Source organism: Priestia megaterium, assembly GCF_041941685.1.
Taxonomy (GTDB): Bacteria; Bacillota; Bacilli; order Bacillales; family Bacillaceae_H; genus Priestia; species Priestia megaterium_C.
The window spans coordinates 4,027,569-4,142,911 of sequence record NZ_CP130958.1 but is presented as its reverse complement, the minus strand read 5'-3'; the positions used below and the strand labels follow the sequence as shown (position 1 = coordinate 4,142,911).

The 115,343-nt window shown below is 39.8% G+C and carries 106 protein-coding genes, 6 pseudogenes and 1 other annotated feature (2 of these 113 cut by a window edge); of the genes and pseudogenes, 110 read left to right on the top strand and 2 right to left on the bottom strand.

All coding sequences use genetic code 11. From position 1 onward, the window contains the following. The 37 genes and pseudogenes from rsmH to Q5794_RS21715 form a co-directional block, all read left to right on the top strand. A protein-coding gene (gene rsmH, locus Q5794_RS21895; protein ID WP_013058966.1) for a 16S rRNA (cytosine(1402)-N(4))-methyltransferase RsmH crosses the window boundary here: on the top strand, positions 1-666 show its 3' portion. Its footprint begins 270 nt before the window's first position; the window shows 666 of its 936 coding nt (coding positions 271-936); the start codon falls outside the window, past its left edge; it ends in the stop codon at positions 664-666. Positions 667-699: 33 nt separating this feature from the next. Beyond that, complete coding sequence (gene ftsL, locus Q5794_RS21890) at positions 700-1,059, top strand: cell division protein FtsL (protein WP_013058965.1); 360 nt, start codon at positions 700-702, stop codon at positions 1,057-1,059. A gap of 5 nt (positions 1,060-1,064) precedes the next feature. Next, positions 1,065-3,323 carry a penicillin-binding protein gene (locus tag Q5794_RS21885; protein WP_214984387.1) on the top strand — a complete coding sequence of 753 codons (2,259 nt, stop codon included), beginning with the start codon at positions 1,065-1,067 and terminating at the stop codon, positions 3,321-3,323. Positions 3,324-3,392: 69 nt separating this feature from the next. Continuing rightward, positions 3,393-5,310 (top strand): annotated as a pseudogene (locus Q5794_RS21880) (stage V sporulation protein D). A 211-nt stretch (positions 5,311-5,521) separates the two neighbouring features. Then, positions 5,522-6,985: a UDP-N-acetylmuramoyl-L-alanyl-D-glutamate--2,6-diaminopimelate ligase gene (locus Q5794_RS21875; RefSeq protein WP_192996201.1), complete on the top strand. Its 1,464-nt coding sequence runs from the start codon at positions 5,522-5,524 to the stop codon at positions 6,983-6,985. 61 nt (positions 6,986-7,046) lie between these two features. Further along, on the top strand, positions 7,047-8,021 hold the full coding sequence (mraY, locus tag Q5794_RS21870) for a phospho-N-acetylmuramoyl-pentapeptide-transferase (RefSeq protein ID WP_013058961.1): 975 nt from the start codon (positions 7,047-7,049) through the stop codon (positions 8,019-8,021). Beyond that, positions 8,022-9,371: a UDP-N-acetylmuramoyl-L-alanine--D-glutamate ligase gene (gene murD, locus Q5794_RS21865; protein ID WP_192996203.1), complete on the top strand. Its 1,350-nt coding sequence runs from the start codon at positions 8,022-8,024 to the stop codon at positions 9,369-9,371. A gap of 61 nt (positions 9,372-9,432) precedes the next feature. Further along, positions 9,433-10,533 carry a stage V sporulation protein E gene (gene spoVE, locus Q5794_RS21860; RefSeq protein ID WP_013058959.1) on the top strand — a complete coding sequence of 367 codons (1,101 nt, stop codon included), beginning with the start codon at positions 9,433-9,435 and terminating at the stop codon, positions 10,531-10,533. Positions 10,534-11,072: 539 nt separating this feature from the next. Further along, positions 11,073-11,978: a UDP-N-acetylmuramate dehydrogenase gene (murB, locus tag Q5794_RS21855; RefSeq protein WP_013058958.1), complete on the top strand. Its 906-nt coding sequence runs from the start codon at positions 11,073-11,075 to the stop codon at positions 11,976-11,978. Positions 11,979-12,131: 153 nt separating this feature from the next. After that, the gene (locus Q5794_RS21850) at positions 12,132-12,890 is read left to right on the top strand and encodes a cell division protein FtsQ/DivIB (protein WP_192996206.1); all 759 of its coding nucleotides are present in this window, start codon (positions 12,132-12,134) and stop codon (positions 12,888-12,890) included. Positions 12,891-13,315: 425 nt separating this feature from the next. Continuing rightward, positions 13,316-14,611 (top strand): cell division protein FtsA, encoded by a 1,296-nt coding sequence (gene ftsA, locus Q5794_RS21845; RefSeq protein WP_013058956.1) that lies wholly within the window; start codon positions 13,316-13,318, stop codon positions 14,609-14,611. A 41-nt stretch (positions 14,612-14,652) separates the two neighbouring features. Next, on the top strand, positions 14,653-15,810 hold the full coding sequence (gene ftsZ, locus Q5794_RS21840) for a cell division protein FtsZ (protein ID WP_013058955.1): 1,158 nt from the start codon (positions 14,653-14,655) through the stop codon (positions 15,808-15,810). 276 nt (positions 15,811-16,086) lie between these two features. After that, the gene (gene spoIIGA, locus Q5794_RS21835; protein ID WP_098249241.1) at positions 16,087-17,010 is read left to right on the top strand and encodes a sigma-E processing peptidase SpoIIGA; all 924 of its coding nucleotides are present in this window, start codon (positions 16,087-16,089) and stop codon (positions 17,008-17,010) included. A 30-nt stretch (positions 17,011-17,040) separates the two neighbouring features. Then, complete coding sequence (gene sigE / locus Q5794_RS21830; protein ID WP_013058953.1) at positions 17,041-17,760, top strand: RNA polymerase sporulation sigma factor SigE; 720 nt, start codon at positions 17,041-17,043, stop codon at positions 17,758-17,760. Positions 17,761-17,908: 148 nt separating this feature from the next. Then, complete coding sequence (gene sigG / locus Q5794_RS21825; protein ID WP_013058952.1) at positions 17,909-18,688, top strand: RNA polymerase sporulation sigma factor SigG; 780 nt, start codon at positions 17,909-17,911, stop codon at positions 18,686-18,688. Between the two features lie 337 nt (positions 18,689-19,025). Next, a complete protein-coding gene (locus Q5794_RS21820) occupies positions 19,026-19,280 on the top strand; it encodes a YlmC/YmxH family sporulation protein (RefSeq protein WP_013058951.1) in 255 nt (84 codons plus the stop codon). A gap of 74 nt (positions 19,281-19,354) precedes the next feature. Then, positions 19,355-20,176, top strand: a complete 822-nt coding sequence (gene pgeF / locus Q5794_RS21815; protein ID WP_374988425.1) for a peptidoglycan editing factor PgeF — start codon at positions 19,355-19,357, stop codon at positions 20,174-20,176. A gap of 7 nt (positions 20,177-20,183) precedes the next feature. Further along, complete coding sequence (locus Q5794_RS21810; protein WP_374988424.1) at positions 20,184-20,867, top strand: YggS family pyridoxal phosphate-dependent enzyme; 684 nt, start codon at positions 20,184-20,186, stop codon at positions 20,865-20,867. A gap of 16 nt (positions 20,868-20,883) precedes the next feature. Beyond that, entirely contained in the window at positions 20,884-21,348 is a 465-nt protein-coding gene (locus tag Q5794_RS21805) for a cell division protein SepF (RefSeq protein ID WP_045290211.1), read from the top strand. A 3-nt stretch (positions 21,349-21,351) separates the two neighbouring features. Next, positions 21,352-21,621, top strand: coding sequence for a YggT family protein (locus tag Q5794_RS21800; protein ID WP_013058947.1), 270 nt, complete (start codon positions 21,352-21,354; stop codon positions 21,619-21,621). A gap of 51 nt (positions 21,622-21,672) precedes the next feature. Further along, on the top strand, positions 21,673-22,446 hold the full coding sequence (locus Q5794_RS21795) for an RNA-binding protein (protein WP_214984393.1): 774 nt from the start codon (positions 21,673-21,675) through the stop codon (positions 22,444-22,446). Positions 22,447-22,530: 84 nt separating this feature from the next. After that, the gene (locus tag Q5794_RS21790) at positions 22,531-23,025 is read left to right on the top strand and encodes a DivIVA domain-containing protein (RefSeq protein ID WP_013058945.1); all 495 of its coding nucleotides are present in this window, start codon (positions 22,531-22,533) and stop codon (positions 23,023-23,025) included. Between the two features lie 69 nt (positions 23,026-23,094). Further along, positions 23,095-23,315 (top strand) — a binding site (T-box leader). Between the two features lie 70 nt (positions 23,316-23,385). Further along, on the top strand, positions 23,386-26,151 hold the full coding sequence (gene ileS / locus Q5794_RS21785; RefSeq protein ID WP_374988423.1) for an isoleucine--tRNA ligase: 2,766 nt from the start codon (positions 23,386-23,388) through the stop codon (positions 26,149-26,151). Between the two features lie 169 nt (positions 26,152-26,320). Next, positions 26,321-26,608, top strand: a complete 288-nt coding sequence (locus Q5794_RS21780) for a conjugal transfer protein TraR (protein ID WP_214984394.1) — start codon at positions 26,321-26,323, stop codon at positions 26,606-26,608. A gap of 80 nt (positions 26,609-26,688) precedes the next feature. Next, on the top strand, positions 26,689-27,156 hold the full coding sequence (lspA, locus tag Q5794_RS21775; RefSeq protein WP_013084844.1) for a signal peptidase II: 468 nt from the start codon (positions 26,689-26,691) through the stop codon (positions 27,154-27,156). Continuing rightward, positions 27,153-28,067, top strand: coding sequence for an RluA family pseudouridine synthase (locus Q5794_RS21770; RefSeq protein ID WP_214984395.1), 915 nt, complete (start codon positions 27,153-27,155; stop codon positions 28,065-28,067). The genes lspA and Q5794_RS21770 overlap by 4 nt, the downstream gene beginning before the upstream one ends. A 192-nt stretch (positions 28,068-28,259) precedes the next feature. Further along, positions 28,260-28,803 (top strand): annotated as a pseudogene (pyrR, locus tag Q5794_RS21765) (bifunctional pyr operon transcriptional regulator/uracil phosphoribosyltransferase PyrR). A gap of 156 nt (positions 28,804-28,959) precedes the next feature. Continuing rightward, complete coding sequence (locus Q5794_RS21760) at positions 28,960-30,267, top strand: uracil-xanthine permease family protein (RefSeq protein WP_025750364.1); 1,308 nt, start codon at positions 28,960-28,962, stop codon at positions 30,265-30,267. Between the two features lie 149 nt (positions 30,268-30,416). Next, entirely contained in the window at positions 30,417-31,355 is a 939-nt protein-coding gene (locus Q5794_RS21755; RefSeq protein ID WP_214984396.1) for an aspartate carbamoyltransferase catalytic subunit, read from the top strand. Further along, positions 31,318-32,607 carry a dihydroorotase gene (locus Q5794_RS21750; protein ID WP_374988422.1) on the top strand — a complete coding sequence of 430 codons (1,290 nt, stop codon included), beginning with the start codon at positions 31,318-31,320 and terminating at the stop codon, positions 32,605-32,607. Before Q5794_RS21755 ends, Q5794_RS21750 begins: the two co-directional genes overlap by 38 nt. Then, positions 32,592-33,677, top strand: a complete 1,086-nt coding sequence (locus tag Q5794_RS21745; protein ID WP_192996213.1) for a carbamoyl phosphate synthase small subunit — start codon at positions 32,592-32,594, stop codon at positions 33,675-33,677. Before Q5794_RS21750 ends, Q5794_RS21745 begins: the two co-directional genes overlap by 16 nt. Next, positions 33,677-36,889, top strand: coding sequence for a carbamoyl-phosphate synthase large subunit (gene carB, locus Q5794_RS21740; protein WP_214984398.1), 3,213 nt, complete (start codon positions 33,677-33,679; stop codon positions 36,887-36,889). Before Q5794_RS21745 ends, carB begins: the two co-directional genes overlap by 1 nt. Then, a complete protein-coding gene (locus Q5794_RS21735) occupies positions 36,886-37,659 on the top strand; it encodes a dihydroorotate dehydrogenase electron transfer subunit (RefSeq protein WP_048019830.1) in 774 nt (257 codons plus the stop codon). Before carB ends, Q5794_RS21735 begins: the two co-directional genes overlap by 4 nt. Next, positions 37,656-38,597 (top strand): dihydroorotate dehydrogenase, encoded by a 942-nt coding sequence (locus tag Q5794_RS21730; protein WP_016765435.1) that lies wholly within the window; start codon positions 37,656-37,658, stop codon positions 38,595-38,597. Before Q5794_RS21735 ends, Q5794_RS21730 begins: the two co-directional genes overlap by 4 nt. Continuing rightward, on the top strand, positions 38,569-39,291 hold the full coding sequence (pyrF, locus tag Q5794_RS21725) for an orotidine-5'-phosphate decarboxylase (RefSeq protein ID WP_214984399.1): 723 nt from the start codon (positions 38,569-38,571) through the stop codon (positions 39,289-39,291). The genes Q5794_RS21730 and pyrF overlap by 29 nt, the downstream gene beginning before the upstream one ends. Then, entirely contained in the window at positions 39,288-39,926 is a 639-nt protein-coding gene (gene pyrE, locus Q5794_RS21720; RefSeq protein ID WP_013058931.1) for an orotate phosphoribosyltransferase, read from the top strand. Before pyrF ends, pyrE begins: the two co-directional genes overlap by 4 nt. Before the next feature lie 130 nt (positions 39,927-40,056). Next, positions 40,057-41,213, top strand: a protein-coding gene (locus Q5794_RS21715; protein WP_374988421.1) for an IS3 family transposase whose coding sequence is annotated in 2 segments (ribosomal slippage) — positions 40,057-40,327 and positions 40,327-41,213 — 1,158 coding nt in all. Because the reading frame shifts where the segments join, the coding sequence is not laid out codon by codon here. Between the two features lie 59 nt (positions 41,214-41,272). Here the strand turns inward: Q5794_RS21715 and Q5794_RS21710 are convergent. Then, positions 41,273-42,985 carry an NFACT family protein gene (locus tag Q5794_RS21710; RefSeq protein WP_214984400.1) on the bottom strand — a complete coding sequence of 571 codons (1,713 nt, stop codon included), beginning with the start codon at positions 42,983-42,985 and terminating at the stop codon, positions 41,273-41,275. A gap of 141 nt (positions 42,986-43,126) precedes the next feature. Between Q5794_RS21710 and Q5794_RS21705 the strand changes: the two genes are divergently transcribed. The 17 genes and pseudogenes from Q5794_RS21705 to spoVM all read left to right on the top strand — a co-directional run bounded on the left by Q5794_RS21705 (position 43,127) and on the right by spoVM (position 60,998). Further along, positions 43,127-45,805, top strand: coding sequence for a calcium-translocating P-type ATPase, SERCA-type (locus Q5794_RS21705; protein ID WP_214984401.1), 2,679 nt, complete (start codon positions 43,127-43,129; stop codon positions 45,803-45,805). Positions 45,806-45,958: 153 nt separating this feature from the next. Further along, a complete protein-coding gene (locus tag Q5794_RS21700) occupies positions 45,959-46,834 on the top strand; it encodes a YicC/YloC family endoribonuclease (protein WP_214984402.1) in 876 nt (291 codons plus the stop codon). Positions 46,835-46,880: 46 nt separating this feature from the next. Then, positions 46,881-47,141, top strand: coding sequence for a DUF370 domain-containing protein (locus Q5794_RS21695; protein ID WP_013084831.1), 261 nt, complete (start codon positions 46,881-46,883; stop codon positions 47,139-47,141). 13 nt (positions 47,142-47,154) lie between these two features. Further along, on the top strand, positions 47,155-47,769 hold the full coding sequence (gene gmk, locus Q5794_RS21690) for a guanylate kinase (RefSeq protein ID WP_013058927.1): 615 nt from the start codon (positions 47,155-47,157) through the stop codon (positions 47,767-47,769). A gap of 2 nt (positions 47,770-47,771) precedes the next feature. Beyond that, a complete protein-coding gene (gene rpoZ, locus Q5794_RS21685) occupies positions 47,772-47,993 on the top strand; it encodes a DNA-directed RNA polymerase subunit omega (protein WP_013058926.1) in 222 nt (73 codons plus the stop codon). Positions 47,994-48,173: 180 nt separating this feature from the next. Continuing rightward, on the top strand, positions 48,174-49,391 hold the full coding sequence (gene coaBC / locus Q5794_RS21680; protein WP_013058925.1) for a bifunctional phosphopantothenoylcysteine decarboxylase/phosphopantothenate--cysteine ligase CoaBC: 1,218 nt from the start codon (positions 48,174-48,176) through the stop codon (positions 49,389-49,391). Next, positions 49,388-51,802, top strand: coding sequence for a primosomal protein N' (gene priA / locus Q5794_RS21675; RefSeq protein ID WP_374988420.1), 2,415 nt, complete (start codon positions 49,388-49,390; stop codon positions 51,800-51,802). Before coaBC ends, priA begins: the two co-directional genes overlap by 4 nt. 70 nt (positions 51,803-51,872) lie before the next feature. After that, complete coding sequence (def, locus tag Q5794_RS21670) at positions 51,873-52,346, top strand: peptide deformylase (RefSeq protein WP_013084828.1); 474 nt, start codon at positions 51,873-51,875, stop codon at positions 52,344-52,346. A gap of 10 nt (positions 52,347-52,356) precedes the next feature. Beyond that, positions 52,357-53,295 carry a methionyl-tRNA formyltransferase gene (fmt, locus tag Q5794_RS21665; protein ID WP_013058922.1) on the top strand — a complete coding sequence of 313 codons (939 nt, stop codon included), beginning with the start codon at positions 52,357-52,359 and terminating at the stop codon, positions 53,293-53,295. Beyond that, positions 53,288-54,628 carry a 16S rRNA (cytosine(967)-C(5))-methyltransferase RsmB gene (gene rsmB, locus Q5794_RS21660; protein WP_214984404.1) on the top strand — a complete coding sequence of 447 codons (1,341 nt, stop codon included), beginning with the start codon at positions 53,288-53,290 and terminating at the stop codon, positions 54,626-54,628. Before fmt ends, rsmB begins: the two co-directional genes overlap by 8 nt. Positions 54,629-54,630: 2 nt before the next feature. Next, the gene (gene rlmN, locus Q5794_RS21655) at positions 54,631-55,722 is read left to right on the top strand and encodes a 23S rRNA (adenine(2503)-C(2))-methyltransferase RlmN (protein ID WP_192996221.1); all 1,092 of its coding nucleotides are present in this window, start codon (positions 54,631-54,633) and stop codon (positions 55,720-55,722) included. Positions 55,723-55,726: 4 nt separating this feature from the next. Continuing rightward, positions 55,727-56,470 carry a Stp1/IreP family PP2C-type Ser/Thr phosphatase gene (locus Q5794_RS21650; RefSeq protein ID WP_013058919.1) on the top strand — a complete coding sequence of 248 codons (744 nt, stop codon included), beginning with the start codon at positions 55,727-55,729 and terminating at the stop codon, positions 56,468-56,470. A 5-nt stretch (positions 56,471-56,475) separates the two neighbouring features. Then, positions 56,476-58,520: pseudogene (gene pknB / locus Q5794_RS21645) on the top strand (Stk1 family PASTA domain-containing Ser/Thr kinase). Between the two features lie 13 nt (positions 58,521-58,533). Next, the gene (gene rsgA, locus Q5794_RS21640; RefSeq protein ID WP_374988419.1) at positions 58,534-59,415 is read left to right on the top strand and encodes a ribosome small subunit-dependent GTPase A; all 882 of its coding nucleotides are present in this window, start codon (positions 58,534-58,536) and stop codon (positions 59,413-59,415) included. Between the two features lie 2 nt (positions 59,416-59,417). Beyond that, positions 59,418-60,074: a ribulose-phosphate 3-epimerase gene (rpe, locus tag Q5794_RS21635; RefSeq protein ID WP_192996223.1), complete on the top strand. Its 657-nt coding sequence runs from the start codon at positions 59,418-59,420 to the stop codon at positions 60,072-60,074. A 116-nt stretch (positions 60,075-60,190) separates the two neighbouring features. Next, positions 60,191-60,838, top strand: coding sequence for a thiamine diphosphokinase (locus Q5794_RS21630; RefSeq protein ID WP_192996224.1), 648 nt, complete (start codon positions 60,191-60,193; stop codon positions 60,836-60,838). Between the two features lie 79 nt (positions 60,839-60,917). Then, positions 60,918-60,998, top strand: coding sequence for a stage V sporulation protein SpoVM (gene spoVM, locus Q5794_RS21625; protein WP_016765421.1), 81 nt, complete (start codon positions 60,918-60,920; stop codon positions 60,996-60,998). A 57-nt stretch (positions 60,999-61,055) separates the two neighbouring features. Here the strand turns inward: spoVM and rpmB are convergent, their stop codons facing one another. Beyond that, complete coding sequence (gene rpmB / locus Q5794_RS21620) at positions 61,056-61,244, bottom strand: 50S ribosomal protein L28 (RefSeq protein ID WP_013058914.1); 189 nt, start codon at positions 61,242-61,244, stop codon at positions 61,056-61,058. A 314-nt stretch (positions 61,245-61,558) separates the two neighbouring features. On the opposite strand from rpmB, the gene Q5794_RS21615 reads away from it, so the two are divergent. From Q5794_RS21615 to Q5794_RS21340, 56 genes and pseudogenes are all read left to right on the top strand, one after another. Continuing rightward, on the top strand, positions 61,559-61,921 hold the full coding sequence (locus Q5794_RS21615; protein WP_013058913.1) for an Asp23/Gls24 family envelope stress response protein: 363 nt from the start codon (positions 61,559-61,561) through the stop codon (positions 61,919-61,921). 16 nt (positions 61,922-61,937) lie between these two features. Continuing rightward, complete coding sequence (locus tag Q5794_RS21610; RefSeq protein WP_192996225.1) at positions 61,938-63,605, top strand: DAK2 domain-containing protein; 1,668 nt, start codon at positions 61,938-61,940, stop codon at positions 63,603-63,605. Positions 63,606-63,800: 195 nt separating this feature from the next. After that, positions 63,801-64,829, top strand: a complete 1,029-nt coding sequence (locus tag Q5794_RS21605; RefSeq protein WP_016765419.1) for a PTS sugar transporter subunit IIC — start codon at positions 63,801-63,803, stop codon at positions 64,827-64,829. Between the two features lie 214 nt (positions 64,830-65,043). Beyond that, positions 65,044-65,706 (top strand): L-serine ammonia-lyase, iron-sulfur-dependent subunit beta, encoded by a 663-nt coding sequence (gene sdaAB, locus Q5794_RS21600; RefSeq protein WP_013058911.1) that lies wholly within the window; start codon positions 65,044-65,046, stop codon positions 65,704-65,706. A 98-nt stretch (positions 65,707-65,804) separates the two neighbouring features. After that, entirely contained in the window at positions 65,805-66,692 is an 888-nt protein-coding gene (sdaAA, locus tag Q5794_RS21595) for an L-serine ammonia-lyase, iron-sulfur-dependent, subunit alpha (protein ID WP_014458410.1), read from the top strand. Next, on the top strand, positions 66,685-68,733 hold the full coding sequence (gene recG / locus Q5794_RS21590; protein ID WP_214984409.1) for an ATP-dependent DNA helicase RecG: 2,049 nt from the start codon (positions 66,685-66,687) through the stop codon (positions 68,731-68,733). The genes sdaAA and recG overlap by 8 nt, the downstream gene beginning before the upstream one ends. 501 nt (positions 68,734-69,234) lie before the next feature. Continuing rightward, positions 69,235-69,798: a transcription factor FapR gene (gene fapR, locus Q5794_RS21585; protein ID WP_013084815.1), complete on the top strand. Its 564-nt coding sequence runs from the start codon at positions 69,235-69,237 to the stop codon at positions 69,796-69,798. Positions 69,799-69,818: 20 nt separating this feature from the next. Beyond that, complete coding sequence (gene plsX / locus Q5794_RS21580) at positions 69,819-70,823, top strand: phosphate acyltransferase PlsX (RefSeq protein ID WP_214984410.1); 1,005 nt, start codon at positions 69,819-69,821, stop codon at positions 70,821-70,823. Positions 70,824-70,826: 3 nt separating this feature from the next. Next, positions 70,827-71,771 (top strand): ACP S-malonyltransferase, encoded by a 945-nt coding sequence (fabD, locus tag Q5794_RS21575; RefSeq protein ID WP_214984411.1) that lies wholly within the window; start codon positions 70,827-70,829, stop codon positions 71,769-71,771. 1 nt (position 71,772) lies between these two features. After that, positions 71,773-72,513, top strand: coding sequence for a 3-oxoacyl-[acyl-carrier-protein] reductase (fabG, locus tag Q5794_RS21570; RefSeq protein ID WP_374988418.1), 741 nt, complete (start codon positions 71,773-71,775; stop codon positions 72,511-72,513). A gap of 138 nt (positions 72,514-72,651) precedes the next feature. After that, a complete protein-coding gene (gene acpP / locus Q5794_RS21565; RefSeq protein WP_013058905.1) occupies positions 72,652-72,885 on the top strand; it encodes an acyl carrier protein in 234 nt (77 codons plus the stop codon). 181 nt (positions 72,886-73,066) lie between these two features. Continuing rightward, on the top strand, positions 73,067-73,813 hold the full coding sequence (gene rnc, locus Q5794_RS21560) for a ribonuclease III (RefSeq protein ID WP_013058904.1): 747 nt from the start codon (positions 73,067-73,069) through the stop codon (positions 73,811-73,813). Between the two features lie 77 nt (positions 73,814-73,890). Next, complete coding sequence (smc, locus tag Q5794_RS21555; RefSeq protein ID WP_192996228.1) at positions 73,891-77,451, top strand: chromosome segregation protein SMC; 3,561 nt, start codon at positions 73,891-73,893, stop codon at positions 77,449-77,451. Between the two features lie 25 nt (positions 77,452-77,476). Then, complete coding sequence (ftsY, locus tag Q5794_RS21550) at positions 77,477-78,475, top strand: signal recognition particle-docking protein FtsY (RefSeq protein ID WP_013058902.1); 999 nt, start codon at positions 77,477-77,479, stop codon at positions 78,473-78,475. A gap of 291 nt (positions 78,476-78,766) precedes the next feature. Further along, positions 78,767-79,099: a putative DNA-binding protein gene (locus Q5794_RS21545; RefSeq protein WP_013058901.1), complete on the top strand. Its 333-nt coding sequence runs from the start codon at positions 78,767-78,769 to the stop codon at positions 79,097-79,099. A gap of 12 nt (positions 79,100-79,111) precedes the next feature. Beyond that, positions 79,112-80,455 (top strand): signal recognition particle protein, encoded by a 1,344-nt coding sequence (gene ffh, locus Q5794_RS21540; protein ID WP_374988417.1) that lies wholly within the window; start codon positions 79,112-79,114, stop codon positions 80,453-80,455. A gap of 136 nt (positions 80,456-80,591) precedes the next feature. After that, a complete protein-coding gene (gene rpsP, locus Q5794_RS21535; protein ID WP_013058899.1) occupies positions 80,592-80,864 on the top strand; it encodes a 30S ribosomal protein S16 in 273 nt (90 codons plus the stop codon). 11 nt (positions 80,865-80,875) lie between these two features. Continuing rightward, positions 80,876-81,106: a KH domain-containing protein gene (locus Q5794_RS21530; RefSeq protein ID WP_192996230.1), complete on the top strand. Its 231-nt coding sequence runs from the start codon at positions 80,876-80,878 to the stop codon at positions 81,104-81,106. Positions 81,107-81,257: 151 nt separating this feature from the next. Beyond that, on the top strand, positions 81,258-81,641 hold the full coding sequence (locus Q5794_RS21525) for a YlqD family protein (RefSeq protein WP_013058897.1): 384 nt from the start codon (positions 81,258-81,260) through the stop codon (positions 81,639-81,641). Between the two features lie 12 nt (positions 81,642-81,653). Beyond that, positions 81,654-82,166, top strand: coding sequence for a ribosome maturation factor RimM (gene rimM / locus Q5794_RS21520; RefSeq protein ID WP_214984412.1), 513 nt, complete (start codon positions 81,654-81,656; stop codon positions 82,164-82,166). After that, entirely contained in the window at positions 82,166-82,906 is a 741-nt protein-coding gene (trmD, locus tag Q5794_RS21515; protein WP_192996232.1) for a tRNA (guanosine(37)-N1)-methyltransferase TrmD, read from the top strand. Before rimM ends, trmD begins: the two co-directional genes overlap by 1 nt. Positions 82,907-83,067: 161 nt before the next feature. Next, positions 83,068-83,412 carry a 50S ribosomal protein L19 gene (rplS, locus tag Q5794_RS21510; protein WP_013084808.1) on the top strand — a complete coding sequence of 115 codons (345 nt, stop codon included), beginning with the start codon at positions 83,068-83,070 and terminating at the stop codon, positions 83,410-83,412. A 180-nt stretch (positions 83,413-83,592) separates the two neighbouring features. After that, positions 83,593-84,144, top strand: coding sequence for a signal peptidase I (lepB, locus tag Q5794_RS21505; RefSeq protein WP_013058893.1), 552 nt, complete (start codon positions 83,593-83,595; stop codon positions 84,142-84,144). Between the two features lie 21 nt (positions 84,145-84,165). Then, positions 84,166-85,032, top strand: a complete 867-nt coding sequence (gene ylqF, locus Q5794_RS21500) for a ribosome biogenesis GTPase YlqF (RefSeq protein WP_192996233.1) — start codon at positions 84,166-84,168, stop codon at positions 85,030-85,032. A gap of 107 nt (positions 85,033-85,139) precedes the next feature. After that, positions 85,140-85,907: a ribonuclease HII gene (locus tag Q5794_RS21495; RefSeq protein ID WP_214984413.1), complete on the top strand. Its 768-nt coding sequence runs from the start codon at positions 85,140-85,142 to the stop codon at positions 85,905-85,907. Positions 85,908-86,276: 369 nt separating this feature from the next. Further along, positions 86,277-87,437: an ADP-forming succinate--CoA ligase subunit beta gene (gene sucC, locus Q5794_RS21490; RefSeq protein ID WP_013058890.1), complete on the top strand. Its 1,161-nt coding sequence runs from the start codon at positions 86,277-86,279 to the stop codon at positions 87,435-87,437. Between the two features lie 18 nt (positions 87,438-87,455). Then, on the top strand, positions 87,456-88,358 hold the full coding sequence (gene sucD / locus Q5794_RS21485; RefSeq protein WP_013058889.1) for a succinate--CoA ligase subunit alpha: 903 nt from the start codon (positions 87,456-87,458) through the stop codon (positions 88,356-88,358). Between the two features lie 63 nt (positions 88,359-88,421). Next, positions 88,422-89,303 (top strand): DNA-processing protein DprA, encoded by an 882-nt coding sequence (gene dprA / locus Q5794_RS21480; RefSeq protein ID WP_374988416.1) that lies wholly within the window; start codon positions 88,422-88,424, stop codon positions 89,301-89,303. A gap of 154 nt (positions 89,304-89,457) precedes the next feature. Continuing rightward, positions 89,458-91,533 carry a type I DNA topoisomerase gene (topA, locus tag Q5794_RS21475; protein ID WP_013058887.1) on the top strand — a complete coding sequence of 692 codons (2,076 nt, stop codon included), beginning with the start codon at positions 89,458-89,460 and terminating at the stop codon, positions 91,531-91,533. 206 nt (positions 91,534-91,739) lie between these two features. Continuing rightward, positions 91,740-93,045: pseudogene (gene trmFO / locus Q5794_RS21470) on the top strand (FADH(2)-oxidizing methylenetetrahydrofolate--tRNA-(uracil(54)-C(5))-methyltransferase TrmFO). A gap of 65 nt (positions 93,046-93,110) precedes the next feature. Beyond that, positions 93,111-94,013, top strand: coding sequence for a tyrosine recombinase XerC (gene xerC, locus Q5794_RS21465; protein ID WP_214984415.1), 903 nt, complete (start codon positions 93,111-93,113; stop codon positions 94,011-94,013). Positions 94,014-94,027: 14 nt separating this feature from the next. Then, positions 94,028-94,570: an ATP-dependent protease subunit HslV gene (gene hslV, locus Q5794_RS21460; protein WP_013058884.1), complete on the top strand. Its 543-nt coding sequence runs from the start codon at positions 94,028-94,030 to the stop codon at positions 94,568-94,570. A 16-nt stretch (positions 94,571-94,586) separates the two neighbouring features. Further along, the gene (gene hslU, locus Q5794_RS21455) at positions 94,587-95,987 is read left to right on the top strand and encodes an HslU--HslV peptidase ATPase subunit (protein ID WP_057243086.1); all 1,401 of its coding nucleotides are present in this window, start codon (positions 94,587-94,589) and stop codon (positions 95,985-95,987) included. 28 nt (positions 95,988-96,015) lie between these two features. Continuing rightward, a complete protein-coding gene (gene codY / locus Q5794_RS21450; protein WP_013058882.1) occupies positions 96,016-96,795 on the top strand; it encodes a GTP-sensing pleiotropic transcriptional regulator CodY in 780 nt (259 codons plus the stop codon). A 443-nt stretch (positions 96,796-97,238) separates the two neighbouring features. Beyond that, entirely contained in the window at positions 97,239-97,628 is a 390-nt protein-coding gene (gene flgB / locus Q5794_RS21445) for a flagellar basal body rod protein FlgB (RefSeq protein WP_214984416.1), read from the top strand. A 2-nt stretch (positions 97,629-97,630) separates the two neighbouring features. Then, the gene (gene flgC, locus Q5794_RS21440; protein WP_214984417.1) at positions 97,631-98,080 is read left to right on the top strand and encodes a flagellar basal body rod protein FlgC; all 450 of its coding nucleotides are present in this window, start codon (positions 97,631-97,633) and stop codon (positions 98,078-98,080) included. 12 nt (positions 98,081-98,092) lie between these two features. Beyond that, complete coding sequence (gene fliE, locus Q5794_RS21435; protein WP_214984418.1) at positions 98,093-98,383, top strand: flagellar hook-basal body complex protein FliE; 291 nt, start codon at positions 98,093-98,095, stop codon at positions 98,381-98,383. Between the two features lie 49 nt (positions 98,384-98,432). Further along, positions 98,433-100,025, top strand: coding sequence for a flagellar basal-body MS-ring/collar protein FliF (fliF, locus tag Q5794_RS21430; RefSeq protein ID WP_214984419.1), 1,593 nt, complete (start codon positions 98,433-98,435; stop codon positions 100,023-100,025). Between the two features lie 11 nt (positions 100,026-100,036). Continuing rightward, positions 100,037-101,056 (top strand): flagellar motor switch protein FliG, encoded by a 1,020-nt coding sequence (gene fliG, locus Q5794_RS21425; protein WP_374988415.1) that lies wholly within the window; start codon positions 100,037-100,039, stop codon positions 101,054-101,056. Further along, positions 101,049-101,837: a flagellar assembly protein FliH gene (fliH, locus tag Q5794_RS21420; RefSeq protein WP_214984421.1), complete on the top strand. Its 789-nt coding sequence runs from the start codon at positions 101,049-101,051 to the stop codon at positions 101,835-101,837. The genes fliG and fliH overlap by 8 nt, the downstream gene beginning before the upstream one ends. After that, positions 101,812-103,123, top strand: a pseudogene (fliI, locus tag Q5794_RS21415) (flagellar protein export ATPase FliI). The gene fliH and the pseudogene fliI overlap by 26 nt, the downstream one beginning before the upstream one ends. 2 nt (positions 103,124-103,125) lie before the next feature. Continuing rightward, entirely contained in the window at positions 103,126-103,434 is a 309-nt protein-coding gene (locus Q5794_RS21410; protein ID WP_251033880.1) for a flagellar FliJ family protein, read from the top strand. Continuing rightward, positions 103,427-104,920 (top strand): annotated as a pseudogene (locus tag Q5794_RS21405) (chemotaxis protein CheA); the annotation flags it as partial. The gene Q5794_RS21410 and the pseudogene Q5794_RS21405, both read left to right, overlap by 8 nt. A 30-nt stretch (positions 104,921-104,950) precedes the next feature. Continuing rightward, positions 104,951-105,379 carry a chemotaxis protein CheW gene (locus Q5794_RS21400; RefSeq protein WP_013058854.1) on the top strand — a complete coding sequence of 143 codons (429 nt, stop codon included), beginning with the start codon at positions 104,951-104,953 and terminating at the stop codon, positions 105,377-105,379. Between the two features lie 50 nt (positions 105,380-105,429). Then, positions 105,430-105,924, top strand: coding sequence for a chemotaxis protein CheD (locus tag Q5794_RS21395; protein WP_311591382.1), 495 nt, complete (start codon positions 105,430-105,432; stop codon positions 105,922-105,924). A gap of 49 nt (positions 105,925-105,973) precedes the next feature. Next, the gene (locus Q5794_RS21390; protein WP_214984423.1) at positions 105,974-106,735 is read left to right on the top strand and encodes a FliA/WhiG family RNA polymerase sigma factor; all 762 of its coding nucleotides are present in this window, start codon (positions 105,974-105,976) and stop codon (positions 106,733-106,735) included. Between the two features lie 15 nt (positions 106,736-106,750). Next, the gene (locus tag Q5794_RS21385) at positions 106,751-107,278 is read left to right on the top strand and encodes a hypothetical protein (protein WP_214984424.1); all 528 of its coding nucleotides are present in this window, start codon (positions 106,751-106,753) and stop codon (positions 107,276-107,278) included. Between the two features lie 158 nt (positions 107,279-107,436). Continuing rightward, positions 107,437-108,156: a 30S ribosomal protein S2 gene (rpsB, locus tag Q5794_RS21380; RefSeq protein WP_013058850.1), complete on the top strand. Its 720-nt coding sequence runs from the start codon at positions 107,437-107,439 to the stop codon at positions 108,154-108,156. Positions 108,157-108,263: 107 nt separating this feature from the next. Beyond that, positions 108,264-109,145 carry a translation elongation factor Ts gene (tsf, locus tag Q5794_RS21375; protein WP_013058849.1) on the top strand — a complete coding sequence of 294 codons (882 nt, stop codon included), beginning with the start codon at positions 108,264-108,266 and terminating at the stop codon, positions 109,143-109,145. A 76-nt stretch (positions 109,146-109,221) separates the two neighbouring features. Further along, positions 109,222-109,944: a UMP kinase gene (gene pyrH / locus Q5794_RS21370; RefSeq protein ID WP_013058848.1), complete on the top strand. Its 723-nt coding sequence runs from the start codon at positions 109,222-109,224 to the stop codon at positions 109,942-109,944. A 2-nt stretch (positions 109,945-109,946) separates the two neighbouring features. Next, positions 109,947-110,504, top strand: a complete 558-nt coding sequence (frr, locus tag Q5794_RS21365) for a ribosome recycling factor (protein WP_013058847.1) — start codon at positions 109,947-109,949, stop codon at positions 110,502-110,504. Positions 110,505-110,638: 134 nt separating this feature from the next. Beyond that, positions 110,639-111,421 (top strand): isoprenyl transferase, encoded by a 783-nt coding sequence (locus tag Q5794_RS21360; RefSeq protein WP_214984425.1) that lies wholly within the window; start codon positions 110,639-110,641, stop codon positions 111,419-111,421. Positions 111,422-111,439: 18 nt separating this feature from the next. Then, the gene (locus Q5794_RS21355; protein WP_214984426.1) at positions 111,440-112,231 is read left to right on the top strand and encodes a phosphatidate cytidylyltransferase; all 792 of its coding nucleotides are present in this window, start codon (positions 111,440-111,442) and stop codon (positions 112,229-112,231) included. A gap of 35 nt (positions 112,232-112,266) precedes the next feature. Beyond that, entirely contained in the window at positions 112,267-113,415 is a 1,149-nt protein-coding gene (dxr, locus tag Q5794_RS21350) for a 1-deoxy-D-xylulose-5-phosphate reductoisomerase (RefSeq protein WP_268574925.1), read from the top strand. Positions 113,416-113,493: 78 nt separating this feature from the next. Next, positions 113,494-114,753 carry an RIP metalloprotease RseP gene (gene rseP / locus Q5794_RS21345; RefSeq protein ID WP_025750292.1) on the top strand — a complete coding sequence of 420 codons (1,260 nt, stop codon included), beginning with the start codon at positions 113,494-113,496 and terminating at the stop codon, positions 114,751-114,753. Between the two features lie 105 nt (positions 114,754-114,858). Next, positions 114,859-115,343, top strand: the start of a protein-coding gene (locus tag Q5794_RS21340; RefSeq protein ID WP_214984428.1) for a proline--tRNA ligase. 1,213 nt of this gene lie beyond the right edge of the window; the window shows 485 of its 1,698 coding nt (coding positions 1-485); its start codon is at positions 114,859-114,861; the stop codon falls past the right edge of the window.

Below are 115,343 nucleotides of genomic sequence, written 5' to 3'. Positions count from 1 at the left end.
ATTGAAGAAGTAGACGGAGTATTGTTTGACCTCGGAGTCTCGTCTCCTCAGTTGGATACACCAGAGCGAGGGTTCAGCTTTCATCATGATGCCCCGCTTGATATGCGCATGGATCAAAACTCAATGTTTTCTGCGTACAACGTAGTAAATGAATGGCCTTATGAAAAACTTGTGAAAATCTTTTTCCAATACGGAGAAGAAAAGTTTTCGAAACAAATTGCCCGCAAAATTGAAGCATATCGAGAGTCTAAGCCAATTGAAACAACACTAGAGCTGGTTGACCTTATTAAAGATGGTATTCCAGCGCCAGCTAGACGAACGGGTGGACATCCGGCAAAACGAATTTTCCAGGCTATTCGAATTGCTGTAAATGATGAGCTTCAAGTATTTGAAGATGCAATTGAACAGGCTATGGATGTGATCAAAAAAGGTGGACGTGTAAGTGTTATTACCTTCCACTCACTTGAAGACCGAATTTGTAAAGTTGCGTTTAAAAATGCAAGTACGGTTCCGCAGCTTCCGCATGGACTGCCGATTATTCCAGAAGAATTTAAACCTAAAATGAAAGTTATTACAAGAAAACCTATTTTACCTTCAGAAGAAGAGATAGAAGAAAATAAGCGCGCGCGTTCGGCAAAGCTTCGAATTGTTGAGAAATTAGTGTAATTAAAGGGTTTAATCAAAGAGGAGGGGACGAGAATGAACAATGTAGCATACAAAGTAAGAGAGCAAGATCAGCAGCAGAAGCAGCAAAAGACGGTACGTCAAGTTGTTCGGAAGACAAAAAGAAAAATCACGGTTGGTGAAAAAATTGTGTATTCTGGATTTGTCGCACTCATGCTGTTTGGGTCTGTGCAAATCATTTCAAATCAATCTTCGCTTTATAGCATCAGTGAAGAAGTGCAATCACTCGATGGAAAGATTGACAAGCAAGAAGCAAAAAACAATGAGTTAAAACTACAGGTAACAGAGTTAAGTGCATACGATCGTATTTGGACAAAAGCAAAAGAACTTGGACTAAAATTGAATGAAAATAACGTAAAAGTCGTTAACGATTAATTGCGATGACTACGCCAAGAAAAAATAGCAATATTAGTACTGGAGCAGCAATATTAATTTTAATATTTGCATTGCTCTTTTTTGTATTAGCCATAAGGTTCTTTTACATCCAAGCGACGGGTAAAGCAAATGGAGAAGTTTTAGCCGAAATTGCACAAAAACAGCATACGCGAACGTCCAAGATTGAAGGACAGCGCGGTACGATTTACGATCGAAATGGAGAAGCAATCGCCCAAGATACGGGCGCTTATACGGTTGTGGCGATTTTGAAGGAGTCGCAGTCAGAAGATAAAAAACATCCACAGCACGTGGTAGACCCTGAAAAGACAGCTGAAAAGCTAGCGCCGCTATTGAAGATGGACGAATCAAAAATTGAAAGCATGTTAACGAGAGGAATTAAAAGGAAAGCATTCCAAGTCGAACTTGGTCCCGGAGGCCGTGACATTGACAATGTGCTAAAGCAAAAAATTGAAAAACTGAACCTCCCAGGCATCACATTTTTACGTGACTCAAAGCGTTTCTATCCAAACGGTGTATTTGCCTCAAGTATTTTAGGATACGCACAAAAAGATGATACGGGTAAAATCGTAGGGAAAATGGGAATTGAAAAAGTATTTGATAAGCAGCTTTCTGAAGAAGATGGATATGTAAAATATGAAGCTGCTAAAAACGGAATTAAGCTTCCGGATCCAAAAGAATCAATCGTAGCCCCTAAAAATGGAGACAGCGTCACGCTTACGATTGATGAAAAAATTCAAACGTTTTTAGAGGATGCGATGACAACAGCAGCTAAAGAGTATAAACCAGAAGAGCTGATGGCAACGGTAGTGAATCCAAAAACTGGTGAAATTTTGGCGATGTCAAACCGCCCTTCCTTTGATCCAAATATTCGTGATATTACTTCTTATCGTAATCCGTTTGTTGAAAACAGCTATGAGCTTGGTTCAACGATGAAAATCTTTACGCTAGCAGCGGCTATCGATGCAGGAGTTTATAACGGGGAAGACCGCTATCAGTCCGGGTCTTATAAAGTAACGAAAAACGGCGTTCCAATTAACGATCACAACGGTGGGGTCGGCTGGGGGGCTATTACATTTAATGAAGGAATTCAAAGATCTTCAAATGTAGCAGTTGCCATTTTAGCCAATGAAAAATTGGGCACCGACCGTTTGTATAAATATTTGGACAAGTTTGGTTTTATGGATAAAACGGGAATTGACTTGCCAAACGAGGCTTCTAGCAAACTAGTCACAAAGTACCCGAGAGACCGAGTCACGACTGCGTTTGGACAGGCGTCTGCTTTTACGCCTATCCAAGAAATTCAAGCCGCTACTGCCATTGCAAATGACGGCAAGATGATGAAGCCTTACGTGATTAAACAAGTAGTCGATGAAACAAATAAAAAAACGATTAAAAAAACAAAACCTACCGTGGTAGGACAACCAATTTCTAAAAAAGCAGCGAACGAGACGCTAAATATTTTAGAAACCGTTGTTTCTTCAGAAAATGGAACAGGAAAACCATACGCGATTGAAGGGTATGATGTTGCTGGAAAAACCGGTACAGCTCAAATTCCCGCTCCAAACGGAGGTTACCTGCATGGACACGGAAAAAACTTTATTTCTTTTATGGGCTTTGCACCTGCAAAAGATCCAAAGCTGCTTGTCTATGTAGCTGTTAAAAACCCGACTCTCAAGCCTCAAGAGGGAGGAAGTGAACCCCTTGTTGCCGTATTTAATCCGGTTATGAAGAATAGTTTACAGTATTTGGGGGTAGAGCCTACTAAGAAGGATGAAGACGGGAAAGAAACGGAAGAAAAGAAAGTGGATTCAGAAATTACGCTTAAATCTTACGTTAATGAATCAGTTGATAGTACCGTAAAAGATTTAAAACAAAAAGGACTTGTTCCTGTTGTAATAGGTAAAGGAGATACGGTAGAAAGCCAATCACCGACTTCCGATACAATTATTACTGGTCAGCGCGTGTACATTAAGACAAACGGACAAGCGACAATGCCTGATTTAACAGGTTTTTCACATCGTGACGTTATTCGCTTTAGTGAATTTGTCAACGTTCGACCTAGCGCACTTGAAAATGGTTATGTTGTAAGTCAAAGTATTAAAGCAGGAGATCCGCTAAAAGCAGGAACGTACCTGAAAGTGGAGCTTGAAACGCCTAAAGAGTTTTCAAGCACGTTAAATAAGTTAAAAGAAACGGAAAAAAGTGAGTCTAATAGCAAAAAAGACGATAAGCAACTTGACTAGAAAATAAGTTCTAGTGAATCCTGTACAAGCATATATTGGAACGAGCCGATTCAGAGGAGGTTCTAATATATGCGGGTATCAGGAGTCACAGTTCGTAAAAGGCTAGCCATTGTTTTGTTTGTCGGTTTTATTGTGTTTTTGATTATTGATACAAGGCTTGGGTATGTACAGTTGCTGACTGGGGATACGCTAACTGAAAAAGCCAAAGACTTATGGAGTCGAAATATTCCTTTTGAACCAGAAAGAGGAAAGATACTAGATCGCAATGATGTGGCACTTGCTACAAATAAAAGTGCACCGACCGTTTTAGTTATGCCAAGACAAGTTGAAAATCCAGCTGTTACGGCTGAAAAGTTAGCAAAAGTGCTAGGAGCATCAAAAGAAAAAGTATATGAACAAATAACAAAAGCTTCTTCTAGCGTATATTTGCGTCCTGAGGGAAGAAAAAATTTCACATACGAAAGCAAATGAAGTGCGGAATTTAAATTTAAAAGGCGTATATATAGCTGAAGATTCTAAGCGGTACTATCCGTTTGGAAGTTATTTGTCGCATGTATTAGGCTTTGCGGGAGTAGATAATCAAGGGTTAACAGGCCTTGAATTATATTATGATAAAGAGCTAAAAGGACAAAAAGGTTCAGTTAAATTGTATTCTGATGCTAAAGGTAAAAAGATGCCCAATATAGCTGATGACTACACAGCACCTGTGGACGGGTTGGATTTGAGATTGACCATTGATTCACGCGTGCAAACGATCATGGAGCGTGAGTTGGATAATGCTCAGACAGCTTATAACCCAGATGGTATGATTGCCATTGCGATGAATCCTAAAAACGGTGAAATTTTAGGTATGTCAAGTCGTCCGGGATTTGATCCTACGGATTTTAAAAATGTGAAGCCTGAAGTGTATAATCGCAACCTTCCAATCTGGAGCGTATATGAGCCCGGATCAACGTTTAAGATTATTACACTGGCAGCTGCTCTTGAAGAAAAGAAAGTGGATTTACTAAAAGATCAATTTTACGATGATGGAGCCGCGGAAGTTGGAGGAGCGAGACTTCGCTGCTGGAAAAAAGGGGGACATGGACAGCAGTCTTTTTTAGAAGTTGTACAGAACTCATGTAACCCTGGTTTTGTGGAGCTTGGGGAACGTTTGGGAAAAGATAAATTGTTCAAATACATTAAAGAATTTGGCTTTGGTCAAAAAACAGGTATTGATTTACAAGGGGAAGCAAAAGGAATTTTGTTCCCGCTTGATCGCGTAGGGCCGGTTGAACAAGCTACAACAGCTTTTGGGCAAGGGGTTGCTGTTACGCCTATTCAACAAGTAGCTGCTGTTTCAGCAGCCGTAAACGGTGGAACGCTTTATGAACCTTATATTGCAAAAGAGTGGGTAGATCCAACTACCGGAAAAGTTGTAAGCAGTCATAAGCCGGTTGCTAAGCGAAAAGTTATTTCCGAGGAAACGTCTAAGCAAGTGCGTTTTGCTCTTGAAAGTGTAGTAGCACAAGGAAGCGGAAAAGGAGCTTTTGTGGAAGGGTACCGCGTTGGAGGAAAGACGGGTACTGCGCAGAAAGCTCAAAATGGAAAGTATTTAAAAAATAATCACATCGTTTCTTTTATCGGTGTTGCACCAGCAGATAACCCTGAAATTGTCGTGTATGTTGCGGTTGATAATCCAAAAGGCACCATTCAGTTTGGTGGAGTTGTAGCAGCTCCGATTGTAGGTAAAATGATTGAAGACAGTTTGCGTGTGATGGACGTTAAACCGCGTAAAGGACAAATTGAAAAAGAGTTAACGTGGCTGGACACACCAATGATAAAAGTACCAAATGTCGTAGGAATGTCAAAAAAAGAGTTACAAGAACAGCTACTTAATTTAAAATTAGATGTGAGTGGCGAAGGAGATAAAGTGGTCAAGCAGTCTCCTGAAGCCGGAACGAAAGTTAAAGAAGGCGAAACGGTTAGAATTTATATGGGAAAATAAAAATCTCTATAAACCACTATTCTTCCTTGCATGATAATCAGCAGGTTACTCTGCGTGTGAACATGAAATCAACAAATAAGCCTTGGGGGTGTTCCCTCCGGGCTTCTTTTTCTGTAAAATGTAATAGGTTAGGTGCTAGAAAAAGAAGAATGGTTGCCATAGCGTCTTATAACAAACGTTTCACTTTACAAATAGAGAGGACATGGTAGGAATGGATTTACGAGAACTACTAACACATTTACATGATTTTGTTCAGCTTCCTGAACAGAATATTGATATTACGTCAATTGAAATGGATTCAAGAGAAGTTAAGCCCGGAGCATTGTTCATTTGTATAGACGGCTATACAGTTGATGGACATAGCTTTGCACAGATGGCTGTGGAAAAAGGGGCAGTAGCAATCTTAGCAGAAAAGCCTGTGGATGTAGAAGTACCTGTTGTACGCGTAAAGAGTACAAAACGAGCAATGGCAGTGCTAGCGGATGCTTTCTACAATCAGCCCACACAAAAAATGCATTTAATTGGTGTAACAGGCACAAATGGAAAAACAACGATTACACATTTAATTGAGCATATCTTTAAATCACAACATAAAAAGACGGGTCTAATTGGAACGATTGAAATTCGTATTGGTGATACGTCTTATGATGTGAAAAACACAACGCCTGAATCGCTTACGCTCCAAAAAACATTTCACCAAATGGTGGAAGAAAATGTAGAAGTAGCGATGATGGAAGTATCATCTCATGCACTTGACTTAGGACGCGTACACGGGTGCGACTTTGACGTGGCAGTATTTAGTAACTTAACGCAAGATCACCTGGACTATCATCATACAATGGAAGATTATCGTCGTGCGAAAGGGTTGCTATTTGCACAGTTAGGAAACGCTTATAACCATAATCGTCCTAAATTCGCTGTTCTTAATGCTGATGATGCGGCAACCGAGGAATATATTAAAAACACGGCTGCTACAGTGATTACCTATGGCATTGACCGTGACAGTGATATTCGTGCAACAAATATTCAAATTACAAACAGCGGCACAACGTTCGACTTGACAACGCCGACAGAAACGGTTCGTGTAGAAATGAAGCTTATTGGGAAATTCAGCGTCTACAACGTATTAGCGGCTACGGCTTCATGTTTAGTGTCAGGTATTCCTCTGTCAGTTATTGTCGAGGAAATAAAAGTGTTAGAAGGCGTGTCTGGGCGTTTTGAAGTGGTTGATGCGGAGCAAGATTTTACGGTTATCGTTGATTATGCCCACACGCCGGACAGCTTAGAGAACGTGTTAAAAACTGTAAAAGAATTCGCAAAACGCAATATATATGTTATTGTTGGTTGTGGCGGAGATCGAGATCGTACAAAACGACCAATCATGGCTCGGATTGCAGCTGAATACAGTACACAAGCTATTTTGACATCGGATAATCCACGAAGTGAAGATCCATTGGCTATTTTAAAAGATATGGAAGAGGGTTTGGATACAGATAACTATGTGACGATTGCTGATCGTGCAGAAGCTATTCGCTATGCAGTGGAAGCAGCGCATGCAGATGATGTTATTGTCATTGCTGGAAAAGGGCACGAGACCTATCAAATTATTGGTAAAAAAGTATTCGATTTTGACGATCGAGAAGTAGCACGCAAAATGATTGAGGAGCGAAAGTAGTAATGAAATGGGTAGAGAACAAAATGAGTCGGAATGAGTTGGAAGTTAAGGAGGGGGCATCGTGCTAGAACAATCAATTTTATTGACAATCGGCGTAGCCTTTTTGATTACGGTTGTATTGTCGCCGATTTTTATTCCCTTCTTAAGAAGATTAAAGTTTGGTCAAAGTATTCGTGATGAAGGCCCGAAATCTCACCAGAAAAAATCAGGTACACCTACAATGGGCGGTATCATGATTTTATTATCTATTATTGTGGCAACTCTTATTATGGTCAATCAGTATGCAGAACTTACATATAAGACGTTTCTATTATTATTTGTCACAATCGGATTTGGTTTATTAGGATTTTTAGATGATTTTATAAAAGTAGTGTTAAAGCGTAACCTTGGATTAACATCTAAACAAAAGTTTTTAGGTCAGGTTGTCATTTCAATTATTTTTTACTTTATTGCAAGACAGTTTGAGTTTTCAACTGAAGTGACGATTCCAGGAATTAAAGACCCAATCGATTTAGGTTGGTTTTATGTTGTTTTCCTCATCATCTGGCTTGTTGGTTTTTCAAACGCGGTTAACTTAACGGATGGATTAGACGGACTTGTATCTGGTACAAGTGCGATTGCTTTTGGTGCATTTGCAGTTCTTGCCTGGAATGCAGAACAGTTTGAACTATCTATTTTCTCAGTTGCTGTAGTAGGAGCTGTGTTAGGATTTTTAGTTTTTAATGCCCATCCTGCAAAAGTATTTATGGGAGATACGGGTTCTTTAGCGCTAGGAGGAGCTATCGCTACGGTGGCTGTCTTAATGAAAATGGAATTCTTGCTTGTTATTATCGGTGGTGTGTTTGTTATTGAAACACTATCTGTTATTATTCAAGTCGCATCTTTCAAAACAACAGGAAAACGTGTGTTTAAAATGAGCCCGCTTCATCACCATTACGAGCTAAGCGGCTGGTCGGAATGGCGCGTAGTTATGACTTTTTGGGCTGTAGGACTATTATTTGCAATGCTTGGAATTTATATCGAGGTGTGGATTTAAATGAAATCAGTCAATACGTATCAAGGTAAACAAGTACTTATTTTAGGATTAGCCAAGAGCGGTTTAGCAGCCGCTCAGTTAGTTAAACAGCTTGGTGCTAAAGTAGTCGTTAATGATCAAAAACCGTACGAAGAGAACGTAGCAGCACAGGAATTAGAAAAAACGGGCATTGAAGTTGTCTGTGGACATCATCCGCTTGAGCTTTTAGACAAAGCGGATGTTATTGTAAAAAACCCTGGGATTCCGTATTCAAATGTTCTATTGCAAGAAGCATTAAAGCGAAATATTCCGATTTTAACAGAGGTAGAATTGGCTTATGAAATTAGTGAAGCTCCTTTTATCGGAATTACGGGAAGCAATGGGAAGACAACAACAACAACGCTAATTTATAAAATGTTAGAAGAAGATCAAAAGCAGCCGTTGATTGCTGGAAATATTGGAACAGTAGCTTGTGAAGTGGCGCAAAAAGCAACAAAGGACAATGTAATTGTAACGGAGCTTTCTTCTTTTCAGCTGATGGGAATTGAAAAATTCCGTCCGAAAATCTCTTTATTATTGAATTTGTTTGATGCTCACTTAGACTATCATGGTACAAAAGAGGAATATATCAAAGCGAAAGCAAATCTCTTTAACAATCAAACAAATGAAGACTTTGCCGTTATTAATGCGGATGATGAGCTAGTGATGAAAGCTAGTGCAGGTGTTAAAGCGACAAAAGTACCTTTTTCTGTTACAGCTCAAACGACAGAAGGAGCGTATATTAAAAACGAAACCATTTTCTTTAAAGATGAAGAAGTGATGTCCTTAAAAGATGTAGTGCTGCCAGGCAGACATAATCAAGAAAACATTTTAGCAGCTGTATCCGTTGTGAAGCTGTACGGCTGTTCAAATGAAGCTATCTACCGCGTGCTCACAACGTTTGCTGGTGTTAAACACCGCGTTCAATATGTCACGACAATCAACAAACGTAAGTTTTATAATGACTCTAAAGCTACGAATATGCTTGCTACAAAAGTAGCTCTTTCCGCTTTTTCGCAGCCGACGATTCTACTTGCAGGTGGACTCGATCGCGGCAATGAGTTTGATGATTTAAAAGAAGAGTTTAAAAATGTGAAAGCTGTTATTACGTTTGGTGAAACGGCTCCTAAAATTGAACGCGTAGCAAAAGAAGCGGGAATACAAATTGTAAAACGTGTCGATAATGTTAAACAAGCAGTTTCAGAAGCATATGCTTGTTCAGATGAAGAAGATGTTATTTTATTATCTCCTGCTTGTGCAAGCTGGGATCAATTTAAAACTTTTGAAGAACGTGGTGACATCTTTATTGAATCTGTGCATAAACTGAAATAAGGGCTTGTCTAAACACCTAGAAAATACACTAGCCCTAATCTATTTTTAGAGGTGTGTGACAGTGTCGACAAAAAGGTCTACCCCAGATTTTTTTCTCATAATCGTTACGCTTTCCTTGCTAACCATCGGCCTTATCATGGTATACAGCGCAAGTGCGGTATGGGCTACATACAAGTTTAATGATTCTTTTTTCTTTGCTAAACGCCAGCTCTTATTTGCAGGGCTTGGAGTATGCGCGATGTTTGTCATCATGAATATTGATTATTGGATGTGGCGTACGTGGGCAAAGCCAATTGTAATCATTTGCTTTGTTATGCTGGTACTTGTATTGATTCCGGGAGTAGGGCTAGTACGGAATGGGTCGCAAAGTTGGATAGGTGTTGGAGCGTTTTCGATTCAGCCTTCAGAATTTATGAAGTTTGCTATGATTATATTTTTAGCGAAATATTTATCAGAAAATCAGAAGAAAATTACATCCTTTAGAAAAGGAATGTTACCGGCATTATTACTGGTTTTCTTACCGTTTGGCATTATTATGATGCAGCCGGATTTAGGAACAGGAACGGTGCTTGTTGGAACTTGTTTAGTCATGATTTTTGTTTCAGGAGCAAAAGTAAGTCACTTTGCAGGTCTTGGGTTGCTTGGCGTTGCCGGTTTTGTAGGGCTTGTTTTATCGGCTCCTTATCGGATTAAACGCATCACCTCATTTTTAAATCCTTGGGAAGATCCGCTTGGAAGCGGGTTTCAAATCATTCAATCTCTTTATGCAATTGGGCCGGGGGGATTGCTTGGATTAGGGTTAGGGCAAAGTAGACAAAAGTTCTTTTATTTGCCGGAGCCTCAAACTGATTTTATTTTTGCTATTCTGGCAGAAGAGCTCGGTTTCATCGGCGGAACACTTGTTCTGCTTTTGTTTAGCTTATTGCTTTGGAGAGGAATTAAAGTAGCGCTCGGAGCACCTGATCTTTACGGAACGTTTTTAGCCTTAGGAATTATTTCAATGGTTGCGATTCAAGTCATGATTAATATAGGCGTGGTAACAGGTCTTATGCCTGTTACGGGAATTACGCTTCCATTTTTAAGTTACGGCGGATCATCGCTGACGCTCATGCTGGCAGCAGTTGGAGTTTTGTTAAATGTTAGTAGATATTCTCGCTATTAATTAAAAAAAATTGTATAATGTCAAGTAGGCAATGGTCTACTGAAGTAAACCGTCATCTTAAATCCAAGTGCACACCGGATTTTGTTGGCGGTTTATTTTCGATTTTTTACAGGTAGATGATATTTTTGTATGAAATGTTTTTAAAATGTAATGTTGTGATAACCAATTTTGAGTCCAACTATGGTATGATGTGTAAGGTTAAATATTTTATTTTAGTGATTAGGTGAACGTATGTGCACTTATGAGCGTAGCGTTTTTTATGACTGTCAGCATGTGTTTAACTTCTAAATGAAAAACGATAAAAAAACAATCAAAATTACTTTATATAGCAGATGAACGTACATTCTATGGGTGAATGTCATACGATAAATAAAAATGATGAAATTGACAACAGAATAGAGTGCCATTGTAGAAAAAACGTATCTTACAAGGTGCTGCTGCTTAGTTATGAATCTGTTCTTATTATTCTTATGCATTAGAAGTAAGGGCGCATTGACATGAAAGTTTTATAACAGCAAAGAGGGTTTTAGGAGGTTCTTATGGAAGCGTTAGTAAAAGAGTTAGTCGAAGCGAATATTGGAAAGGTTCGTGAAAATGAACCGCTAGCAAAACATACAACAATGAAAATTGGTGGTCCAGCAGATGTGCTTGTAGAACCTGATTCTGTTGATCACTTAAAAGTTACAATGGATATTATTAAAAAACATGGCGTGAAATGGAGAGCGATTGGTCGAGGATCTAATCTTCTTGTTTCTGATAAGGGAATTGAAGGTGTGGTCATTAAGCTCGGAGCCGGATTAGATGATTTAACAGTAGATGGAGAGACGGTTACTGTAGGTGGGGGATACCCTAGCATCAAGCTTGCAACAGTTATTACAAAACAAGGTCTGTCTGGATTGGAGTTTTCAAGTGGAATTCCTGGATCTGTGGGAGGCGCTGTTTATATGAATGCAGGTGCCCATGGTTCTGATATGTCTCATGTAGTCGAAAAAGCGCTGATTTTATTTGAAGATGGCACTCTTGAGTGGCTGACAAATGAAGAGCTTCAATTTTCTTATCGTCATTCAATTCTACAAAAAGACCGTCCCGGAGTATGTGTAGAAGCCGTGCTGCGTTTGAAAAAGGGAACGAAAGATGATATTGTGGCGGTCATGCAGAAAAATAAAGACTATCGCCGCGAAACACAGCCTTGGAATTTTCCTTGTGCGGGAAGTATTTTTAGAAATCCGCTTCCAAATTATGCAGGAGACTTAATCGAAAAGTCCAACTTAAAAGGTTTTTCAGTAGGCGGTGCGCAAATTAGTGAGCAGCATGCGAACTTCATTGTCAATACAGGAGATGCAACGGCTTCAGACGTGCTGAATTTAATTGCTCATGTTAAGAAAACAATTAAAGAGAAATTCGATATTGATATTCATACAGAAGTTGAGATTATCGGCCGCTAATTACTCAGCCCGTCGCTGTATGGTTATGCGTGAAAAGGTAGCTTTTATGTGTTTATTCTATGCTATAATGGGGATATTCTCATGAAGCAAAGATTGGAAATAAATAGATGGTAATTCTTCGTTTATTTTCTCAAATGGATAAGGGTGAAAAAAATGGAAAAAGGTAAGTTAATTGTTTTAGAAGATCGGGTACCGAAGCTGCAAGAACAGCGAAAGCAAAAAGCAAATAGACGGCTTATTTTGTATTTATCACTCTTTTTCATCCTTATTTTATTTATTGTGTATTCTCAATCTTCTCTGAGCAATGTTTCTAACATTGAAGTACAAGGGAATAAACATGTAAGTGATAAGGATATTGTCAAAGCGAGTGGTCTGTCCAAAAAAACCAGCTACTGGAAAGCTGATGCTGATCAAATTCAGGGGAAAGTCGAGAAAAACCCTGAGGTAAAGGAAGCTGTCATTCACAAAACATTTCCTAATAAGGTCGTAATCGACGTAAAAGAGTATGCAAGAATTGCATATGTAACCTCAGGGAATAAATATTTCCCTGTGAATGAAAATGGAAAAGTTTTAAAAGAAGTAAGTGCTAAGAAAGTGTCATCCGACGCTCCGCTGCTAATTGACTGGAAAGACGGAGACGCTATACAAAGCATGGTTCAAGAATTAGCTAAAACGCCTAAGAGCATAAAAGGGGCTATTTCTGAGATTTACTACGCGCCGACAAAATCAGAACCTCTTCACATCGAGGTGTTTATGAATGATACGCGTGAAGTAAGCGGGAAAATTAGCAACTTCTCTGATAAAATTGTTCATTACCCAGCTATTGCAAGTAAATTGAGTGATGATCAAAAAGGTATTATTGATTTAGAAGAAGGATATGCATTTAAACCTTATAAAAAGAGCAAGCAGTAATTATTTTTTATAAGTGTTAATTAAAGGAAATAGATGAGTTGAGACTGGCAAACTAGCCCTTGTACATTGTATAATCACATGCAAGTATTCTGCATACATATGATTTTCTTCTCCGTTGCTGTGAAATGGAAATGTAATATTTGTTCTAGATAAGTTTCGCTTTTCTCAGTGTACATCTTAGTGTAGACTTGTAGTTAAATAGCTTTTTTCAGTGAATTTTAGGCTTAAATCTAAAAAAAAGTCAAAACCAGAACGTTTTGTTCTTTGAAAGAGATAAAGTCTGTGAAAAACTTGAAAAAAATTGATTTTACAAAAGGGAAACAGATGTATTTGTTGAATATTTTCATATAATAAAAAATTAATATTGTTGTTCTTCTTAATTTATTAAGATGACATGTGCAGAAAGAAAAAGGAGGTGCCAAAGAATGAACAGCAATGAAATATACGTTAGTTTAGACATCGGTACATCCAGTGTGAAAGTAATCATCGGAGAGATGAGTAACGATTCATTGAATATCATTGGTGTAGGGAATGTTAAATCACACGGACTAAAAAAAGGTTCTATCGTTGATATAGATGCAACAGTTCAATCTATTAGAAAAGCAGTAGAACAAGCTGAACGAATGGTAGGCATTACAATTAAAAAGGTTGTAGTGGGCATAAGCGGAAATCATGTATTTTTACAAGATTGTCACGGAGTAGTAGCCGTGTCAAGCGAGAATCGTGAAATTACAAACGAAGATATTCATCGAGTAATTGATGCTGCTCAAGTCATGTCTATCCCGCCAGATCGTGAAATCATTGATGTTATTCCAAAGCAATTTATTGTAGATGGCTTAGAAGGTATTAACGATCCTAGAGGTATGATTGGGGTACGTTTAGAAATGGAAGGTACAATCATAACAGGATCTAGAACGGTTTTACATAACTTATTACGCTGTGTAGAAAGAGCTGGTTTAGAAATCAGTGATATTTGTTTACAGCCTCTAGCCGCTGGTTCAATTGCATTATCTCGTGATGAAAAAAACTTAGGTGTCGCACTGGTAGATATCGGTGGAGGTTCAACAACGGTTGCGATCTTTGACCAAGGACATTTGAAAGTAACAAATGTACTAGCTGTTGGCGGAGAGCACATTACCAAGGATTTATCGATTGGCCTTCGCACATCGACTGAAGATGCGGAAAATATTAAGATAAAGCATGGACATGCTTTCTACGATCATGCTTCTGAGGAAGAAGTATTTAGTGTACCGATCATTGGAAGCGATCAGCATCAGCAGTTTAATCAGCTCGAAATCTCTGATATTATTGAAGCTAGATTAGAAGAGATTTTAGATATGATTACGCAGGAGGTAAATCGCCTAGGATATAAAGATATTCCAGGAGGATTTGTTTTAACAGGCGGAGTAGTAGCGATGCCTGGTATTCTTGAGCTAGCTCAAGTAATTTTAAAGAATAACGTGCGCATAGCAGTGCCTGATTATATTGGAGTACGTGAGCCGCATTATACAACAGGCGTAGGATTAATAAAATTTGCATACAAAAATGCTAAAATACAAGGCCGAGAAATTGGAGCGCCAGTTGTGGAAGAAGAGCCGATTGAGCAAGAAATGATCAAACCTAGCCCGAAACCACAGCAGCCGCAACAATCAGCTGAGCAGCCGAAAAAGAAAAATGACCAAAATTTAATGAAGAAGTTTTTTGGATACTTCTTTGATTAACGTTACGGATTGGTAATTTCGAAGAATTAGGAGGAACTATCATGTTGGAGTTTGATACAAGTGTAGACCAATTAGCGACGATTAAAGTAATCGGTGTCGGAGGCGGCGGTAACAACGCGGTTAACCGAATGATTGAACATGGCGTCCAAGGTGTAGAATTTATTGCAGTTAATACAGATGCACAAGCATTAAATTTATCAAAAGCTGAAACGAAAATGCAAATCGGCGCTAAATTAACAAGAGGATTAGGTGCAGGTGCTAATCCAGAAGTTGGTAAAAAAGCAGCTGAAGAAAGTAAGGAACAAATCCAAGAAGCCCTAAAAGGTGCAGACATGGTTTTCGTAACAGCTGGTATGGGTGGAGGAACTGGAACTGGTGCAGCTCCAGTCATTGCCCAAATTGCTCGCGAGCTAGGAGCATTAACGGTAGGTGTTGTTACTCGTCCGTTTACGTTTGAAGGCCGTAAGCGTTCTACTCAAGCAGCAGGCGGCATTGCGTCAATGAAAGAAGCAGTGGATACGCTGATTGTTATCCCGAATGATCGCTTATTAGAAATCGTTGATAAAAACACGCCAATGCTAGAAGCGTTCCGTGAAGCGGATAACGTATTGCGACAAGGTGTGCAAGGTATTTCAGATTTAATCGCAGTTCCTGGATTAATTAACTTAGACTTCGCTGACGTGAAAACAATTATGTCTAACAAAGGATCTGCCCTTATGGGTATCGGTATTGCGACTGGTGAAAACCGCGCTGCTGAAGCGGCTAAAAAAGCTATTTCAAGTCCACTTCTTGAAACATCTATCGATGGAGCTCAAGGTGTATTAATGAACATCACAGGCGGTACAAACCTAAGTCTTTACGAAGTACAAGAAGCTGCAGATATCGTTGCTTCGGCTTCTGACCAAGAAGTGAACATGATCTTTGGATCTGTTATTAACGAAAACCTAAAAGACGAGATTGTTGTTACAGTTATTGCAACTGGCTTTAGTGACCAAGATTTATCACAGCCAAAACCAGGTCGTCCTTCGTTATCAGCGAATCGCATGCAGCAATCGACACAGCAACCGGCTCCACAGCCGAAGCGTGAAGTAAAGCGTGAAGAACCTGTACAGCAAGAATATACGCGTCCATCTCAGCCACAGTCTGAAGATGCGCTAGATATTCCAACATTCTTACGAAACCGTAATCGTAGACGCTAAGAAAATAAAAAGCCAAGACCTCTGTTTTATACAGAGGTCTTTTTTTATGCAATGAATCTAGAAAACTCAAAAAGAATATAAAAAACATTCGACATGGTCAATATGATGCCTTCAAAGGGTTTGTGTTTTCTTTCTAAAAGTGGTGTGACAAATATCGAATGATTTCCTCAAAAATACTGCTTGTTTCTCGGCATGAACTGACAGACTTTCTAATAGGATGTACTATATACTAATTTTTAACAGAAAAATTCAGAAAGAATGGAGAGGTTATAAACATTGCCAATCTATTTAGATTTAATATGGATGCTGAATTTTGGGTTAGATACGATTTTACTAATGTTATGTGCAGTTGTACTTAAACGGAATTACAAGTGGTGGCGGCTTTTGCTTGGCGGCTTTATCGGTTCATTAATTGTCCTTCTTATGTTTACGCCTTTTTCTCATCTCATGGTTCACCCTGCTATTAAAATTTTATTCTCTTTTTTTATGGTATTGATGACGTTTGGTTATAAACGACTGCGCTTTTTCTTTGAGAATTTATTAACGTTTTATTTTACAACCTTTGTTGTTGGTGGAGGGTTAATGGGCGTTCACTTTTTATTTCAAGATCAGTTTCTTGTTCTTAATCAAATGGTTGATACGAAATCTCCACAGTTTGGTGATCCTATTAGCTGGATATTTGTTCTTATCGGTTTTCCGCTATTATCTTATTTTTCAAAAGCACGAGTTGATGATTTGCGAATGAAAAACATTACATTTGATCAGCTGGTAGATGTAGAAGTTATTTTAAACGAACAGACGCTGTCGATGAAAGGACTTATTGATAGTGGAAACCAGCTTGTAGATCCGCTGACGAAAACCCCAGTTATGATTGTTACAGCAGATTCTTTAAAAGAAATATTGCCTGAAGGCTTAATGGAATTAAGCAAAAATGTCCAATCTTTTTCACACAGCGAAGATATTGATCAAGAGTGGTATTCAAAAGTCCGCTTTGTCCCTTATCGAAGCGTGGGCCAAGCCAATCAGCTGCTGCTTGCTCTAAAGCCAGATATGGTAAGGCTGGTGCATCAGTCCAACACGATTGAAGTCACTAAAGTATTAGTAGGTATTAGTCATACAACGCTTTCAGTGGAGAAGCAATATGAGTGTATTGTTCATCCGAAGCTTATTGTTATTGGAGAAGTAAGTTCCGCATCGTAAAAGGTGTGAACAAATAAAGGAGGATACAGAATGGCTACATATCGAATTCGATTTCAATTATGGTGGTACAAATTATTAATTAAACTTAAGCTAAAAACAGATGAAGTGTACTATATAGGAGGAAGTGAAGCTCTTCCACCACCTTTAACAAAAGATGAAGAAGAAGTGCTCTTGAAAAAACTTCCATCAGGAGATGAAGCAGCACGTTCGCTGTTGATTGAGCGTAATTTGCGACTTGTTGTTTATATTGCCCGCAAGTTTGAAAATACGGGAATCAATATCGAGGATTTAATTAGCATCGGCACCATCGGTTTAATTAAAGCAGTAAACACGTTTAATCCTGAAAAGAAAATTAAGCTAGCGACGTACGCCTCTCGCTGTATTGAAAATGAAATTTTAATGTATTTGCGCCGCAACAATAAAATTCGATCTGAAGTTTCATTTGATGAGCCGTTAAATATTGATTGGGATGGAAACGAACTGCTATTATCTGACGTGATGGGAACCGAAGAAGATATCATCACCAAAGACCTAGAAGCGAATGTAGATCGAAAACTTTTGTTGAAAGCACTGCACCAATTAAATGATCGTGAAAAGCAAATTATGGAGCTGCGCTTTGGGCTAGCCGGCGGAGAAGAAAAAACGCAAAAAGATGTAGCTGATATGCTAGGCATTTCTCAGTCTTATATTTCAAGGCTTGAAAAACGAATTATTAAACGGCTTCGAAAAGAATTTAATAAAATGGTTTAAGTAAAAAAGCTGATTGTATAAGGGCTGAGAAGCATCTTATACAATCAGCTTTTTTAGTGGGGAATTGTCAGAATTGTAAAAGTGCATATTTTTTCCTTCTGAGGAGATACTGAATTCAGAACATCATCTCCTGTTAGGAGGGAAAGAGTTGACAAGAAATAAAGTAGAAATTTGTGGAGTAGATACTTCGAAACTTCCCGTATTAAAAAATGAAGAAATGCGAAAGTTGTTTAAACAAATGCAGGCTGGAGATGGAACAGCAAGAGAAAAGCTAGTAAGCGGAAATTTACGTCTCGTACTCAGCGTGATCCAACGTTTTAACAATCGTGGAGAATTTGTTGATGACTTATTTCAGGTTGGGTGTATTGGATTAATGAAATCCATTGACAATTTTGATTTAAGTCAAAACGTGAAGTTTTCTACATATGCTGTCCCAATGATTATAGGGGAAATTCGCCGCTATTTACGTGACAATAATCCAATCCGTGTTTCTCGTTCCCTTCGTGATATTGCTTATAAAGCTCTTCAAGTTCGTGAAAGGCTTATGAGTGAAACATCCAAGGAACCTACAGCTGAGGAAATTTCAAAAGTCCTAGAAGTGCCGCATGAAGAAATTGTGTTTGCTTTAGATGCTATCCAAGATCCGGTTTCTCTATTTGAACCTATCTACAATGATGGTGGAGATCCAATCTATGTCATGGATCAGCTAAGCGATGAACGCAACCGTGATTCAACTTGGATTGAAGAAATTGCTTTGCAAGAAGGTATGAGAAGATTGAACGAGCGAGAAAAACTAATTTTACGAAAGCGCTTCTTTCAAGGTAAAACACAGATGGAAGTGGCTGAAGAAATTGGTATTTCTCAAGCGCAGGTTTCTCGTTTAGAAAAAGCTGCTATTAAACAGATGAATAAAAATATTCAAAGTTAACAAAAGCTATCTAAATTGGCAGCTGCTCGCGTTCATACAATTAATACCATTCACTTTATTTGATGTTCAACTTAATAAGCATCGTGTCTATAAAAACAGACACGGTGCTTATTTTGTATGTATCAATGTATAATACATGACCAAAAGATATTCCTATCAGATTTCCTATTGCTGTGAGGATTTCTAGCTACTCGTTGAGAATGTCTCATGTGTAATTAGTGAACAAAATGCCTATAGAAAGAGAGTGGCAGAGAAAAAATAAGCTTTTCCTTCATGAAATGAAAATTTGAAAATATATATAGGCTAAGGAATAAAGTTTGCTATAGGAGGAGAGAGCATGTTAAAGATTTCAGAATTTCAGCTGAAAGATGTAGTGAATGTAGCTGATGGCAAAAAACTTGGAAATGTAGGGGATATTGATATTGACTTAACAACGGGAAAAATACAGGCCGTCATTATCGGAGGCTCTCGTGTATTGGGCTTCTTTGGAAAAGATGATGAAATTGTGATTCCGTGGAAAAATATTGTGAAAATTGGCTCTGATGTCATTTTAGTACGTTATAAAGACGCATTTCAGCCTGAAGAGAATTAGTTTTTTGTCAACAGCACCTAGCAATCTGTGGTACAATATGTGAGAACAAATGAAACAAGGGATGTGTCACATACATGAATCCTGAGCCATTAAAAAAAAGCCATCACGAGTCGTTTATGTGGCTGAGCCCTTGGGTAGAAAAGAATGATATGCTTGTTGCTGGTTTCACCACAAAAAATGGTGGCGTGAGTAAACCTCCATTTGCTTCTTTTAACCTAGGGCTTCACGTAAACGATAACGTAGAAGATGTTATTACAAATAGAAAAATTTTAGCAGCCGAACTAGACATGTCTTTTGAAAGCTTTGTATGTGCTGAACAAGTACATGAAGCAACTGTTCAAAAAGTAACAAAAGCCGACTGTGCAAAAGGAATCTACAAGTATGAAGAGGGCATAAAAGCAACGGATGGCATTTATACAAATGAATCTGATATTTTGTTAGCTTTATGTTATGCAGATTGTGTTCCGCTGTACTTCTATGCGCCTGATCACCATTTAGTTGGTCTAGCTCATGCTGGGTGGAAGGGAACAGTAAAAGATATTGCAGGAAATATGATTCGACATTGGGTAGAGCAAGAAAATGTTCCGATTGAAGATATTTACGTGGCGATTGGCCCTTCGATTGAAGATTGCTGTTATGTTGTCGATAACCGCGTCATTACACAAGTAAACGAAGTAGTTGGCCAAAATGGATATCAAGAAGTAAGCCCTGGACAATACGCGCTTAATTTAAAAAAAGTCAATAAGCTGCTGATTCAAAACGCAGGCGTATTGCCGGAACGAATTTTAACATCGTCGTATTGTACAAGCTGTGAAGATGACCTGTTCTTCTCTCATCGCCGCGACCAAGGGAAAACAGGACGCATGTTTAACTTCATAGGCTTTAAGGAGGAGTAATTACATAGTGACAGCTAGCGTAAGTGAAAATCTAGAAGCAGTTCAACAAACAATTGCTGAAGCGTGTAAAAAAGTTAATCGAAATCGAGAAGCTGTAGAGCTGATTGCTGTAACAAAATACGTTTCCACAAAACGAGCAGCAGAAGCAGTGGATGCAGGCATTTTACATCTCGGAGAAAACAGGGATGAAGGTCTTCTAGAAAAGTATGAATCAATCGGTGAGAAAGCGACCTGGCATTTTATCGGAAGCTTACAAACAAGAAAAGTAAAAAATGTGATTGATAAAGTTGACTATATTCATTCACTAGACCGATTATCTTTAGCAAAAGAAATTGATAAACGTGCAGGACATCGTATAAAATGTTTTGTACAAGTTAATGTTGCCGAAGAACAATCAAAGCATGGCCTTGCTGTAGAAGAGGTAATTCCATTTATTCAATCCCTTGAAGAATTTACAAATATTCAAGTAGTCGGATTGATGACAATGGCTCCTCACACAGATGATGAGTCCACGCTTCGCAGTTGTTTTCAAGGTCTAAAAAAATTGCAGAACCGCATACAAGAACTAAATTTGCCATATGCACCGTGTACAGAGCTATCAATGGGAATGTCAAACGATTATGCAATTGCAATTGAAGAAGGAGCAACTTTCATTAGACTAGGAACCACGTTAGTTGGGAATGAACGTTAAGGAGGTGTAATTCAAGATGAGTATGAAAAATCGCTTTAGAAGTTTTTTTGCTCTTGATGACGATACTGAATATGTAGAAGAACATTACGAACAAGAAGAGTCGGTAGAAGAGCCTGTACAGCAGTCGAGACCAGCGAAAGCTAGTCAGCAGCCGAATCAGCAGCAAAACGTGATTAGCTTGCAAAGCGTTCAAAAATCATCAAAAATGATGCTTTGCGAACCTCGGGTCTATGCCGAAGCACAAGAAATTACGGATCATTTAAAAAATCGTAAAGTCGTAGTTGTGAATTTACAGCGCATTCAACGAGATCAAGCAGTGAGAATTGTCGACTTTTTAAGTGGTACAGTTTATGCTTTAGGCGGGGACATTCAAAAAATTGGAACCGACATCTTTTTATGTACACCTGATAATGTAGACGTAAGCGGAAGCATTTCAGATATGATGGGAGAACATGATACAACAAACGTAAAGAGGTGGTAGTTTTTGGACATCGTTTTTGGGATTCTTGGAAAATTGATTGGGCTTTACTCATGGGCACTGATTATTTACATTTTGATGTCTTGGGTACCCGATGTAAGGGCGTCTAAGTTTGGTCAGCTGCTTGGCAGTATTTGTGAACCTTACTTAGAGCCTTTTCGTAAAATCATTCCACCTATTGGCATGATTGATATTTCACCTCTTGTCGCAATCTTTTTATTGCGATTTGCGGAAAGAGGCGTGTATTCACTTAATAATGTGGTGGGTTTTATTTAAAAAAGGAATCGCTGGATTCCTTTTTTACATACCAATAGTAGGAGTAATAATATGTCTATTTATGAACATTTTAGGCAAGAAGAACATGGATTTATTGACCAGGTTCTTCAGTGGAAAGAAGATGTCCTACATCAATACAGCCCAAAATTAACGGACTTTTTAGATCCAAGAGAGCAGCAGATTGTGACGGCTATTGTCGGTACTGAAGGAGAGGTTCAAGTTTCATTTGATGGTGGACAACCGTTTGCTGAACGCAAGCGTGCGCTGCTATATCCGGATTACTATGTACCTGAAAGCGAGGATTTTCAGTTGCATATGTACGAGCTCAATTATCCTAAAAAGTTTGTGACGATTGAACATCCTCAAGTTCTTGGTTCAGCGATGTCCTTAGGACTGCGCCGTTCAAAATTTGGAGATATTTTGGTCGCCGGAGACGATATTCAGCTTGTAGCTGCAGAGGAAATCTCTTCTTATATTGAGATGAATTTAACATCAATTGGAAAAGCCAAAGTTTCACTTTCTTCTATTCAAAGAGAGCAGCTGCATGTGGTAAAAGAAGAGCTGGTTGAACACGTTTATACAGTTTCTTCAATGAGGCTTGATGTTTTGCTGTCGACTATTCACAATTTATCAAGACAAAAAGTCCAGCCGTTTATTGCAAATGGAGCGGTAAAAATAAATTTTAAAGTCATTGAACAGCCTTCTTTTGAATGTCATGAAGGTGATATTTTGTCGCTTCGTGGTCACGGCAGAAGTCGTATCGTTTCACTTGAAGGCAAAACTAAAAAAGAAAAATGGCGAATTGTTGTAGGAAAGCAGAAATAAAGAAATCTACTAGCAGGAAATTTTAAAAATATGTCGAATAAACCATTACTAATGACGTAATGAGACAACACGGAGGTGGCCTAGATGCCTTTAACCCCTTTGGATATTCATAACAAAGAGTTTAATCGCGGGTTTCGCGGATATGATGAAGATGAAGTAAATGAGTTTCTTGACCAAGTAATTAAAGACTATGAGCTGGTCATGCGTGATAAAAAGGAGTTAGAAGGAAGAGTATCTGAATTAACAGATCGTCTTGGACATTTTACTAACATCGAAGAAACGTTAAATAAATCAATTTTAATTGCTCAAGAAGCAGCGGAAGATGTGAAGCGAAACGCTGAAAAAGAAGCGAAGCTCATTATAAAAGAAGCAGAAAAAAATGCGGACCGTATTATTAACGAAGCACTGTCTAAGTCTCGTAAAATTGCGATGGACATTGAGGAGACGAAAAAGCAGTCTAAAGTATTTAGAACTCGTTTCAAAATGTTAATCGAAGCACAGCTTGAAATGTTAAACAGCGACGACTGGGATCAGTTGATGGATTATGAGATGCCAGCGCTAGAAGAAAAAATTGACTAGTCAAGACATCATCTTGACTTCTCACGTTTTGTTGTCATATAATTTGGTAACAGATGAAATTTCATATCAAACAGTACGGAGACAGGGACAGTAGCTTTTTTAGTTTGTCAAAGCGAATCGAGGATGGTGCGAGCTCGATAACAAACAAAAAAGTGAAAATCACCCTAGAGTACCATTGCTGAACTGATGATAGTAAGCAGTGGCGGTTTATTCACGTTACGAATGCAAAGAGGATTTGCGTGCAGCAAATCTACTAGGGTGGTACCGCGGGAGGCCTTCTCGTCCCTTTTTGGGATGAGGAGGTCTTTTTATTATGGTACAAAAAGATATGAAATTTACGCTTTTTTTGGAGGGTAAAACATGGAATATAAAGATACATTATTGATGCCAAAAACTGAATTTCCGATGCGTGGAAATTTACCGAACCGCGAGCCTAAAATGCAAGAACAGTGGGCTGAAATGAATATTTATGAAAAAGTACAAAAACGTACGGAAGGCCGTCCGCTATTTGTCCTGCATGACGGACCTCCATATGCGAATGGCGATATTCACATGGGACATGCATTAAATAAAATTCTAAAAGATTTTATCGTTCGCTATAAGTCGATGTCAGGCTTCTGCGCACCTTATGTACCAGGCTGGGATACACACGGTTTGCCAATTGAAACAGCTTTAACAAAAAATAAAAAAGTAAACCGCAAAGAAATGACGGTAGCTGAGTTCCGTAAGCTTTGCGAACAGTATGCTTGGGAACAAGTAAACGGCCAGCGTGAGCAGTTCAAGCGTTTAGGCGTACGCGGAGATTGGGATAATCCATATGTAACGCTTCAGCCGCAGTACGAAGCGCAGCAAATCAAAGTGTTTGGTGACATGGCGAAAAAAGGCTACATCTATAAAGGGTTAAAACCTGTGTATTGGTCCCCTTCAAGTGAATCTGCTTTAGCAGAAGCGGAAATTGAATACTATGACAAGCGTTCAGCTTCTATTTACGTAGCGTTTAACGTAAAAGATGGTAAAGGTGTGCTTGAACAAGATGAAAAATTCATCATTTGGACGACAACACCATGGACAATGCCAGCTAACCAAGGGATTGCTGTCAATCCTGAGCTTCAGTACAGCGTAGTTGAAGCAGATGGAGCAAAATATGTAGTGGCAACTGAACTGATTGAAACAGTTGCTAAAGAAATTGAATGGGCTGACTATAAGACGCTTCGTACGGTAAAAGGTTCAGAACTTGAGCGTGTAGTAGCTGAGCATCCAATCTACAAGCGTGATTCATTAGTTGTTCTTGGCGATCACGTAACAACGGATGCTGGTACTGGGTGTGTTCATACAGCACCGGGACACGGGGAAGACGACTTTATCGTTGGTCAAAAATACGGTTTGGAAGTTCTTTGTCCAGTCGACAGTAAGGGTCATATGACGAATGAAGCACCAGGATTTGAAGGGTTATTCTATGATAAAGCGAATAAGCCAATTACAGACAAACTAGAAGAAGAAGGCGCGCTGTTAAAATTAAGTTTCATTACCCACTCATACCCACATGACTGGCGTACAAAGAAACCAACAATTTTCCGTGCAACGGCACAGTGGTTTGCGTCTATTAAAGATTTCCGTGAAGATTTATTAAAAGCAGTAGAAAAAACAAAATGGGTGCCTACTTGGGGTGAAACGCGACTTTATAACATGGTGCGTGACCGCGGAGACTGGTGTATTTCTCGTCAACGTGCATGGGGCGTTCCGATTCCGGTATTTTATGCTGAAAATGATGAGCCAATCATTACGGATGAAACAATCGAACACGTATCAAATTTATTTAGAGAGCATGGATCAAACGTATGGTTTGAGCGTGAAGCAAAAGACTTGCTTCCAGAAGGCTTTACTCATGAAGGAAGCCCAAATGGCCGCTTCACAAAAGAAACAGATATCATGGACGTATGGTTTGACTCTGGCTCTTCACATCAAGCTGTTCTTGAAGAGCGTGAAGACTTACAGCGTCCGGCTGATTTGTATTTAGAAGGTTCTGACCAATACCGCGGCTGGTTTAATTCAAGTCTTTCTACAAGTGTAGCTGTAACGGGTGAAGCACCTTATAAAGGGGTACTTAGCCATGGATTTGCTTTAGACGGTGAAGGTCGCAAAATGAGTAAGTCATTAGGAAATGTTGTAATTCCAGAAAAAGTAATGAAACAACTAGGTGCAGATATTTTACGTTTATGGGTAGCTTCTGTAGATTACCAAGCCGATGTTCGTGTATCTGATAACATTTTAAAACAAGTAGCTGAAGTATATCGTAAAATCCGCAACACGTTCCGTTTCTTACTAGGAAACTTAGCGGACTTTAATCCAACAACTGATGCTGTAGCCGTTGAAGACCTTCGTGAAGTAGACCGCTACATGCTTGTGAAGCTGAACAAATTAATTGATAAAGTGAAAAAATCTTATGATTCATATGAATTCTCAAGCATTTATCACGCGGTGCATAATTTCTGTACAATTGATATGAGTTCATTCTACTTAGACTTTGCAAAAGATGTATTGTACATCGAAGCAGAAAATAATGTAGAGCGTCGCAGCATTCAAACGGTCCTTTATGAAACGTTATTATCGTTAACGAAATTAGTGTCGCCAATTCTTTCTCATACAGCAGACGAAGTATGGGTTCACATTCCAAATGTAACGGAAGAAAGCGTGCAGCTAGTTGATATGCCAGAGGTTCAAGAAATTGAAGGAGCAGATCAATTAGTAGAGAAATGGGATGCGTTCATGGAGCTTCGTGATGAAGTATTAAAAGCGTTAGAACAAGCTCGTAATGAAAAAGTAATCGGTAAGTCTTTAGAAGCAAAATTAACCCTGTATCCAACAGCAGATACGAAAGAGCTGTTAGCCTCTATTTCTGAAAATGTAGGTCAACTCTTCATCGTTTCAGATCTTGAAGTAGCAGAAGGTAAAGCACCTGCTGAAGCACAAAAATTCAGCTATGCTTCAATTGTTGTAAGTAAAGCAGAAGGTGAGAAGTGTGAGCGCTGCTGGGTTGTATCACCAACAGTGGGCGAAGATCAAGATCACCCGACTTTATGTACACGCTGTGCGGATGTTGTGAAAAATCATTACGTTCAGCAGTAATTAACAAAACACGTCCTTTTTGGGCGTGTTTTTTGCTGTACGAAATTCCCAAATACAATGGTATAAAGCATTTAAAGCCTTAGGAAAAACTTGTGTTGTAGATTCGATGGAAAACTCGGTAAACCTAACATCATTAATACTTCATCTTATCAGCACAGGAGGCGTTTGCATGTATGAAAATTATCTTTCCATTGGACAGGAATTAGCTCTTATTAAAGAAGAATTACAAGATCGCCTATTGAGATATGCTACAGAACAATCTGGTTATATAGATGAAAAGGAACGTTACGTAATAGAAATGATTAAAGCCGATTTAAAAGATGTAGAACGCGCGTTAGCAAAGCTTGACGTTGGTGCGTTCGGAATTGATGAACTAACTGGCGAAGTGATGTCTATTCATAAATTAAAAGTAATACCGACGGCCCGCACAAATGAAGATTTATTTGTTTTATGGTGAGAAGCGAGAAAAAAAATGAATTATGTGCTAAAATGCTTTAGTATGGATTCGTTTGATTTTATTGCGGGAGGAAAACGTTTGTGTTTTATTATCTTATCGCTTTAGCTGTTATACTTATTGATCAGGTAACAAAATGGATGATTGTAAAAGAAATGTATTATGGACAAAGCATCACCGTAATTGAAAACTTTCTTTACATTACCTCTCATCGTAACAGAGGAGCCGCGTGGGGGATTTTACAAGGACAGATGTGGTTCTTTTATCTCATTACGGTGGTTGTGGTAGTCGGTTTAATAATTTATATTCAAAAGCTCAAAAAACAAGATAAATGGTTCGGTATTGCGCTAGCATTAATGTTAGGCGGCGCCATTGGAAACTTTATTGATCGAGTGGTCCGTAAAGAAGTAGTTGATTTCGTAAATACATACATCTTTACGTATGATTTTCCGATTTTTAACGTAGCTGATTCGGCACTTGTCGTCGGAGTAATCATCATGTTTATTATGACGCTGTTTGAAGGGAAAATGAAGAAGGAGCACAAAGAATGAATGTAATTGAAACAGTTATAAATGAAGAACAAGCAGGAGAACGTATTGATAAAGTACTTTCGACTGTAAATGCAGAATGGTCACGTTCACAAGTGCAGCAATGGATTAAAGAAGGTCACGCAAAAGTGAACGATAAAACTGTTAAAGGAAACTATAAATGTAAAACAGGAGACGCTGTTGTTATTGAAGTGCCGGAACTAGAAGAGCTTGATGTGGTAGCGGAAGAAATGGATTTAGATATTTATTATGAAGATCAAGATGTGCTTGTTGTAAATAAACCTCGCGGCATGGTTGTACATCCAGCTCCTGGTCATCATAGCGGCACGCTTGTAAACGGCCTAATGGCTCACTGTAAAGATTTATCCGGTATTAACGGCGTTATGCGCCCTGGTATCGTTCATCGAATTGATAAAGATACATCCGGTTTACTTATGGTTGCAAAAAATGATTTAGCTCATGAATCACTAGTTAGTCAGCTTGTAGCTAAAACAGTGACGCGTCGCTATAAAGCTATCGTTCACGGAGTAATTGCGCACGATCACGGTACAATTGATGCGCCAATCGGCCGAGATAAGCAAGATCGTCAAAGCATGACGGTCACTGATGAAAACAGCCGTGATGCAGTGACGCACTTTACTGTATTGCAGCGTTTTAAAGATTTTTCACTGGTCGAATGTAAGCTAGAAACGGGGCGAACACACCAAATTCGCGTTCATATGAAGTATATTGGCTTTCCGCTTGCCGGGGATCCGAAGTACGGACCGAAAAAAACGCTTCCGATTGACGGACAAGCGCTTCATGCAGGTGTATTAGGCTTTATTCACCCTCGTACAAATGAATATATGGAATTTGAAGCACCGGCTCCAAAAGAGTTTAATGAGATGCTAGAGCTTATTGAAAAAAGAAGTTGACAACTGCCATAAGTGATGGCATACTTGTATTAACTTAATAAGAACCTTTAAGAACAGTCCAGAGAGGCTGAGAAGGAAACGGTGCAGAAAAGGCATACTTATAGCCTTTTTGAAGAAATATGTCTGAAACCAAATCCTCTTGCCTCAAGGCAAGAGGATTTTTTTTATGTCAACAACTTGAGGTGAAAAACAGTGAACGTAAAAGCTACCGTACTTGACGAACAGGCTATTCGCCGCGCTTTAACTCGAATTGCACATGAGATTATTGAAAAGAATAAAGGAATCGAAAATTGTGTGCTAGTGGGGATTAAAACGCGAGGTATTTATATCGCAAAACGTTTAGCAGAACGAATTGCACAAATTGAAGGAAATACATTGCCAGTCGGAGAACTAGACATCACGCTTTACCGAGATGATTTATCGAAAGTGACAAGCAATGATGAGCCTCTCGTAAAAGGATCAGATATTCCGACAGATATTGCAAATAAGAACGTCATCTTAGTAGACGATGTGTTATATACGGGCCGTACGGTTCGAGCAGCACTTGATGCACTGATTGATATCGGCCGACCTGAACTCATTCAGCTGGCTGTTTTAGTGGATAGAGGGCACCGCGAGCTGCCGATTCGAGCAGACTATGTTGGCAAAAACGTGCCGACAGCTAAAAGTGAAAAAAATTGCGGTGCATTTAATGGAAGTAGATGAAAAAGACCACGTGTCTATTTACGAAAAATAAATTATATACCCTTTTAAATGGTAGTCCCGTGAGGCTGCAAAAGGTGGGTCACTATACAAGGAAAACGATACTGCGGTATAGCGTCTTCCTTGTATGCTGAAAACCTCTTTGCCTCTGCGTAAAGAGGTTTTTTAATAGTGATAGGAGGAAAAACATATGAGTCAACAACGAGATTTTGTACTTGATATACATGATAAACCAAAAGCAGTAAATTGGTTAACATTGAGTCTACAGCATTTGTTTGCAATGTTTGGGTCGACGGTGTTAGTGCCGTTCCTAGTCGGGTTCAGCCCGGCAATTGCTTTGATTTCAAGCGGGGTAGGAACGCTTGCTTTCTTGCTCATTACAAGAGGTCAAATTCCTTCTTATCTTGGTTCATCGTTCGCGTTCATAACGCCAATCATTTTCGCAAAAGCTTCGTTTGGACCTGAAGAAACGATGGTTGGCTGTTTCTTAGCCGGACTTGTTTATGGAATCGTTGCTTTGATTATAAAAGGAACAGGAATCAATTGGATTATGAAGCTGCTTCCTCCAGTTGTAGTAGGACCAGTTATTATGGTTATAGGCTTAGGACTAGCTAATACAGCAGTAGGCATGGCTATGAACGATGCAAAAGGAAATTACAGCTTAACTTACCTGATGGTTGCGCTTGTGACACTAGCGATAACAGTTGCTTGCTCAATCTTCTTTAAAAACATTATCAGCCTGATTCCGGTACTGATGGGAATTATCGGCGGATACATCTTCGCTTATACACAAGGATTGGTAGACTTTTCAAAGGTAGTGAAAGCAGAGTGGATTGAAGTACCTCACTTCTACGTGCCGTTTGTCACATACACGCCGTCCATTTCACTGGGGATTGTGCTTATCATGGTACCTGTAGCAGTCGTAACACTTTCAGAACATATCGGACACATTCTCGTCTTAAATAAGATTGTGGATCGAAACTATATTGAAAAGCCAGGGCTGCACAGATCGATTTTAGGAGACGGAGTAGCAACTATGCTTGCTGCGCTGATCGGCGGACCGCCAAATACAACATACGGTGAGAACATCGGAGTGTTAGCCATCACAAAGGTGCTTAGCGTATTTGTGATAGCAGGAGCAGCAGTCTTCGCGATTTTGTTCGGGTTTGTCGGGAAAATCAACGCTCTTATTTCAAGTATACCAACGCCGGTCATGGGCGGGATTTCAATTCTCTTATTCGGAATCATTGCTTCATCGGGCTTGCGCATGATGGTGGATGCAAAGGTAGACCTTGGATCAAAACGAAACTTAATGATTGCTTCGATTATCTTAGTGTTAGGAATCGGAGGAGCACACTTAGATATCTCAGAACATGTAAAGATTGATAGCATGGCACTGTCTGCTATCATGGGAGTTCTGCTGAATCTAGTTCTGCCGAAAGAGAAGATAAAAGAAGCCGAAAACGTTCAACAAACGTCAGCACGAAAAATTTCATAGAACGCCTTTTAATTGAAATCCAGAGAGGTTTCTAAGGGTGTGTGAAAAGCGCGTTATAGACGAAGCTTGTTTTCTTACACCCTTTCTAAGTTAGAAAGGGTGTTTTTTTATAAAGAAATGCGAGGAAAGCAAAAATGGAGGGAATCGATATGAAACATTTAGTGACAGTCTCAACACTAGAAACAAATGAAATTCTAGAGATTTTAGACAGCGCTGAAAACTATCGAACGAATAAACAAGGATGGAAACCGGAAGAGAAAATGTTTGTTGCCAACTTATTTTTTGAAGCGAGCACGCGTACTCGATGCAGCTTTGAAATGGCAGAACAGCAGCTAGGATTAACAACAATTCCGTTTGAAGTAACAACTTCAAGCGTCCAAAAAGGAGAAACGCTTTATGACACGATTGAAACATTAGCTTCAATCGGCGTTCAGTCAGTTGTTATTCGCCACCCGCAAGATCGTTATTATGAAGCACTGCAGGAAAAAGTATCGATTCCCATCATTAATGCAGGAGACGGATGCGGTCAGCATCCAACTCAGTGTCTGCTTGATCTACTGACGATTCGCCAAGAGTTCGGCTCGTTTAAAGGATTAAAAGTCGCAATAGTCGGAGATTTGCGACATAGCCGCGTAGCGAGATCGAATGCTGAAATGCTGACAAAACTCGGGGCGACCGTATATTTTGCGGGACCTGAAGAATGGAAAGATGAAGAGAACAGACACGGTACATATCTTGATATCGATCAAGCAATCGAAACGGTCGATGTTGTGATGCTGCTGCGTATTCAATTTGAAAGGCATGAAGAGAACACTTCAGAGCTTGCACAGAACTACCACAGCCGCTTCGGATTAACCGTTGAACGAGAGCGGAAAATGAAATCACATAGCATTATCCTTCATCCAGCTCCTGTAAACAGAGGGGTCGAAATTGCAGATGAGCTCGTTGAATGTGAACGATCAAGAATTTTTAAACAAATGCAAAATGGCGTGTACATTCGCATGGCAGTATTAGCAAGAGCGCTACAACCAATTGAAAGGGGACTTAATAATGACAACAATTATCAAAAATGCTACATGGTTAAATGAAGGGAAAATTGAACAAGTCGAACTGAAAATTGAAAATGGTGTAATTGCTGAAATAGCTTCACACATCGACGTACAGAATGAAGAAGTCATTGATGCAGGCGGGAACTTCTTATCACCGGGTTTAATCGATGTCCACGTTCACTTGCGCGAGCCAGGGGGAGAAAAGAAAGAAACGATTGAAACAGGTACTCTAGCAGCGGCAAAGGGCGGTTTTACAGCAATTGCTGCAATGCCAAACACGCGTCCAGTTCCGGATACTGTTGAACAAATGGAGTGGGTAAACAAGCGTATTGAAGAAACAGCACATGTTCGCGTATTGCCATACGCATCGATTACCACTCGCCAATTAGGAAAAGAACTAACGGACTTTGAAGGCTTAAAAGAAGCGGGCGCATTTGCTTTTACAGATGATGGAGTAGGCGTTCAGTCAACAGGAATGATGCTAGAAGCGATGAAGAAAGCCGCTTCATTAAATAAAGCAATCGTTGCACACTGTGAAGATAATGATTTAATTAACAAAGGCTGCGTACACGACGGGAAATTTGCAAAAGAACATGGACTAAACGGTATCCCTTCTATCTGCGAAGCCGTTCAAATTGCACGAGATGTCCTGCTTGCTGAAGCAGCAAACTGTCACTACCATGTGTGTCATGTAAGTACAAAAGAATCCATTCGCGCCATTCGGGATGCAAAAAAAGCAGGCATTCGCGTAACCGCAGAAGTAACGCCACATCATTTGTTACTAAATGAAGAAGATATCCCGGGACTTGATTCGAATTTTAAAATGAATCCGCCGCTTCGAGGAAAAGGTGATCAACAGGCATTAATTGAAGCTTTATTAGACGGAACGCTTGATTTTATCGCCACTGATCATGCACCGCACACAGCGGAAGAAAAAGCAGAAGGCATGGAGCTTGCGCCGTTTGGGATTGTGGGACTTGAAACAGCTTTCCCGCTTCTTTATACAAACTTGGTATTAAAAGAAGTAATGACGCTAGAGCAGCTAGTATCATATTTAACAAACAAGCCTGCTGACACGTTCAACCTTCCTTATGGCACCATCGAAGTAGGGAAACCAGCAGATTTAACTATCATTGATCTTGAAACAGAAAAAGCAATTAATCCAGAAGAATTTGTATCAAAAGGTAAAAATACGCCGTTTGCTAACTGGGTATGCAAAGGTTGGCCGGTAATGACATTAGTAGAAGGTAAACGAGTATGGGAGGATGTTAAAGCATGCAACGTCAACTAATTTTAGAAGATGGAACAGTATTTATCGGAAAAGGATTCGGCAGCGACAAAGAAATGACAGGAGAAGTTGTTTTCAACACGGGAATGACAGGATATCAAGAAATTCTATCTGATCCATCATACTGTGCACAAATTGTGACATTAACATATCCTTTAATCGGAAACTACGGTATTAACCGCGATGACTTTGAGTCGATTGAACCAGCTGTACACGGTTTGATTGTAAAAGAAATTTGTGATGCTCCTTCAAACTTCAGAAGTGAACTATCAGTAGATGAATTTTTAAAACAAAAAGATATTCCAGGATTAGCTGGAATCGACACGAGAAAATTAACGAGAAAAATTCGTCAGCACGGTGCGCTTCGCGGACGCGTATGCAACATGGAAGTCAATGTAGAAGAAGTGGTAGCACAGCTTCAAAATCATAAACTTCCGACTGATTCAGTTAAAAAAGTATCAACAGTGAAGCCTTACCCAAGCCCAGGCAGAGGTAAAAAAGTGGTACTCGTTGACTTTGGAATGAAACACGGAATTTTACGCGAATTAACAGCTCGTCAATGCGACGTGATTGTGGTTCCTTATAACGTAACTGCGCAAGAAATTCTTCAATTAAATCCAGATGGCATCATGTTAAGCAACGGACCTGGAGACCCAAAAGACGTACCTGAAGCAATCGAGATGATTCAAGGGGTTTTAGGAAAGGTTCCTCTTTTCGGAATTTGTTTAGGACATCAGCTGTTTGCGCTAGCATGCGGAGCAGATACAGAAAAAATGAAATTTGGTCATCGTGGATCCAACCATCCTGTAAAGGATCTAAAAACCAATAAAGTAGCTCTTACATCTCAAAACCACGGCTATACAGTATGTGAGCCATCTCTTGTCAACACGCCATTAGAAGTGACGCACGTTGCGCTTAACGATGGAACAGTTGAAGGAGTAAAGCATAAAGAATATCCGGCATTTACGGTTCAATATCACCCTGAAGCATCACCGGGACCTGAAGATGCAAACGGATTGTTCAACGAATTTATGAATCTTATGAAAAACAATCAGAAAGTAGGTAATTGCTAATGCCAAAACGTCAAGATATTAACACAATTCTCGTAATCGGATCAGGACCAATCGTCATCGGACAGGCGGCAGAGTTTGACTATGCAGGAGCGCAAGCGTGTATTGCACTAAAAGAAGAAGGATATAAAGTTATTCTTGTGAACTCCAATCCTGCAACAATCATGACAGACTCAGAAATGGCAGATAAAGTATATATTGAACCTCTAACGGTTGAATTTGTAAGCTCAATTATTCGTAAAGAACGCCCGGATGCACTGCTTCCAACGCTTGGCGGTCAAACGGGACTGAACTTAGCGGTAGAATTACATGAAACAGGCATTTTAGATGAATTTAACGTAGAAATTCTCGGGACAAAATTATCGGCGATTGAACAAGCTGAAGACCGTGAGCAGTTCCGTTCACTAATGAATGAACTAAATCAGCCTGTCCCAGCAAGTGAAATCATTCATTCGCTAGACGAAGCGTATGCGTTTGTTGAACAAGTAAACTATCCGGTAATCGTGCGTCCTGCTTATACGCTTGGCGGTACGGGAGGCGGAATTTGTAACAACGAGCAAGAGTTGATTGAAATTGTAACAAGTGGATTAAAACACAGTCCTGTAACACAGTGCTTACTTGAGAAAAGCATTGCAGGCTTTAAAGAAATTGAATATGAAGTAATGCGCGATGCAAACGATAATGCGATCGTAGTATGTAATATGGAAAACTTTGATCCGGTCGGTATTCATACGGGAGATTCAATTGTTGTAGCACCAAGCCAAACGCTAAGCGACCGTGAGTATCAGCTGCTTAGAAATGCGTCACTAACAATTATCCGAGCGCTTAAAATCGAAGGCGGATGTAACGTTCAGCTAGCACTAGACCCAGAAAGCTTCCAGTATTACGTAATTGAAGTAAACCCTCGTGTAAGCCGCTCATCGGCTTTAGCATCAAAAGCAACAGGGTATCCAATTGCAAAATTAGCAGCAAAAATTGCGGTAGGCTTAACATTAGATGAAATGATGAACCCGGTAACTGGGAAGACGTACGCATGTTTCGAACCGGCACTAGATTACATCGTATCTAAAATTCCACGCTGGCCGTTTGATAAATTTGAATCAGCTAACCGTAAACTAGGTACACAGATGAAAGCAACAGGGGAAGTAATGGCAATTGGCCGCACGTTCGAAGAGTCAATTTTAAAAGCCGTACGCTCACTAGAGTCAAACGTTCATCACTTAGAGCTGAAAGATGCGCATGAATTTGATGATGCCATTATTGAAAAACGTATTCGCAAAGCTGGTGATGAGCGATTATTCTACATCGCAGAAGCTATTCGCCGCGGCGTAACAATTCAGCAAATTCATGACTGGAGCAAAATCGATCTCTTCTTCTTAGTAAAACTTGAAAAAGTGATTGCTTTTGAAAATGTGTTAAAAGAAGAGATTCATAACGTAGAAGTTTTACAGGAAGCAAAAGAAATGGGATTTGCAGACTGCACGATTGCTAAGCTATGGAATCAAACAGAGCGTGAAGTATATGACTTCCGCAAACAAAATGGCGTGATGCCAGTATACAAAACGGTAGATACATGTGCAGCAGAATTTGAATCTACAACACCATATTTCTACGGTACGTTTGAAGATGAAAACGAATCGATTGTTACAGATCGTAAAAGCGTTGTAGTGTTAGGGTCAGGTCCGATCCGCATCGGGCAAGGAATTGAGTTTGACTATGCAACGGTTCACTCGGTGTGGGCGATTAAAGAAGCTGGATACGAAGCGATTATTGTCAATAACAATCCAGAAACAGTATCAACTGACTTCAGTATTTCAGATAAATTATACTTCGAGCCGCTGACGATTGAAGATGTGATGCATATCATCGATTTAGAAAAACCAGAAGGTGTGGTTGTACAGTTCGGTGGTCAAACAGCAATCAACTTAGCGGATGAGCTAGAAGCAAGAGGGGTCAAGATTTTAGGAACGTCGCTTGAAAGTTTAGATGCAGCGGAAGACCGTAAAAAATTCGAAGCGACGCTAGCACGTTTAGAAGTACCTCAGCCGCTTGGAAAGACGGTTACATCCGTAGAAGAAGCAGTGGTTGTGGCGAAAGAAATTGGTTATCCGGTGCTTGTACGTCCTTCATACGTACTGGGCGGACGCGCAATGGAAATTGTGTATAAAGAAGAAGAACTGCTTCACTATATGAAACACGCGGTAAAAGTACACGCTGATCACCCTGTGTTAATCGACCGCTACTTAACTGGAAAAGAAATTGAAGTCGATGCCATTTCAGACGGTGAAACAGTGGTTATTCCAGGGATCATGGAACATGTAGAGCGCGCGGGTGTACACTCAGGTGACTCCATCGCTGTATATCCACCGCAAACTCTGTCACAGGACGTAAAAGATACAATCATTGATTACACAACACGTATTGCAAAAGGTTTAAACATTATTGGACTGCTTAACATTCAGTTCGTCTTATCAAAAGGAGAAGTGTTTGTTCTTGAAGTAAATCCTCGTTCAAGCCGTACGGTGCCGTTCTTAAGTAAAATCACGCGTATTCCGATGGCGAATGTCGCAACAAAAGTAATTTTAGGAACAAGTTTGCGAGTGCTTGGCTATGAATCAGGCATGCACCCTGAAGAAGAAGGTGTCTACGTAAAAGTGCCGGTCTTCTCATTTGCAAAGCTGCGCCGCGTAGATATTACGCTTGGACCTGAAATGAAATCTACTGGAGAAGTAATGGGGCAAGATTCAACGTACGAAAAAGCGTTATATAAAGGACTAATTGCGTCAGGTATGTCCATTAAGCCATACGGTTCAGTACTTATGACAGTAGCGGATAAAGATAAAGAAGAGGCAACAGCGCTAGCGAAGCGTTTTGCTAACATCGGCTATCAGGTAATTGCAACGGAAGGAACAGCTTCAACGTTTACAAAAGAAGACATTCGCGTAAAAATAGTAAATAAAATTCATCATGAAGATCACAATCTTTTAGATGTGATACGAAAAGGTGAAGCGCAGCTTGTCATCAACACGCTAACAAAAGGAAAACAGCCTGCGCGTGACGGATTTAAAATTCGCCGCGAAGCAGTTGAAAATGGTGTGCCTTGCTTAACATCACTTGATACAGCAGAAGCGATTTTACGAGTGCTTGAAACGATCAGCTTCCATACAACACCAATGAAAAAAGTTCGTCCAACTAAAGAGGTGACAACCGTATGATCAAACATGAAATGATGCAAGTCGTCAGTCAGCGACCGTTAACACACAATGTATATGAATTAACCCTTCAAGGCGAGCTTGTTCGTTTCATGAATGAGCCGGGGCAGTTTGTGCATATCCGCGTCAACAACGACTATTTGCCACTGCTTCGCAGACCAATCAGTATTGCAGAAATTGACCAAACGCACGAACAATTTACGATGATTTACCGTGCAGAAGGGGCGGGAACATCGCTGCTTGCCGAAAAACAAGCCGGCCAGTCGATTGACGTGTTAGGTCCGCTTGGCCACGGTTTTCCATTAGATGCCATAGAGTCAGGTCAAACGGCTTTATTAGTAGGGGGAGGCATTGGAGTGCCTCCGCTCTATGAGCTTTCAAAAAGACTTCGTGAAAAAGGCGTGCAGGTTATTCACGTCTTAGGCTTTCAATCAAAAGCAGACGTATTTTACGAGCGAGAGTTTTTAGCTTTAGGAGAAACATATATTGCAACGGTAGACGGCTCTTACGGAACAAAAGGTTTTGTCACAACGGTGATTGACGAGCAGCAGTTTTCATATGATGTTATGTTTTCATGCGGTCCAACTCCGATGTTGAAAGCACTAGAAAATAATTATACAAACAAGCCGCTTTACATTTCTTTAGAAGAAAGAATGGGTTGTGGAATCGGCGCTTGTTTTGCATGTGTATGCAGAGAAAGTGAAGATTCTACGGCGTATAAAAAAATCTGCAGCGACGGTCCCGTCTTTCAAGCAGGGGAGGTGCTTCTATGAGTATGCTAAAAACGACATTGCCAGGATTAGATTTGAAAAATCCAATTATGCCAGCATCCGGCTGTTTTGGATTTGGGCGTGAGTATGCTCAATTTTATTCACTTGATGCACTTGGAGCCATTATGATTAAAGCGACTACTGCTGACACTCGTTTCGGCAATCCAACTCCTCGCGTAGCGGAAACATCTGCAGGAATGTTAAATGCGATCGGATTACAAAATCCTGGGTTAGAAAAAGTAATGAACGAAGAGCTCGTTTGGCTTCAGCAATATGATGTGCCGATTATCGCGAACGTAGCCGGTGCTTCAATTGAAGAATATGTGCACGTGGCAAAAGAAATTTCAACCGTATCAAATGTAAAAGCACTTGAATTGAATATTTCATGCCCTAACGTAAAAGAAGGCGGAATTGCGTTTGGCGTAGATCCTGTCATTGCTGCTCGTTTAACGAAAGCAGTAAAAGATGTTTCAAATGTTCCAGTTTATGTTAAACTATCACCAAACGTATCCAATATTGTAGACATGGCGATGGCTGTTGAAGAAGCTGGTGCGGATGGCTTAACGATGATCAATACGCTTCTCGGGATGCGTCTGGATTTGAAAACAGCTCAGCCGGTTTTAGCGAACGGCACAGGCGGACTGTCAGGCCCATCAATTAAACCTGTAGCGATTCGAATGGTATATGAAGTGAGCCAAAAAGTGAACATTCCAATTATCGGTATGGGCGGAGTGACGACTGCTGAAGATGCACTCGAGTTCCTATATGCAGGTGCAAGTGCAGTGGCGGTTGGTACAGCAAACTTTGTTGACCCGTATGTATGTCCAACCATCATTGACGAACTGCCAAGGCTATTAACATCATTAGGATACGAGCATGTTTCAGAATGTATCGGAAGGAGCTGGAAAAAGCGTGAAGCAACCGTTAATCATTGCTCTTGATTTTTCATCAATTAACGATGTACAGCAGTTTTTAATGCCTTTTCAACAAGAGTCATTATTTGTGAAAGTAGGCATGGAACTGTTTTATAAAGAAGGGTTATTCATTATTTCTGCATTAAAAGAGCAAAACCACCAAATCTTTTTAGACTTAAAGCTTCATGATATTCCCAATACAGTAAAGCAAGGGATGAAGTCTTTAGCTTCTCTTGAAGTGGATTTGGTTAACGTTCACGCAGCGGGCGGAATGAACATGATGCAAGCAGCCGTTGAAGGACTTGACTTAGGAACCGCTGCCGGCAAAAAGCGCCCGGATTGTATTGCGGTTACTCAGCTAACGAGTACATCTGATGAAATGCTAAAAGAGCAGCAGCTCATTACACATTCGATGCAAGAAGTGGTTACGCATTATGCAGCGCTTGCTAAAAAAAGTGGACTTGACGGCGTTGTATGTTCTACTCATGAAGTGCCTTCGATTCGAAAAGCAGCAGGAGAGGACTTTTTGACCGTAACGCCGGGTATTCGTATGGGCACAGATTCAGTAGATGACCAAGTCCGTGTGGCAACACCTCAGCTAGCGAGAGAATATGGCTCAAGTGCCATTGTCGTTGGACGTTCTATTACTAAAGCAAAAGACCCGCTTAAAGCATATTATGAGATGTTACAGCAGTGGAAAGGGGAGCGTATTACGCGATGACAAAACTACGAAAAGAAATTGCAAAACAATTAATTGATATTGAGGCAGTAAGCCTTCAACCAAACGAGCCGTTTACGTGGGCCTCTGGAATTAAGTCGCCTATTTATTGTGACAACCGTCTAACGCTTAGCTACCCGAAAGTGCGAAAAGAAATTGCAAAAGGTCTGCAGCATTTAATTAAAACGTATTTTGCCAATGCAGAAGTGATTGCTGGTACCGCTACAGCTGGTATCCCTCATGCAGCATGGGTAAGTGAAGCGCTAGAGCTTCCAATGTGCTATGTGCGAAGCAAAGCAAAAGAACATGGCCAAGGAAATCAGATCGAAGGAAAAGTAACAAAAGGCCAAAAAGTTGTTGTGATTGAAGATTTGATTTCAACTGGCGGAAGTGTGTTTACCGCAGTCGATGCATTAAAAGCGCAGGGGTGTGAAGTGCTGGGAGTTGTGTCCATCTTTACATATGAGCTGGAAAAAGCGCGTCAGCTGTTTAAAGAAAAAGAACTTCAAGTTTATTCGCTAACAGACTACTCTACGCTAGTAGAAGCGGCAAACGAAGCGGGATACATTGAAGAAGAAGCGATGGACAAGCTATTTAAATGGCGTGAAAATCCTTCAGACCCTTCATGGATGAACTAAACTAGATCTATATAATAAAAACCCCCTTTCTATATAGGGACTGACCCCATAGAGTGAGACAAATAAAAAAACACCTTTAAGTAAAAAACGGGTATGTAGTACCTAACAATAACTTGGAGGTGTTTTTTCTATGGGAAGAAGAGTTAGCTATCCAGTAGAAGTGAAATTAAAAGCAATTGAAATGAGATTGGCAGGAGTACCAATTAAAGAAGTTATGGAAACTTTACAGATCCGCAACTATACACAGCTCAAAACATGGATGAGGTGGCATAGAAATGGAGAATCCTATCGCCTGGCACAGCCCGTTGGGCAAACATACACCCCTCGGAAAGGGGGTCATTCTCAAGATACTCCATCAAAGTTAGAAGCTGAAAATCGATATTTAAAACAACAGATTGAAGTCTTAAAAAAGTACAAAGAGTTGGAAAGGGAGTGGTACCAGAAGTTGTCTTGAACTTAGTAGAAGAATTAAAAGAGAAACTGCCTATCTCTCAAATCTGTCAGTGTCTGGGTATTCCTCGATCAACTTATTATCGTTGGCAGAAAAATGAGCAAGGAGAAGAAACAAAGAGAAAGAAATGGATAGAAGGAAAAGTTGGTGAACAGTGCCGTAAACATAAATTTCGATATGGCTATCGAAAAATTACAGCGTTACTCAATCAAACCATGCATATCAACCATAAAACAGTGCAGCGTGTCATGCAGAAATACGGTTGGCAATGCCGAGTTAAAAGGAAGAAACGGAAACAAACAGGACAACCTTATCAGGTTGCAGAAAACGTGTTAAACCGTAATTTCCGAGCAGAGCGCCCTCTTCAAAAGCTGGTTACCGATATTACCTACTTGCCTTTTGGACCTAAACAGTTGTATCTTTCAAGTATTCAAGATTTATTTAATGGCGAAATCATTGCGTATTCAGTGAGTGATTGTCAAAACGTAGAGTTTGTTTTAGATACATTAAGTCAACTCCCTTCTTTACCTCAGGGATGTACGTTGCATAGCGACCAAGGTTCGGTTTACACATCATATGCGTATCAACGAAAAGTCAAAGAAAGAGGCATCATCATGAGTATGTCCCGCAAAGGGACACCTGCAGATAATGCCTCCATTGAATCGTTTCATTCCAGCCTAAAGTCTGAAACGTTTTACCTCGACGAGTTAACATGTACTACGACTGCCATCGTAGAACAAACTGTCGAAAGCTACATTACTTATTATAACCATATCCGTATTCAAACGAAACTAAACAACCAGTCACCGGTACAATACCGACAACTGGCTGTTTAAAAGGTGTTTTGATCCCTGTCTCGAAATCAGGGGTCAGTCCCATAGAAAGGGGGTTTTTATTATGACTGACGCAGCTTCAGTACAAGTTCTTCGCTAGGCGTTACGTACACCGTTTGCTGGTTATCGTACGTCACAAAACCAGGTTTAGCACCGCTTGGTTTTTTGACATGGCGAATTTTTGTATAGTCCACGGGTACCGAACTTGAATTCTTGGCTTTACTAAAGTAAGCAGCAAGGTGAGCCGCTTCTAAAATTGTTTCTTCTGAAGGCTCTTGGCTGCGGATAACAACGTGAGAACCCGGTATATCTTTTGTATGAAACCAAACGTCATCACGAGCAGCAAGGCGATTTGTTAAATACTCATTTTGCTTATTGTTTTTTCCAACTAAAATCGTCGTGCCGTCGCTTGAAACGTATTGTTCAAGTGTAGGCGTGGTGTTTTTTTGTTTTTTCGCTTGTTTTTGCTGACGGTTGCGCAAATATCCTTCTTCCACAAGCTCTTCACGAATCTCTGCAATGTCTTTGTGAGTAGCAGTATCCATTTGCTGAATAAGTGATTCAAAATACTGTACTTCTTCGTTTGCTTTTTCAATTTGTTCGATTACAATCGAAACGGAATTTTTCGCTTTTTGATACTTTGTGAAATAGCTTTGAGCATTTTGAGACGGTGATTTTTGCGGATCTAATGAAATCGTAAGTGTACCGCTATTTTCATCATAATAATTAATAACATCCACTTTCGCATCTCCTTTTTTGACAAGGTGTAAATTTGCGGTAAGGAGTTCACCGGCTAGCTGATAATCAGATGCTTTTTCTGCATTTTGCAGCGTTTGCTCAAGTTTTTTTATTTTTTTCTCATTTTTCTTTTTCTCGGTAGAAATAAACTGTACTAAATCATGCGCTTGCTGCTTTACACGATCTCGCTCTGCTTTCCCGTAGTAATAGCGGTCAAGAAGCTGGCTGATGGTTGCATACGTTTTTTTCGTACCCTCTAAATGCGTTAATTCCAGTAAATAAAAGTAGTCTTTTTGATTAACGGTTGTCAGAGTCGGTGTAAACTGACCTTCTTTGATCAGCGTCATCGTTTCGACGAATGATTTTGGAAGGGTAGAACGATTCGCTAAGCCAGAGCGAAACACCACTTCATTTGCAATTAAAGGAGAAAGCCCCGAGAAGGTTTGCACTAGCTGGGTGGCTAACTTTCCGCTATTAAAATCAATTTTTTTAACCACGGTTTCTTCATCGGCTTCAAATGGATGAAGCTTATCTTGACTAGGAGGCAGTACGTAAGGTGCTCCGGGTAGAAGCGTACGGTGCCTGTTCAAGGCCATTGGAACGTGTTTAATGCTGTCGATAATCGTTTGTTTTTCTTTATCTACAAGCACAACATTACTATGTCTTCCCATGATTTCAATAATAAGCTGCTTGTACGTCACGTCGCCAATTTCATTTCGTCCTTTTGTTTCAATGACTAAAATGCGGTCTAATCCAAGCTGATACACTTGTTCAATAATGCTTCCTTCTAAATGTTTGCGAAGAAGCATACAAAACATAGGAGGCTCAGATGGATTTTCATAGGGCTCATTTGTAAAATGAACGCGTGAATAGTTAGGGTGAGCTGAGATTAAAAGTTTGCGGTTTTCACCTTTAGCGCGTACTTGTAAAATCAACTCGTTTGGAAACGGCTGATATATTTTTGAAATTCGTCCTGAAACCAAGGTCTCAGATAATTCTTGTAAAATGCCATATGTAAAAATACCATCAAATGACATAGTGCTCACATCCTTAAGTAATTGAAAATTGTCCTATAGAAAAGTATAGCATTTTTTAGGACGAGTCTGAATAAGCATACGATATAAGATTGTAACAATCTAATAGGTGCATTTACAAATAAAAGGGTGTGAAAAGATGCAATGAAATGGTATGAATTAGGTGAAAAAGCAATAGTAGAAGTAACAAAAACAGACAGACAGCATGGTCTTACACACAAAGAAGTAAAAGCACGTCAGCAGCAGCAAGGATTTAATGAATTGACTGAAGGAGAGAAAAAACCGGCCATTCTTGTGTTTCTAGAGCAGTTTAAAGATTTTATGGTGCTGGTTTTACTAGCTGCTACGCTTATTTCAGGTCTTTTAGGCGAATACATCGATGCGATTGCTATTATTGCCATTGTAGTAATTAATGGATTTCTAGGTTTTTTTCAAGAAAGAAAAGCAGAGAAATCTCTTCATGCATTAAAAGAGCTTTCTGCTCCTCAAGTAGCAGCTATGCGTGAAGGGAAATGGGTTAAGTTTCCATCTAAAGAGCTGGTAGTAGGAGACATTGTAAAGTTTTCGAGCGGAGACCGTATCGGGGCTGACCTTCGGATTATGGAAGCCAAAAGTCTAGAAATTGAAGAATCAGCGCTTACGGGAGAGTCTTTGCCAGTTGTCAAGCAAATAAAAGCTTTGCCAGGAGATGAAGTGCCGCTTGGAGATCAGGACAATATGGCGTTTATGGGTACGCTTGTGACGCGAGGAAGCGGAACAGGTATCGTTGTAGGGATTGGAATGAAAACAGCGATGGGACAAATTGCTGATTTGCTTCAAAATGCTGAAGCCATGATTACTCCTCTTCAACGGAAGTTAGAGCAATTAGGTAAAATTTTAATCGTTGTAGCTCTTGCACTTACTGTATTAGTTGTCGGGATTGGTGTGCTGCAAGGTCATGATTTATACAGTATGTTCTTAGCGGGAGTTTCCTTAGCTGTTGCTGCCATACCCGAAGGTCTTCCTGCCATCGTAACCGTGGCGCTATCTCTTGGTGTACAGCGCATGATTAAGCAAAGATCCATTGTTCGCAAACTTCCTGCTGTTGAAACACTAGGATGCGCGTCAGTCATTTGCTCAGACAAAACGGGCACATTAACGCAAAATAAAATGACGGTTACTCACCTCTGGTCAGGAGGAATGACGTGGAGGGTATCAGGGACAGGGTATGAACCTACGGGCGTATTTTCGCGAGAGGAAAGAGAAGTTGATACACGGAGTGAAAAACCGCTTCAGCAGCTTTTGGTGTTTGGTCTGCTTTGCAATCAAACGTCCATTTCGAGAAAAGATAAAGAATATGTCATCGACGGGGATCCTACTGAAGCGGCTTTGCTTGTTGCCGCGATGAAAGCGGGGCTGACAAAAGAAAACATTCAAAAGCAGTTTACGATTATTGAAGAGTTTCCATTTGATTCAACGCGTAAAATGATGAGTGTAGTCATTGAAGACGCATCTAATAAGCGCTATGTCATAACAAAAGGTGCTCCGGATGTGCTGCTTGTAAACAGCAAAAATATTTTGTGGGAAAGCAGACAACAAACGCTGTCGGTAACGGTTCATAATGAAGTAAAAGGAGCGATTGATCAGTTAGCTAGCCAAGCGCTTCGAACCATTGCTATTGCTTATCGGCCGTTAGGAGACCATGAGAGCGTTCATACAGAGAACGAAGCAGAAAAAGACCTTACTTTCCTCGGGCTTCAAGGAATGATTGATCCGCCAAGACCAGAAGTCAAGCAAGCGGTCAAAGAATGCCGAGACGCAGGAATCAAAACCGTTATGATTACAGGTGACCACGTCATTACAGCACAGGCGATTGCAAAACAGTTAGGCATTTTACCGAAAAACGGTCAAGTCTTGGAAGGAACGGATTTATCCAAAATGACGCAGGAAGAGCTAGAAGAAGTAGTGGATGATGTTTACGTATATGCCAGGGTATCACCTGAACATAAACTTAAAATTGTTAAAGCTCTTCAAGCAAAAGATCACATTGTAGCTATGACGGGCGACGGCGTAAATGATGCACCGGCTATTAAAGCAGCAGACATAGGCATCGCGATGGGCATCACCGGGACAGACGTAGCAAAAGAAGCATCTTCACTCGTTTTGCTTGATGATAATTTTGCTACTATTAAGTCAGCGATCAAAGAAGGACGAAACATCTATGAAAATATTCGAAAGTTTATCCGTTACTTGCTTGCATCAAATGTAGGAGAAATCTTAGTTATGCTCTTTGCGATGATTTTAGCACTTCCGCTTCCGCTGGTGCCAATTCAAATACTATGGGTAAACTTAGTAACAGACGGTTTGCCTGCGATGGCTCTTGGCTTAGACCAGCCAGAGGACAACGTGATGAAGCGCCATCCAAGGCATCCGCGCGAAGGTATTTTTGCAAGAGGATTAGGGTGGAAAGTAGTCAGCCGCGGATTTTTAATTGGAGCTGCTACACTTGCTGCATTCATGATTGTCTACGACAATGACCCAGATCGGCTGCAGTATGCTCAGACGATTGCATTTGCCACGCTTGTCATGGCACAGCTTATTCACGTATTTGACTGCCGAAGTGAAAAATCAATCTTTGATCGCAATCCATTTCAGAACTTATATCTTGTAGGAGCCGTTATTTCATCTATTATCCTTATGCTGGTGGCTATCTACTATCCGCCCCTGCAGCCTATTTTCCATACAATGGCCATTGCACCGCGGGAATGGCTCGTTATTTTAGGACTTGCAAGTCTTCCAACTTTTTTACTTGCCGGTTCACTTTTAACAAGAAAACCTTCATAAATTGTGCTATACTTTAATACAGGCTGTCCCAAATGAGAAAACTCATGAAGGCAGCCTTTACAGGTTGAATAAAGAAGAGAGATTTCTTTTTTTTGCTAACACTTTCTTTTATGATACTTTTTATGTAAGATGTACATAGTGGATGTGATGATAATGATAAAAAGTATGACTGGTTTTGGCCGCGGAAAAGCGGAAGTGGAAAATCGATCAGTAACAGTCGAAATGAAGTCTGTTAATCATCGTTTTTGTGAAATTGTTATTCGTATGCCAAGACAATTAATTGAAATTGAAGATAAAATAAAAAAAATCGTTCAAACATACATAAAACGTGGTAGAGTAGAAGTATTTGTTACTATTTCAGGTGAAGAAATGGCAAAAAAGAAACTGCAGACGGATTGGCAGCTGCTTGATGAATACATGCATGCGTTGCAGCAAGTACAAGAAAAGCATGGGCTGTCACAATCTGTTCAAATTCAAGACATTTTACACATGCCTGAAGTGATGACAACTTATGAAGAAGAAGCTGATCAGACGAGTATTCATGGTGCAATCTTTGAAGCCGTTGAAGCTGCTGTCCATCAGTTAGTGGATATGCGGAAACGAGAGGGATCAGAGCTGTATCACGATTTAATGGGGTACTTACAGGACATTCAAGACATTCGCGAAAAAATTACACAACTTGCTCCTGAAGTTGCTGAACAATATCGTGAGCGTATTAAAAGAAAGCTGAGCGACTATTTAGAAGGTACTTTCGATGAGCAGCGAGTGCTGACTGAAGTAGCTATTTTTGCTGAAAAAGCAGATATTAGCGAAGAACTTACGCGAATTCAAAGTCATGTTTCACAATTTATTCAAGCATTAAATACACCTGATTCAGTAGGACGCAAGCTGGATTTTCTTGTTCAAGAGCTGAATCGTGAAATGAATACAATCGGTGCGAAGGCAAACAATGGTACTATTGCTCAGTATGTTATTAGTATGAAAGCACAATTAGAACGCATAAAAGAGCAGGTTCAAAATATTGAATAGCCTTCGTGTAAGATAAAGATTATATTGGTATAGCAGGAGGCTTCTTATGAGCGGTAAATTAGTGAACGTTGGATTTGGAAATTTTATTTCTTCTAATCGTATAATCTCTGTCGTTCATCCTGAATCAGCTCCAATCAAACGCATTATTCAAGATGCAAAAGATCGAGGCTCTTTAATAGATGCAACGCAAGGACGTAAAACACGATCTGTTATTGTTATGGATAGCGATCATGTTATTTTAGCTCCTGTACAGCCAGAAACTGTGTCGCAGCGACTTATAAACAAAGAAGAATTATTAGAAGGGTAGGTCACTTGAACCGATGATTGAAAGAGGTTTATTAATCGTTCTTTCCGGACCATCAGGTGTTGGAAAAGGAACGGTACGAAAAGCATTGTTTGAGCAAGAAGACATTAAATTGCAGTATTCTATCTCTGCAACAACAAGAAAGCCTCGCGAAGGTGAAGTAGACGGCGTTGACTACTTTTTCAAACCACGCGAAGAGTTTGAGCGCATGATTGAAAACAAGAAATTATTAGAGTGGGCTGAATACGTAGGTAACTACTACGGTACCCCGGTTGATTATGTAGAACAAACGTTATCTGAAGGAAAAGACGTATTTCTAGAAATTGAAGTGCAAGGTGCTCTTCAAGTGAAAGAAGCATTTCCAGAAGGTTTGTTCATCTTCTTGGCACCGCCGAGTTTATCAGAGCTTAAAAGTCGTATCGTAAACCGCGGTACTGAAACAGAAGATTTAATCAATAACCGTATGCGCGTGGCAAAAGAAGAAATTGAACTTATGGACGCCTACGATTATGTTGTAGAAAATGACAAAGTAGAAAATGCTTGTGCTCGCATCCGTGCTATCGTAACGGCTGAACACTGCCGTCGTGATCGTATTTCTGCGCGCTATAAAAGAATGCTGGAGGTAGAATAAACATGCTTTATCCATCAATTGATTCTCTAATGGAAAAATTAGATTCTAAGTACACGCTTGTGACAGTAGCTGCAAAACGTGCACGTCAATTACAGCTTCACAATGATACGCCGATTGAAAAGCCGGTTTCTTATAAGTTTGTAGGCTGTGCTTTAGAAGAAATTAATGCTGAACAATTAAGCTATAAGCAAGGTGTAGCAGAAGAAGATTCTAAACATCAGTAAGTGAAAAAATAACAACCTACTTTATAGGTTGTTATTTTTTTGATGCTTTTATCTGTGTTCAAGCAGGATAGTGAATGTCTCACTACAAAAATGGTATAATAATTGAATTGAAAAGCTTTAGATAGTTACCCGAGTAAACAAGCGGATGCTGGTTGAGCGGGATAAATAGATGGGGGCATAATGATGAAGGGAAAACGAATTTTATTATGTGTTAGCGGCGGAATCGCCGTATATAAAGCCGCAGCTTTAACAAGTAAATTAGTACAAGCGGGAGCGGAAGTTAAAGTAATGATGACTGCTTCAGCATGCGAGTTCGTAACGCCGCTTACGTTTCAAGCTCTGTCTCGAAACCCAGTTTATACAGATACGTTTGATGAAAAAGATCCATCTGTGATTGCACATATTGATTTAGCAGATTGGCCTGATTTAATTTTAGTAGCTCCTGCTACGGCAAATATGATAGGGAAAATAGCAAATGGTCTTGCAGATGATATGATTTCCACAACGCTGCTGGCTGCTACTGCACCTGTGTGGATTGCGCCTGCAATGAATGTTCATATGTACGATCATCCAGCTGTTAAAAAAAATATGAGCACTCTTTCATCATTTGGTTACTCTTTTGTAGAACCTGGAGAAGGGTATTTGGCATGCGGTTATGTAGGAAAAGGTCGTCTTGAAGAGCCAGAAACAATTGTTTCACTAATCGGATCTTATTTTTCACAAGCATCACATACACAAAAGATCCTTGAAGGTGTTAATGTATTGGTTACAGCAGGACCTACGGTAGAACGCATTGATCCCGTCCGATTTTTCACCAATCGCTCTACTGGGAAAATGGGCTATGCCCTTGCAGAACAAGCTGCTAAATTAGGCGCATCGGTAACACTTGTAACGGGACCGACGAATTTAGAGTATCCAAAAGGAGTGCAGGTTGTTCAAATTGAAAGTGCACAGCAGATGCTTGAAGCTGTTATGCAGCGCTATCATGAAGCAGATGTTGTCATTAAATCAGCCGCAGTGGCAGATTACCGACCAAAGCATGTGTTTGATCAAAAGATGAAAAAGCAGCCTGGTGAAGCAGTACTAGAGCTAGAGAGAACAACAGATATTTTACGCACGCTTGGAGAGCGAAAAGAACACCAGCTTTTAGTCGGCTTTGCAGCAGAAACAGAACAAGTGGATGAATATGCACAAAAGAAACTTGCATCTAAAAACTTGGATATGATTGTAGCCAATAACGTGACGACAGAAGGAGCAGGTTTTGGGACAGACACAAATATTGTAACGCTCTATAAGCGAAGCGGAGAGTCTAAAGAACTTCCTATTCTTTCAAAACACGATGTAGCTACCGAGGTGTTAAAAGAAGTGAAGGAAATGTTAGAAGGATTGAAAAAATGAGTGTAGCTAGTGTAATTGTGGACGTGGCTGCTAAGCAAACAGATCGAGCTTTTGACTACGCTATTCCCGACAAATGGAAAGGAATTATTGTTCCTGGTATGCGAGTTGTCGTTCCGTTTGGTCCTAGAAAAGTTCAAGGGTTTGTGGTGGCTCTTAAAGAAGAGGCTGAAGTTAAGCGTGTTAAACCAATCGCTGACCTGCTTGATTTAACGCCGGTTCTGACTTCCGAACTGTTAGAGATTGGGCACTGGCTAACCGAAAAAACGCTTTGTTTTATGATATCGGCTTTTCAAGTCATGCTGCCTGCGGCGATGAAAGCAAAATATGATAAAGAACTGTCACTCCTTTCAAAAGAGGCATACGAACAGCTTCATGAGCAAGTAAAGCCGTTTTTTCAGTCAAGATCCTCGCTGAAGTGGAGTGAAGTAGAAAAAACAGCCGCTGCTCCTGCTTTTCACCGTGATATTCAAAAAGGTCTAATTGAAGTCGTCTACGTCGTGAAAAACAAAGGAAACAAAAAAACGGCAAAAGGCGTAAAACTGAATCAAAGCCTTGAAGAAATTCAGCAGTTTATGAGCGAGTTAAATAAGCAGGCAGAAAAGCAAAAACAAGTGCTGTCTTTTATGCTGAATCGAAATGAAGAAGTAGCCATAAAAGAAATAGCGGAAGATTTACAGATTACCTCCGCTCCTATAAAAGCGCTGATTAACAAAGGACTCTTAGCGGAAACGGAAATTGAAATATACCGTGATCCTTATCAAGATCGATACTTTACACCATCACAGCCATTTCAATTGACCGATGAACAAGCTGAGGCAATCGCACCAATTCTGCAGGACATCGAAGAAAATCTTCACGATGTGTTTTTAATGTACGGAGTAACCGGAAGCGGAAAAACAGAAGTGTATCTCCAATCGATTGATCAAGTGCTAAAAAAAGGGAAAGAAGCGATTATGCTTGTTCCGGAGATTTCACTTACCCCTCAGATGGTCAAGCGTTTTAAAGAGCGATTCGGCTCAAAAGTTGCTGTACTTCATAGTGGCTTGTCTACTGGAGAAAAATACGATGAATGGCGAAAAATTCAGCGAAAAGAAGTATCCGTTGTAGTAGGGGCTCGCTCTGCTGTATTTGCGCCATTTGAAAATTTGGGCCTTCTTATTATCGATGAAGAACATGAGACGAGTTATAAACAAGAAGAAAACCCCCGTTATCATGCCAGAGATGTAGCCATTTACCGAGGGCAGCATCATCAGTGTCCAGTCATTTTAGGAAGTGCAACACCAACGCTTGAGTCCTTTGCAAGAGCGCAAAAAGGTGTGTATAAGCTACTGACGTTAAAGCAAAGAATGAATAAGTCATCAATGCCGTCGGTGGATATCGTTGATATGAGAGAAGAGCTTCGCAGCGGCAATCGCTCTATGTTTTCAACTATGCTGTTTGAAAAGATGAAAGACCGTTTGGAAAAAGGGGAGCAAGTCGTTTTATTTTTAAATAAAAGAGGTCATTCTTCTTTTGTTATGTGCAGAGACTGCGGTTACGTTCCGACATGTGAACACTGTGAAATTTCACTAACGTATCACCGCTATCAAAATAAATTAAAATGCCATTATTGCGGACACGAAGAACATGTGCACACTGAGTGCCCAGAATGCCACAGCGAACATATCCGCTTTTTCGGATCTGGTACACAAAAAGTGGAAGAAGAATTAACAAAAGTGCTGCCCGAGGCTAGAGTCGTTCGAATGGATGTTGATACGACAAGCCGAAAAGGCGCGCATGAAAAGCTCCTGAACAAGTTTGCAAGTGGAGAAGCGCAAATTTTATTAGGGACGCAGATGATTGCGAAAGGACTGGACTTTCCAAACGTCACGCTTGTAGGCGTTTTAACAGCAGATACAATGCTGAATTTACCTGACTTTCGTGCATCTGAAAAAACGTTTCAGCTTTTAACACAAGTAAGCGGAAGAGCAGGACGTCACAAACTTCCAGGAGAAGTAGTGATTCAAACGTACACGCCTGAACACTACAGCATTCAACTTGCGAGTCAGCATGATTATGAGGCGTTTTATAAGCAGGAGATGGAAATTCGTAAAATGCACAAATATCCCCCTTTCTTTTACTTGGCGCTTGTAACGGTATCTCATGAAAATATTGCAAAAGTGGTGTCTGTTACAGACAAAATTTCGCAGTATCTGCGTCAGAAACTTTCGCCGCAAACAACGATCTTAGGGCCGGTCGCATCTCCGATTGCTAAGATAAAAGATAGATATCGCTATCAATGCATGTTAAAATACAAGCTGGAACCAAGCCTGATTCCGCTGTTGAAATATATATTAGAACGTTATCAACCGGAAATGCAGAAGGAGAATTTAACGATCACTATTGATTTGAATCCATACTCGATGATGTAACTAGTCGTCTTGATGGCGTTAAAGAAGAAGCTTTTTGGATATAAATAGAAAGAATAAAGGAGGTGCCTATTTGGCTAAGCTTAAGCTTGTTTACCATCCTAATGAAGTACTTGAACAAGAATGTGAAGTCGTTAAAAACTTTGATAATAAATTAGCGAAATTACTAAACGGCATGTATGATTTAATGCTTGAAGCAGACGGTGTGGGTCTAGCTGCTCCTCAAGTAGGAGTTCTGCAGCAAGTGGCAGTGGTAGACGTGGATGACCGACACGGTAAAATTGAGTTAATTAATCCGGTAATTATTGAGCAACGAGGCGAACAAATCGGTCCAGAAGGCTGCCTAAGTTTTCCGGGCCTTTTTGGTGACGTGGCTCGGGCTGATTATGTGAAAGTACGTGCGCAAAACCGTAAAGGAAAACCTTATTTTATAGAAGCAAAAGGTTTTTTAGCACGAGCAATTCAACATGAAATTGATCATTTACACGGTGTATTGTTCACGGAAAAAGTAACAAAGTATTACGAAGAGGATGAACTAGAAGGGTAGGTTTTACACGATGAAAGTCGTATTTATGGGAACGCCGGATTTTTCAGTGCCGGTTTTACAAACATTACTTAAAGATGGATATGAAGTGGTCGCAGTGGTTACACAGCCGGACCGACCAAAAGGACGCAAGCGCGTATTAACACCTCCTCCTGTAAAAGTTGAGGCGTTAAAGCATGAAATACCTGTACTGCAGCCAGAAAAGATTCGTTTAGAAGAAGAATATCAGCAAGTGTTAGCGTATGAGCCTGACCTAATTGTAACAGCGGCTTTTGGTCAAATTTTACCAACCCCTATTTTAGAAGCGCCTAAATACGGCTGTATTAACGTGCATGCTTCTCTGTTACCTGAACTGCGCGGAGGCGCGCCGATTCATTATTCAATTCTACAAGGTAAGCCGAAAACTGGTGTTACAATTATGTATATGGTAGAAAAATTAGATGCAGGCGATATCTTAACACAGGTAGAAGTTCCGATTGAAGAACGTGATCACGTTGGCACACTTCATGATAAACTCAGCGCTGCTGGTGCAAAATTGCTTTCAGAAACCATTCCTTCTCTTGTAAAAGGTGAAATTACGCCGGTTAAACAAAACGATGACGAAGCGACATTTGCTTCTAACATTAAGCGTGAACAAGAGAAAATTGATTGGGCCCGTACAGGAGAAGAAATTTATAACCATATCCGCGGACTTCACCCTTGGCCCGTTGCTTATACAACAGCAGACGGTCAGGTCATGAAAATTTGGTGGGGAGAGAAAGTATCCGCATCAGGCAAACCGGGTACCGTTTTATCACTTGAAGAGGATGGATTTATAGTAGCAACTGGAAATGAAACAGCTATTAAAGTGACGGAACTTCAGCCGGCTGGAAAAAAACGTATGGATGCAGCGCAGTATTTACGAGGTACATCCGTTGAAGTCGGAACAGTATTAGGGGATGTCAATGAGTAAGTACAACGTTCGAGATATAGCTTTAGATATTTTACTAGCCATTGAAAAAAATCAGGCATTCAGCAATCTATTGTTAAATAACAGCATACAAAAACGTGGTATTCAAGGAAAAGATGCAGGGCTGTTAACGGAAATTGTGTATGGAACGATTCAAAGACGTGATACGTTAGATTACGGGTTAGCGCCTTTCTTGAAAAATCCAAAAAAGCTTCAGCCTTGGGTGCGAGTGCTGCTTCGTTTATCTCTTTACCAAATGGTGTATTTAGACCGGGTACCTGACCGGGCAATCCTTCATGAAGCAGTAGAAATTGCCAAAAAACGCGGTCACAAAGGAATTGCCTCAATGGTAAACGGCGTTTTACGAAATATTCAGCGCAGCGGCACGCCTTCTTTAGAAGAAATACAAAATCCTGTGGAGCGGTTGGCGATTGAAACGAGTCACCCATTGTGGCTTGTAAAACGCTGGGTGGAACAATATGGATTGGACAAAACACGCGGAATCTGTTTAGCTAATTTAATGGCCCCCAAACAAACAATCCGAGTAAACAGTGCACGCTTTACGCAAAATGAAGTAAAAGAAGCGCTTGAAAAAGAAGGTATTGTTGTAGAACCAGGCCATTTTGTAGAAGAAGCGCTAGAAGTTCAAAAAGGAAATGCAGCTCATACACAAGCATTTCGTGAAGGAATGTTTACCGTTCAAGATGAAAGCTCTATGTTAGTGGCTCATGCGCTCGGTGCAGAGGCAGAAGAGCTAATTTTAGATAGCTGTGCTGCACCGGGAGGAAAATCAACTCATATTGCAGAGCAGCTTAAAAACAGTGGTAAAGTTATTTCCTTGGACATTCATGACCATAAAGTAAAGCTGATTGCCCAGCAGGCAGAGCGTCTGCACCTTACCAATATTGAGCCGACGGTTCAAGACAGCCGCAAAGCGGGCGAACAGTTTGATAAAGGAATGTTTGACCGCATCTTAGTAGATGCTCCGTGCTCAGGTTTTGGTGTAATGAGACGTAAACCTGATTTGAAATATACAAAAACTGAGCAAGATGTAAAGCAGCTGGCGCGTATTCAACAAGATATTTTAAATGCGGTTGCGCCTTTATTAAAAAAAGGTGGGACCCTTGTATATAGTACATGTACAATTGACCGGGATGAAAATGGGGATGTTGTAACAGCATTTTTAGCAGAGCATGCTGATTTTCAAAAAGATGAAACACTTGCTGCACGGATGCCGCAAAAGCTTAAACAAAACGTAAAACATGGTGAAATTCAATTGCTGCCAGATGCACAAAGCGATGGATTTTATATTGCATGTTTACAGAAGAAGGTGTAAAAATGGAAGAAGTAGCTAAAAGAAAAGCAAAAGCAGAAAAAAAACCACAAAAGCCATCTATTTATTCATTAGAAATGCATGACCTAGAAAATTGGTTAGTGGAACATGGAGATAAGAAGTTCCGTGCTAAACAAATTTTTGACTGGTTATATGTTAAACGCGTAACGGACTTTGACGATATGTCAAACTTATCTAAAGGATTACGTGAACAATTAAAAGACAAATTTGCATTAACGACATTAAAAACAGTTGTTCAGCAAACATCTGGGGACGGGACGATGAAGTTTTTATTCGAACTCCATGACGGTTATACGATTGAAACAGTGCTTATGCGGCATGAATACGGAAATTCTGTCTGCGTAACGACTCAAGTTGGCTGTCGCATCGGCTGTACGTTCTGTGCGTCTACTCTTGGAGGTTTAAAGCGTAACTTAGAAGCTGGAGAAATCGTAGCGCAGGTAGTAAAAGTACAAAAAGCGCTAGATGAACAAGGAGAACGCGTGAGCTCTGTCGTAATTATGGGTATTGGGGAGCCGTTTGATAACTATGATGAAATGATGCGCTTCTTAAAAACAATTAACAGTGATGATGGATTAAATATTGGTGCACGTCATATCACAGTATCGACAAGTGGGATCATTCCGAAAATCTATAAGTTTGCTGATGAAAAAATGCAAATCAATTTTGCGATTTCACTTCACGCTCCAAACAATGACATCCGCTCACGCTTAATGCCGATTAACCGTGCGTACAAACTTCCTGATTTGATGGAAGCCATTAAATATTATACGGATAAAACGGGAAGACGTATTAGCTTTGAGTATGGTCTATTCGGAGGAGTAAACGATCAAGTAGAGCATGCCGAGGAATTAGCGGATTTGATTAAAGACGTTAAATGTCACGTGAACTTGATTCCGGTAAACTATGTGCCCGAGCGTGATTATGTTCGTACACCGCGTGAACAGATTTTTGCATTTGAACGTACGCTTAAAAAGCGTGGCGTTAACGTGACTATTCGACGTGAGCAAGGTCATGATATCGATGCAGCTTGTGGCCAATTACGTGCGAAGGAGCGTAAAGAAGAGACGAGGTGATTGTATGGCAACTGTCTTCATGACAGACCGAGGGAGAGTTAGACAACACAATGAGGATAACGGAGGGGTATTTTTGAACCAACACAATCAGCTGCTTGCAATTGTGGCTGATGGTATGGGAGGTCATCGAGCTGGCGACGTCGCCAGTGAGATGGCAGTTCAAAAATTGCAAATAGCGTGGGAAGAAGCGGACAAAGTAACGTCTCCTGATGAGGCGACGCAGTGGATTCGTACGCATGTTTCGCAAATTAATCAAGATATTTATCAGTATGCTCAGGAACATGAAGAGTGTAAAGGGATGGGTACAACAGTTGTACTTGCTTTATGCGCCGATACGTTTTGTGCGATTGGTAATATAGGAGACAGCAGATGCTATATTTCAAATGAATATGGATTTCAACAAGTAACAGAAGATCATTCTCTTGTAAATGAACTCGTAAAAAATGGTCAAATCACAAAAGAAGATGCTGAGCATCATCCACGAAAAAATATCTTATTGCGAGCACTAGGTACCGAAGAAAATGTTAGTTTAGATGTAAAAACAATTGAAGTGGAAAAAGAAGATCGATTATTATTATGTTCAGATGGACTGACAAATAAGGTAACGGAACAAAAGCTGAATGAAACGTTATCAACAAGTTCATCACTTCACGAAAAGGGTACGAGCCTGATTCAATTAGCAAATGAGCTTGGTGGAGAAGACAATATTACACTTGCAATTGTGGACTTTACATCTGAAAGTGGGTGAGAGTGTTGCTAATAGGTAGACGGCTAAACGACCGTTATAAGGTATTGCAAGTAATTGGTGGAGGCGGAATGGCAAACGTCTATTTAGGTCGCGACATGATTTTAGATCGTGATGTGGCAATTAAAGTGCTTCGTTTAGACTTTGCAAGTGACGATGCGTTTATAAAGCGTTTCCATCGAGAAGCACAATCTGCTACGAGTATTGCTCATCCTAATATTGTCAGCATTTATGATGTTGGAGAAGAAGAAGATATTTACTATATCATCATGGAATATGTACCGGGTATGACATTAAAGCAATACATTCTGCAAGAATCACCACTATCTCTTGATAAAGCCATACATATTATGACGCAGATTACATCAGCTATTGCCCATGCTCATCAGTACGGAATTATTCACCGGGATATTAAGCCTCAAAATATTTTAATTGATCATGATGATACCATTAAAGTTACTGACTTCGGCATTGCCGTAGCACTAAGTTCTACAACCATTACGCATACTAATTCTGTTTTGGGCTCTGTTCACTATTTATCTCCTGAACAGGCAAGGGGAGGGCTTGCGAATAAGCGTTCTGATATTTATTCGCTTGGCATCGTCCTATTTGAATTGCTAACGGGTCGAGTCCCTTTTTCTGGGGAATCGGCTGTGTCAATTGCATTAAAACATTTACAGACAGAAACACCTTCTCCAAAAAGGTGGAATCCATCTATCCCTCAAAGCGTGGAGAATGTTGTATTAAAAGCAACAACTAAAGATCCATTTTACCGATACAGTTCCGTCGAAGAACTCGAAGCGGATTTACAGTCTGCTGTTCATCCAAATCGTTATAATGAACAAAGGTTTACGGTGCCTGATGATGAAGAAGTGACAAAAGCCATTCCAGTTATTAAGGAGGATTTTGTTGAATCCGAAGAAACGCACGTACCTGTGAGAAAACCACCTCACTTAGAGCGCGAACAACAAGAGGAAGAAGAGTTAAAGCCGAAGAAAAAAAGAAGAAAAAGAAAAAAGGCAAAAGCAAGCTGATTGTAACGCTTGTTTTAATTTTTTTGCTCCTGGCAGCTGCTAGCGTAGCCGCCGTTACATTTATTCCGGCTTTATTACTGCCAAAAGACGTAAAGGTTCCTGATTTACATAATCAAGATTATGAATCAGCAGTAACCGATTTAGTTTCTTTAGGCTTTAAAGTGAAGAATCCTAAAGATATATCCGATAATGAGGTGGAAGAAGGCGACGTGGTTAAAACGATGCCAGAAGCGGGAGACGTTATCAAAGAAGGATCTAACGTCATTATTTATCGAAGTACAGGAAAGAAAAAAGAAGCATTTAACCGGTATATTGGAAGAAGCTTTACGGAAGTAAAAAGTCTGTTAGAAAAGCAGAATTATAAAGATATCCAATCCATCGAAGTTGAAAGCACAGAACCAAAAGGCAATATTACAGATCAGACGCCTAAAGAAACCGAACAAGTCGTGCCGGAAGATACAACGGTTACGCTATGGGTAAGTAAGGGACCGCCGAAGATTACATTAAAGGATTTCTCGGGCTGGACGGAAAAAAGCGTAAAAGATTATGCATCAGATGAAGATATTGAAGTGGACGTAAAAACAGCGTATTCCGACACTGTTGAAAAAGGTCTTGTGATGTCTCAAAAGCCTGCAGCGGAGCAGAGTATCGAGCAAGGTGATAAGCTCACCATTACGGTCTCAATGGGCAAGGAGCCAAAAGCTCCTCAAACGGTGTCAGTGGATGTGACTATTCCGTATAAAGAAGAGACTGACACCGAAGCAAGCACGGAACAAGGCGACGCAACGGAAACAGGCGATGCTACCGGAACAGAAGAGGAAAAGCCAAAGCCGCAAAAAGTACAAATCTATATCGAAGATGCAGACAACGATATGTCCGTTCCTGCTAAAGAACTAACGATTACTGAAACAACAAAAGAATCGTTCGATGTTTTAGTTAATGAAAATGAAAAAGCGTCTTATAAAATTGTCCGAGACGGGGAAGTTATTGAAGAAAAAGATGTTGAATATCCAGAGTGATAGGAGTGAGGTTATGCCAGAAGGAAGAATTATTAAATCCCTTAGCGGATTTTATTATGTTCTTCATGACGGACAAGTAACGCAATGTCGAGGACGAGGTGTTTTTCGTAAAAAGAAGGTAACGCCTTTAGTCGGTGACAATGTAGTATTTCAGGCGGAAAATAAGCTTGAAGGATATATACTTGAAATTAAAGAACGTAAAAATGAATTAGTTCGTCCCCCTATTTCAAATGTTGATCAGGCGCTGCTTGTTTTTTCAGCGATTGAACCTGATTTTAGCACAATGCTTCTTGACCGATTTTTAGTGTTAGTGGAGTCGAATCATATTGAACCTATTATTTGTATTTCAAAAGTAGATCTTTTATCACAGCAGCAAAAGCAAGAAATCGAGCAATATGCCGAAGAATATCGTAAAATAGGATATGAGGTCATTTTAACGTCGACAGTCACAGAAAAAGGCATGGAACAAATTCAGCCGTTATTTGAAAATCGCGTAACGGTTATTGCCGGGCAGTCAGGTGTAGGTAAATCTTCACTGTTAAATACACTTAAACCAGAGCTTGAGTTAAAGACAAATGATATTTCAATTTCACTTGGAAGAGGAAAGCATACAACACGTCATGTAGAACTCATTTCGTTTGGTGAAGGTTTAGTAGCCGATACGCCAGGCTTTAGCTCACTGGAATTTTTAACGTTAGAAGTAGAAGAGTTAACCGATTGTTTTCCTGAAATGTCGCGTTTGAGTGAACAGTGTAAATTTCGAGGTTGTTTGCATGTGAAAGAACCAAAATGTGCGGTGAAAGAAGCATACGAGCAAAAAGAAATTCCGAGTTATCGCTACGAACATTACTTGCAATTTATTGAGGAAATTAAGCAAAGAAAGCCGAGGTATTAAAAATGACAAAAATCGCACCTTCCATTTTATCTGCCAATTTTTCAAAGCTTGCTGAAGAAATTCGTGAAGTTGAAGCGGGTGGAGCAGACTACATCCATATCGACGTTATGGATGGCCATTTTGTTCCTAATATTACAATTGGACCGCTTATCGTTGAGGCTGTACGCCCTGTCACAACACTGCCATTAGATGTGCATTTAATGATTGAAAACCCCGATCAATACGTTCCAATGTTTGCAAAGGCAGGTGCTGATATTTTAACGGTACATGCTGAAGCATGTACTCATTTGCACCGCACTATTCAATTAATTAAAGAGCACGGCATGAAAGCAGGCGTTGCTTTAAATCCTGCAACGCCAATTGACGTGGTAAAGCATATCTTAGAAGATATCGATCTTATTTTATTGATGACGGTGAACCCAGGCTTTGGAGGACAAAACTTTATTCCAAGTGTACTGCCGAAAATTGAGCAAATATCTCAGCTTATTGAAATTCGTCACCTTTCTATTGAAGTAGAGGTTGATGGAGGAATTAATGAAGAAACAGCAAGAAAATGTGTGGAAGCAGGAGCAAATGTCTTAGTGGCTGGCTCAGCTATTTATAACCAAGAAGATCGAGCTGGCGCAATTAATCAAATTCGCACAACTGTTCAAGCGTAAGTAATAAAAGCTGCTGTGTACAACGAGTAGAACTTGTACACAGCAGCTTTTTCTTTTAGGATAAAGAAAACATATTTATTTCGTTCATTTTTTAATAGAAAAGGAGCATATACATAATGAAAATTCATATTCTAGCAGGGGGACCGGATGAACATATGCCGCTCTTGCACCAATCAAATGATGTAAAGTGGGTAGGAGTAGACCGCGGCGTATTCCTTCTTCTTCAACAAGACATTTTGCCCGTGAAAGCATTCGGAGATTTTGATTCCATTACAAATGCGCAGCTTAAGCTAGTGAGAGAAGCATTGCAAGATGTTGAATTGTATCCTGCGGAAAAAGATGCTACGGATTTGGAACTTGCTTTTGAGTGGGCAATAGAGCAAAAACCGGAAAGTATTTGTATCTTTGGAGCAACAGGTGGAAGGCTTGATCACATGTTTGGAAGCATTCAGCTCCTGTACAAAGGGTTAAAAAAGAAAGCGAATGTACAAATGATTGACAATCAAAATATCATTCAATTGTTTGAACCAGGCACTTATCATGTAGATCGTTTAAAGGAGTTTCACTATATTTCATTCGTTCCTTTTGCAGGCGGTGCAAAAGAGCTTACGCTAGAAGGTTTCAAATATCCACTCAATAAGCATGAAGTAGAACTCGGCTCAACTTTATGTATTAGCAATGAACTTATTCAACAAAGAGGTACTTTTTCATTTACAAAAGGCATATTAATGATGGTAAGAAGCAATGATAAACGTTGCTTGTGATGAAGTATGGAAAATGAGAGCAGGACATAGGGCTTTCTTTAAAAGGAGATAAAGTGTGGAGACGGTTAGGAGGGACAGTATGAAATTCTATACAATCAAACTTCCAAAGTTTTTAGGTGGCATCGTAAAGGTCATGCTTAATTCGTTCAAAAAAGATTAACAACGCCGGAATAATAAAAGAAGCACCATAAAATATGGTGCTTTTTCATTATAAAGATTAAACGCGTTGAACTTTACCAGACTTAAGGGCTCTAGCTGAAACGTACACACGTTTTGGTTTACCGTTCACTAAGATACGTACTTTTTGAACGTTAGCACCCCATTTACGCTTAGTAGCGTTCATTGCGTGAGAACGTGCGTTACCTGAACGAGCTTTTCTACCAGTTACTACACATTTGCGTGCCATGATTTTCCCTCCTAACACCAAAAAAACTACTCAATTCTGTTTTGAGAAATACTATATTAATTTATCACAGCCTTAAAGAGAATGCAATAGTTCTGGAGAAAAGCTTTCAAGAAATTTTCCTTGACATATAAAATGAATCTATGTTCAATAATATAGAGAGTAGAAATAGGTATAACTTGGGTTATTACTTATTTTAAGACAAGTTGATACCTAATACTGTCATCTTTAAAAGGGACAAGCTGGACGCCTCTTTTAAAACGAGATTGATTATAGTAGAATATTTATAACCTATGAAAGTAGAAAGGGGAACGAGTATGTCCATCGAAATGAAAACGAAGTATGGTCAAATTGATATTTCTACAGATGTAATTGCAACAATTGCTGGAGGAGCAGCTGTTGATTGTTACGGGATTGTCGGAATGGCTTCAAAAAATCAGCTTAAAGATGGTCTTACAGAAATTCTTCGCAAAGAAAACTTTACACGAGGTATTGTGGTAAGACAAGAAGAGGATGACGTGCATATCGACATGTACATTATCGTAAGCTATGGAACAAAAATTTCTGAAATTGCTCATAATGTGCAAACAAAAGTAAAATACACACTGGAACAAACGGTTGGTTTAACGGTTGATTCAGTAAATATTTATGTGCAGGGTGTTCGTGTAACGAACGTTTAATTAAGGAGGAAGATTCGTGTCAATGACAACGTTGGACGGAAAGCGGTTTAGAGAAATGGTGCTTCAAGGAGCCCAGCATCTATCTAACAATGCAGATTATGTAGATGCGCTGAACGTTTTTCCTGTACCAGATGGTGATACTGGAACAAATATGAACTTATCGATTACGTCTGGTGCTAAAGAAGTGAAAAATAAACTATCTGATCACATCGGCCAAGTGAGTCAAGCTTTGTCTAAGGGCTTATTGATGGGGGCGCGCGGTAATTCAGGAGTTATTTTATCTCAATTATTCCGCGGTTTTGCGAAATCGGTTGAGCAAAAGTCAGCGATTACAACAGTTGAGTTTGCTGAAGCTCTTGAGCTTGGTGTAGAAACTGCTTATAAAGCTGTTATGAAACCAATCGAAGGAACCATTTTAACAGTAGCTAAGGATACTGCTAAAAAAGCAGCGGCTGTTGCTAAAAAGCAATCTGATATGATTCTGTTCATGGAAGAAGTACTTAAGGAAGCTAACGCTTCGTTAAATCGCACGCCAGATCTTTTACCCGTGTTAAAAGAAGTAGGCGTAGTGGATAGCGGAGGTCAAGGGCTTGTTTTAATTTATGAAGGGTTTTTAGCTGAATTAAAAGGTGAAAAACTTCCGGGTGTACCCATGTCAGCTCCTTCCATGAATGAACTCGTAAATGCTGAGCACCATAAGCATGCACAAAGCCATATGAATACAGAAGATATTGAATTTGGCTATTGTACAGAATTTATGGTAAGGCTGGAAGAGGATAAGCCTGCAGCTAAAACATTTTCTGAAGAAACGTTTCGTCAAGACTTAAGTAAATGGGGCGACTCATTGCTTGTAGTATCCGATGATGCAATCGTGAAAGTTCATATTCACGCCGAGCATCCTGGAGAAGTGTTAAACTACGGACAGCAATATGGAAGTTTAATTAAAATGAAGATTGAAAACATGAGAGAACAACATAGCAGCATTGTTTCAGGTGAAGAAAAGCCTGCAGTAAAAAATGCTGAAAAACAGCCCTTTGGCATTGTTACTGTGTCAATGGGAAAAGGAATTGCTGAATTGTTCAAGAGCCTTGGGGCAACGGTTGTCATTGAAGGCGGACAAACAATGAATCCAAGTACGGAGGATATTGTCAAAGCGATTGAAGAAACAAATGCTGAACAGGTACTGATTTTACCTAATAACGGAAATATTGTGATGGCTGCTAACCAAGCGGCTGCTGTTGCCGGCAGTCACGTTTCGGTTGTCCCGTCTAAAACGGTTCCTCAAGGAATGACAGCGCTGCTATCATTTAATCCTCAGCAAAGCTTAAAAGAAAACGAGGAAGTAATGACAGAAGCTCTACAGCACGTGAAAACAGGACAAGTAACGTATGCAGTTCGCGATACAAATATTGATGGTCTTGAATTAGCTAAAGGCGATTTTATGGGTATTGCCGAAAAGAAAATCGTTGTAAAAGATTCAGAGAAATTAGAAGCAGCGAAAAAGCTTTTGACTTATATGATTGATGACGAAGCGGAAATCCTTACGATTCTTCAAGGAGAGGACGTCTCAGACGATGAAGCTGAAGCGCTAACATCGTTTGTAGAAGAAACGTTTGAAGAAGTTGAGGTAGAGCTTCATAAAGGAGATCAACCTTTATATTCTTACATTTTTGCAATTGAATAACAAAAAAAGAAGCACCCCTCCAGACGGGCGCTTTTTTTTTGTGTTTTTTAAGTTAAATACGAACTATTTTATTTTTAAATGTTGTAATCGTTCGGTATATTAGGTATATTAGTTGAAAAGAACCCATTTGTATGGTAGTTTTGAAAACTGATTGAGTCAAATGTGAAAGAAAACAGCATGAGAGGAGAGACACCATTGGATATTTTAAAAGGAACAGGTTTATTATTATTAGTTTTATTTTTATTTTGGTTGTTTAGCAACAAGGCACCTTATGGCATGAAAGCAATGGGGGCTCTGGCAAGCGGAGCGGTAGCTGCGTTTCTCGTAGAGGCCTTTCAGTCATATGTAGGAGGAGATTTACTAGGTATTTCATTCCTAGGTGAAGTTGGAAAGGCTGCAGGAGGAATGGGAGGAGTTGCGGCGGCAGCACTAGTTGCTCTGGCGTTAGGAGTATCTCCTGTATATGCTCTTATGATGGGGGTAGTGTGTTCAGGGCTAGGCTTGCTCCCTGGATTTTTTGCGGGATACCTCATGGCATTTGTAGTGAAATTTATTGAGAAAAAGGCACCTGCTGGTCTAGACTTATTAGGCAACATCTTAATTGCAGCACCTTTAACAAGATTAATTGGTAATGCATTCTCACCTATTGTAGATGCGACGCTTTTAAATATTGGAGGAATTATCAAAGATACAACAAGTGCTAGCCCTATTTTGATGGGAATTATTTTAGGAGGAGTTATTACAGTAGTAGCAACGGCTCCGCTTAGTTCAATGGCTTTAACGGCTATGCTAGGGTTAACGGGATTGCCTATGGCGATTGGAGCTCTTGCTGTGTTTGGTTCTTCTTTCATGAACTATGTGCTGTTTGATCGATTAAAAATTGGGGATCGTCGTACAACCATTTCAGTTGCAGTTGAACCTTTAACACAAGCGAATATTATTTCAGCAAATCCGATTCCTATCTACATTACAAACTTTGTTGGAGGTGCACTAGCTGGTGTGGTTGTGGCTCTGTTCGGATTGGTAAATGATGCTGCAGGCACAGCAACGCCAATCGCAGGGCTTGCAGTGATGTTTGGGTTTAATGACCCTATGAAGGTCACAATTTGTGCAGTACTTTGCGCACTAGCGGGAGCATTAGCTGGGTTTATAGGTTCAGTTGTTTTTAAAAACTTTAAAATTAAAACAGTAGACGATGTAGCTTCCGAGCAAGAAGCAGCTTAAGTAATTCATCTTTTCCTGCATAATATAGCAAAAAAAAGCGGTGTGCTTATCTTATTTTTATGGATAAATACACCGCTTTTTTTTGTGCGTGAATCCCTAATAAAAATGAGAATTTTTAAATTTTTTAAGAGCGTGAAACAAAGCTTCCAAAAAGTCAAAAGCTCAAGTAACATATAAGTAATAACAATGTCTAAATAGCAGGGGGAAAATCCTTATGAAATATAAATCTGTCTTTGATATTATTGGTCCGGTAATGATTGGACCATCTAGCTCACATACAGCTGGTGCAGCGCGTATTGGACGCGTTGCCCGAACGCTTTTTGGAAAGCAGCCCACAAAAGTTGTGGTTTCACTGTACGGTTCTTTTGCTCAAACGTATAAAGGGCACGGAACAGACGTAGCGCTGATTGGCGGTATTTTAGATTTTGATACGTTCGACCAGCGTATTCCGCAATCTTTGGACTTAGCTAAAAAAGAAGGAATGGACGTCACATTTGTTGAGGAAGCGGCAATCACAGATCATCCGAATACTGCTCGCATCAAAATGAGCGACGGATTAAAGGAAATTGAAGTTGTTGGAATTTCAATTGGCGGAGGAAAAATTCAAATTACGGAGCTGAACGGGTTTGAATTAAATTTATCAGGCATGAATCCAGCTATTCTCGTTGTGCATAATGACCGATTTGGTGCCATTGCGACCGTTACGAATATTTTGATGAAACACTCAATTAATATCGGACATATGGAAGTATCTCGCAAAGAGCGCGGAGAAGTAGCGCTCATGGCAATTGAAATGGATACGAATATTGAAGATGATGTAATTGAAGAGTTAAAAACATTGCCTCACATTATTCAAGTAACAAGAATGGTTGAGTAGGATAGAGCGAATAGGACCGGCTTGAGAGAATAACTGGAGCCGAGTGATTATATATGATTCTAAAGTGAAAATAAGACAGAATGATAGCGGAGGTTACTATGTTTCGAAACGTAGCAGAACTAGTAGAATTAGCAGAAAGTCAAAATGTAAAAATTGCAGAGATTATGATTCAACAGGAAATAGATATCACAGGAGTTACTCGTGAAGAAATCATGGAAAAAATGGACCGGAACTTAACGGTTATGGAAGAAGCGGTTGAACGCGGTTTAAAAGGGGTACAGTCTGTTACAGGTTTAACAGGCGGAGATGCAGTGCTGCTTCAAAACTATATTCAAAGTGGAAAATCTTTATCTGGAAATTTAATTTTAGATGCAGTCAGCAAAGCTGTAGCGACAAACGAAGTAAATGCGGCAATGGGGACAATCTGTGCAACACCTACTGCTGGATCTGCGGGGGTAGTGCCAGGAACGCTGTTTGCAGTGCAAAATAAGCTAAACCCAACTCGTAAAGAAATGATTGAATTTTTATTTACATCAGGTGCTTTTGGGTTTGTTGTAGCCAATAATGCGTCTATTTCAGGAGCAGCAGGCGGATGTCAAGCAGAAGTTGGTTCAGCTTCAGGTATGGCAGCTGCAGCGATTGTTGAAATGGCAGGAGGTACACCGAGTCAGGCAGCTGAAGCAATGGCAATCACTCTCAAAAATATGCTAGGATTAGTATGTGACCCAGTAGCGGGGCTAGTAGAAGTTCCATGTGTGAAACGAAACGCAATGGGAGCGGCGAATGCAATGATTGCAGCAGATATGGCCTTAGCAGGCATTACAAGTCGTATTCCATGTGATGAAGTCATTGATGCTATGTATAAAATTGGTCAAACAATGCCGGTTGCATTACGAGAAACTGCACAAGGAGGCTTAGCGGCAACACCAACAGGTCGCGAGCTTGAAGCGAAGATCTTTGGTATTGCATTAAATAAAAGTGAATGAACTAACAACTATTTCAATTAAAACCATTAAAGGTATTGGAGAGGAAACAGCACAAGCATTAGAGGATATGCATATTCACAGTGTGCATGACTTGTTAGAACATTTCCCATACCGCTATGAAGATTATGAGTTAAAAGATTTGGCTGAAGCAATGCACGACGAAAAGGTCACCGTAGAAGGAAAGGTTCACAGCGTCCCCTCGCTTACGTATTACGGAAAAAAACGTTCGCGCCTTACGTTTCGGCTGCTAGTAAACCGTTATTTGATTACGGTTACTTGTTTTAATCGCCCTTACTATAAATCAAAGTTAGAAATCGATCAAACTGTTACGGTTACGGGGAAATGGGATCAGCATCGGCAAACGATTAACTTGCAGGAGCTTCAATTTTCTCCGTTTGTTAAAAATCAAACGATTGAGCCTGTCTACTCAGTTAAAGGCAGCTTAACGGTCAAAGGAATGCGGAAGTTCGTCTCTCTTGCGTTGAAGAATTATGGCAGTAGCATTCAGGATATGCTTCCGGCCTCTATTCGTTCTAGGTACAAACTAGTAACGCGTGAAGAAGCGGTTAGAAGTATTCACTTACCTCGTGATCATGAAGATTTAAAACAAGCAAGACGTCGATTTGTCTATGAAGAATTTCTACTTTTTCAATTAAAAATGCAGGCGCTTAGAAAGCGCGAAAGAGAAGAAACGCCTGGAATGAAGCAAGCATTTGATTCAACTGAGCTGGTAAACTTCACGAACTTGCTGCCGTTTCCGTTAACAAACGCTCAAAAACGTGTAGTAAACGAAATTACGCACGATATGAAATCGCCTTACCGCATGAATCGCTTGCTGCAAGGTGATGTAGGGTCCGGTAAAACAGTCGTAGCAGCGGTTGCTTTATACGCCACTGTTTTAGCAGGGCATCAAGGTGCTTTAATGGTGCCGACTGAAATTTTAGCTGAACAGCATGCTGAGTCATTGACTGCGATGCTTGAAAAGGTAGGCATCAGCGTAGGCTTGCTAACAGGGTCTGTTAAAGGAAAAGCAAGAAGAGAGCTGCTTCAGCGAGTGAAAGACGGAGATGTTCATGTATTAGTAGGTACACATGCCTTAATTCAAGATGAAGTTATATATAATAGTTTAGGACTCGTCATTACGGATGAACAGCACCGCTTTGGAGTTGGGCAGCGCCGGGTTTTACGTGAAAAAGGAGAGAGTCCGGATGTACTGTTTATGACGGCGACTCCTATTCCAAGAACCCTTGCTATTACGGTGTTTGGAGAAATGGATGTGTCCATTATCGATGAAATGCCAGCAGGACGTAAGGCAATTGAAACATACTGGGTAAAACATGATATGCTTGAACGTATTTTACATTTCGTTGAAAAAGAAATACATGACGGCAGACAAGCTTACGTTATTTGTCCGTTGATTGAAGAATCGGACAAGCTGGATGTTCAAAATGCAATTGATGTACATGCAACACTCACTCACTATTTTAATGGAAAAGCAAGCGTTGGTCTCATGCACGGAAGATTGTCACCTGATGAAAAAGAAGAAGTGATGAAACAGTTTAGCGTAAATGACGTGCAGATTTTAGTATCAACAACGGTTGTAGAAGTAGGAGTGAACGTTCCGAATGCAACCGTGATGGTCATTTATGATGCAGAGCGTTTTGGGTTATCTCAGCTTCATCAGCTAAGAGGACGCGTAGGACGAGGAGATGCACAGTCGTATTGTATTCTGCTCGCTGATCCGAAATCAGAAGTTGGAAAAGAACGAATGACCATTATGACGGAAACAAACGATGGATTTGTATTATCAGAAAGAGACTTAGAGCTTCGTGGGCCTGGTGATTTCTTTGGTAGAAAACAAAGCGGGATGCCTGAGTTTAAAGTAGCGGATATGGTGCACGATTACCGTGCGCTTGAAGTAGCTCGAGAAGATGCTGCTAAGCTTGTAAATTCCGACAGCTTTTGGACAGAAGATCAGTTTGCACTGCTGAGAATACAACTAGAAGCAACGGGCGTATTAACTGGAGAAAAATTTGATTAGTAAAAGAGACTGGAACAAAGTATTTTAGTTGAAGGAAAATCCGAACGATCAATCGTTCGGATTTTTTTCATTGTGATGATGAACGTAGATTTCATGTATGTGATGGGTATGTAGGTGCTTCTAACTGTTAAGTGAAGGGCAAGGCACTCCTGCGGGGAAAGCGGAATAGATGAGACCCCGCAGAAGCGTAAGGGACGAGGAGGATCACCTGCGGCCAGCGGAAAGCGAAGTCTTGCACGGAAATCAGCAGCGGTGTAACAAGCAATCTATACGAGCTCCTTTATCCCATTTGTTCATCTTTAGGTTGAAGTGATCTAGTTATGTCTCAATCTCTTTTCGTCTATAAAGATAAAAAGCGGCTTAGAGTGAAAGAGTTAGCGGCTGGTGGTCATTAATACTACGTCAATGCACAGAATACAGCATGTGAAAAATGTTGCAATTAGAAGGTAATGATTATATACTGCTATTAGTACCTAGTATTAAAAGTTCGGATGGTGGAGAATGAAGCGCAGTAAAAAAGAAAGACAGCATCTATTAAAAACGACAATTGAAGAAAACCCATTTATTACGGATGAAGAACTAGCAGACCGTTTTTCAGTGAGCGTTCAAACAATTCGATTAGACCGCCTAGAGTTGTCAATTCCTGAACTGCGAGAACGTATTAAACATGTAGCTTCAAAACAACTAGATGAGGAAGTCCGTTCGCTTCCGATTGAAGAAGTGATTGGAGAAGTTATCGACATTGAATTAGATCAATCAGCGATATCTATTTTTGATGTAAAAACAGAGCATGTGTTTCAGCGTAATCAAATTGCTCGTGGTCACCACCTTTTTGCGCAGGCTAATTCATTAGCTGTCGCTGTTATTAACAACGAATTAGCACTCACAGCAGATGCGTCGATTCGCTATCATCGCCCTGTTAAGCTTCATGAACGCGTGATAGCAAAAGCGAAAGTTCTGTCAACCAGTGAAGTGCGAACCACCGTGGAAGTAAACAGCTATGTAGGGCAAGAGCAAGTGTTCTCTGGAACTTTTAAAATGTATCGTTCTACAAAGGATAAATAATAAAAAGGATGAGACACAACATGAAACTAGCTATTGATGCAATGGGCGGAGATCATGCACCGAAAGCCATTATCGAAGGTGTAGAAAAAGCTACTGCTCAATTTAAAGAATTACATATTACATTAATTGGAAACGAATTGGAGATTAAAAAGTATTTAACAAAATCTGATCGTATTTCGATTATCCATACAGAAGAAACCATTGATGCAACTGATGAGCCGGTGCGAGCTGTGCGCCGTAAAAAACAAGCATCCATGGTATTAATGGCAAATGAAGTCGCCGAAGGCCGTGCTGATGCTTGTATTTCAGCAGGAAATACAGGCGCGCTTATGACAGCGGGACTTTTTATTGTAGGTCGCATCAAAGGCATTGAACGTCCAGCACTTGCTCCGACGCTTCCGACACTAGACGGAAAAGGATTTTTAATGTTAGATGTCGGTGCAAACGTTGATGCCAAGCCTGAACATTTGCTGCAGTACGCTGTGATGGGGTCTGTGTATGCCGAAAAAGTACGCGGCATTCAAGCTCCTAGAGTGGGACTGCTGAACATTGGGACTGAGGATAAAAAAGGAAATGATTTAACAAAGCAAGCCTTTCAGCTACTAAAGAACGCTGATCTCAATTTTGTAGGCAACGTGGAATCTCGTGATTTGCTAAACGGCGTAGCGGATGTGGTTGTAACAGATGGTTTTACAGGGAATATGACTCTTAAGAGCATTGAAGGAACGGCGCTTTCCTTGTTTTCTATGATTAAACAAGAATTAATGAGCACGTTAAAAAGCAAGTTAGCCGCAGCGGTGCTAAAGCCTCAGCTGCAGGGTTTAAAAGCGAAAATGGATTACAGTGAATATGGAGGAGCAGGGCTGTTTGGATTGCATGCGCCTGTTATCAAAGCGCACGGTTCGTCGGATGCGAATGCAGTATTTAGCGCGATTAAGCAAGCTGTGAATATGGTGGAAAACAATGTGTCTTCCACTATTCAAAAAGCAATCGAACAAACTGCTAATGAAGAAAAGGAGAGATAAGAAATGGGGAAAATTGCTTTTATCTTTCCAGGCCAAGGGTCACAAACTGTTGGTATGGGAAAAGATTTATATGATGGAACAGAGGAAGCGAAAAAGCTGATTCATACAGCTGACGAAGCTTTAGGATTCAGTCTTTCAAACATTATTTTTGAAGGGCCTCAAGAAGAATTGACTTTAACTTATCACGCTCAACCTGCTCTTTTAACAACGAGTACAATGCTACTTGAAGCATTTAAAACGAGCGGAATTACACCCGATTTTGTTGCGGGTCACAGTCTAGGAGAATACAGTGCGCTTGTGGCTGCTGAGGTTTTATCGTTTAAAGATGCCGTTGTTGCTGTTCACAAAAGAGGTCGCTATATGGACGAAGCTGTACCAGCAGGTCAAGGTACAATGGCAGCAGTGCTTGGCATGTCAGCGGAAGATCTAGAAGCCGTTACCGCTCAAATTACAAGCGAAGGCGAAGCTGTTCAGCTTGCAAATATTAACTGTCCGGGTCAAATTGTTATTTCAGGTACGGTAAATGGCGTAGAAAAAGCAGGAGCTCTTGCCAAAGAAAAAGGTGCAAAACGCGTGATTCCTCTAGTGGTAAGCGGTCCGTTCCATTCTAGTTTAATGAAGCCAGCTGCTGAAAAACTACGTGATACGCTAGAAACAGTGGGCTTTAGCGATGCGAAGGTTCCAGTTATAGCAAACGTAACTGCAAAGCCGGTTACTGACAGTCAAGATATTCAAAACAAGCTAGTGGAACAACTGTATTCTCCAGTGAGATGGGAAGAAACAGTTGAAACACTTCTTGCAGAAGGTGTAGATACATTTGTTGAAATTGGACCAGGAAAAGTATTATCAGGTCTTGTGAAAAAAGTAAATCGACGTGCGGCTGTGTATGCTGTTAATGATCTTACATCATTAAAATCAACGATTGACGCACTAAAAGGGGGAGAATAACATGTTACAAGGGAAAGTTGCGGTTGTAACAGGCGCTTCTCGCGGAATTGGTCGTGCCGTTGCAATTGAGCTGGGAAAGCTTGGTGCTAAAGTAGTTGTAAACTATTCTGGCAGCGAAGCGAAAGCTCTTGAAGTTGTGGATGAAATTAAAGGATTAGGAACGGATGCAATTGCTGTACAAGCAAATGTGGCAGAAAGTGATTCTGTACAAGCAATGATAAAAGAAGCGATTTCTACATTTGGTTCAGTAGATATTTTAGTGAACAACGCGGGCATCACACGTGATAATCTTCTTATGCGTATGAAAGAAGACGAATGGGATGATGTTATTAATACAAACTTAAAAGGCGTATTTTTGTGTACAAAAGCGGTTACTCGTCAAATGATGAAGCAGCGCACAGGACGTATCATTAATATTTCATCAATTGTCGGCGTCAGCGGTAATGCTGGACAAGCAAATTATGTAGCAGCAAAATCAGGCGTGATTGGTTTAACAAAAACAACTGCCAAAGAATTAGCAAGCCGCAATATTACAGTGAATGCAGTTGCTCCTGGTTTCATTGCAACAGACATGACGGATAAATTGAATGAAGAAGTGCAGGCGGAAATGTTAAAGCAAATCCCTCTTGCAAGCTTCGGCCAGCCTGAGGATGTTGCGAACGCAGTTGCGTTTTTAGCATCAGATGCAAGCCGTTATATTACGGGTCAAACGATTCACGTTGACGGCGGAATGGTGATGTAAAAAATGCACTTTACGAAAAGTGTAATTTGGTGATAAAGTACAAAGGGACGTTTACTAGGCGACCGATAAACTTTATTATTCAACCATAGTATTTTAGATGGAAATCATCTATAATGACTTGAGGGGAGGTGAAGAACAATGGCAGAGGTACTAGAACGCGTAACAACAATCATTGTTGATCGTCTTGGTGTAGACAAAAGTGAAGTGAAACTAGAATCTAGTTTCAAAGAAGACTTAGGTGCTGACTCTCTAGACGTAGTTGAATTTGTAATGGAGCTTGAAGAGGAATTTGATATCGAAATTTCTGACGAAGAAGCTGAAAAAATTTCAACTGTAGGAGATGCAGTTAATTACATACAGAGCCAAATTTAATCTGTAGTATATGTATGAAAAGCCCCGTTAAACAGCGGGGCTTTCTCTTCTTTTTAGGAATTTCAAAAAAAGACCTCTTTTTTTTGAAAAGGTAGTGTATCTTTTAGGATACCTCGTTTTATAATGAGAGATGTTAGGAAAAAACTACGAAACAATTGAAGCAGGTAAGCGGAGGTATTTTATGCCTAAACAATATTCAAATCGAGATCGAAAGATGAACGTGAAATTCAAGCAAAATTTTGCAGAGTTTCAAAAGGAAATTGGTATTCAGTTTACAAATGAAGCGCTTCTTTTTCAAGCATTTACACATTCATCCTATGTGAATGAGCATCGCAGAAGACCGTATGAAGACAACGAGCGTCTTGAGTTTTTAGGAGATGCCGTATTAGAGCTAACCGTATCACAATTTTTATTTAAAAAGTATCCAACGATGAGTGAAGGTGAGTTAACGAAGCTTCGTGCAGCAGTTGTGTGCGAACCGTCGCTTGTTACTTTTGCAAATGAAATGGATTTTGGTAAACTAGTGTTACTTGGAAAAGGTGAAGAGATGACCGGCGGCCGATCTAGACCCGCTTTACTGGCCGATGTGTTTGAAGCATTTATCGGAGCTCTTTATTTAGACCAAGGGCTTGATACGGTAGTAACGATTCTAAAAAAAGTTGTCTTTCCAAAAATTAATGAAGGTGCTTTTTCTCATGTGATGGATTTCAAAAGCCAGCTTCAAGAAGTCATTCAACGTGATGGAGTTGGACAATTAGAATACAAAGTTTTGCAAGAAAAAGGTCCAGCGCATAATCGCGAATTCTTATCTCGCGTATCGTTAAATGGTGAAGAGCTCGGCGTTGGTGTAGGCCGTTCGAAAAAAGAAGCAGAGCAAAAAGCAGCTCAAGTAGCTATTACGAAAATTAGAGCAAGTCAAACGAAATAAAATGATCCCCCTCTTAACGTATTCGTTATAAAGGGGGATTTGCTATGAAAAGATTACAAGTGTGAGGGGGGATTTCTATGTTCCTCAAACGATTAGATATTGCAGGGTTCAAATCGTTTGCAGAAAAAGTATCGATAGATTTTGTGCCAGGTGTAACGGCGGTAGTAGGACCGAATGGAAGCGGAAAAAGCAACATTACGGACGCCATACGCTGGGTGCTTGGAGAACAGTCAGCCAAATCGCTTCGTGGAGGGAAAATGGAGGACATTATTTTTGCAGGAAGCGAATCGCGCCGTGCTGTAAATGTTGCTGACGTAACGCTTACGTTGGAAAATGATGACCAGTTTCTCCCGCTTGACTACCATGAAGTTAGTATTACAAGGCGCGTGTACCGCTCAGGAGACAGTGAATTTTTTATTAACAACCAGCCGTGCCGCTTGAAAGATATTGTCGATTTATTTATGGATTCAGGACTTGGAAGAGAAGCTTTTTCGATTATCAGTCAAGGAAAAGTAGAAGAAGTACTAAGCAGTAAATCTGACGAGCGCCGTAAAATTTTTGAAGAAGCAGCAGGTGTATTAAAATACAAAACGCGTAAACGAAAAGCGGAGCTTCGACTTCTCGAAACGCAAGAAAATTTAAATCGAGTGGTAGATATTCTTCATGAAATTGAAGGTCAGTTAGAGCCTTTACAGATTCAATCGTCTATTGCAAAAGATTATTTGCAGAAAAAAGAAGAATTAGAGCACATTGATGTGGCTGTTACGGTATTTGAAGTTGAAGATCTTCATCAGAAATGGGAAAAATTAAAAGCTGAAATGGCTCAGCACGAGCAGCTTGAAGAATCTCTCGCGACGAATATTCGCACGCGTGAAGGAGAAATCCAGACCCTTCGTTTGCACATTCAGCAAATAGATGAACAACTAGACTCTTTACATAAAAAACTACTATATGTAAGTGAAGAAGTAGAAAAGCTAGAAGGCAAAAAAGAAGTATTAAAAGAGCGTAAGAAAAATGCCTTTCAAAATAAAGAGCAGCTGGAACGTTTAGTAAAAGAGTATACTCATAAGCATCAAGAGCTAAGTAAAGCAAAAGACAGCGAAGGAAAAGATCTTGAGCAATCTCAAAAAGAAGTACAAGAGATACGTCTGAAGCTTACTGAGCAGGAACAGCTGTTCAGGCAGTACAGCGAGAATCTAGAAGAAAAACTTGAACAGATGAAAAGCGAGTATTTTGAATTAGCGAACGCTCAAACATCCGCTCGAAATGAAATTTCATTTTTAGAGCAGCAAAAAATGCAAACGTTTGAAAAAGAGCAGCGTTTAACAAAATCCAACGAGCAATACGTAGAACAACGCCGTGAATTAACGCAGCGAAAAGAAGCGGCGATCAAAAGGCTTGCTCAGTTTCGTCAAGAGCTTCAGCAGGCTGTACACGTGTATAAGCAGCAAGGAGAGAAGCTTGAGTCATTAAGGCAAGCCTATCGTAAACAAGAGTCTACGCTTTATCAAGCTTATCAGTACGTGCAGCAGACAAAATCACGAAAAGAAATGCTTGAAGAGATGCAAGAAGACTATGAAGGTTATTTTCACGGTGTAAAAGAAGTATTAAAAGCGCGTGATGAGAAGCTTGCAGGTATTAAAGGTGCCATTGCTGAGCTAATCAATGTTCCAAAAGAGTATGAAACAGCGCTTGAAATTGCGCTTGGAGGAGCAGCTCAGCATATTGTCGTTCAAGACGAACAAAGTGCACGTCAGGCAATTGGCTTTTTGAAACAAAACGGTTACGGGAGAGCTACATTTTTACCACTAACGTCTGTAAAAGAACGTTATGTTCCGGCTCAAACTATTTCTATGCTAGAGAGTCACGAAGCGTATGTAGGAATTGCTTCATCTCTTGTTAAATACGAAGCTACCTACGAACGAGTTATTAAAAATTTGCTTGGAACCGTTATTGTTGTCAATGATTTAAAAGGTGCGAATGAACTTGCCCGTCTTGTACAGCATCGCTATCGTTTTGTGACCGTTAAAGGAGATGTCGTCAACCCCGGTGGTTCGATGACAGGCGGTTCAATGAAGCAAAAGTCCAACTCTTTGTTAGGCCGTCAGCGTGAAGTGGAAGCCATTACGGCAAAAATAGAAGAGATGGAACAAAAGACGCTTGTGCTCGAGCAAGATGTGAAAGATAAAAAGTCACAGATTGAAGAGCTTCAACAGGAAATTAATAAACAGCAGGCATTTGTGGAACGCTTGAAAGACAAAGAGCAGGAGTCTGACCGAGAAGTAAAGCAAATTGACATCGAAGAAAAAGCAGTGAATGACCGCTTAACCATGTACGATCATGATATTGCTAGCTTTAGGCAAGATCAAACGAGCTTGTCCGCTCGAATTGATGAGCTGCATACGAGTTTGCAAGGAAATCAGCAGCAGGCAAATGTATTAGAGAAAAACATTGAAGAGTTAGCTGCACGCAAGCATACACAGCAAACGTCTAAAGAAACGGTTCAACATGAGCTTACAGAAGTAAAAGTCCTTCTTGCGAAAAAAGAACAGTTCCTCGCAAATCAGCAAGAAAAATATGAAAGAGTGTGTTTTGAGCTTGATCAAACCATTCAGCGTTTATCTGAAACTACAGATGATCTTTCTCTTTTAACGAGTGAAATCACGAGCAACGACTCGGGTGAACTTCAGCTCGAAGAAGCAGCGCATGAGCGAATAAAAGAAAAGACAGAAACGTTAAAATTAATGGATGACTGCAGATCAGAGCGGTTGAAAGCCCAGAATAAACTTGAAGACGAAGAGAGGATTGTAAAAGAGCTGCAGCGTCAGTACAAACAAATTGCGGATGCTTTAAAAGATGAAGAAGTCAAAATCAATCGAATTGACGTAGAGCTAGACAGCCGTCTGCAGCAGCTGACAGAAGAGTACGAAATTAGCTTTGAAGCAGCAAAAGAAAAGTATCCTTTAACATTAGATATTCAAGAAGCGAGGAAAAAAATCAAGCTCATTAAGCTGGCAATTGATGAATTAGGAACCGTAAACTTAGGTTCTATTGAACAATACGAACGTGTTTCAGAGCGCTATGAATTTTTAAATACGCAGCGAGCGGACCTTGACGAAGCGAAAAATACGCTGTATCAAGTGATTGAAGAAATGGACGAGGAAATGAAGAAACGTTTTTCTGATACGTTCTCTCGTATCCGCAATGAATTTGGTACAGTGTTCTCTTCACTATTCGGAGGAGGAAAAGCGGATTTAAAATTAACAGATCCGAAAGATTTATTAAATACAGGTGTGGAAATTGTTGCCCAGCCTCCTGGGAAAAAACTGCAGAATCTAGGGTTGCTGTCAGGCGGCGAGCGTTCGTTAACAGCCATTGCCCTCCTGTTTTCTATTTTGAAAGTACGTCCGGTGCCGTTTTGTGTGCTAGATGAAGTGGAAGCGGCGCTTGATGAAGCAAACGTTCATCGCTTTGCTACGTATTTACGCAAATTTAGTACTCAAACACAGTTCATTGTTATTACTCACCGAAAAGGTACAATGGAAGAAGCTGATGTACTGTACGGTGTGACGATGCAAGAATCTGGCGTATCGAAATTAGTCTCTGTTCGCTTAGAAGAATCAAAGCAATATGTTTAACTCATAGAATGAAAGGGTGGTACGAATGAGCTTTTTTAAGAAACTAAAAGAAAAAATTACAATGCAAACGGATTCTGTTACACAAAAATTTAAAGATGGACTATCAAAAACGCGCAATTCTTTTTCAGAACGCGTGAATGATCTAGTGTCTCGCTATCGTCAAGTAGACGAAGAATTTTTTGAGGAATTAGAAGAAATTTTAATCAGTGCTGATGTTGGTGTGGCTACCGTATTGGATTTAATTGATGACTTAAAATCGGAAGTGAAACGCCGTAATATTAAGGATCCTCAAGATGTGCAGGCTGTCATCTCTGAGAAATTAATTGATATTTATGAATCTGGTGAAGAGCAGATTGGTGAACTGAATATGCAGCAAAATGATTTAACGGTGATTTTGTTTGTAGGGGTAAACGGCGTTGGAAAAACAACAACAATTGGGAAAATTGCGCATAAATTCAAACAAGAAGGCAAAAAAGTCGTAATGGCAGCAGGTGATACGTTCCGTGCCGGTGCAATTGAGCAGTTAGAAGTATGGGGAGAACGCGTTGGTGTTGATGTTATTAAGCAATCTGCAGGTTCTGACCCTGCCGCTGTCATGTATGACGCTGTTCAGTCAGCTAAGGCTCGAAAAGCAGATGTTTTACTATGTGATACAGCAGGGCGCCTTCAAAACAAAGTGAATTTAATGAAAGAATTAGAGAAAGTAAAGCGTGTTATTGAGCGAGAAATTCCTGGCGCCCCTCATGAAGTACTTCTTGTACTTGATGCGACGACGGGTCAAAACGCTTTAAGTCAGGCTAAAACATTCTCAGAAGCAACGAACGTGACGGGAATTGTGTTGACAAAACTAGATGGTACGGCTAAAGGGGGAATTGTTCTTGCCATTCGAAACGAACTGAAGCTTCCTGTTAAATTCGTTGGACTTGGAGAAAAAGTAGACGACCTTCAACCGTTTGACACGGAGCAATATATCTATGGATTATTTGCCAATGCTGTAGAAGAAGAAACAGAAAAAGAGGCGTAATCTAAAAAGAGGCTGGGATATAAGTATCTTAGTTGAAGAAAGATCCGAACGATTAATCGTTCGGATCTTTTTATTAGTAGGGTGGACGCAGGTTTCATACGAGCTCCCTTAACCCGTTTGTTCGTCTTTAAATTGAAATAATTTAGTCATATCTCCATCTCTTTCAAGTGGAAAAATGTGAGGTGTTAAGGAAAAAACTTGACATTCAAACCTAGCCTAGTTAAACTAATAACATGTAAAGGCTTTTCACTTAACAAGGGGGGCGGTCAGATGGTTGAAAAGAGCGTGCATATGCTCGAAAAAACAACAAGAATGAATTACTTATTTGACTTCTATCAGGCGCTGTTGACGCCCAAACAAAGAAGTTATATGTCACTTTATTACTTGGATGATTATTCCCTCGGTGAAATAGCGGAAGAATTTGATGTGAGTCGTCAAGCAGTTTATGATAATATAAAACGTACAGAGCAAATGCTTGAACAATATGAGGAAAAGCTATTGTTATTTCAACGGTTTCAAGAGCGTCAATCAATTGTTCAACAACTGAAAGACGAACTTGCAGCCGACTTAAACAAGAACAGTAAGCTTTCTTCTCTTCTTGATTCGCTCGAGAAATTAGATTAGGGGGCGGCGTATATGGCATTTGAAGGATTAGCCGACCGTTTGCAAAGCACACTGCAAAAGTTAAAAGGAAAAGGAAAAGTTAACGAAGCTGATGTTAAAGAAATGATGCGTGAAGTTAGACTTGCCCTTTTAGAAGCCGATGTAAACTTTAAAGTAGTAAAAGACTTTGTTAAGCGCGTAAGCGAACGTGCTGTAGGTCAAGACGTTCTTAAGAGCTTAACGCCTGGACAACAAGTTATTAAGGTTGTACAAGAAGAATTAACTGCACTTATGGGCGGAGAGCAAAGCAAGATTGCAGTAGCTCCAAAAGCTCCAACTGTAATTATGATGGTTGGACTTCAAGGTGCAGGTAAAACAACAACAACCGGTAAACTTGCCAATTTATTACGTAAAAAATATAACCGTAATCCATTGCTTGTAGCAGCAGATATTTATCGTCCGGCAGCTATTAAACAGCTTGAAACACTAGGGAAACAGCTTAGCATGTCTGTTTTTTCATTAGGTGATCAAGTAAGTCCTGTGGAGATTACGAAACAAGCTATTGCTCATGCGAAAGAAGAGCATCACGATTATGTATTAATTGATACAGCGGGACGTTTGCATGTGGATGAAAATCTAATGGAAGAGTTAGAACAGATCAAAGAGCTTTCTAACCCAGACGAAATCTTCCTTGTTGTCGATGCGATGACGGGTCAAGATGCGGTAAACGTTGCGGATAGCTTTAATAAGCAATTAGGATTAACTGGAGTTGTATTAACGAAACTAGACGGCGATACGCGCGGTGGTGCAGCGCTTTCTATTCGTGCAGTAACCGATACACCAATTAAGTTTGTCGGTCTTGGAGAAAAAATGGATGCTATTGAAGCATTCCATCCAGAGCGTATGGCTTCCCGTATCTTAGGTATGGGTGATGTGCTGACGCTTATCGAAAAGGCTCAGGCAAATGTAGATGCTGAAAAAGCAAAAGAGCTTGAAGCTAAGCTGCGCACGCAGTCATTTACATTTGATGACTTTTTAGATCAACTTGCTCAGGTGCGTCAAATGGGACCGCTTGATGAGCTAATTGGTATGCTTCCGGGCGCCAATAAAGTAAAGGGGCTCAAAAACCTGCAGGTTGATGAAAAGCAAATTAATCATGTAGAAGCAATCATTCGTTCTATGACGAAAGCGGAAAAAACAAACCCTGAAATCATTAATGCAAGTCGAAGAAAGCGTATTGCAAAAGGAAGCGGGCGTTCTGTACAAGAAGTAAACCGTTTGCTTAAACAATTTGAAGACATGAAAAAAATGATGAAACAAATGACAAATATGTCAAAAGGCAAGAAAAAGGGTATGAAACTTCCATTCTTCTCATGATAAAACGCTTGATTTGGACTGAAAAACCAAAGAAAATAAAATATTTTTCTAGTGTTAAGAAAAAAACCTTTACAAACATTTTACCTATTTGATATTATATTATCTTGTTGAAACATATTCGGAGGTGCTTTATAAAATGGCAGTAAAAATTCGTTTAAAACGTATGGGAGCTAAAAAATCTCCTTTCTATCGTATCGTAGCAGCAGACTCTCGTTCACCACGTGATGGACGTTACATCGAAGTAGTTGGAACTTACAATCCTGTAGTTCAACCAGCTGAAGTTAAAATCGATGAAGAGCTAGCTCTTAAATGGTTACAAAATGGTGCTAAACCATCTGATACAGTTCGTAACCTTTTCTCTAACGAAGGCATCATGGAAAAATTCCATAATGCTAAATTAGGAAAATAATTTCACTCGAGATGACATCACTAATCGAAACAATTGTAAAGCCGCTTGTTGATTATCCAGCTGATGTTAAAGTGGAGGAGCAAGAAGATGAACGCCAAGTGACGTACATCCTTACTGTTCACCAAGAAGATGTCGGCAAAGTAATCGGCAAACAAGGCCGCGTTGCAAAAGCGATTCGAACTGTTGTGAATGCAGCAGCATTACAGCAAGGTAAAAAAGTGTATGTGAAAATTCAAGAGTAATCAAAAAGGGAGAGGGATAACCTCGCCCTTTTTTTATGTTATGATAAGATGGACGTTTTGATCACAGTAAGTCTTTTGCGAGCAAGAGGCAGCTATTTCAATATGCATGTAAAAAGCACAAGGTCACTATCTTGAGGGCGGAGGGAACGTTTTGAACATTATTCAAAAAGTGGTTGTGAAACAAGTGTTAACTGAAGCAAGCAAACAAGATCTTGAAAATCGTTTTATAAACCGCAAGCAGGCGCTTGAAAAAGAAATGGAACAGCTGAAATTTCAGTTAAAGCACATGGAAAAAGCCAATAAAGGTTCTTCTTTATTACATAGTCAGTTTGAAAAAGAAAAATCCGCTCGCCTTGAAAAAATTGAAGTGTTGAACTTTCAGCTGACGCAATTAGAAAAGCTTCCTTTAGGGAGCGAACTCGTTGAAACGGAACTGGATGCCTTAGTAGAGGTAAAAATCGGCGATGATTGGGAAAAGATAAAAGAAAGTAAAACAATTATTATAAAAGATAGCAAAGTTGTTGAGATTAGATAGAGGTGAAGAAGCATGAAATGGTTTAAGGTTGGAAAAATTGTGAATACCCATGGTGTAAAAGGAGAAGTTCGTATTGTATCAACTACGGATTTTGCTGATGAGCGCTATGAAAAAGGAAATAAACTTTATATCTTCAAAGAGAAGCAAAGCGAGCCGGTAGAAGTAACGGTAGCAAGCCATCGCAGGCATAAAAATTTTGATCTGCTTACATTCGAAGGCTATCACAACGTAAATGATGTCGAGCATTACAAAAACTGCGAAGTGAAAATCCCTGAGGAGCAGCTAACGGATTTAGAAGACGGTGAATTCTATTTCCATGAAATTATTGGCTGTACAGTAAAAACAGAAGACGGAGTAGAGGTAGGAACGGTCAAAGAAATTTTAACGCCGGGAGCTAATGATGTGTGGGTTGTTAAAAAAGGCGGAAAAGAAGTTCTTATTCCTTACATCGACGACGTTGTACAATCTATTGATATAGATGAAAAAGAGATTGTTATTACGGTAATGGAAGGGTTATTGGACTAATGAAAATTGACGTACTGTCGCTATTTCCTTCTATGTTTGACGGTGTTTTTGGTGAATCAATTTTGAAAAAAGCACAGGAAAAAAATGCGGTTGAACTGAATGTGGTTAATTTCCGAGAATATTCTACGAACAAACATCAAAATGTGGACGATTATCCTTACGGCGGAGGTGCTGGAATGGTATTGACGCCGCAGCCTATTTTTGACGCTGTAGAAAAGCTGACTGAAACAGCTAAGAAGCCCCGGGTAGTTTTACTTTGTCCGCAGGGCGAACGTTATACGCAGGCAAAAGCAGAAGAGCTAGCAGCAGAAGAGCATTTAATTTTCATTTGCGGTCATTACGAAGGATATGATGAACGAATTCGTGAGCAGCTGGTAACTGATGAAATTTCAATTGGTGACTATGTATTAACTGGAGGAGAGCTTGGTGCAATGGTTGTGATCGATAGCGTTGTTCGCCTGCTTCCCGATGTGCTTGGCAATAATCATTCAGCTGTACAGGACTCACACAGTACAGGTTTACTAGAGCACCCCCACTATACGCGTCCTGCTGATTTTAGAGGCTTAACAGTTCCTGAAGTACTTATGTCAGGAAATCATAAAAAAATTGAACAGTGGCGCCAAAAAGAGTCTTTAAAGCGCACGTTGCTTCGAAGACCGGATATGCTTGAAAAGATGGAGCTAACGGAAGAGCAAAAGAAACTAGTAGCTCAATTAAAAGAGGAAAACCACCTTTCATAAATCCATAAAATTTATGCATAAACTCTGTTGCATACGGTATAAGAGTGTGCTAAGATAGATTTTGTGGCTTGGGCAGATGTCTGGTCACCTATAACGATGTTCCGCTGCAATGATTGAAAAGCATTGGTATGAGCGTCTGTTGGAAGGAGTTGAAACACGCGATGCAAAAATTAATCGAAGAGATTACAAAAGAACAATTAAAAACAGATCTTCCTACGTTCCGTCCTGGTGATACTGTACGTGTACACGTAAATATCGTTGAGGGTACTCGTGAACGTGTTCAGGTATTTGAAGGTGTTGTTATTAAGCGTCGTGGCGGTGGTATCAGCGAAACATTTACAGTACGTAAGATTTCTTACGGTGTAGGTGTAGAGCGTACATTCCCACTTCATACGCCAAAAATTGCAAAAATCGAAGTAATGCGCCGCGGTAAAGTACGCCGTGCGAAACTTTATTACCTACGTGAATTACGTGGTAAAGCTGCGCGTATTAAAGAAATTCGATAATAGTAAAGGGGAGCTTGTTTATACAAGCTCCTTTTTTCAAATGTTTTTTTAGAACGATTCGTTCTCTGACAGTAAAAAATAGACGTACAAGTCATCATTTTTTTATTCTATTTATTTATTAGGCGTTTCAAACATTATCGTTTAAAATAAAGGTATGACATAAGAGTTGGAGGACTGAAGATGGCTCGAAAGAAAAATGAACTGTGGGAATGGATAAAAGCAATCGCCATTGCCGTACTGTTAGCTGTTGTAATTCGCTATTTTTTGTTTGCACCGATTGTAGTAGATGGACTTTCTATGATGCCTACGCTGCATGACCAAAATCGAATGATTGTAAATAAGTTCTCCTATAAGATTGGTGATCCTGATCGCTTTGATATTATTGTTTTTCATGCTACAGCGGAAAAAGATTACATAAAACGTATTATCGGACTGCCGGGTGATCATATTGAGTATCGAAATGATACGCTATATGTAAATGGAAAAGCTTATAAAGAGCCCTACTTAGATCAGTATAAAAAAGAAGTGATTGACGGTAATTTAACCGAAGATTTTAAACTAGAAGACGTAACGGGTAAAAAGACCGTGCCAGAAGGCTATTTGTTCGTGATGGGAGACAATCGACGCTACAGTAAAGACAGCCGTCAGATTGGCTTTGTGAGCATGGACAAGGTGCTTGGTAAAACGAGTGCCGTATACTGGCCGATTAAAGAAGCGCGTTTTGCAAAGTAAAATATAAAAGGTGAGTAAAATATGACAATTCAATGGTTTCCTGGTCATATGGCCAAGGCCAGAAGACAAGTAACTGAAAAGCTAAAATTGATTGATATTGTATACGAACTGGTTGATGCACGCATTCCGCAATCATCGCGAAATCCAATGATTGATGAGATTATCGTGAACAAGCCGAGAATCGTATTGCTGAATAAAGTGGACAAAGCTGATCCGCGCGTTACTCAGCAGTGGCTAGATTATTATAAACAACAAGGTATTTATGCCTTAGCTATTGATGCACAAGCAGGTAAAGGAATGAAACAAATTGTTTCGTCTTCCAAAGAACTTCTTCAAGAGAAGTTTGACCGCATGCGCGCAAAAGGAGTCAAAAAACCCCGCGCCATCCGAGCGATGATTGTAGGGATTCCTAACGTCGGTAAATCAACGCTGATTAATCGCCTTGCCAGCAAAAAAATCGCCAAGACCGGAGATCGTCCAGGTGTGACGCAAGCACAGCAGTGGATTAAGGTAGGAAATGAGCTGGAGCTACTTGATACGCCAGGTATTTTGTGGCCTAAGTTTGAAGATGAAACAGTTGGATATAAGCTTGCGACAACGGGTGCTATCAAAGATACCATTTTAAATATGCAAGATGTCGCTGTTTATGCGCTGCGCTTCTTATCTAGCCATTACCCAGAACAACTAAAGCAGCGTTATGATTTAAATGAAATCCCTGAAGATATTGTAGAGCTTTTTGATGCAATTGGGTCGCGCCGCGGCTGTTTAATGGGTGGCGGCATGGTGGATTACGATAAAACAGCTGAGCTTGTTCTTCGAGAAATTCGAACGGATAAAATTGGCACCTTTACATTTGATGATCCAAGTGAAGCTGAACAGCAGCTGTAAGCAATACATTGCGAACTGAAACAAAAAACGCCTCTGCCTTTTTAGCATGAGGCGTTTTTTATGTAAAGGTGCCGTGTGAAAATGTTGATATAAAGAAGGTGGAGCTAATGAAAAAAAGTATTAAGGAAATAAAAGAAGAACTAAAGCAAGTGAGAAGCCCGGAAGATGCTTTATTTAAGGCATATGCGCAAGATGAGCGTAAAGGTGTGCAGCAGGTTATTATTCAAAAACAAAGGCAATTTGAAGCCGCTGAGCGCTTGAAGAAACAGTTTGATGAAATGATGGCATATGAAAACGAATTATACAATCAAGGAGCAACCTATATTGCCGGAGTAGATGAAGTAGGAAGAGGACCGTTAGCAGGACCGGTAGTAGCGGCTGCTGTTATTTTGCCTCCGGATTTTTTTCTCCCTGGTTTGACGGATTCAAAGAAGTTATCAGAGGCAAAGCGAGAAGAATTTTATGAAGAAATTTGTAAAAAAGCGGTTGCTATTGGTATAGGTATTATAGGCGCAGAGGTCATTGATTCTATTAATATTTATGAAGCAACAAAAAAGGCAATGACTGAAGCAATTGAACTTCTAGCTGTTCAGCCTGATGAACTGCTTATTGATGCGATGAAGCTGCCGGTGCCTATTTCGCAGCAGTCAATCATCAAAGGCGATGCTACAAGCATTTCGATTGCTGCAAGTTCCGTTATTGCAAAAGTGACGCGAGATCGAATGATGAAAGAACTTGGTGAACGCTATCCTGCATACGGATTCGAAAAACATATGGGATATGGAACAAAACAACATTTAGAAGCAATCGAACAATATGGAATTTTGCCAGAACATCGCCGATCTTTTGCACCGATAAAAAACCAAGTAAACTAGAACATGATACCCGAGCATATCTCTGCTTTTTAGCGCATGTTTCACATGTGGTATTTTAGGTTCAAAAAGAATATAGCCTATTTAAGTGGAGATATTGCAGAGGGTGGAGTTCGTAAATTATTTTCCTCTCAGTTTGCTTTAGTTGTGAAGGCTGATTTACATGATCAACCACACGTTTAACGTCCGCAGAGCCTCATCGACTTCATAAGGTATAGTTAAGTACTATCTCCATAAAAATATCAATTTTCTTATTATTTCAATATTTTTCACTAGAATAGTAGACAATTAGACAATTATTTTTATACAATGAAAGCGCAGTCTATTTTGTGCAGTATAGTTTTGTGGTTGATTATGTTAGGAGGATGGGAAATGAATATCCATGAGTATCAAGGAAAAGAACTACTCAGAAAATATGGGGTTGCAGTACCAAATGGTCGAGTAGCTTTTACTGTTGAAGAAGCAGTTGAAGCAGCAAAGGAATTAGGTTCACAAGTATCAGTGGTGAAAGCACAAATCCATGCTGGTGGACGCGGTAAAGCGGGCGGTGTCAAAGTAGCAAAAAACTTAGATGAAGTTCGTACATATGCACAAGATATTTTAGGAAAGACCCTCGTAACGCACCAAACAGGCCCTGAAGGAAAAGAAGTTAAGCGCTTGTTAGTTGAAGAGGGATGCGATATTAAGAAAGAATACTACATCGGTTTAGTTCTTGATCGTGCAACGTCTCAAGTTGTATTGATGGGTTCTGAAGAAGGTGGAACTGAAATTGAAGAAGTGGCGGAAAAAACGCCTGAAAAAATCTTTAAAGAATATGTAGATCCTGCGATTGGTTTACAAGCATTCCAAGCTCGCAGACTTGCATTTAATATTAATATTCCAAAAGAATTAGTTGGAAAAGCAGTTAAATTCATGACAGGTTTATATACAGTATTTGTTGAAAAAGACTGCTCAATCGCAGAGATTAATCCTCTAGTTGTAACAGGTGACGGGGACGTTATGGCATTGGATGCGAAGTTAAACTTTGATTCAAATGCGCTGTATCGTCAAAAAGATATTCTTGAATATCGTGACCTTGAAGAGGAAGATGCTAAAGAAATTGAAGCATCTAAATACGACTTAAGCTACATTTCACTAGACGGTAATATCGGTTGTATGGTAAACGGTGCAGGTTTAGCAATGGCAACGATGGATATTATTAAGCATTACGGAGGCGACCCTGCTAACTTCCTGGATGTTGGGGGCGGCGCAACTGCTGAAAAAGTAACGGAAGCATTCAAAATTATTTTATCTGACCAAAATGTAAAAGGTATTTTCGTTAATATTTTCGGCGGGATTATGAAATGTGATGTTATTGCAACAGGTGTTGTTGAAGCAACGAAACAAGTTGGATTAAGTCTTCCATTAGTTGTTCGCTTAGAAGGAACAAACGTTGAACTTGGAAAAGAAATTTTACAAAAATCAGGCTTAAATATCACAGCTGCTGAATCTATGGCAGACGGCGCACAAAAAATCGTTTCACTAGTGAAATAGAAAGGCTGGGGGATAGGAATGAGCGTATTTATTAATCAAGATACAAAAGTAATTGTACAAGGAATTACAGGCGGAGTTGGCCTTTTTCATACACAGCAAATGTTAGAATATGGAACAAAAATTGTTGGTGGCGTAACGCCAGGTAAAGGCGGCTTAGAAGTAGAAGGTGTTCCGGTATTTAATACGGTTGCCGAGGCAAAAGAAAAAACAGGCGCAACGGCTTCTGTTGTATATGTTCCGCCAGCATTCGCAGCTGACTCCATTATTGAAGCAGTTGACGCAGATTTAGATTTAGTTATTTGTATTACGGAAGGTATTCCAGTATTAGATATGGTAAAAGTAAAGCGTTATATGGAAGGAAAACGTACGCGCCTTGTAGGACCTAACTGCCCAGGTGTTATTACACCGGAAGAATGTAAAATTGGAATTATGCCAGGGTACATTCACAAAAAAGGTCATGTAGGTGTAGTTTCACGTTCTGGTACATTAACATATGAAGCTGTTCATCAACTTTCTGAAGCTGGCATTGGCCAATCAACAGCTGTTGGTATCGGTGGTGACCCAGTGAACGGCACGAACTTTATCGATGTATTAAAAGCGTTTAATGAAGATGAAGATACGTATGCAGTAATTATGATTGGTGAAATCGGCGGTACGGCAGAAGAAGAAGCGGCAGAATGGGTAAAAGCAAATATGACAAAACCTGTGGTCGGCTTCATTGGCGGTCAAACAGCACCTCCAGGAAAACGTATGGGCCATGCTGGTGCTATTATTTCAGGTGGTAAAGGGACAGCGTCTGAAAAAATTAAAACAATGAATGAGTGCGGTATCCAAGTAGCTGAAACACCATCTGTTATGGGAGAAACACTTATTAAAGTGTTAAAAGAACAAGGCATTTACGAGCAGTGTAAGACTCATTAATAGAAGACATATAGCCTCCTTTGACCGGGGGCTATTTTGTCCATTTAAAAAGGAGATTGTAGAATGTCTGATTTACGGGAAAAATTAATTCATTTAGCACATTGTCCATCTGTTAATTGGAAACAAATTTTTACGCTACTTCAACAGAATTCTTCATTACAAAATCTCTACGAGTACTCTCCATCACAGCTTCAAAAACTATTGACTCTCTCGATTGAACGTGCTAATCAAATAAAAAAAGATTTGCAAACTATTCCAATACGAGATATTCTAGATAAATATGACGCTGAGAATATTCAATGTGTCACCTTCCTAGATAATGAATATCCTGAACTTTTGCGGCATATTTATGATCCGCCTTGGGTATTATTTGCAAGAGGAAAGGTTTCTCTTCTACACGCTGCAGAAAGCTTAAGCGTTGTAGGAACAAGGAATCCCACTTCATATGGAACTGCAGCTCTGACTCATATTGTTAAGCCGATGCTGCATGAAGAATTTGTCGTTGTAAGTGGACTAGCTCTAGGGATTGACCAGGCTGCTCATGAACTGGCTATCGCTGAAAAAGCTAAAACGATTGCAGTTTTAGGCGGAGGGTTTTATAATATTTACCCAAGAGTAAACCAAAATTTAGCAAGAGAAATTGCGCAGCATCATTTGCTGCTTTCTGAATATGCCCCGTTTATGAAGCCGACGAAATGGTTTTTCCCTCGCAGAAACAGAATCATTAGCGGATTAACAGGAGGCACGTTGGTGGTGCAAGCAAAAGAAAGAAGTGGATCTTTTATTACCGCCGACCAGGCGCTTCAGCAAGGAAGAGAAGTATTTGCCATACCGGGTTCTATTTTTGAAGAAACATCATGTGGAACGAATAAGTTAATCCAATTAGGGGCAAAACTTGTGCAAAGCGCTGCTGATATTACAGATGAAATGATGTATATAAGATGAATGTTTCAAAGTAGTCATATTCTTGCATGGTATGAAATAGTAGTGAGATACGTAGTAAAATCGTATGACTTATCTTTTGGACATTTGACAAACAAGAACCAAATATTTAATAATAATGAAGATTTTATTCTACCTCTTGAGGAGGAACAAATAGATGTCTGACTACCTAGTAATTGTAGAATCGCCTGCAAAGGCTAAAACAATTGAACGTTATTTAGGAAAGAAATATAAAGTAAAAGCATCGATGGGACATGTTCGCGATTTACCTAAAAGTCAAATGGGAATTGATATTGAACAGGATTACAATCCGAAATATATTACAATTCGCGGGAAAGGCCCGGTTTTAAAAGAACTAAAAACAGCGGCTAAAAAAGCAAAAAAGATTTACCTAGCAGCCGATCCAGACCGTGAAGGAGAAGCGATTGCATGGCACTTGGCGCACAGTTTGGATGTAGACATTGCATCGGACTGTCGCGTAGTATTTAACGAGATTACAAAAGAAGCGATTAAAGAATCTTTTAAACATCCACGAGCAATTAATATGGATTTAGTAGATGCTCAACAAGCACGCCGTATTCTTGACAGGCTGGTTGGCTACAACATCAGTCCATTGCTGTGGAAAAAAGTGAAAAAAGGATTAAGTGCCGGAAGGGTTCAATCAATTGCAGTGCGGTTAATTATTGATCGTGAAAAAGAAATTGCAAAGTTTATCCCAGAAGAATACTGGACGGTAAAAGCAACTTTTCAAAAAGGGAATGACCAATTTGAAGGCCAGTTAATCGAATATCAAGGGAAAAAAGTAGAGCTATCGAATGAAAATGATGTAACCAACATTGTTAAACAATTAGATGGAAATGAATTTTCAATTTCTAAAGTAACGAAACGTGAGCGAAAGCGTAATGCGGCTCCTTCTTTTACTACGTCTTCATTACAGCAAGAGGCAGCGCGGAAACTGAACTTCCGAGCGAAAAAAACAATGATGATTGCGCAGCAATTATATGAAGGAATTGATTTAGGAAAAGAAGGTACAGTAGGTCTTATCACGTATATGCGTACCGATTCTACTCGTATTTCAGAAACAGCTCAAACAGAAGCTAGAGATTACATTACGAACGCATACGGAAATCAGTTTGTGGCAACGGAAAAGCGTAAAGAAAAGAAAAATTCGAACGCGCAAGATGCCCACGAAGCGATTCGTCCAACTTCAGCTCTTCGTAAACCAGGAGAGGTAAAAGAGTTCTTATCGCGTGATCAGTATCGACTGTATAAGCTAGTATGGGAGCGCTTCGTTGCTAGTCAAATGGCACCTGCAATTATGGATACAATGGCTGTAGATTTGAAAAATGGAGACGTAACATTTAGAGCAAACGGCTCGAAAGTTAAATTTCCAGGCTTTATGAAAGTGTATGTTGAAGGCAATGATGATCAAGTGGAGGAAAAAGAAAACCTTCTTCCAGACTTAGAAGAAGGAGAAGTAGCTTACTCTAAGGACATCGATGAAAAGCAGCACTTCACACAGCCGCCGCCAAGATATACTGAAGCTCGTTTAGTCAAGACATTAGAAGAGCTAGGCATTGGCCGACCGTCTACATATGCTCCAACACTTGACACGATTCAAAAGCGCGGGTACGTAGCGCTCGATAACAAGCGTTTTGTTCCAACAGAACTTGGAGAAATTGTACTAGAGCTTGTATTGGAGTTTTTCCCGGAAATTTTAGATGTAGAGTTTACAGCTAAAATGGAAAACGATTTGGATGAAGTGGAAGATGGTAATGTTCAATGGGTGCGTGTTATTGACGAATTTTACAGTGATTTTGAAAAACGCTTAGAACATGCTGAAAAAGAAATGCGCGAAGTGGAGATTAAAGATGAACCTGCCGGAGAAGATTGTGAAGAATGCGGTTCACCTATGGTATACAAAATGGGACGCTACGGAAAATTTATGGCATGCTCTAATTTCCCTGACTGCCGCAACACAAAGCCAATTGTAAAAGAGATTGGTGTAAAGTGTCCGAAATGTGAAGAAGGAAATATCGTTGAGCGAAAATCGAAGAAAAAGCGTACATTTTATGGCTGTGATCGATTCCCGGGCTGTGACTTCGTATCTTGGGATAAGCCGATTGCAAGAAAATGTCCGAAATGTGAAAATCTGCTTGTGGAGAAGAAACAGAAAAAAGGAACTCAAGTCGTCTGTACAAGTTGTGATTATAAAGAGGAAGCTCAGCAGTAAAAGAGAATGGGATGAATTCCCACACTTTAAATTTAAAAATAGCAGTTATATAAGATGCGGCGACATTGCTTCATGTGCTAAAATGGAAACGTTATTAGCGACATTGAGTAATGTCGCATTTTCTTTGTCCTGTTAAAAAAGGAAAAGACAAGCAAATGAATAAGGAAAATGATAGAAAAGATAGAAATGAAGTTGGAGGATTTACAATGAATGAACAAGTAATTAATGTTATTGGAGCAGGTCTTGCTGGAAGTGAAGCAGCTTGGCAAATCGCAAAGCGCGGTTTGAAAGTCCGTCTTTATGAGATGAGACCAGTGAAGCAAACACCTGCTCATCACACGGACAAATTTGCTGAATTAGTATGTAGTAATTCACTGCGTGCGAATACATTAACAAATGCAGTGGGTGTTTTAAAAGAAGAAATGCGATTGTTAGACTCTGTAATTATTCGTTCAGCAGACGAGTGTGCTGTTCCAGCAGGTGGAGCACTGGCTGTTGACCGTCACGAGTTTGCCGCTCGTGTGACGGAAAGCGTTAAAAACCATCCGAACGTAACGGTTGTTAATGAAGAGATTACGGAAATTCCACAAGGACCAACTGTTATTGCAACAGGTCCGTTAACGTCAAAAGATTTATCGGAAAAGCTGCGCGCGTTAACAAGTGAAGATTATTTATATTTTTACGATGCGGCTGCACCTATTATTGAAAAAGACAGCATTGATATGGATAAAGTATATCTTAAATCTCGCTATGACAAAGGGGAAGCTGCCTATTTAAACTGTCCGATGACAAAAGAAGAATTCCAGCGTTTTCATGAAGCATTAATCAATGCAGAGACGGTTCCTTTAAAAGAATTTGAGAAAGAAATTTATTTTGAAGGATGTATGCCCATTGAAGTAATGGCTTCACGCGGAGAAAAAAACAATGCTCTTTGGACCAATGAAACCAGTTGGGTTAGAAGATCCGAAAACAGGAAAGCGACCTTATGCAGTTGTTCAGCTTCGTCAAGATGATGCAGCAGGTACACTATATAATATCGTAGGTTTTCAAACACATTTAAAATGGGGAGCACAAAAAGAAGTATTAAGCTTAATTCCAGGTTTAGAAAATGCAGAAGTAGTACGCTACGGAGTTATGCATAGAAATACGTTTATTAATTCTCCTAAATTGTTAAAGCCTACGTACCAATATCGTGAGCGTGATGACTTATTCTTTGCTGGACAAATGACGGGAGTAGAAGGATATGTGGAATCAGCGGCGAGCGGACTAATGGCAGGAATGAACGCGGCTCGACTTGTACTTGGTGAAGAATTGGTTGTATTGCCGCAGGAAACAGCGATTGGGAGTATGGCTCACTATATCACACATACAAACGCTAAAAACTTCCAGCCGATGAATGCCAACTTTGGCTTATTCAAAGAATTGGAAGTGCGAATCAAAAACAAACAAGAACGAAATGAAACGCTTGCTAAACGAGCATTGGAAACTATTCAGAATTTTACAATAAAATAATCAAAATTGTTTGCAAGGGCTACTTAATTGTGATAATATTTAGTAGCCCTTGTGAGGTGATAACATTGGAATTTGTTAAAGATGTATTAAATTCCTTTCTAGAATATTTACAAATTGAGAAAAACTATTCAAAATATACAGTTGACTGCTATGAAAAAGACATAGGTATCTTCATGTCTTTTATGCAGGAAGAGCAAATACAAAACCTACAAAGTGTTACATATGCTGATGCAAGGCTGTTTTTAACACGCCTATATGAAAAGCAGTATTCAAAAAGATCGATGTCACGCAAAATTTCTTGTTTGAGAACGTTTTATCGTTACTTAAATAGAGAAGAATTAGTAGAAGATAATCCATTTGCGCTCGTTACCCTTCCTAAAAAGGAAGAGCGAAATCCTCGCTTCCTGTATGAAGAGGAGATTGTGAAATTATTTCAAATGAATGACTTAACAACTCCGTTAGGGCAGCGTAATCAGTCTCTATTAGAATTGCTGTATGCCACCGGAATACGAGTGAGTGAATGCGCATCTATTAAGCTTAGCGATATAGATTTTTCACTTCAAACTTTGCTCGTATATGGCAAAGGAAAAAAACAACGGTACGTGCCATTTGGCTGTTATGCCAAGGACGCCATTAGAGTATATATAGATAATGGAAGAAAGCTTCTTTTAAAAAAGGCTCCTTCTGATACTCATTCGCTCTTTTTAAATTATAAGGGGACACCGTTGACAGACCGAGGCATACGCTTAGTCATTGATCAGTTAGTAAAGAAGACCGCTGAGAATATACATATTAGTCCACACGTTTTGCGGCATACTTTTGCGACTCATATGTTAAATGAAGGGGCAGATTTACGTACAGTTCAAGAAATGCTAGGTCATGAACATTTATCAACCACTCAAATATACACACATGTGACGAAGGATCGTTTAAAGGCAGTTTATATGAATCACCATCCTCGCGCATAAAAGGAGGAGTTAATTTGTCTACTTTCCATGCTACTACGATTTTTGCGGTTCAGCATAACGGTCAATGTGCCATGTCTGGGGACGGACAAGTAACGTTCGGAAATGCTGTTGTGATGAAACATACTGCTCGAAAAGTAAGACGTCTATTTCAAGGGCAAGTTCTTGCCGGCTTTGCAGGTTCAGTAGCTGATGCATTCACTCTTTTTGAATTATTTGAAACGAAGCTTGAAGAGTATAACGGAAATCTTCAGCGTGCAGCCGTTGAGCTTGCTAAACAATGGAGAAGTGACAAAGTATTGCGAAAGTTAGAAGCAATGCTTATTGTTATGAACAAAGATAACTTACTGTTAGTATCAGGAACGGGTGAAGTTATTGAACCGGACGACGGCATTTTAGCAATTGGATCAGGCGGAAATTATGCTTTATCAGCGGGACGTGCATTAAAACAACATGCAGGCGAACATTTAACAGCTAAAGAAATTGCAAAAGCAGCTTTAGATGTAGCAAGTGAGATATGTGTTTATACAAATGATCATATTATTGTAGAAGAACTGTAGGAAAGGGGATTTTTTTATGAATTCTCATTTAACACCTCGACAAATTGTAGAAAAGCTCGATCAGTATATTATTGGTCAAACGAAGGCAAAGAAAGCGGTCGCTGTTGCGCTGCGAAATCGCTATCGACGCGGTCTGCTAGACGAATCTTTACGTGATGAAGTTGTGCCGAAAAACATTTTAATGATTGGTCCTACAGGTGTGGGTAAAACCGAGATTGCACGCCGCTTAGCTAAGCTTGTCGGTGCACCTTTTATTAAGGTTGAGGCAACAAAATTTACGGAAGTTGGATATGTAGGACGCGATGTAGAATCAATGGTTCGTGATTTAGTGGAAACGTCAGTTCGACTTGTGAAAGAAGAAAAAATGAACGGCGTGCGTGATCGCGCAGAAGAAAATGCAAACAAGCGCATAGTAGAGCTTCTTGTTCCAAGCAAAAAGAAGCAGCAATCGTTTAAAAATCCGTTTGAAATGATTTTTTCAAACGGTACACAGTCAAGCGATACGGATCCTGATCAAGATGAGGAAACGAATATTGCAACGAAGCGCAAGCAGATTGCTCATCAGCTTGCTTTAGGAGAGCTTGAAAATCATTATGTCACAATTGAAGTAGAAGAGCAACAGCCTTCTATGTTTGATATGTTACAAGGTTCGGGTATGGAACAAATGGGCATGAACATGCAGGATGCCTTAAGCAATTTTATGCCTAAAAAACAAAAAAAGCGCAAGCTTACTGTTAAAGATGCACGAAAAGTATTAACAAATGAAGAAGCGCAAAAATTGATTGATATGGATGAAGTGACGCAAGAAGCTGTGAATCGTGCAGAACAATACGGAATTATTTTCATTGACGAAATTGATAAAATTGCTCAGAAAAGTGGTAATTCATCTTCCGCTGATGTTTCACGTGAAGGCGTACAGCGAGATATTTTACCAATTGTAGAAGGGTCAACGATTGTTACAAAATATGGCGCAGTCAAAACTGATCATGTTTTATTTGTAGCAGCCGGTGCTTTCCATGTATCAAAACCGTCGGATTTAATTCCAGAATTGCAGGGTCGATTCCCAATTCGCGTTGAATTAACGAAGCTAACCGTTGAAGATTTTATAAACATTTTAGTAGAGCCAGATAATGCGTTATTAAAGCAATATGCGGCATTATTGGAAACTGAAGGTATACAAATTGAATTTTCTGACGATGCTATACGTAAGATTGCAGAAATTGCATATCAGGTAAATCAAGATACAGACAATATTGGTGCAAGAAGGCTTCATACGATTTTAGAACGTTTGCTAGAGGATTTATCGTTTGAAGCACCAGAAGTAACATTAGAGAAAATTGTGATTACTCCGCAGTACGTGGAAGAAAAATTAGAAAAAATCGCTAAAAACAAAGATTTGAGTCAATTTATTTTATAGAACTGAAATCGCAGGAGGAAGAGTACTAATGGATTTATTAGGGAAAACTAGAAAGATTAATGCAATGCTACAAAAAGCAGCTGGTAAACCAGTAAACTTTAAAGAAATGGCTGAAACACTTTGCGAAGTGATCGAATCAAACGTATTCGTAGTAAGCCGTCGCGGTAAATTATTAGGAATCGCTGTTAAACAGCAAATTGAGAATGCGCGCATGAAAGATATGTTAGAAGCACGCCAGTTCCCAGAAGAATATACTCAAAGCTTATTTAACATTCAAGAAACATCTTCTAACTTAAACATTGAAAGTCAATATACAGCTTTCCCAGTTGAAAACAAAGACTTATTTGATGCAGGACTAACAACAATCGTTCCAATTATCGGAGGCGGAGAGCGTCTAGGTACGCTTGTACTATCTCGTTTAGACCGTCAGTTCGAAGACGATGATTTAATCCTTGCTGAATACGGTGCAACGGTAGTAGGTATGGAAATTCTTCGTGAAAAAGCAGAAGAAATTGAAGAAGAAGCACGTAGCAAAGCTGTTGTACAAATGGCAATTAGCTCATTATCATACAGTGAGTTAGAAGCTATTGAGCACATCTTTGAAGAGTTAAATGGAAATGAAGGACTATTAGTAGCAAGTAAAATTGCTGACCGCGTTGGAATTACACGTTCAGTAATCGTAAATGCGCTACGTAAATTAGAAAGTGCTGGCGTTATTGAATCACGTTCTTTAGGAATGAAAGGAACTTACATTAAAGTTCTTAACAACAAATTCTTAGTAGAGCTTGAAAAATTAAAATCTAACTAACTTTATGAACCAAAAAGCACACGGGCTTTGCCCGTATGCTTTTTTTGTATGCTCTCAGTACGAAAAGATTCGCTGTGGGCTAAGACGATTCATTCACTATTTTTATAAATCTTTAAAAAACTTCATATAAAAATCTAAAAATTATATTATAGAATCTTTAAATAGTGAAAAGATTCTAGTTGATTACAAATCGTTAATTTTATTACATATTGTTCAGGACTTATGGTATATATATTGATTTTCAATTTAAAAAATAGAGCTAAAGTATAGCATTGATGTTAAAATATGCTTGGGAAATGAATGAAAATTTTGGTTTATAGTCCAAAAGTTCTTAAAAAAGGATAGGCATTGCATGAAGTTTTTCTTACAATAAGTTCTATGGTACTAAAGTCGAAATTTGTCTCATTTTTGAGGAAAATAGAATAGATAAGCAGGTGTAAGAATTGAGTTTGTTTTCAACTACTTTTCAAACAATCGAAAATGGAATTAGCTACGCGTCACAAAAGCAGCAGACGAGTGCACAAAATATTGCAAACGTTGATACTCCAAACTATAAATCGAAAACAGTATCGCGTACGAGTGAATTTCGAGATTTATTACATAACGAGTTAGAAGCATATCGGACTGATTCAAAACATATCCCATTTTCCGATTCATCTCAGCGAGTGATTACCCACCAAGGAAACACTTCCTATCAAACAAACGGAAACAATGTGGATATGGATAAAGAGATGGCGGATATGGCTGAAAATCAAATTTACTATGAGGCGCTAGTAGATCGTTTAAATGGAAAATTTAATTCTCTTCAAACAGTCATTAGAGGAGGTAAATGAGTTTGACTATTTTTCAAAATATGAATATTACATCTTCAGCTTTAACTGCCAATCGTTTAAGGATGGACGTTGTTTCATCTAACATGGCGAATGCTGAAACGACAAGAGGGATGTACGTTAATGGTGAGTGGCAGCCTTATAAAAGAAAAATGGTTGTCATGCAGTCTGACCGTTCGCCTTCTTTTTCGTCCTTCTTACACTCCGAAATCAATAAAAGTCAAAACAATGGTGTAAAAGTCACAGATATCGTAGAAGATAATACTCCTTTTAATTTAGTATATAACCCGACTCATCCAGATGCGAATGACCAAGGGTACGTGCAGATGCCGAACGTAGATCCTTTAAAGGAAATGACAGATTTAATTAGTGCTACTCGATCCTACGAAGCGAATGTCACGGTTTTTAATACAAACAAAAGCATGTTAACAAAAGCATTAGAAATTGGAAAATAAAGGAGTGGTGAAATGATTAATAGTATTAGTAACCAAGTAGCATTAGCAAAAACAGCAGCCTCTACTAGCACTGGACAAACAACGCAACAGTTTTCAACGTTTTTAAAAGACTCAATCAATGAATTAAACAATACTCAACGCGCTTCGGATATAGCGACTGAAAAGCTTGCTAAAGGAGAAAATATTGAACTCCAAGATGTAATGATTACTGCTCAAAAAGCAAGTATTACGATGCAAACGGCTCTTGAGATACGCAATAAAGCTGTTGAAGCCTATCAAGAAATGATGAGAATGCAAATGTAATTGAGCGGTTATTAAAGAAAATGAAAATAGTAATAACCGGAGGAATACCATGAATGAAAGAATAGCTCTTTATCGAGATAAGATGAAAGTCTTTTGGAATAACCGCAAAAAAGGACAGAAAATAGCCCTTATCACTGCTCCTCTTGCGGCTATTCTAGTCATTAGTTTAGCATCTGTTTTTTTAAACCAAGATAAATTTGTCCCGCTTTATAGCAATCTATCCGCTCAAGAAACAGGACAAATCAAAGCAGAGCTTGATGCTAGAAGTGTTCCTTCAGAAATATCTGATAACGGAACAACCATTTCAGTACCTGAACAAAGCGTTGACTCCCTAAAAGTCGATTTAGCTGCACAAGGAATTCCCGATAGCGGAAGTATCGATTATTCATTTTTTGGGAAAAACGCAAGCTTTGGGATGACAGATAATGAATTTGATGTGTTAAAACTCGATGCGATGCAAACTGAATTGGCTAACTTAATGAAAAACATCCAAGGAGTCAACGATGCAAAAGTGATGATTACCCTTCCCAATGAAAGCGTATGGGCGAATGAAAAGCAGGGAGAAGCATCTGCATCGATTGTGCTCAACACGAAAGCTGGCTATAAGTTTGATGATCAGCAAATCAAATCTCTTTATCATTTAGTCTCAAAAAGTGTCCCAAACCTTCCTACAGACAATATCGTCATTATGAACCAGTATTTTGAGTACTTTGATTTAAAAGGTAACGAAACGAATTCCGCTTCTAGCTCATTTGCTTCGCAGAATGAAGCGAAAAAAGAAGTTGAGCGAGATATTCAGCGTCAAGTACAGCAAATGCTAGGAAGACTGGTCGGTCAAGATAAAGTAATGGTCTCTGTTACGGCAGATCTTGATTTTACACAGGAAAATCGTGAAGAAAAACTAGTAGAGCCTGTTGATAAAGATAATATGCAAGGAATTGCCGTTAGTGCTGAAAAAATTAATGAAACATTTTCCGGTAAAAATGCTCAAGATGGAGGCGTTGCTGGCACTGGGGAACAAGATACAACAAATTACTCATCTAGCACAACAAGTGGAGACGGAGATTACGAAAAAAATGAAGAACGAATTAATTATGAAGTGAATCGAATTCATAAAGAAATCGTCGAAAGTCCATACAAAATTCAAGACCTTGGCATTCAAGTAATGATAGATCCGTCCAATGCAAAAGGGAAATCACAAGTTTCCGATACGCTTGAGTCAGACGTTCAAAAAATGTTAGGTACAATTGTCCGTACTTCTATTTCAAAAGATGCAAATACGAAAGCACTCTCGGATAATGCGATCAGCGATAAGATTACCGTTTCCGTTCAGCCGTTTAATGGACAAGAAACAGCTGACAACACAGCAAGTTCGATTCCATTGTGGATGTATATAACCGGAGGAGCACTGCTGCTTATTATTGTTGTTCTTATTGTGCTGCTGGTTAGGAAAAGGCGTCAAGACTTAGATGAAGAGGAATATGATGAAGAGTATGATGAAACTTTTGAAGCATATGAAGCGGCACAAAAAGCCCCGGTTTTAAGTGCTGAACAGCAAACAAAAAGCCATCTTGAAACGTTAGCGAAGCAAGACCCGGAAGAGTTTGCAAAACTGCTGCGAACATGGATTAGTGAAGATTAGGAGGGAAGCTAATGGTAAAGGCTATGCGAAAAAATGAGTTAACTGGAAAGCAAAAAGCAGCAATTTTGTTGATTTCCCTTGGTCCGGATGTCTCAGCTTCTGTCTATAAATATCTCAGTGAAGATGAAATTGAGCAGTTAACGCTTGAAATATCTTCGGTAAGAAAAGTGGAACCTTCCCTAAAAGAAGCTGTGCTTCATGAGTTTGAACAAATAACGCTTGCTCAAAATTACCTTGAAAAAGGAGGAGTAAGCTATGCGAAACAGGTGTTAGAAAAAGCACTTGGACCAGAGCAGGCTATGATGATTATCAATCGATTAACTTCTTCTTTGCAAGTTCGTCCGTTTGACTTTGCCAGAAAAGCTGATCCTATGCAGCTGTTAAATTTTATTCAGCATGAGCATCCTCAGACGATTGCCCTTATTTTATCTTACTTAGAGCCGCCGCAGGCAGGACAAATCTTATCATCACTGCCTCAGGAAAGGCAAGCGGATATTGCAAGACGGATTGCAACGATGGGAAGTACGTCTCCGGAAGTTATTAATGAAGTGGAGCAAATTTTAGAGAGAAAGCTTTCTGCTACTGTTACCCAAGACTATACCCAAACTGGTGGTTTAGAAGCAGTAGTTGAAGTATTAAATGGAGTAGACCGAGCAACTGAAAAAATTATTATTGATACGCTTGAAATTCAAGATCCGGCATTAGCAGAAGAAATCAAACAGCGAATGTTTGTATTTGAGGATATCGTAACGCTCGATAACCGTTCTATTCAGCGTGTGATACGAGATGTAGAAAATGATGATTTATTGTTGAGCTTAAAAGTAGCAAGTAAAGAAGTGAAATCTATTATTTTTAAAAATATGTCTAGTCGTATGGTCGAAACGTTTAAAGAAGAAATGGAATTTATGGGTCCTGTGCGTTTGAAAGATGTAGAGGAAGCTCAGTCACGTATCGTTGCTGCAATTAGACGTTTAGAAGATGCTGGTGAAATTGTACTAGCTCGAGGTGGAGGAGACGATATTATTGTCTAATATCATTAAATCAACTTATACGAACAAACTTTCAGACGAAAATGCGAAGCACATTCAAGTCATTCCATTTGGTTTTCCGATACAAGATGAGCCAGCAGAAGAACATCTTCAGCAAGAAAATGCACAGCACGTTATTGAACAAGCGCACAGCGAAGCTGAAATAATAAAGGCCGAGGCAGACGCTTACCGCAAACAAGCTCGAAACGAAGTTGAACGTTTGAAAAAGCAGTGGGAAGAAGAGAAGGTGCTGCTGTTTCAACAAGAACAAAAGCGAGGCTATGAAGAAGGATACGAAGAAGGGCTGCTTCAAGGAAAACAAGAGTATGAGCATGTATTAGCCATGTCGCGAAACATTGTTGACGAAACAAAGAATCAGTACTACGAATATATAAATCAATCTGAAGAAGTCATCTTTGAATTAGGTTTCGCCCTAGCTGAAACGATTTTAAATGAGCAGCTTCAAAGAGATGAATCATTTTTATCACTTGTTGCAAGGTCTTTAAAAGAAGTTAGAGAACATAAAGAAATTCAGCTTTTTGTTTCTCCGAAAAAATATACATATGTATGTGAACATAAACGAGAACTGTTCGATTTATTAAACGGAGAAACCGGGCTATTTATTTATGCAGATGAAAATCTTCAGGAAATGGATTGTGTCATCGATTCCTCTTATGGGCGTCTTGTTGCGTCTTTTGATAGTCAGTTAACGGAAATGAAGAAAAAATTAAAAGAACGTTTGTTAGAGGAGAGTAAACATGAAAGTCGCACAACTCATTCATGAAATCCCGCGCACATCTTCTTTTAAACGGTACGGGAAAGTCAGCCGAGTAGTAGGAATGATGATTGAATCTAAAGGACCTAGAACGTCAATAGGAGATGTTTGCTTTATTCATCTTAGTGAACGAGGAGATAAAATTCGTGCAGAAGTTGTTGGTTTTAACGGTGAGCACGTCGTTTTAATGTCTTATACGTCTGTTCGATATATCGGACCTGGCTGCCTAGTGGAAACGACAGAAAAACCTCTGCAGGTAAGCGTGGGGAAAGAGTTAATAGGTCAAGTGCTTGATTCGTTAGGGAACCCTTTAGATGGGTCTGAACTTTCTCATTATTTGCCGTTTGTTTTAACCGACCAAGCCCCCTAATCCCTTAGAGCGTCCGCCTATTGAACAGCCGATTGAAGTAGGGGTACGAACGATTGATAGTTTGCTAACAGTAGGTCAAGGACAGCGCATAGGTATTTTTGCAGGAAGCGGTGTTGGGAAAAGTACGCTGCTCGGGATGATTGCACGCAATACAAAAGCAGATATCAATGTCATTGCCCTTGTAGGCGAGCGAGGAAGAGAAGTTAGAGAGTTTATTGAGCGAGATCTTGGAGAGGAAGGGTTAAAGCGCTCCGTTGTAGTAGTTGCTACCTCGGATCAGTCTGCTCTCCTTCGAATGAAAGCAGCATATACAGCTACTTCTATTGCTGAATACTTTCGAGATGAGGGGCTGAGCGTCATGATGATGATGGATTCTGTTACTCGTGTAGCAATGGCTCAGAGAGAAATTGGATTAGCCGTAGGTGAACCTCCGACTACCAAAGGTTATACACCATCTGTTTTTGCTAGCTTGCCAAGGCTGCTTGAACGTACAGGAACTAATCAATATGGATCTATTACTGCTTTTTACACTGTATTAGTAGACGGTGATGATATGAACGAACCTATTTCGGATACGGTGCGAGGCATTATAGACGGACATATAGTACTAGACCGGGAGCTGGCCAATAAAGGTCAATATCCGGCCATCAATGTCTTAAAAAGCGTTAGTCGCGTGATGAACCATATCGTAAGTGAACGGCATAAAGAAGCAGCTGAAAAACTGCGTTCATTAATGGCTACCTATGCTAATTCTGAAGACTTAATTAACATAGGTGCCTACAAAAGAGGATCTTCTGCTTACATTGATGAGGCCATCCACTATCATCCTGTCATTGATGCATTTTTAAAACAAAAAACGAACGAACATCCATCATTTGAAACAAGTGTAACAAAGCTCTGTGAACTGTTTGTGAAAGGTGAGTAAATATGGCATATGAATTTAGGTTATCTAAAATAATGGCAATCAAGTCAAATGAAAAAGATGAACTGCTATCTCAATATAATCAATCCTTACAGCAGTTTGAAACAGCGGGTGAAAAGCTTTATAAAAAGTTAAAAGAAAAAGAAACGCTGATTGAACAGCATACGGGCAAAATGAAGCAAGGGCTTTCTATTTTAGAAATTACGTCATTTCAGCAGTTTTTAACAAGTGCCGAACGAGTGATTGAGAGGCTGCAACAAGAGGTCATGTTTGCAAGACAGCAAATGAACTTAAAGAAACTGAAGCCAGCTTGAACGCACCTGCTTATTAAAAGCTGCACGCGCTTATATGGTATTTGATGTGTTAGAGCAAGCAGGAGACGTCATTAAGTCAGCGCCAACTGTTCAAGATATTGAACAAGAAAAATTTGAATCATCTTTTATCGTTATATTAGTAACAAACGAATCACAAGAAAAGCTGCAGGCGAGCATTATGGAAGTCTCTGAAGTAGAAAGTGTAAAAATTGCTGCGGTCCCCGTAAAAAAGGAGACAGAAATGGAGGAGCTGGTTTCACCAGAAGTAGCAGCAGCCATACAGGAAGTTACTGTGTCAGCACCTTCTAAATCGCCTGTTGAAGAGAAAAGACAGCCCTCAAATAACAAGACGATTCGAGTTAATATTGACCGTTTGGACAGTCTCATGAACTTGTTTGAAGAACTAGTTATTGATAGAGGCAGGTTAGAACAAATATCAAAAGAATTGAATAATAGCGAATTAGACGAAACGGTAGAGCGGATGTCTCGTATTTCTGGAGATTTGCAAACGATTATTTTAAATATGCGTATGGTGCCTGTAGAAACCGTCTTTAATCGTTTTCCCCGTATGGTGAGACAGCTTTCAAAAGATTTAGGGAAACAAATTGAACTTCACATTGTCGGAGCTGATACAGAGCTGGACCGGACCGTCATTGATGAAATTGGAGATCCGCTTGTTCACTTATTAAGAAATGCCGTTGACCACGGAATTGAAATGCCTCAAGCACGCTTAGAGAACGGAAAGAATGAAAAGGGAACGATTCGCCTTAAAGCTTATCATAGCGGAAATCATGTCTTTATTGATTTAGAAGATGACGGGGCGGGCATCAATCGTGAAAAGGTACTGCAAAAAGCGTTAGATCGAGGAATTATTGATGGAAAAACAGCTGAAACGCTGACGGATAAACAAGTGTACGAGCTCATTTTCGCTTCGGGCTTTTCGACGGCTGAGCAAATTTCAGATGTTTCCGGACGAGGAGTAGGTTTAGATGTCGTGAAAAACACGATTGAATCGCTAGGGGGTTCTGTAACGATCGATTCTAACGAAGGGTACGGTTCGCGTTTTTCTATTCAACTGCCGCTCACTCTTTCTATCATTTCTGCTTTACTCGTGCAAATGAGTGAAGAGCGCTATGCCTTGCCGCTTTCTTCGATTATTGAAACAGCTATTGTTCAGCCGAAAGAGGTCATGCATGTACACGGTCAAAAGGTTATTGACTTTCGAGGAGCCATTATTCCTCTTATTGATTTAAAAGAACTATTCACTGTGCCTAACTCAGTACAAGGCGATCATTATTCAGTAGTCATCGTGAAAAAAGGAGAAAAGACCGCCGGGCTAATTGTTGATTCTTTTATCGGTCAGCAGGAAATTGTTTTAAAATCTTTAGGTCATTATCTGCCGGGTGTATTTGCTATTTCAGGAGCCACAATTTTAGGCGATGGACAAGTAGCACTTATCATTGATTGCAACGCTTTGATTAAATAACAAATGCTGTAAAGAGAAAGGGAGAAAGGCATGAAAATTATTGTGTTTCAATTGGGAGACGAGGAGTACGGAATCTCAGTAGAAGAAGTGCAGTCGATTGAAAAGATTCAGCACATAACACGTGTTCCTGGGGTAAAAAAATATGTAAAAGGTGTTATTAATCTTCGCGGTGTTATTACACCGATTATTGATTTGCGCACTCGTTTTAACTTGCAAGAACAGCTCAACCATGAGCTGACACGTATTATTATGGTTCGTCTTAATGATGTAGAAGCAGGTTTGATTGTGGATGCGGCAAATGATGTAGTGGATATTGATGAAAAAACGATTGCTTCAGTGCCTGAAACAGTTGAAGGAACAGCTGTAGAATACTTAAACGGAGTGGTTAAAGTAGATAGCCGTTTAATTGTTCTTCTAAATTTACCTAAAGTGCTCTCTTTAGAAGACCACCTCCAGTGAACCAAACGAATAATGGATATCACGCTGAAGGTTCTAGGAGTTGAAGAATCGTGAGAGATGATAAACAAGTGATTAAGGTAGGAATTGCCGAGATGAATGTTACACATGCACCCGCAGTGCTTCGAACAGCGGGATTAGGATCATGTGTAGGAGTTGTCGTTTATGACTCTATTCACTCAGTAGCTGGGCTCGCTCATGTGATGCTTCCGGATTCAAGCGGGGCTAAATGTCCTTTTAATAGAGCTAAATATGCAGATACAGCCATTTTTGATTTGATAAATATGTTGATTAAACAAGGCGCACATAGAAAATTGTTAAAAGCAAAAATAGCAGGAGGCGCGCAGATGTTTCAATTTGAACCAAGAAATGATGTCATGCGAATTGGCCTTCGAAATGTTCAAGCAGTAGAGAGAGAGCTGCATAGAAACAGTGTAGAAATTGCAGCAAAAGCTACAGGAGGACACAGCGGACGCACAATTGAATTTGATCCTCAAACGGCTATTTTAAAGGTTCGTACGATTAACGAAGGGATAAAAACGATATAAAGCGCGCTCTGACCGTTTAATAGCGCTATAAAAAGGAGTTGAAAGACCCTTGAAAAGTATACAAGAAGTTGAAGAACATAAAACTTGGCAGGAATGGATAGAGACGAGAGACTCACATGCGGGAAACATGCTTGTTAAAAAGTATATGCCGCTCGTTAACTATCACGTTCAGCGGATTAGCGTGGGGCTGCCGAAGAATATTCATAAAGAAGAGCTTCGTAGTTTAGGTTTAATCGGCCTTTACGATGCTTTGGAAAAGTTTGATTACGGTAGAGACTTAAAGTTTGATACATATGCATCTTTTCGAATTCGAGGGGCGATAATAGACGGGCTTCGTAAAGAAGATTGGTTATCAAGAAGCGCAAGGGAAAAGACGAAAAGGATTGAGCAAGCAACAGAAGCACTTGAACAAAGATACTTGCGCAGAGTTGCACCAAGTGAGGTTGCAAAAGAAGTAGGCATGACAGAAGCAGATGTCGTTCATACGATGAATGAAGGCTTTTTAGCTAACGTGTTGTCAATGGAAGAACAGCCGAAAGAGTATGAAGATGGAGAGCAAAAATATACGATTAAAGATGAAAAAACGCTCTCTCCTGAAGAGGAGCTAATTAACGACGAACGATATCAAGAGCTTGCTGAAGTTATCGAGCAGCTAAATGAAAAAGAGCAGCTCGTTGTTTCATTATTCTATAAAGAAGAGTTGACTTTCACAGAAATCGCACAGCTGTTAGGGCTATCTACTTCACGTATTTCTCAAATTCATTCGAAAGCGCTGTTTAAAATGCGTACGAGTTTAAGCAAAATAATTTAACAAAGAGGTAAAAGGATGGGGTTTTTATTCACAGTTAGTTTTTTAATTCATGGTCTATCACTGTTTTGCATTATTCTTTTATATATGCAAGTGACCAAAGTGAAAAGGATTGAACGCTTGCACCAGCAAAATATAAATAAAATGGAAGCTGCGATGAGTTCATATCTCGCTGAATTTCAGGAACAAAACGAGCAGTTTTTAAGGCAGCTTCGAGAGCGTTCCACTTCGCTTTCTTCGGAAGTGGAAAAAAGCAGCGTAAAATCACCTTTGGTAGATGAAGAAGACGTGCCTGTTCAAAGGGTGGATCTAAAAAGTGAGCCTTCCCTGTCGCTGCATGAACTTCTTTCTATAGAAGAAAATCAGAAGCATATACGCACACCTTTTGATGAATTAACTACAGACCAAATTCAAGATTTGTCAGGTGAAGAGATAAAAGAATTTTCCGTTTATTTAAAGGGAAAAGGCTTAACAATTGAAGAAATTGCAAAACATTTACACAGAGGGAAAACTGAAATTGAATTATTATTGAAATTTCATCAATAAACTTAATGAAACGCTTGCTTGTGAAAAAGGAGTGTGCTATATTTGTTTTTGGTGTTATTACACACGCTTGTTGATTCGGTTGATGGTGCTACTTTTTGTAGTTTCGGCTGAAGATGAAATGAGCGGAGGAGACTTAAAACCATTAGGAGGAAAAACACATGTCAGTAATTTCAATGAAACAATTACTAGAAGCTGGTGTACATTTCGGTCACCAAACTCGCCGTTGGAACCCAAAAATGAAGAAATACATCTTCACTGAGCGTAACGGCATCTACATTATCGATCTTCAAAAAACAGTTAAGAAAGTAGAAGAAGCGTACAAATTCGTTAAAGAATTAGCTGCAGACGGCGGTACTGTTTTATTCGTAGGTACGAAAAAACAAGCTCAAGATTCTGTTAAAGAAGAAGCAGCTCGCGCTGGTATGTACTTTGTTAACCAACGTTGGTTAGGTGGTACATTAACTAACTTCTCAACTATCCAAAAACGTATCAAACGTTTAAAAGATATCGAAAAAATGCAAGAAGACGGTACTTTCGAAGTACTACCTAAGAAAGAAGTAGTTCAACTTAAAAAAGAGTTAGAGCGTCTTGAAAAATTCTTAGGCGGCATTAAAGATATGAAACAACTTCCAGATGCATTATTCATCATTGACCCTCGTAAAGAGCGTATTGCAGTAGCGGAAGCTAAAAAATTACACATTCCAATCGTTGGTATCGTAGACACTAACTGTGATCCAGACGAAATTGATTATGTAATCCCTGCAAACGATGATGCAATTCGTGCTGTTAAACTTTTAACTTCTAAAGTTGCTGATGCTATTCTAGAAGCTAAACAAGGTGAAGAAACAGCAGTTGAAACTGAAACAACTACTGCTTAATTCCGTGAAAGGTGATAAGAGGGAATAGCCTTTTATCACCTTTTTTTGAAAAGATTTAACCCATTTATATACATTAATTACATACCCAAACAAGGAGGCTACACATTATGGCAATTACTGCTCAAATGGTAAAAGAACTACGTGAAAAAACTGGCGCTGGTATGATGGATTGTAAAAAAGCGTTAACTGAAACTAACGGTGATATGGAGCAAGCAATCGATTTCTTACGTGAAAAAGGTATTGCAAAAGCTGCTAAAAAATCAGACCGTATTGCTGCTGAAGGTCTAACTTACATCGAAACTCAAGGTAACGAAGCTGTTATCCTAGAAGTTAACTCTGAAACTGATTTCGTTGCGAAAAACGAAGGTTTCCAAAAATTAACAAAAGAATTAGCTGCTCACATCTTAGCTAACAAACCAGCTGACGCTGCAGAAGCTGCTACTCAAAAAATGGAAAACGGTGCAACTGTTGAAGAACACATCAACTCTGCAATCGCTACAATCGGAGAAAAATTATCTCTACGTCGTTTCGCTGTAGCAACAAAAACTGATGCTGATGCATTCGGTGCTTACCTACATGCTGGCGGACGTATCGGTGTGTTAACAGTATTATCTGGTACAACTGAAGAAGCTGTTGCAAAAGACGTTGCTATGCACATCGCTGCAATCAACCCTAAATACATCTCTCGTGACCAAGTTTCTGCTGAAGAAACTGAGCGTGAGCGCGAAGTATTAACTCAACAAGCATTAAACGAAGGCAAACCAGAAAAAATCGTTGCAAAAATGGTTGAAGGTCGCCTTGGCAAATTCTTCGAAGATATTTGCTTACTAGATCAAACATTTGTTAAAAATCCTGATCAAAAAGTACGTCAGTTCGTTGAGAGCAAAGGCGCTACTGTTGAAAGCTTCGTTCGTTTTGAAGTAGGAGAAGGTATTGAGAAACGTCAAGACAACTTCGCTGAAGAAGTAATGAACCAAGTTAAAAAGTAAGGGTTTGACCGTATAGGGAACACTGTGTGTTCCCTTTTTTACAAAAGAGATCTCACCGTTAACGATGGAGGTAAGCATGAGTCAAGCAAAATATAATCGTATCGTATTAAAGTTAAGTGGAGAAGCATTAGCTGGTGAAGAGGGGTTTGGTATTAACCCATCCATCATCAAATCTGTTGCTGAACAAGTAAAAGCCGTTTATGAATTAGGTGTGGAAATTGCTGTAGTCGTTGGTGGTGGAAACATTTGGCGTGGTAAAATTGGCAGTGAAATGGGTATGGATCGTGCCGCTGCTGATTATATGGGAATGCTAGCAACAGTAATGAACTCTTTGGCTCTTCAAGATAGCTTAGAGAACATTGGTGTGCAAACACGAGTTCAGACTTCTATCGAGATGAGACAAGTAGCAGAGCCTTATATTAGAAGAAAAGCTGTTCGTCATCTTGAGAAAAAACGCGTTGTTATTTTCGCCGCGGGTACAGGAAACCCTTATTTCTCTACAGATACAACAGCAGCTTTGCGTGCAGCTGAAATCGAAGCTGACGTTATCTTAATGGCTAAAAACAACGTCGATGGCGTTTATAATGCAGATCCTAAGCTTGTACCTGATGCTGTAAAATACGAAACATTAACGTATATTGATGTTTTAAAAGATGGACTAGCTGTTATGGATTCTACAGCTTCTTCATTATGTATGGACAATGATATTCCGCTAATTGTTTTTTCAATTACGGAAGAAGGCAATATTAAACGTGCCGTTACAGGCGAAAACATTGGAACAATTGTAAAGGGGAAATAAACATGCCAAAACAAGTGTTGCAAAACGCAAAAGAAAGAATGGAAAAAGCAATTCAATCATTTAGCCGCGAACTAGCATCAATTCGTGCTGGACGTGCAAGCGCGTCACTTCTTGACCGTGTAACGGTAGAATATTACGGTGCACCAACACCAATTAACCAATTGGCGCAAGTAAGCGTGCCTGAAGCTCGTATGCTTGTTATTCAGCCTTATGACAAATCACAAATTGGTGAAGTTGAAAAAGCTATTTTAAAATCTGACTTAGGGTTAACACCTACAAGCGATGGAACTATTATCCGTTTATCGATTCCTGCTTTAACGGAAGAACGTCGTCGTGAGTTAGTGAAAATGGTGAAAAAATATGCTGAAGAAGCAAAAGTTGCGGTTCGTAACGTACGCCGTGATGCAAACGATGATTTCAAAAAGTTAGAGAAAAAAGGTGAAATTACTGAAGACGATTTACGCGGCTACAGTGATGACATTCAAAAACTAACAGATGACCATATCGTAAAAGTGGATAAAGTGGCAAAAGATAAAGAAGAAGAAATTATGGCAGTTTAAGTCATTTCAAGGTAAAATATATTGTAAAAGACCCTCTATTGTTTACAGGGGGTTTTTTTGTTAATAATGTGTAGTAAGAAAAAACTCACATAAGCCACGCGTTTATGTGAGAGCGTACAACGGGGGACCTTTGCATGTTAAGAAAATTTCAAGCATGGAAGAAAAGTCAAGATTTAAATACACTGTCTTTGTCAGAACGAAAAGATCAAGTGAAACAGCACCCTGTTCCTGAACATATTGCAATTATTATGGATGGGAACGGTCGTTGGGCGCAAAAACGAGCTCTTCCTCGCATGATGGGCCATCATGAAGGAATGAAGGTAGTGCGTCATGTGACCAGATTGGCCAATGAATTAGGTGTTAAAGTATTAACTTTATATGCATTTTCTACTGAAAATTGGAAGCGCCCCAAAACTGAAGTCGAGTTTTTAATGAAATTGCCAGAGGAATTTTTAACAACCTTTCTGCCTGAGCTAATTGAAAAAAATGTGCAAGTTCGTATTATGGGGGATAAAAGTGAGCTCCCTGCCCATACGATTCGAGCCGTGGATAACGCAATTGAAAAAACAAAGCATAACACAGGGCTGATTTTAAACTTCGCGCTCAATTACGGTAGCCGTCACGAAATCATGGGTGCTATTCAGTCATTGGTAGAAGATGTAGAACAGGGAAAGATAGCTTCCTCTTCTATTTCAGAAAATTTATTTTCTTCCTATTTAATGAGCAAAAGCCTTCCAGATCCGGATTTGCTTATTCGTACAAGCGGTGAGCTTCGCTTAAGTAATTTTATGCTTTGGCAGCTAGCTTACACAGAGTTTTGGTTTACAGAAGTATTATGGCCAGATTTTAAAGAAAATCATTTAATCGAAGCAGTCGAGGCGTTTCAAAAGCGCGGTCGCCGCTTTGGTGGTGTATAAGAAGGTGTGGAAAACAAGATGAAACAGCGCATTATCACCGCGATTGTAGCACTTGCGGTATTTGTGCCGATTGTTTTAATTGGAGGGTTACCTTTTACCCTTATCATGTATGTAATCGGAACAGTTGGTGTAATTGAGCTTTTAAAAATGAAACATTTGAAAGCAATGTCTTTTCCAAGTATCATTAGTTTATTGCTAACCTGGGTGTTTTTACTACCAAATGGAAGAGATGTTGCATTTCAATTCTTAAGTGAACATAAGATAGAAGTAGCGCTTGCTGCTGTCCTTCTTTTATTAATGTACACGGTTGTAGTTAAAAATAAATTCACCTTCGATGACGTTGGGTTTATTTTATTAACGACAGTATATGTTGGCTTTGGCTTTCATTATTTTATCGAGGTTCGTCAAGAGTTCGGGTTAGTTTATTTGTTCTTTGCTTTTCTTATTATTTGGGCGACGGATTCCGGAGCTTATTTTATTGGACGAGCAATGGGAAAACGAAAGCTATGGCCGGAAATCAGTCCCAATAAAACAATTGAAGGTTTTGTTGGTGGCGTCGTATGCGCTATTATAGTAGCCATTGTATTTAAGCTTTTAGCAAATATTGATCAAACTATGAGCGAACTACTTGTAATTGGTATTATCGTATCGTTATTTGGACAGATGGGTGATCTTGTACAATCAGCGTTCAAACGTCACTATGGCGTAAAAGATTCAGGAAAGATTTTACCGGGTCATGGTGGGATTTTAGACCGTTTTGACAGTTTAATGTTCATCATGCCAATTTTAGCTTTTTTATTATCTCTATAAAAAAGATGTCTTTGTTTTAATAGGAGTGAATATACTTGAAGAAAATTTCCTTGTTAGGAGCTACAGGTTCAATCGGTACTCAAACCGTTGATATTGTTCGAGCGCATCCGGAGCATTTTGAGCTCTCAGCAATCTCTGTAGGTCGAAATATTAATGAAGCAAGAAAGATTATTCAGCAGTGTAAGCCAGCCCTTGTTTCTGTGATGAAGAAAGAAGATTGTCTGTCACTGCAAGCAGAATTCCCTTCTATTCGATTTGTTTATGGAGAAGAAGGGCTTGTGGAAGTGGCAACTCATCCATACACAGAAGTTTTAGTAAATGCTGTTCTTGGAAGTGTAGGGTTGACTCCTACGCTAGAAGCAATCAAAATGAGAAAAACGATTGCTATTGCAAATAAGGAGACACTTGTTACCGCTGGTCACCTTGTCATGGAAGCAGCCAAGGAATATGGCGCTGATATTTTACCGGTAGACAGTGAGCACTCAGCTATTTTTCAAAGTTTGCAAGGGCAAGATCAAAAAGCAATAGACCGTTTAATTTTAACGGCTTCTGGAGGGAGCTTTCGAGATAAGACGAGAGCAGAACTACAGGAAGTAACGGTTGAAGATGCATTAAATCATCCAAACTGGTCAATGGGAGCTAAAATTACAATTGATTCGGCAACGATGATGAATAAGGGACTAGAAGTGATTGAAGCACATTGGCTTTTTGATCTTCCCTATGAGAAAATTGATGTATTGTTACATAAGGAAAGCATCATTCATTCTATGGTAGAGTATTCTGATACAAGCGTTATTGCTCAGCTTGGAACGCCTGATATGCGCGTGCCAATTCAATACGCATTAACCTATCCAAAACGCATGTCTTTGCCCAACACCAAGCGTTTAAGTTTGGCGGACATTGGCCAGCTTCACTTCGCTAAAATGGATGAAGAGCGTTTTCGCTGTTTAGCTTTTGCATTTGAGGCTGGCAAAGCGGGTGGAACACTTCCGACTGTTTTAAATGCAGCTAATGAAGAAGCTGTTCAAGCCTTTCTAGATGGTCACATTACATTTTTACAAATTGAAGATGTGATTGAAAAAGCAATGAATGAACATACTGTAATACAGAAACCTTGTTTATCTACTATTAAAGAAGTAGATTTAGAAGCAAGAGAGTTTGTTAGATCCGCCATCTCTCGATAATGTGCGTGCGAGAGAAGCCACTCATTTATTTCTGGTGGGTGGAGGTTTGACTCTATTACATGAAGGGGGTAATACCCATTGAACACAGTCATTGCGTTTGTCGTCATTTTTGGAGCTCTTGTATTCTTTCATGAGCTTGGTCATTTAGTTTTTGCAAAGCGTGCAGGCATCTTATGCCGTGAGTTTGCCATTGGGTTTGGTCCCAAAATCTTTTCATTTAAACGAGATGAAACAGTTTATACCATTCGCTTGCTGCCTCTAGGTGGATTTGTTCGAATGGCTGGAGAAGACCCAGAAATGATCGAAGTTAAGCCTGGTCAAATGGTGGGCCTCATGTTTGATAAGGAAGGCAAAGTAAATAAAGTCATTATTAACAACAAGGAACAGCATCCAAATGCAAAAGTTATTGAGGTAGAGCAAGCAGACTTAGAGCATAATCTATTTATTTCAGGTTATGAAGAAGGTGAAGATGAACGTCTGCAAAAATTCGAGGTAGCAGAAGAATCTTACTTCGTTATGGACGGAGAAGAAATTCAAATTGCACCTTACAGCCGTCAGTTTGCTTCCAAAACTCTTGGTCAGCGTGCGCTAGCCATTTTCGCTGGTCCGCTAATGAACTTTATATTAGCCTTTGTTATTTTTATCGTTCTTGGGATTTCTCAAGGATATGTTGTTGACAAACCCGTGATGGGCAAATTAACATCAGATGGAGTAGCCGTTGATGCGGGACTTAAACAAGGAGATAAAGTTCAAGCAATTGATGGACAAAGTGTTTCAACGTGGGATGATGTCGTAAAAGTAATTCAAAAACATCCTGAACAGCAAATTACATTCACGGTTCAGCGCGGCGGCAAAACGCTAGATATTCCAATTACACCTGAAAGTCGCAAAGTTGGGGAACAGACAATTGGACTAATTGGCGTATATGCACCGGTTGAAAAGTCATTCATTGGTTCGATCACGCACGGAGCTACTGAAACATATACGTGGATGAAAGAAATCTTAACGGGTCTAGGGAAGCTTGTGACAGGACAGTTCAAACTGGATATGCTTTCTGGTCCTGTAGGTATTTACGCAGCAACCGATCAAGTAGCACAGTCAGGCATTTATTATTTAATGAAATGGGCAGCCGTTTTAAGTATTAACTTAGGGATTGTCAATTTGCTTCCACTTCCTGCTTTAGATGGAGGACGACTATTGTTCTTCGCTGTAGAAGGAATTCGCGGTAAGCCAATTGATCGTCAAAAAGAAGGCATTGTTCATTTTATCGGTTTTGCTTTATTAATGCTGCTGATGCTCGTTGTAACGTGGAACGATATTCAAAAGTTCTTTTTATAAGACATACGCTCAGCGAGGGATATTCCCTCGCTGATTATATGAAAATTGCGGCATGGTCCGCCTTAAAAAAATAAGATAGAGAAGTAAGCAAAGAGGTGCGAGGTTATGAGACAAAGTTCTACATTGATTCCTACATTAAGAGAAGTGCCAGCTGATGCGGATATAAAAAGCCATCAGCTTCTATTGCGCGCAGGTTATATGCGCCAAAATGCAAGCGGCGTGTACAGCTTTTTACCGCTTGGTAAGCGCGTATTGCAAAAAGTTGAACAAATTGTTCGTGAAGAGATGGACCGTGCAGGTTCTGTCGAATTATTGATGCCTGCTTTACAACAAGCTGAATTGTGGCAAGAGTCTGGTCGCTGGTATTCATATGGACCTGAGTTAATGCGTATGAAAGATCGTCACGGCCGTGAATTTGCTTTGGGAGCAACACACGAAGAAGTTATCACAAGCTTGCTTCGTGACGAAGTGAAGTCATACAAACGCTTACCGCTGAATTTATATCAAATTCAAACGAAGTTCCGCGATGAAAAACGTCCACGCTTTGGCTTATTACGCGGTCGTGAATTTATTATGAAAGATGCATATTC

Coding starts and splice junctions, on each gene's coding strand:
- murD (WP_192996203.1), top strand. CDS start 8,022: ATGAAATCAGTCAATACGTATCAAGGTAAACAAGTACTTATTTTAGGA.
- priA (WP_374988420.1), top strand. CDS start 49,388: ATGAGTGTAGCTAGTGTAATTGTGGACGTGGCTGCTAAGCAAACAGAT.
- pgeF (WP_374988425.1), top strand. CDS start 19,355: ATGAATCCTGAGCCATTAAAAAAAAGCCATCACGAGTCGTTTATGTGG.
- sdaAB (WP_013058911.1), top strand. CDS start 65,044: ATGAAATATAAATCTGTCTTTGATATTATTGGTCCGGTAATGATTGGA.
- tsf (WP_013058849.1), top strand. CDS start 108,264: ATGGCAATTACTGCTCAAATGGTAAAAGAACTACGTGAAAAAACTGGC.
- murB (WP_013058958.1), top strand. CDS start 11,073: ATGGAAGCGTTAGTAAAAGAGTTAGTCGAAGCGAATATTGGAAAGGTT.
- ffh (WP_374988417.1), top strand. CDS start 79,112: ATGGCATTTGAAGGATTAGCCGACCGTTTGCAAAGCACACTGCAAAAG.
- sucC (WP_013058890.1), top strand. CDS start 86,277: ATGAATATCCATGAGTATCAAGGAAAAGAACTACTCAGAAAATATGGG.
- sigE (WP_013058953.1), top strand. CDS start 17,041: ATGGCTACATATCGAATTCGATTTCAATTATGGTGGTACAAATTATTA.
- rlmN (WP_192996221.1), top strand. CDS start 54,631: ATGGAAGAAGTAGCTAAAAGAAAAGCAAAAGCAGAAAAAAAACCACAA.
- Q5794_RS21615 (WP_013058913.1), top strand. CDS start 61,559: ATGTCCATCGAAATGAAAACGAAGTATGGTCAAATTGATATTTCTACA.
- Q5794_RS21780 (WP_214984394.1), top strand. CDS start 26,321: ATGTATGAAAATTATCTTTCCATTGGACAGGAATTAGCTCTTATTAAA.
- Q5794_RS21700 (WP_214984402.1), top strand. CDS start 45,959: ATGATAAAAAGTATGACTGGTTTTGGCCGCGGAAAAGCGGAAGTGGAA.
- codY (WP_013058882.1), top strand. CDS start 96,016: ATGGATTTATTAGGGAAAACTAGAAAGATTAATGCAATGCTACAAAAA.
- Q5794_RS21710 (WP_214984400.1), bottom strand. CDS start 42,985: ATGTCATTTGATGGTATTTTTACATATGGCATTTTACAAGAATTATCT.
- Q5794_RS21790 (WP_013058945.1), top strand. CDS start 22,531: ATGCCTTTAACCCCTTTGGATATTCATAACAAAGAGTTTAATCGCGGG.
- Q5794_RS21355 (WP_214984426.1), top strand. CDS start 111,440: ATGAAACAGCGCATTATCACCGCGATTGTAGCACTTGCGGTATTTGTG.
- Q5794_RS21730 (WP_016765435.1), top strand. CDS start 37,656: ATGAGTATGCTAAAAACGACATTGCCAGGATTAGATTTGAAAAATCCA.
- pyrE (WP_013058931.1), top strand. CDS start 39,288: ATGACAAAACTACGAAAAGAAATTGCAAAACAATTAATTGATATTGAG.
- Q5794_RS21360 (WP_214984425.1), top strand. CDS start 110,639: ATGTTAAGAAAATTTCAAGCATGGAAGAAAAGTCAAGATTTAAATACA.
- Q5794_RS21400 (WP_013058854.1), top strand. CDS start 104,951: ATGAAAATTATTGTGTTTCAATTGGGAGACGAGGAGTACGGAATCTCA.
- Q5794_RS21410 (WP_251033880.1), top strand. CDS start 103,126: ATGGCATATGAATTTAGGTTATCTAAAATAATGGCAATCAAGTCAAAT.
- ftsY (WP_013058902.1), top strand. CDS start 77,477: ATGAGCTTTTTTAAGAAACTAAAAGAAAAAATTACAATGCAAACGGAT.
- gmk (WP_013058927.1), top strand. CDS start 47,155: ATGATTGAAAGAGGTTTATTAATCGTTCTTTCCGGACCATCAGGTGTT.
- Q5794_RS21735 (WP_048019830.1), top strand. CDS start 36,886: ATGATCAAACATGAAATGATGCAAGTCGTCAGTCAGCGACCGTTAACA.
- rpsP (WP_013058899.1), top strand. CDS start 80,592: ATGGCAGTAAAAATTCGTTTAAAACGTATGGGAGCTAAAAAATCTCCT.
- acpP (WP_013058905.1), top strand. CDS start 72,652: ATGGCAGAGGTACTAGAACGCGTAACAACAATCATTGTTGATCGTCTT.
- Q5794_RS21705 (WP_214984401.1), top strand. CDS start 43,127: ATGAAATGGTATGAATTAGGTGAAAAAGCAATAGTAGAAGTAACAAAA.
- Q5794_RS21875 (WP_192996201.1), top strand. CDS start 5,522: ATGGATTTACGAGAACTACTAACACATTTACATGATTTTGTTCAGCTT.
- fabD (WP_214984411.1), top strand. CDS start 70,827: ATGGGGAAAATTGCTTTTATCTTTCCAGGCCAAGGGTCACAAACTGTT.
- Q5794_RS21650 (WP_013058919.1), top strand. CDS start 55,727: ATGGCAACTGTCTTCATGACAGACCGAGGGAGAGTTAGACAACACAAT.
- sdaAA (WP_014458410.1), top strand. CDS start 65,805: ATGTTTCGAAACGTAGCAGAACTAGTAGAATTAGCAGAAAGTCAAAAT.
- rsgA (WP_374988419.1), top strand. CDS start 58,534: ATGCCAGAAGGAAGAATTATTAAATCCCTTAGCGGATTTTATTATGTT.
- carB (WP_214984398.1), top strand. CDS start 33,677: ATGCCAAAACGTCAAGATATTAACACAATTCTCGTAATCGGATCAGGA.
- Q5794_RS21545 (WP_013058901.1), top strand. CDS start 78,767: ATGCTCGAAAAAACAACAAGAATGAATTACTTATTTGACTTCTATCAG.
- rpe (WP_192996223.1), top strand. CDS start 59,418: ATGACAAAAATCGCACCTTCCATTTTATCTGCCAATTTTTCAAAGCTT.
- smc (WP_192996228.1), top strand. CDS start 73,891: ATGTTCCTCAAACGATTAGATATTGCAGGGTTCAAATCGTTTGCAGAA.
- ftsL (WP_013058965.1), top strand. CDS start 700: ATGAACAATGTAGCATACAAAGTAAGAGAGCAAGATCAGCAGCAGAAG.
- Q5794_RS21750 (WP_374988422.1), top strand. CDS start 31,318: ATGACAACAATTATCAAAAATGCTACATGGTTAAATGAAGGGAAAATT.
- fapR (WP_013084815.1), top strand. CDS start 69,235: ATGAAGCGCAGTAAAAAAGAAAGACAGCATCTATTAAAAACGACAATT.
- rsmB (WP_214984404.1), top strand. CDS start 53,288: ATGAGTAAGTACAACGTTCGAGATATAGCTTTAGATATTTTACTAGCC.
- Q5794_RS21630 (WP_192996224.1), top strand. CDS start 60,191: ATGAAAATTCATATTCTAGCAGGGGGACCGGATGAACATATGCCGCTC.
- ylqF (WP_192996233.1), top strand. CDS start 84,166: ATGACAATTCAATGGTTTCCTGGTCATATGGCCAAGGCCAGAAGACAA.
- rpoZ (WP_013058926.1), top strand. CDS start 47,772: ATGCTTTATCCATCAATTGATTCTCTAATGGAAAAATTAGATTCTAAG.
- rpmB (WP_013058914.1), bottom strand. CDS start 61,244: ATGGCACGCAAATGTGTAGTAACTGGTAGAAAAGCTCGTTCAGGTAAC.
- fmt (WP_013058922.1), top strand. CDS start 52,357: ATGAAAGTCGTATTTATGGGAACGCCGGATTTTTCAGTGCCGGTTTTA.
- Q5794_RS21770 (WP_214984395.1), top strand. CDS start 27,153: ATGAATGTAATTGAAACAGTTATAAATGAAGAACAAGCAGGAGAACGT.
- Q5794_RS21745 (WP_192996213.1), top strand. CDS start 32,592: ATGCAACGTCAACTAATTTTAGAAGATGGAACAGTATTTATCGGAAAA.
- plsX (WP_214984410.1), top strand. CDS start 69,819: ATGAAACTAGCTATTGATGCAATGGGCGGAGATCATGCACCGAAAGCC.
- fliG (WP_374988415.1), top strand. CDS start 100,037: ATGGTAAAGGCTATGCGAAAAAATGAGTTAACTGGAAAGCAAAAAGCA.
- rplS (WP_013084808.1), top strand. CDS start 83,068: ATGCAAAAATTAATCGAAGAGATTACAAAAGAACAATTAAAAACAGAT.
- frr (WP_013058847.1), top strand. CDS start 109,947: ATGCCAAAACAAGTGTTGCAAAACGCAAAAGAAAGAATGGAAAAAGCA.
- Q5794_RS21385 (WP_214984424.1), top strand. CDS start 106,751: ATGGGGTTTTTATTCACAGTTAGTTTTTTAATTCATGGTCTATCACTG.
- lepB (WP_013058893.1), top strand. CDS start 83,593: ATGGCTCGAAAGAAAAATGAACTGTGGGAATGGATAAAAGCAATCGCC.
- topA (WP_013058887.1), top strand. CDS start 89,458: ATGTCTGACTACCTAGTAATTGTAGAATCGCCTGCAAAGGCTAAAACA.
- sucD (WP_013058889.1), top strand. CDS start 87,456: ATGAGCGTATTTATTAATCAAGATACAAAAGTAATTGTACAAGGAATT.
- Q5794_RS21820 (WP_013058951.1), top strand. CDS start 19,026: ATGTTAAAGATTTCAGAATTTCAGCTGAAAGATGTAGTGAATGTAGCT.
- rimM (WP_214984412.1), top strand. CDS start 81,654: ATGAAATGGTTTAAGGTTGGAAAAATTGTGAATACCCATGGTGTAAAA.
- rpsB (WP_013058850.1), top strand. CDS start 107,437: ATGTCAGTAATTTCAATGAAACAATTACTAGAAGCTGGTGTACATTTC.
- Q5794_RS21760 (WP_025750364.1), top strand. CDS start 28,960: ATGAGTCAACAACGAGATTTTGTACTTGATATACATGATAAACCAAAA.
- Q5794_RS21695 (WP_013084831.1), top strand. CDS start 46,881: ATGAGCGGTAAATTAGTGAACGTTGGATTTGGAAATTTTATTTCTTCT.
- Q5794_RS21805 (WP_045290211.1), top strand. CDS start 20,884: ATGAGTATGAAAAATCGCTTTAGAAGTTTTTTTGCTCTTGATGACGAT.
- fliF (WP_214984419.1), top strand. CDS start 98,433: ATGAATGAAAGAATAGCTCTTTATCGAGATAAGATGAAAGTCTTTTGG.
- Q5794_RS21530 (WP_192996230.1), top strand. CDS start 80,876: ATGACATCACTAATCGAAACAATTGTAAAGCCGCTTGTTGATTATCCA.
- ftsZ (WP_013058955.1), top strand. CDS start 14,653: ATGTTGGAGTTTGATACAAGTGTAGACCAATTAGCGACGATTAAAGTA.
- Q5794_RS21755 (WP_214984396.1), top strand. CDS start 30,417: ATGAAACATTTAGTGACAGTCTCAACACTAGAAACAAATGAAATTCTA.
- spoVM (WP_016765421.1), top strand. CDS start 60,918: ATGAAATTCTATACAATCAAACTTCCAAAGTTTTTAGGTGGCATCGTA.
- trmD (WP_192996232.1), top strand. CDS start 82,166: ATGAAAATTGACGTACTGTCGCTATTTCCTTCTATGTTTGACGGTGTT.
- Q5794_RS21495 (WP_214984413.1), top strand. CDS start 85,140: ATGAAAAAAAGTATTAAGGAAATAAAAGAAGAACTAAAGCAAGTGAGA.
- fliE (WP_214984418.1), top strand. CDS start 98,093: ATGATTAATAGTATTAGTAACCAAGTAGCATTAGCAAAAACAGCAGCC.
- coaBC (WP_013058925.1), top strand. CDS start 48,174: ATGATGAAGGGAAAACGAATTTTATTATGTGTTAGCGGCGGAATCGCC.
- Q5794_RS21795 (WP_214984393.1), top strand. CDS start 21,673: ATGTCTATTTATGAACATTTTAGGCAAGAAGAACATGGATTTATTGAC.
- ftsA (WP_013058956.1), top strand. CDS start 13,316: ATGAACAGCAATGAAATATACGTTAGTTTAGACATCGGTACATCCAGT.
- Q5794_RS21850 (WP_192996206.1), top strand. CDS start 12,132: ATGGAAAAAGGTAAGTTAATTGTTTTAGAAGATCGGGTACCGAAGCTG.
- pyrH (WP_013058848.1), top strand. CDS start 109,222: ATGAGTCAAGCAAAATATAATCGTATCGTATTAAAGTTAAGTGGAGAA.
- rnc (WP_013058904.1), top strand. CDS start 73,067: ATGCCTAAACAATATTCAAATCGAGATCGAAAGATGAACGTGAAATTC.
- Q5794_RS21885 (WP_214984387.1), top strand. CDS start 1,065: ATGACTACGCCAAGAAAAAATAGCAATATTAGTACTGGAGCAGCAATA.
- dprA (WP_374988416.1), top strand. CDS start 88,422: ATGTCTGATTTACGGGAAAAATTAATTCATTTAGCACATTGTCCATCT.
- hslU (WP_057243086.1), top strand. CDS start 94,587: ATGAATTCTCATTTAACACCTCGACAAATTGTAGAAAAGCTCGATCAG.
- fabG (WP_374988418.1), top strand. CDS start 71,773: ATGTTACAAGGGAAAGTTGCGGTTGTAACAGGCGCTTCTCGCGGAATT.
- ileS (WP_374988423.1), top strand. CDS start 23,386: ATGGAATATAAAGATACATTATTGATGCCAAAAACTGAATTTCCGATG.